At 67.8% G+C, this 112,668-nt stretch carries 106 protein-coding genes, 1 tRNA gene and 1 pseudogene (1 of these 108 only partly in view); 57 read left to right on the top strand and 51 right to left on the bottom strand.

Features of this window, described 5'->3' with window-relative positions:
• The 3 genes from Q8K49_RS10630 to alr all read left to right on the top strand — a co-directional run.
• Positions 1 to 1,728 carry the 3' portion of a DEAD/DEAH box helicase gene (locus Q8K49_RS10630; protein WP_305305930.1) on the top strand. The gene continues 477 nt to the left of window position 1, outside the view, so 1,728 of the gene's 2,205 nt are visible here — the last part of the coding sequence; its start codon lies off the left edge, out of view; the stop codon is at positions 1,726 to 1,728.
• 93 nt (positions 1,729 to 1,821) lie between these two features.
• Positions 1,822 to 2,904: an ABC transporter ATP-binding protein gene (locus Q8K49_RS10625; RefSeq protein WP_305305928.1), complete on the top strand. Its 1,083-nt coding sequence runs from the start codon at positions 1,822 to 1,824 to the stop codon at positions 2,902 to 2,904.
• 48 nt (positions 2,905 to 2,952) lie between these two features.
• The gene (gene alr / locus Q8K49_RS10620; RefSeq protein ID WP_305305927.1) at positions 2,953 to 3,990 is read left to right on the top strand and encodes an alanine racemase; all 1,038 of its coding nucleotides are present in this window, start codon (positions 2,953 to 2,955) and stop codon (positions 3,988 to 3,990) included.
• A gap of 5 nt (positions 3,991 to 3,995) precedes the next feature.
• Here the strand turns inward: alr and Q8K49_RS10615 are convergent, their stop codons facing one another.
• The 5 genes from Q8K49_RS10615 to Q8K49_RS10595 form a co-directional block, all read right to left on the bottom strand.
• On the bottom strand, positions 3,996 to 5,285 hold the full coding sequence (locus tag Q8K49_RS10615; protein WP_305305925.1) for an amidohydrolase family protein: 1,290 nt from the start codon (positions 5,283 to 5,285) through the stop codon (positions 3,996 to 3,998).
• Between the two features lie 60 nt (positions 5,286 to 5,345).
• On the bottom strand, positions 5,346 to 6,569 hold the full coding sequence (locus tag Q8K49_RS10610) for an acyl-CoA dehydrogenase family protein (RefSeq protein ID WP_305305924.1): 1,224 nt from the start codon (positions 6,567 to 6,569) through the stop codon (positions 5,346 to 5,348).
• A 169-nt stretch (positions 6,570 to 6,738) separates the two neighbouring features.
• Positions 6,739 to 7,044, bottom strand: a complete 306-nt coding sequence (locus Q8K49_RS10605; RefSeq protein ID WP_305305922.1) for an SCP2 sterol-binding domain-containing protein — start codon at positions 7,042 to 7,044, stop codon at positions 6,739 to 6,741.
• Between the two features lie 59 nt (positions 7,045 to 7,103).
• Entirely contained in the window at positions 7,104 to 7,343 is a 240-nt protein-coding gene (locus tag Q8K49_RS10600) for a hypothetical protein (protein WP_305305920.1), read from the bottom strand.
• 52 nt (positions 7,344 to 7,395) lie between these two features.
• Positions 7,396 to 7,749, bottom strand: a complete 354-nt coding sequence (locus Q8K49_RS10595) for a hypothetical protein (RefSeq protein ID WP_305305918.1) — start codon at positions 7,747 to 7,749, stop codon at positions 7,396 to 7,398.
• Between the two features lie 12 nt (positions 7,750 to 7,761).
• On the opposite strand from Q8K49_RS10595, the gene Q8K49_RS10590 reads away from it, so the two are divergent.
• Entirely contained in the window at positions 7,762 to 7,983 is a 222-nt protein-coding gene (locus Q8K49_RS10590; protein WP_305305916.1) for a hypothetical protein, read from the top strand.
• A gap of 271 nt (positions 7,984 to 8,254) precedes the next feature.
• Here the strand turns inward: Q8K49_RS10590 and Q8K49_RS10585 are convergent, their stop codons facing one another.
• The 3 genes from Q8K49_RS10585 to Q8K49_RS10575 all read right to left on the bottom strand — a co-directional run bounded on the left by Q8K49_RS10585 (position 8,255) and on the right by Q8K49_RS10575 (position 13,128).
• Positions 8,255 to 8,572 carry a hypothetical protein gene (locus tag Q8K49_RS10585; RefSeq protein WP_305305915.1) on the bottom strand — a complete coding sequence of 106 codons (318 nt, stop codon included), beginning with the start codon at positions 8,570 to 8,572 and terminating at the stop codon, positions 8,255 to 8,257.
• A gap of 282 nt (positions 8,573 to 8,854) precedes the next feature.
• Positions 8,855 to 11,524: a TonB-dependent receptor domain-containing protein gene (locus Q8K49_RS10580; RefSeq protein WP_305305913.1), complete on the bottom strand. Its 2,670-nt coding sequence runs from the start codon at positions 11,522 to 11,524 to the stop codon at positions 8,855 to 8,857.
• Positions 11,525 to 11,601: 77 nt separating this feature from the next.
• Positions 11,602 to 13,128 (bottom strand): hypothetical protein, encoded by a 1,527-nt coding sequence (locus Q8K49_RS10575; RefSeq protein ID WP_305305911.1) that lies wholly within the window; start codon positions 13,126 to 13,128, stop codon positions 11,602 to 11,604.
• A 288-nt stretch (positions 13,129 to 13,416) separates the two neighbouring features.
• On the opposite strand from Q8K49_RS10575, the gene Q8K49_RS10570 reads away from it, so the two are divergent.
• Positions 13,417 to 13,788: a helix-turn-helix domain-containing protein gene (locus Q8K49_RS10570; protein WP_305305909.1), complete on the top strand. Its 372-nt coding sequence runs from the start codon at positions 13,417 to 13,419 to the stop codon at positions 13,786 to 13,788.
• Positions 13,789 to 13,797: 9 nt separating this feature from the next.
• On the opposite strand, the gene mntR is transcribed toward Q8K49_RS10570, so the two are convergent.
• Entirely contained in the window at positions 13,798 to 14,247 is a 450-nt protein-coding gene (gene mntR, locus Q8K49_RS10565) for a manganese-binding transcriptional regulator MntR (RefSeq protein WP_305305907.1), read from the bottom strand.
• A gap of 58 nt (positions 14,248 to 14,305) precedes the next feature.
• Entirely contained in the window at positions 14,306 to 15,781 is a 1,476-nt protein-coding gene (locus Q8K49_RS10560) for an Nramp family divalent metal transporter (protein WP_305305905.1), read from the bottom strand.
• A gap of 409 nt (positions 15,782 to 16,190) precedes the next feature.
• On the opposite strand from Q8K49_RS10560, the gene Q8K49_RS10555 reads away from it, so the two are divergent.
• From Q8K49_RS10555 to Q8K49_RS10545, 3 genes are all read left to right on the top strand, one after another.
• The gene (locus tag Q8K49_RS10555) at positions 16,191 to 16,952 is read left to right on the top strand and encodes an A24 family peptidase (protein ID WP_305305903.1); all 762 of its coding nucleotides are present in this window, start codon (positions 16,191 to 16,193) and stop codon (positions 16,950 to 16,952) included.
• Between the two features lie 62 nt (positions 16,953 to 17,014).
• Positions 17,015 to 17,716, top strand: coding sequence for a hypothetical protein (locus Q8K49_RS10550; protein WP_305305902.1), 702 nt, complete (start codon positions 17,015 to 17,017; stop codon positions 17,714 to 17,716).
• A 39-nt stretch (positions 17,717 to 17,755) separates the two neighbouring features.
• Entirely contained in the window at positions 17,756 to 18,349 is a 594-nt protein-coding gene (locus Q8K49_RS10545; protein ID WP_305305900.1) for a sigma-70 family RNA polymerase sigma factor, read from the top strand.
• Here Q8K49_RS10545 and gspD read toward each other — a convergent pair.
• From gspD to gspG, 5 genes are read right to left on the bottom strand one after another with little or no spacing between them, the layout of a single operon-like run.
• Positions 18,309 to 20,348, bottom strand: coding sequence for a type II secretion system secretin GspD (gene gspD, locus Q8K49_RS10540; RefSeq protein WP_305305898.1), 2,040 nt, complete (start codon positions 20,346 to 20,348; stop codon positions 18,309 to 18,311). The genes Q8K49_RS10545 and gspD overlap by 41 nt on opposite strands.
• Positions 20,349 to 20,358: 10 nt before the next feature.
• Positions 20,359 to 21,243: a type II secretion system protein N gene (locus tag Q8K49_RS10535; protein WP_305305896.1), complete on the bottom strand. Its 885-nt coding sequence runs from the start codon at positions 21,241 to 21,243 to the stop codon at positions 20,359 to 20,361.
• Complete coding sequence (gene gspI / locus Q8K49_RS10530; protein WP_305305895.1) at positions 21,240 to 21,605, bottom strand: type II secretion system minor pseudopilin GspI; 366 nt, start codon at positions 21,603 to 21,605, stop codon at positions 21,240 to 21,242. The genes Q8K49_RS10535 and gspI overlap by 4 nt, the downstream gene beginning before the upstream one ends.
• A complete protein-coding gene (locus Q8K49_RS10525; protein WP_305305893.1) occupies positions 21,605 to 22,072 on the bottom strand; it encodes a GspH/FimT family pseudopilin in 468 nt (155 codons plus the stop codon). The genes gspI and Q8K49_RS10525 overlap by 1 nt, the downstream gene beginning before the upstream one ends.
• A gap of 4 nt (positions 22,073 to 22,076) precedes the next feature.
• Entirely contained in the window at positions 22,077 to 22,526 is a 450-nt protein-coding gene (gene gspG / locus Q8K49_RS10520) for a type II secretion system major pseudopilin GspG (protein WP_305306045.1), read from the bottom strand.
• Positions 22,527 to 22,686: 160 nt separating this feature from the next.
• Here gspG and gspL point away from each other — a divergent pair, with 160 nt between their 5' ends.
• Genes gspL through Q8K49_RS10500 form a run of 4 tightly spaced genes read left to right on the top strand, consistent with a single transcriptional unit; the run spans position 22,687 to position 26,982 of the window.
• Positions 22,687 to 23,751 (top strand): type II secretion system protein GspL, encoded by a 1,065-nt coding sequence (gspL, locus tag Q8K49_RS10515; RefSeq protein WP_305306043.1) that lies wholly within the window; start codon positions 22,687 to 22,689, stop codon positions 23,749 to 23,751.
• Positions 23,748 to 24,248, top strand: coding sequence for a type II secretion system protein GspM (gspM, locus tag Q8K49_RS10510; protein ID WP_305305891.1), 501 nt, complete (start codon positions 23,748 to 23,750; stop codon positions 24,246 to 24,248). The genes gspL and gspM overlap by 4 nt, the downstream gene beginning before the upstream one ends.
• Entirely contained in the window at positions 24,245 to 25,756 is a 1,512-nt protein-coding gene (gspE, locus tag Q8K49_RS10505) for a type II secretion system ATPase GspE (protein WP_305305889.1), read from the top strand. The genes gspM and gspE overlap by 4 nt, the downstream gene beginning before the upstream one ends.
• A gap of 2 nt (positions 25,757 to 25,758) precedes the next feature.
• Complete coding sequence (locus Q8K49_RS10500; protein WP_305305887.1) at positions 25,759 to 26,982, top strand: type II secretion system F family protein; 1,224 nt, start codon at positions 25,759 to 25,761, stop codon at positions 26,980 to 26,982.
• A 4-nt stretch (positions 26,983 to 26,986) separates the two neighbouring features.
• Here the strand turns inward: Q8K49_RS10500 and Q8K49_RS10495 are convergent, their stop codons facing one another.
• A complete protein-coding gene (locus Q8K49_RS10495; RefSeq protein WP_305305885.1) occupies positions 26,987 to 27,718 on the bottom strand; it encodes a hypothetical protein in 732 nt (243 codons plus the stop codon).
• Between Q8K49_RS10495 and Q8K49_RS10490 the strand changes: the two genes are divergently transcribed.
• From Q8K49_RS10490 to Q8K49_RS10480, 3 genes are all read left to right on the top strand, one after another.
• Entirely contained in the window at positions 27,664 to 28,359 is a 696-nt protein-coding gene (locus tag Q8K49_RS10490; RefSeq protein WP_370867769.1) for a prepilin-type N-terminal cleavage/methylation domain-containing protein, read from the top strand. The two genes, Q8K49_RS10495 and Q8K49_RS10490, sit on opposite strands and share 55 nt — an antisense overlap.
• Positions 28,356 to 29,198, top strand: a complete 843-nt coding sequence (locus tag Q8K49_RS10485) for a general secretion pathway protein GspK (protein ID WP_305305882.1) — start codon at positions 28,356 to 28,358, stop codon at positions 29,196 to 29,198. The genes Q8K49_RS10490 and Q8K49_RS10485 overlap by 4 nt, the downstream gene beginning before the upstream one ends.
• Positions 29,199 to 29,273: 75 nt before the next feature.
• Complete coding sequence (locus tag Q8K49_RS10480) at positions 29,274 to 30,266, top strand: ferritin-like domain-containing protein (protein ID WP_305305881.1); 993 nt, start codon at positions 29,274 to 29,276, stop codon at positions 30,264 to 30,266.
• Between the two features lie 124 nt (positions 30,267 to 30,390).
• On the opposite strand, the gene Q8K49_RS10475 is transcribed toward Q8K49_RS10480, so the two are convergent.
• Positions 30,391 to 31,233, bottom strand: coding sequence for an outer membrane protein (locus Q8K49_RS10475; RefSeq protein WP_305305879.1), 843 nt, complete (start codon positions 31,231 to 31,233; stop codon positions 30,391 to 30,393).
• A gap of 337 nt (positions 31,234 to 31,570) precedes the next feature.
• On the opposite strand from Q8K49_RS10475, the gene Q8K49_RS10470 reads away from it, so the two are divergent.
• Together Q8K49_RS10470 and Q8K49_RS10465 are read left to right on the top strand one after the other, a co-directional pair.
• Entirely contained in the window at positions 31,571 to 35,428 is a 3,858-nt protein-coding gene (locus Q8K49_RS10470; protein ID WP_305305877.1) for a CheR family methyltransferase, read from the top strand.
• Complete coding sequence (locus tag Q8K49_RS10465; protein ID WP_305305876.1) at positions 35,425 to 35,844, top strand: response regulator; 420 nt, start codon at positions 35,425 to 35,427, stop codon at positions 35,842 to 35,844. Before Q8K49_RS10470 ends, Q8K49_RS10465 begins: the two co-directional genes overlap by 4 nt.
• Here the strand turns inward: Q8K49_RS10465 and Q8K49_RS10460 are convergent.
• Both Q8K49_RS10460 and Q8K49_RS10455 read right to left on the bottom strand, forming a co-directional pair.
• On the bottom strand, positions 35,841 to 36,848 hold the full coding sequence (locus Q8K49_RS10460; RefSeq protein ID WP_305305874.1) for a chemotaxis protein CheB: 1,008 nt from the start codon (positions 36,846 to 36,848) through the stop codon (positions 35,841 to 35,843). The genes Q8K49_RS10465 and Q8K49_RS10460 overlap by 4 nt on opposite strands.
• Before the next feature lie 250 nt (positions 36,849 to 37,098).
• Positions 37,099 to 37,190 (bottom strand) — tRNA-Ser (locus Q8K49_RS10455).
• Between the two features lie 133 nt (positions 37,191 to 37,323).
• Here Q8K49_RS10455 and Q8K49_RS10450 point away from each other — a divergent pair.
• Genes Q8K49_RS10450 through Q8K49_RS10435 form a run of 4 tightly spaced genes read left to right on the top strand, consistent with a single transcriptional unit; the run spans position 37,324 to position 42,239 of the window.
• On the top strand, positions 37,324 to 38,901 hold the full coding sequence (locus tag Q8K49_RS10450; protein ID WP_305305872.1) for an exopolysaccharide biosynthesis polyprenyl glycosylphosphotransferase: 1,578 nt from the start codon (positions 37,324 to 37,326) through the stop codon (positions 38,899 to 38,901).
• A gap of 13 nt (positions 38,902 to 38,914) precedes the next feature.
• Positions 38,915 to 40,363 carry a lipopolysaccharide biosynthesis protein gene (locus tag Q8K49_RS10445; protein WP_305305871.1) on the top strand — a complete coding sequence of 483 codons (1,449 nt, stop codon included), beginning with the start codon at positions 38,915 to 38,917 and terminating at the stop codon, positions 40,361 to 40,363.
• Positions 40,364 to 40,377: 14 nt separating this feature from the next.
• Entirely contained in the window at positions 40,378 to 41,298 is a 921-nt protein-coding gene (locus Q8K49_RS10440; RefSeq protein WP_305305869.1) for a glycosyltransferase family 2 protein, read from the top strand.
• The gene (locus Q8K49_RS10435) at positions 41,298 to 42,239 is read left to right on the top strand and encodes a glycosyltransferase family 2 protein (RefSeq protein WP_305305867.1); all 942 of its coding nucleotides are present in this window, start codon (positions 41,298 to 41,300) and stop codon (positions 42,237 to 42,239) included. The genes Q8K49_RS10440 and Q8K49_RS10435 overlap by 1 nt, the downstream gene beginning before the upstream one ends.
• On the opposite strand, the gene Q8K49_RS10430 is transcribed toward Q8K49_RS10435, so the two are convergent.
• Together Q8K49_RS10430 and Q8K49_RS10425 are read right to left on the bottom strand one after the other, a co-directional pair.
• Complete coding sequence (locus Q8K49_RS10430; protein ID WP_305305865.1) at positions 42,236 to 42,937, bottom strand: hfsB; 702 nt, start codon at positions 42,935 to 42,937, stop codon at positions 42,236 to 42,238. The genes Q8K49_RS10435 and Q8K49_RS10430 overlap by 4 nt on opposite strands.
• Positions 42,938 to 42,986: 49 nt before the next feature.
• Entirely contained in the window at positions 42,987 to 44,429 is a 1,443-nt protein-coding gene (locus Q8K49_RS10425) for a chain-length determining protein (protein ID WP_305305864.1), read from the bottom strand.
• 123 nt (positions 44,430 to 44,552) lie between these two features.
• On the opposite strand from Q8K49_RS10425, the gene Q8K49_RS10420 reads away from it, so the two are divergent.
• The 4 genes from Q8K49_RS10420 to Q8K49_RS10405 all read left to right on the top strand — a co-directional run bounded on the left by Q8K49_RS10420 (position 44,553) and on the right by Q8K49_RS10405 (position 46,724).
• Positions 44,553 to 45,329 carry a polysaccharide biosynthesis/export family protein gene (locus Q8K49_RS10420; protein ID WP_305305862.1) on the top strand — a complete coding sequence of 259 codons (777 nt, stop codon included), beginning with the start codon at positions 44,553 to 44,555 and terminating at the stop codon, positions 45,327 to 45,329.
• A 9-nt stretch (positions 45,330 to 45,338) separates the two neighbouring features.
• Positions 45,339 to 45,779, top strand: coding sequence for a hypothetical protein (locus Q8K49_RS10415; RefSeq protein WP_305305860.1), 441 nt, complete (start codon positions 45,339 to 45,341; stop codon positions 45,777 to 45,779).
• 241 nt (positions 45,780 to 46,020) lie between these two features.
• Positions 46,021 to 46,284, top strand: coding sequence for a type II toxin-antitoxin system prevent-host-death family antitoxin (locus Q8K49_RS10410; protein WP_305305858.1), 264 nt, complete (start codon positions 46,021 to 46,023; stop codon positions 46,282 to 46,284).
• A 5-nt stretch (positions 46,285 to 46,289) separates the two neighbouring features.
• Positions 46,290 to 46,724, top strand: a complete 435-nt coding sequence (locus tag Q8K49_RS10405; protein ID WP_305305857.1) for a growth inhibitor PemK — start codon at positions 46,290 to 46,292, stop codon at positions 46,722 to 46,724.
• Here the strand turns inward: Q8K49_RS10405 and Q8K49_RS10400 are convergent.
• A complete protein-coding gene (locus Q8K49_RS10400; protein WP_305305855.1) occupies positions 46,721 to 47,035 on the bottom strand; it encodes a sel1 repeat family protein in 315 nt (104 codons plus the stop codon). The two genes, Q8K49_RS10405 and Q8K49_RS10400, sit on opposite strands and share 4 nt — an antisense overlap.
• A 214-nt stretch (positions 47,036 to 47,249) precedes the next feature.
• The gene (locus Q8K49_RS10395) at positions 47,250 to 47,969 is read right to left on the bottom strand and encodes a glutathione S-transferase family protein (RefSeq protein ID WP_305305853.1); all 720 of its coding nucleotides are present in this window, start codon (positions 47,967 to 47,969) and stop codon (positions 47,250 to 47,252) included.
• Between the two features lie 176 nt (positions 47,970 to 48,145).
• On the opposite strand from Q8K49_RS10395, the gene Q8K49_RS10390 reads away from it, so the two are divergent.
• The 4 genes from Q8K49_RS10390 to Q8K49_RS10375 all read left to right on the top strand — a co-directional run bounded on the left by Q8K49_RS10390 (position 48,146) and on the right by Q8K49_RS10375 (position 53,559).
• On the top strand, positions 48,146 to 48,709 hold the full coding sequence (locus tag Q8K49_RS10390) for an RcnB family protein (protein WP_305305851.1): 564 nt from the start codon (positions 48,146 to 48,148) through the stop codon (positions 48,707 to 48,709).
• A 167-nt stretch (positions 48,710 to 48,876) separates the two neighbouring features.
• Positions 48,877 to 49,722 (top strand): RcnB family protein, encoded by an 846-nt coding sequence (locus tag Q8K49_RS10385; RefSeq protein ID WP_305305850.1) that lies wholly within the window; start codon positions 48,877 to 48,879, stop codon positions 49,720 to 49,722.
• A 106-nt stretch (positions 49,723 to 49,828) separates the two neighbouring features.
• A complete protein-coding gene (locus Q8K49_RS10380) occupies positions 49,829 to 52,051 on the top strand; it encodes an RNA degradosome polyphosphate kinase (protein ID WP_305305848.1) in 2,223 nt (740 codons plus the stop codon).
• A complete protein-coding gene (locus tag Q8K49_RS10375) occupies positions 52,051 to 53,559 on the top strand; it encodes a Ppx/GppA phosphatase family protein (RefSeq protein WP_305305846.1) in 1,509 nt (502 codons plus the stop codon). The genes Q8K49_RS10380 and Q8K49_RS10375 overlap by 1 nt, the downstream gene beginning before the upstream one ends.
• Positions 53,560 to 53,566: 7 nt before the next feature.
• Here Q8K49_RS10375 and Q8K49_RS10370 read toward each other — a convergent pair whose 3' ends face one another.
• Positions 53,567 to 54,124 carry a hypothetical protein gene (locus Q8K49_RS10370; RefSeq protein WP_305305844.1) on the bottom strand — a complete coding sequence of 186 codons (558 nt, stop codon included), beginning with the start codon at positions 54,122 to 54,124 and terminating at the stop codon, positions 53,567 to 53,569.
• A 50-nt stretch (positions 54,125 to 54,174) separates the two neighbouring features.
• The gene (locus Q8K49_RS10365; RefSeq protein ID WP_305305842.1) at positions 54,175 to 55,155 is read right to left on the bottom strand and encodes a M28 family peptidase; all 981 of its coding nucleotides are present in this window, start codon (positions 55,153 to 55,155) and stop codon (positions 54,175 to 54,177) included.
• A 158-nt stretch (positions 55,156 to 55,313) separates the two neighbouring features.
• Between Q8K49_RS10365 and ligA the strand changes: the two genes are divergently transcribed.
• Complete coding sequence (ligA, locus tag Q8K49_RS10360) at positions 55,314 to 57,650, top strand: NAD-dependent DNA ligase LigA (protein ID WP_305305840.1); 2,337 nt, start codon at positions 55,314 to 55,316, stop codon at positions 57,648 to 57,650.
• 281 nt (positions 57,651 to 57,931) lie between these two features.
• A complete protein-coding gene (locus tag Q8K49_RS10355; RefSeq protein WP_305305839.1) occupies positions 57,932 to 59,158 on the top strand; it encodes a hypothetical protein in 1,227 nt (408 codons plus the stop codon).
• A 7-nt stretch (positions 59,159 to 59,165) separates the two neighbouring features.
• Here the strand turns inward: Q8K49_RS10355 and Q8K49_RS10350 are convergent, their stop codons facing one another.
• The 4 genes from Q8K49_RS10350 to Q8K49_RS10335 all read right to left on the bottom strand — a co-directional run bounded on the left by Q8K49_RS10350 (position 59,166) and on the right by Q8K49_RS10335 (position 63,639).
• Positions 59,166 to 60,155, bottom strand: coding sequence for an aldo/keto reductase (locus Q8K49_RS10350; protein WP_305305837.1), 990 nt, complete (start codon positions 60,153 to 60,155; stop codon positions 59,166 to 59,168).
• 58 nt (positions 60,156 to 60,213) lie between these two features.
• A complete protein-coding gene (locus Q8K49_RS10345; protein ID WP_305305836.1) occupies positions 60,214 to 62,025 on the bottom strand; it encodes an aminopeptidase P family protein in 1,812 nt (603 codons plus the stop codon).
• Between the two features lie 200 nt (positions 62,026 to 62,225).
• A complete protein-coding gene (locus Q8K49_RS10340) occupies positions 62,226 to 62,714 on the bottom strand; it encodes a hypothetical protein (RefSeq protein WP_305305834.1) in 489 nt (162 codons plus the stop codon).
• 55 nt (positions 62,715 to 62,769) lie between these two features.
• The gene (locus Q8K49_RS10335; RefSeq protein WP_305305832.1) at positions 62,770 to 63,639 is read right to left on the bottom strand and encodes a 50S ribosomal protein L11 methyltransferase; all 870 of its coding nucleotides are present in this window, start codon (positions 63,637 to 63,639) and stop codon (positions 62,770 to 62,772) included.
• 43 nt (positions 63,640 to 63,682) lie between these two features.
• Between Q8K49_RS10335 and Q8K49_RS10330 the strand changes: the two genes are divergently transcribed.
• A complete protein-coding gene (locus tag Q8K49_RS10330; RefSeq protein ID WP_305305831.1) occupies positions 63,683 to 64,195 on the top strand; it encodes a hypothetical protein in 513 nt (170 codons plus the stop codon).
• 77 nt (positions 64,196 to 64,272) lie between these two features.
• On the opposite strand, the gene Q8K49_RS10325 is transcribed toward Q8K49_RS10330, so the two are convergent.
• From Q8K49_RS10325 to Q8K49_RS10315, 3 genes are all read right to left on the bottom strand, one after another.
• Complete coding sequence (locus tag Q8K49_RS10325) at positions 64,273 to 64,485, bottom strand: DUF3126 family protein (protein ID WP_305305829.1); 213 nt, start codon at positions 64,483 to 64,485, stop codon at positions 64,273 to 64,275.
• 63 nt (positions 64,486 to 64,548) lie between these two features.
• Positions 64,549 to 65,370, bottom strand: coding sequence for a serine O-acetyltransferase (gene cysE / locus Q8K49_RS10320; protein ID WP_305305827.1), 822 nt, complete (start codon positions 65,368 to 65,370; stop codon positions 64,549 to 64,551).
• A gap of 20 nt (positions 65,371 to 65,390) precedes the next feature.
• Complete coding sequence (locus Q8K49_RS10315; RefSeq protein WP_305305825.1) at positions 65,391 to 66,041, bottom strand: NUDIX hydrolase; 651 nt, start codon at positions 66,039 to 66,041, stop codon at positions 65,391 to 65,393.
• Positions 66,042 to 66,130: 89 nt separating this feature from the next.
• Here Q8K49_RS10315 and Q8K49_RS10310 point away from each other — a divergent pair, with 89 nt between their 5' ends.
• Together Q8K49_RS10310 and Q8K49_RS10305 are read left to right on the top strand one after the other, a co-directional pair.
• A complete protein-coding gene (locus tag Q8K49_RS10310; RefSeq protein WP_305305824.1) occupies positions 66,131 to 66,994 on the top strand; it encodes an alpha/beta fold hydrolase in 864 nt (287 codons plus the stop codon).
• 8 nt (positions 66,995 to 67,002) lie between these two features.
• On the top strand, positions 67,003 to 67,620 hold the full coding sequence (locus Q8K49_RS10305; RefSeq protein ID WP_305305822.1) for a nitroreductase: 618 nt from the start codon (positions 67,003 to 67,005) through the stop codon (positions 67,618 to 67,620).
• A 169-nt stretch (positions 67,621 to 67,789) separates the two neighbouring features.
• On the opposite strand, the gene hutI is transcribed toward Q8K49_RS10305, so the two are convergent.
• Both hutI and Q8K49_RS10295 read right to left on the bottom strand, forming a co-directional pair.
• A complete protein-coding gene (hutI, locus tag Q8K49_RS10300) occupies positions 67,790 to 68,995 on the bottom strand; it encodes an imidazolonepropionase (RefSeq protein WP_305305820.1) in 1,206 nt (401 codons plus the stop codon).
• A 139-nt stretch (positions 68,996 to 69,134) separates the two neighbouring features.
• A complete protein-coding gene (locus Q8K49_RS10295; RefSeq protein WP_305305818.1) occupies positions 69,135 to 70,055 on the bottom strand; it encodes an agmatinase family protein in 921 nt (306 codons plus the stop codon).
• On the opposite strand from Q8K49_RS10295, the gene hutU reads away from it, so the two are divergent.
• On the top strand, positions 70,054 to 71,724 hold the full coding sequence (gene hutU / locus Q8K49_RS10290; protein ID WP_305305816.1) for a urocanate hydratase: 1,671 nt from the start codon (positions 70,054 to 70,056) through the stop codon (positions 71,722 to 71,724). The genes Q8K49_RS10295 and hutU overlap by 2 nt on opposite strands.
• A gap of 163 nt (positions 71,725 to 71,887) precedes the next feature.
• A complete protein-coding gene (gene hutH / locus Q8K49_RS10285; RefSeq protein ID WP_305305814.1) occupies positions 71,888 to 73,414 on the top strand; it encodes a histidine ammonia-lyase in 1,527 nt (508 codons plus the stop codon).
• A gap of 88 nt (positions 73,415 to 73,502) precedes the next feature.
• On the opposite strand, the gene fni is transcribed toward hutH, so the two are convergent.
• Both fni and Q8K49_RS10275 read right to left on the bottom strand, forming a co-directional pair.
• Positions 73,503 to 74,525, bottom strand: a complete 1,023-nt coding sequence (gene fni, locus Q8K49_RS10280) for a type 2 isopentenyl-diphosphate Delta-isomerase (RefSeq protein ID WP_305305813.1) — start codon at positions 74,523 to 74,525, stop codon at positions 73,503 to 73,505.
• 38 nt (positions 74,526 to 74,563) lie between these two features.
• Positions 74,564 to 76,390 carry a PPC domain-containing protein gene (locus tag Q8K49_RS10275; protein WP_305305811.1) on the bottom strand — a complete coding sequence of 609 codons (1,827 nt, stop codon included), beginning with the start codon at positions 76,388 to 76,390 and terminating at the stop codon, positions 74,564 to 74,566.
• A gap of 99 nt (positions 76,391 to 76,489) precedes the next feature.
• Between Q8K49_RS10275 and folD the strand changes: the two genes are divergently transcribed.
• The 5 genes from folD to Q8K49_RS10250 all read left to right on the top strand — a co-directional run bounded on the left by folD (position 76,490) and on the right by Q8K49_RS10250 (position 80,458).
• Positions 76,490 to 77,413 (top strand): bifunctional methylenetetrahydrofolate dehydrogenase/methenyltetrahydrofolate cyclohydrolase FolD, encoded by a 924-nt coding sequence (gene folD, locus Q8K49_RS10270; RefSeq protein WP_305305809.1) that lies wholly within the window; start codon positions 76,490 to 76,492, stop codon positions 77,411 to 77,413.
• A 52-nt stretch (positions 77,414 to 77,465) separates the two neighbouring features.
• Positions 77,466 to 78,137, top strand: coding sequence for a LemA family protein (locus Q8K49_RS10265; protein ID WP_305305807.1), 672 nt, complete (start codon positions 77,466 to 77,468; stop codon positions 78,135 to 78,137).
• A gap of 23 nt (positions 78,138 to 78,160) precedes the next feature.
• Positions 78,161 to 78,952 (top strand): YgcG family protein, encoded by a 792-nt coding sequence (locus Q8K49_RS10260; protein WP_305305805.1) that lies wholly within the window; start codon positions 78,161 to 78,163, stop codon positions 78,950 to 78,952.
• A complete protein-coding gene (locus Q8K49_RS10255) occupies positions 78,946 to 79,638 on the top strand; it encodes a TPM domain-containing protein (RefSeq protein ID WP_305305804.1) in 693 nt (230 codons plus the stop codon). Before Q8K49_RS10260 ends, Q8K49_RS10255 begins: the two co-directional genes overlap by 7 nt.
• 82 nt (positions 79,639 to 79,720) lie before the next feature.
• A complete protein-coding gene (locus Q8K49_RS10250) occupies positions 79,721 to 80,458 on the top strand; it encodes an endonuclease/exonuclease/phosphatase family protein (RefSeq protein ID WP_305305802.1) in 738 nt (245 codons plus the stop codon).
• Here the strand turns inward: Q8K49_RS10250 and Q8K49_RS10245 are convergent.
• Complete coding sequence (locus tag Q8K49_RS10245; RefSeq protein ID WP_305305800.1) at positions 80,445 to 81,911, bottom strand: phospholipase D-like domain-containing protein; 1,467 nt, start codon at positions 81,909 to 81,911, stop codon at positions 80,445 to 80,447. The genes Q8K49_RS10250 and Q8K49_RS10245 overlap by 14 nt on opposite strands.
• A 191-nt stretch (positions 81,912 to 82,102) precedes the next feature.
• Between Q8K49_RS10245 and Q8K49_RS10240 the strand changes: the two genes are divergently transcribed.
• The 3 genes from Q8K49_RS10240 (at position 82,103) to Q8K49_RS10230 (ending at position 85,652) form a co-directional block, all read left to right on the top strand.
• Positions 82,103 to 82,291 (top strand): hypothetical protein, encoded by a 189-nt coding sequence (locus Q8K49_RS10240; RefSeq protein ID WP_305305798.1) that lies wholly within the window; start codon positions 82,103 to 82,105, stop codon positions 82,289 to 82,291.
• Between the two features lie 127 nt (positions 82,292 to 82,418).
• On the top strand, positions 82,419 to 84,941 hold the full coding sequence (locus Q8K49_RS10235; protein ID WP_305305796.1) for a tipN: 2,523 nt from the start codon (positions 82,419 to 82,421) through the stop codon (positions 84,939 to 84,941).
• Positions 84,942 to 85,055: 114 nt separating this feature from the next.
• Positions 85,056 to 85,652: a hypothetical protein gene (locus Q8K49_RS10230; RefSeq protein WP_305305795.1), complete on the top strand. Its 597-nt coding sequence runs from the start codon at positions 85,056 to 85,058 to the stop codon at positions 85,650 to 85,652.
• Here Q8K49_RS10230 and Q8K49_RS10225 read toward each other — a convergent pair.
• Complete coding sequence (locus tag Q8K49_RS10225) at positions 85,616 to 86,794, bottom strand: MFS transporter (RefSeq protein ID WP_305305794.1); 1,179 nt, start codon at positions 86,792 to 86,794, stop codon at positions 85,616 to 85,618. The genes Q8K49_RS10230 and Q8K49_RS10225 overlap by 37 nt on opposite strands.
• 49 nt (positions 86,795 to 86,843) lie before the next feature.
• Between Q8K49_RS10225 and Q8K49_RS10220 the strand changes: the two genes are divergently transcribed.
• Positions 86,844 to 87,215, top strand: coding sequence for a DUF423 domain-containing protein (locus Q8K49_RS10220; protein WP_305305792.1), 372 nt, complete (start codon positions 86,844 to 86,846; stop codon positions 87,213 to 87,215).
• A gap of 27 nt (positions 87,216 to 87,242) precedes the next feature.
• Positions 87,243 to 88,217, top strand: a complete 975-nt coding sequence (pip, locus tag Q8K49_RS10215; RefSeq protein WP_305305790.1) for a prolyl aminopeptidase — start codon at positions 87,243 to 87,245, stop codon at positions 88,215 to 88,217.
• 380 nt (positions 88,218 to 88,597) lie between these two features.
• Here the strand turns inward: pip and Q8K49_RS14875 are convergent, their stop codons facing one another.
• The 9 genes from Q8K49_RS14875 to Q8K49_RS10175 all read right to left on the bottom strand — a co-directional run bounded on the left by Q8K49_RS14875 (position 88,598) and on the right by Q8K49_RS10175 (position 97,287).
• A complete protein-coding gene (locus Q8K49_RS14875; RefSeq protein ID WP_370867768.1) occupies positions 88,598 to 88,912 on the bottom strand; it encodes a helix-turn-helix domain-containing protein in 315 nt (104 codons plus the stop codon).
• A 172-nt stretch (positions 88,913 to 89,084) separates the two neighbouring features.
• On the bottom strand, positions 89,085 to 89,552 hold the full coding sequence (locus Q8K49_RS10210; protein ID WP_305305788.1) for a DUF6173 family protein: 468 nt from the start codon (positions 89,550 to 89,552) through the stop codon (positions 89,085 to 89,087).
• Between the two features lie 169 nt (positions 89,553 to 89,721).
• Complete coding sequence (rodA, locus tag Q8K49_RS10205) at positions 89,722 to 90,879, bottom strand: rod shape-determining protein RodA (protein WP_305305787.1); 1,158 nt, start codon at positions 90,877 to 90,879, stop codon at positions 89,722 to 89,724.
• Complete coding sequence (gene mrdA, locus Q8K49_RS10200) at positions 90,876 to 92,954, bottom strand: penicillin-binding protein 2 (RefSeq protein WP_305305785.1); 2,079 nt, start codon at positions 92,952 to 92,954, stop codon at positions 90,876 to 90,878. The genes rodA and mrdA overlap by 4 nt, the downstream gene beginning before the upstream one ends.
• A gap of 85 nt (positions 92,955 to 93,039) precedes the next feature.
• Positions 93,040 to 93,558, bottom strand: coding sequence for a hypothetical protein (locus tag Q8K49_RS10195; RefSeq protein WP_305305784.1), 519 nt, complete (start codon positions 93,556 to 93,558; stop codon positions 93,040 to 93,042).
• Positions 93,555 to 94,667, bottom strand: coding sequence for a rod shape-determining protein MreC (gene mreC / locus Q8K49_RS10190; RefSeq protein WP_305305783.1), 1,113 nt, complete (start codon positions 94,665 to 94,667; stop codon positions 93,555 to 93,557). The genes Q8K49_RS10195 and mreC overlap by 4 nt, the downstream gene beginning before the upstream one ends.
• 138 nt (positions 94,668 to 94,805) lie before the next feature.
• A complete protein-coding gene (locus Q8K49_RS10185) occupies positions 94,806 to 95,846 on the bottom strand; it encodes a rod shape-determining protein (RefSeq protein WP_284222611.1) in 1,041 nt (346 codons plus the stop codon).
• Between the two features lie 198 nt (positions 95,847 to 96,044).
• The gene (locus Q8K49_RS10180; protein WP_305305781.1) at positions 96,045 to 96,488 is read right to left on the bottom strand and encodes a hemerythrin domain-containing protein; all 444 of its coding nucleotides are present in this window, start codon (positions 96,486 to 96,488) and stop codon (positions 96,045 to 96,047) included.
• Between the two features lie 79 nt (positions 96,489 to 96,567).
• Positions 96,568 to 97,287, bottom strand: coding sequence for a TVP38/TMEM64 family protein (locus Q8K49_RS10175; protein ID WP_305305779.1), 720 nt, complete (start codon positions 97,285 to 97,287; stop codon positions 96,568 to 96,570).
• Between the two features lie 135 nt (positions 97,288 to 97,422).
• On the opposite strand from Q8K49_RS10175, the gene Q8K49_RS10170 reads away from it, so the two are divergent.
• Positions 97,423 to 98,259: a Ku protein gene (locus Q8K49_RS10170; RefSeq protein WP_305305777.1), complete on the top strand. Its 837-nt coding sequence runs from the start codon at positions 97,423 to 97,425 to the stop codon at positions 98,257 to 98,259.
• A gap of 158 nt (positions 98,260 to 98,417) precedes the next feature.
• Here the strand turns inward: Q8K49_RS10170 and ligD are convergent, their stop codons facing one another.
• Positions 98,418 to 100,985, bottom strand: coding sequence for a DNA ligase D (gene ligD, locus Q8K49_RS10165; protein ID WP_305305776.1), 2,568 nt, complete (start codon positions 100,983 to 100,985; stop codon positions 98,418 to 98,420).
• Between the two features lie 129 nt (positions 100,986 to 101,114).
• Here ligD and Q8K49_RS10160 point away from each other — a divergent pair, with 129 nt between their 5' ends.
• From Q8K49_RS10160 to Q8K49_RS10150, 3 genes are all read left to right on the top strand, one after another.
• Positions 101,115 to 102,335, top strand: coding sequence for a pyridoxal phosphate-dependent aminotransferase (locus Q8K49_RS10160; RefSeq protein ID WP_305305775.1), 1,221 nt, complete (start codon positions 101,115 to 101,117; stop codon positions 102,333 to 102,335).
• A 65-nt stretch (positions 102,336 to 102,400) separates the two neighbouring features.
• Positions 102,401 to 102,799, top strand: coding sequence for a hypothetical protein (locus tag Q8K49_RS10155; RefSeq protein WP_305305774.1), 399 nt, complete (start codon positions 102,401 to 102,403; stop codon positions 102,797 to 102,799).
• The gene (locus tag Q8K49_RS10150; RefSeq protein WP_305305773.1) at positions 102,796 to 103,212 is read left to right on the top strand and encodes a type II toxin-antitoxin system VapC family toxin; all 417 of its coding nucleotides are present in this window, start codon (positions 102,796 to 102,798) and stop codon (positions 103,210 to 103,212) included. The genes Q8K49_RS10155 and Q8K49_RS10150 overlap by 4 nt, the downstream gene beginning before the upstream one ends.
• Before the next feature lie 6 nt (positions 103,213 to 103,218).
• Here Q8K49_RS10150 and Q8K49_RS10145 read toward each other — a convergent pair whose 3' ends face one another.
• Positions 103,219 to 104,235, bottom strand: a complete 1,017-nt coding sequence (locus tag Q8K49_RS10145; protein ID WP_370867767.1) for a polyprenyl synthetase family protein — start codon at positions 104,233 to 104,235, stop codon at positions 103,219 to 103,221.
• A gap of 117 nt (positions 104,236 to 104,352) precedes the next feature.
• On the opposite strand from Q8K49_RS10145, the gene Q8K49_RS10140 reads away from it, so the two are divergent.
• From Q8K49_RS10140 to Q8K49_RS10115, 7 genes and pseudogenes are all read left to right on the top strand, one after another.
• On the top strand, positions 104,353 to 105,111 hold the full coding sequence (locus tag Q8K49_RS10140) for a tRNA1(Val) (adenine(37)-N6)-methyltransferase (RefSeq protein WP_305305772.1): 759 nt from the start codon (positions 104,353 to 104,355) through the stop codon (positions 105,109 to 105,111).
• A gap of 139 nt (positions 105,112 to 105,250) precedes the next feature.
• Positions 105,251 to 106,453, top strand: coding sequence for an amidohydrolase family protein (locus Q8K49_RS10135; RefSeq protein ID WP_305305771.1), 1,203 nt, complete (start codon positions 105,251 to 105,253; stop codon positions 106,451 to 106,453).
• A 9-nt stretch (positions 106,454 to 106,462) separates the two neighbouring features.
• Positions 106,463 to 107,074 (top strand): TIGR02466 family protein, encoded by a 612-nt coding sequence (locus Q8K49_RS10130; protein WP_305305770.1) that lies wholly within the window; start codon positions 106,463 to 106,465, stop codon positions 107,072 to 107,074.
• Entirely contained in the window at positions 107,067 to 107,861 is a 795-nt protein-coding gene (locus Q8K49_RS10125) for an SDR family NAD(P)-dependent oxidoreductase (RefSeq protein WP_305305768.1), read from the top strand. Before Q8K49_RS10130 ends, Q8K49_RS10125 begins: the two co-directional genes overlap by 8 nt.
• 112 nt (positions 107,862 to 107,973) lie before the next feature.
• A pseudogene (gene ettA, locus Q8K49_RS14870) lies at positions 107,974 to 109,719 on the top strand (energy-dependent translational throttle protein EttA); the annotation flags it as partial.
• Entirely contained in the window at positions 109,702 to 110,754 is a 1,053-nt protein-coding gene (locus Q8K49_RS14865; protein WP_370867772.1) for an ATP-binding cassette domain-containing protein, read from the top strand. The pseudogene ettA and the gene Q8K49_RS14865, both read left to right, overlap by 18 nt.
• 44 nt (positions 110,755 to 110,798) lie before the next feature.
• Positions 110,799 to 111,611 carry a potassium channel family protein gene (locus Q8K49_RS10115; protein WP_305300413.1) on the top strand — a complete coding sequence of 271 codons (813 nt, stop codon included), beginning with the start codon at positions 110,799 to 110,801 and terminating at the stop codon, positions 111,609 to 111,611.
• A gap of 353 nt (positions 111,612 to 111,964) precedes the next feature.
• Here the strand turns inward: Q8K49_RS10115 and Q8K49_RS10110 are convergent, their stop codons facing one another.
• Positions 111,965 to 112,246 (bottom strand): peptidase inhibitor I78, encoded by a 282-nt coding sequence (locus Q8K49_RS10110; RefSeq protein ID WP_305305765.1) that lies wholly within the window; start codon positions 112,244 to 112,246, stop codon positions 111,965 to 111,967.
• On the bottom strand, positions 112,243 to 112,668 hold a 426-nt coding region (locus Q8K49_RS10105), incomplete at its 5' end, for a DNA polymerase III subunit chi (protein ID WP_305305763.1). The genes Q8K49_RS10105 and Q8K49_RS10110, both read right to left, overlap by 4 nt.

Below are 112,668 nucleotides of genomic sequence, written 5' to 3'. Positions count from 1 at the left end.
GACATGGGCTTCCAGGAAGATCTGACCTTCATCCTCGACGCCGCCCCGGCCGAGCGCCGCACCTTGATGTTCTCGGCCACCCTGGCGCGCGACATCGTGCAATTGGCCAAGACCTATCAGCAGGACGCGCTGCGGATCGACACGGTCGTCGGCGCCGGTTCGCACGCCGATATCGAATACAAGGCCATCCGCGTCGCCCCGAATGAGGTCGAACTCGCGGTCGTCAATGTCCTCCGATACTTCGAGGCCCCCGGCGCCCTTGTGTTCGCCAACACCCGGGAGCGGGTGAAACACCTGACCTCGTCCCTGCGCGAACGCGGCTTCTCTGTGGTCGGCCTGTCGGGCGAACTGACCCAGAGCCAGCGGTCGGAAGCGCTGCAGGCCCTGCGCGACGGCCACGCACGCGTCTGCGTCGCCACCGACGTCGCCGCCCGCGGCCTCGACCTGCCCGATCTGGGGCTGGTCATCCACGCCGAGATCCCGGTCAACAAGGCCGGCCTGCTGCACCGTTCGGGCCGTACCGGCCGCGCCGGCAAGAAGGGCGTCTCGGTCCTGCTGGTCAGCTACACGCGCCGTCGCAAGGTGGAGCTGATGCTGCAATCGGCCTCGATCAAGGCCGAATGGAGCGGCCCGCCTTCGGCCGAGATGATCCTCGCCAATGACCATGTCCGCATGCTGGCCGATCCGGTGTTGATTGCGCCGGTCGAGGACGAGGCGGTTCTGGCGCTGGGCAAGCAGCTGCTGGAAAAGAGCTCGCCCGAGCAGATCGCCGCCGCCCTGATCCGCCTCTACCAGCAGAAGCTGCCGGCCCCTGAAGACGTCTACGACGACGACCGGATGAAGCGTCAGCAGGAGACGGGCAAGAACGACAAGGGCCAACTCGACGTGCCCTATACGGACTTCGCCCGCGGCGGAGACATGACCTGGTACCGGATCAATATCGGCCGCGACAAGAACGCCGATCCGAAATGGCTGATGCCGACCATCTGCCGCCTTGGTCACGTGACCAAGCGCGATATCGGCTCGATCAAGATATTCGAGCGCGAGACCAAGTTCGAGATCACCCACGAGATGAAGGCCAAATTCGAGGCCGCCATCGCACTCGGCCTTGAGGACGGCGTCAAGATCGACCCGGCGGTCAAGCCGGGCCCGTCCGAGAAGCCCGTCAGCCGCTGGGACAAGAAGCCCGCGGGCGACCATCCGACCGGCGACCGCCCCGAGCGCAAGCCGTGGGCGAAACGGGAAGAAGGCGGCGACAAGCCGGCCTGGAAGTCGCGCGAGGATCGTCCCGAGGGCGCGAAGAAGCCTTGGGTCAAGCGCGACGACGCGGCGCCCGCCGCTGAAGGCAAAAAGCCCTGGGTCAAGCGCGAAGAGACCGGCGACAAGCCTGCCTGGAAGTCCCGGGAGGAGCGTCCGCAGGCTGACAAGAAGCCGTGGGTCAAGCGGGACGACGCGGCGGCTGCCGCCGCCGAGGGCAAGAAGCCCTGGGTCAAACGCACGCCGAACGATCCGACGCCGGAAGGCAAAAAGCCGTGGGTGAAGAAGCCGCCTGTAGAAGGCAAGACGCCGTGGACGCCGCGTTCCGATGCAGCACCGGCCCCGGCCGGTGCCGGCGACAAGCCGTGGAAAGGCAAACCCAAGGGCGGCGACCGTCCGTGGGGAGCCAAGGACGCGCGCGGCAAGCCCGCGACCGCCAGGCCGCCGTACAAGGCCAAGGGGCCTCGCTAGCCCCTGCCCTTCGCCCCGGCGCGGCGAAGGATTGATCGCGCCCTGTAACCGTTTACGGTGGCCGCAAAACAAGAAGCTGCGGGCAGGAAACACATGGCGGATGTCCGGCTGACCGGGGTGACCAAGAGCTTCGGGACCACCGAGGTGCTGAAGAGCGTAGATCTCGAGATCGCCGACGGCGAGTTCGTGGTCTTCGTCGGCCCGTCGGGCTGCGGCAAGTCCACGCTGCTCAGGACCATCGCGGGTCTGGAAGAGGCGACCGGCGGGGACATCGCCATCGGCGGGAAGCTGGTCAACGACCTCGGCCCGTCCGACCGGGGCATAGCCATGGTGTTCCAGTCCTACGCCCTGTATCCGCATATGAGCGTCTACGAGAACATGGCGTTCGGCCTGAAACTGGCCAAGGCGGACAAGGCCGAGATCGACCGCCGGGTGCGCGGCGCGGCCGAGACGCTGAACATCACCGACTATCTGGACCGCAAGCCCAAGGCCCTGTCCGGCGGCCAGCGTCAGCGCGTCGCCATCGGCCGGGCCATCGTGCGCGAACCGCAGGTCTTCCTGTTCGACGAACCCCTGTCCAACCTCGACGCCGCGCTGCGGGTGCGGATGCGCTACGAGTTCGCCAGCCTGCACGAGCGGCTGAAGACGACCATGGTCTATGTCACCCACGACCAGGTCGAGGCCATGACGCTGGCCGACCGGATCGTGGTGCTGAACGCGGGGCGGATCGAACAGGTCGGCAAGCCGATGGAGCTGTACGAACGGCCCCGCAACCTGTTCGTGGCCGAGTTCATCGGCAGTCCGAAGATGAACCTGTTGCCCGCCGAGATCGTCACGGCGACGGCCAAGGGGGCGACAGTGCGGACGGCGGCGGGCGAGACGCTGACGATCGCGGTCGACGCCGACCGCGCCAGGGTCGGAGACAAGGTCACCGTTGGCGTGCGGCCCGAGCATCTGACGCTCGCGGGCGAGGGCGACGTGGTTTCGGCCAAGGTCGTCTTCGTCGAAACCCTGGGCCATGCGACCTATGCCTATCTGACGGCGGGCGATGAGCCGGTGACGGTGCTGTTGCCCGGCGACGTGCGGCCCTCGGCCGGTGAGACGCTGAGCCTCAAGGTTCCGGCGGATCAGGCGCATCTGTTCGACGCCGACGGCGCGGCCTTCATCCGCCTGTAGAGCGGGGCGCGTGTTGCATCGCACAAGCGGGTCGCCATAGATGGCGGGATGCCCGCACCGGCCACGCTGACGATCGACCTGAACGCGCTTGCCGCCAATTTCCACACGCTGGAAACCGCCGGCGGCGCGCCCGTGCATCCGGTGGTCAAGGCCGACGGGTATGGGCTGGGCGCCGCCGCCTGCGCCGAACGGTTGATGGCCGAAGGCGCACATACCTTCTTTGTCGCGCGGACCAGCGAGGGCGAGCGGTTGCGCGCGGCGCTGGGAGGCGACGCGGCGATCTATGTGTTGGATGGATGTTTGACGGGACGGGCGACGCGATTGCGGGCGGCGGGGCTGAGGCCGGTGCTGAACACCGGCGCGCAGCTGGTCGAATGGCGCGGGGCCGGCGGTGGCGCGTGCGGCCTGCAAATCGACACCGGGATGAACCGGCTGGGGTTCCGCGTCGATGACGCGCCGGACGCCTTCGAGGGACTGGAACTGGTGTTGAGCCATCTGGCCTGCGCCGACGATCCGGCCGAGCCGATGAACGCGCGCCAGCGGGATGCCTTCGCGGCAGCGGCGGCGCGGTACCCAGGGACGGTGCGGTCGTTCGCCAACTCGGGCGGCGCCTTCCTGGGACCAGACTATGCGTTCGACGCCCTGCGGCCGGGCATTTGCCTTTACGGCGGCGGGCCAGAGGGGCGGCCCGACGACCGCATCCGACCGGTGGCGACGCTGGCGGCCGAGGTGCTGCAGGTGCGCGAGGTTCCGGGCGGTGAGAGCGTCGGCTATTCGCGCGGCTTCGTGGCGAGCGGTCCGACCCGGATCGCGACCTGCGCCACGGGCTATGCGGACGGGGTCTTGCGGTCCTACAGCCCGAAGGGTCTGGTCTGCGTCGCCGGTCAGCTGCGGCCGATCGTGGGGCGGGTGTCGATGGACGTCTGCGCCGTAGATGTCACCGGGCTTGAGGTCGCGGTCGGCGATACGGTCGAACTGTTCGGCCCGAACCGGATGCTGGACGACGCGGCGGACGCGGCCGGAACCATCGCCTATGAGCTTTTGACGTCGGTCAGCGCACGGGCGCCCCGGGTCTATATCAGCTAGCTGGCTCAGCGCGCGTCCCGGACCACCGCCCCGCCCTTGATGACCACGGGCACCGTCTCCAGCATCCGCACATCGGCCAACGGATCGCCCGACACCGCGATCAGGTCGCCGTAGCGGCCGACGGCGATGGCCCCGACATCGCGTTCGCGGCCCAGCGCCAGACCCGCGTTCCAGGTGGCCGCGCGGATCGCCTCGGCGGGGGTCATGCCGTATTCGACCATGACCGCGAACTGTCTGGCGTTCTGGCCATGCGGATAGATGGCGGCGTCGGTGCCGAACACCATCCGCGCCCCGGCGCGGTGGGCGGCGCGGAAATTGTCGCGCTGCAGCTGGCCGATCTCCCGGTCCTTGCGCAGATTGTCCTCGGTGACCCCGAACTCGGTGCCCGTCGCCTGGGTGAAGTCGGTGTTGTAGATGTCCATCGACAGCCAGGTCCCGTGCTGGACCGCCAGACGGATGCCCTCGGCGTCGATCAGCGAGGCGTGTTCGATGGTGTCGATGCCGGCGCGGATGGCGTCGGCGATGCCCGCCGCGCCGTGGGCATGGGCCGCGACCCTGAGGCCCCACATATGCGCCTCGTCGGCGACGGCGGTCAGTTCAGCCAGAGTCATCTGCTGCTGGCCCGGCTCGGTGTTGCGCGAGAAGACGCCGCCGGTGGCGCAGACCTTGATCACCTGGGCGCCGTATTTGCGCACCTCGCGTACGGCGTGGCGGGCAGCCTCGACGCCGTCGGTGTTGAACGGATTGGCCTGGGCCAGGGAGCGCGGCATGCCGGTGATGTCGCAGTGGCCGCCGGTGGCGCCGAACGAGGCGCCGGCCGGGATGACCCGGGGTCCCTCGACGAAGCCCCCGTCGATGGCCTGACGCAGGGCGACGTCGGCGAAGTCCGGTCCGCCCAGATTCCGCACCGTGGTGAAGCCGGCCATCAGATTGGCCCGCGCGTGGGGAACCTGCAGCACGGCGCCGAAGTCGTCGGCGTAGTCCAGTTCATTCCAGCCTGAGACATAGGGCGTCGAAGCCAGATGGACGTGCATGTCGATCAGACCCGGCAACAGGGTCAGGCCCGGCAGGTCGAGTCGTCGCGCGTCCGCAGGCAGGTCGGCGGGCACGGCGGTCCCGACCGCGGTGATCCGGCCATCAGTGACCACGACGACGGGATTGTCGACATAGCGGCCGCGCTCGACATCCACCATCCGGGCGGCGGTGATGACCAGGGTGTCGGCGAGGGCAGGCCCGGAAAGACCCAATGTCAGCGCCAGCGCGGCGACGGCCGCCGCGGCCAAACGGTTCAGCATGGTGATCTCCCCTGTAAAGGCGAAACTCGCACGGGCCGATGGCCCGGGCAACCGGAAGGCCTACCCGCCCCGGCCGCCGTGTTTGGCGTATTCCAGCCGGGCCACCGTCCGGTTGTGGACCTCGTCGGGGCCGTCGGCGATGCGCAGGGTGCGGACCATGGCGTACATTTCGGCCAGCGGCGTATCGGCCGAGACGCCGGCGGCGCCGAAGGCCTGGATGGCGTCGTCGATGATCTGAAGGGCCATGCGGGGCGCGGCGACCTTGATCTGGGCAATCTCTGACCTGGCGTTCCTGGCGCCGGCCTCGTCCATCAGCCAGGCGGCCTTGAGCACCAGCAGGCGGCACATCTCGATATTGGTGCGGGCCTCCCCGATGCGCTGTTCCCAGACCGAATGCTCCGCCAGGGGCTTCTTGAACGCGGTCCTCGACAGCAGGCGTTGGACCATCAGCTCCAGCGACCGTTCGGCGACGCCGATGACTCGCATACAGTGGTGGATGCGGCCGGGGCCGAGGCGGCCCTGGGCGATCTCGAAGCCCCTGCCCTCGCCGGCGATCAGGTTCTCGACCGGCACACGGACATTCTCGAGCACGACCTCGGCATGACCGATCGGGCGTTCGTCATAGCCGAACACCGACAACATCCGCTCGACCCGGAAACCGGGCGTGTTGGTGGGGATAATGATTTGCGACTGCTGGGCGTGGGTGGCGGCGTCGGGGTCGGTCTTCCCCATGACGATGGTCACGGCGACGTTCGGGTGGGCCATATTGGTCGACCACCATTTGCGACCGTTGATCACATAGTGGTCGCCGTCGCGCACGATCCGGGTCTGGATGTTGGTGGCGTCGGACGAGGCCACCTCGGGCTCGGTCATCAGGAAGGCCGAGCGGATCTCGCCGGCCATCAGGGGTTTGAGCCATTTCGTCTGCTGGGCCGCGTTCCCGTACATATGGAGCACTTCCATATTGCCGGTGTCCGGGGCGTTGCAGTTGAACACCTCGGCCGACCACAGGTGGCGGCCCATGAGCTCGGCCAGCGGGGCGTATTCGAGGTTGGTCAGACCCGCGCCCCCATTTTCGTGATTGGGATCGCCGGGCAGGAACATGTTCCACAGGCCGGCCGCGCGCGCCTTCGCCTTCATCTCCTCCATGGCGGGAGGCTGGCGGGTGTGATCCTCGCGGACCTGCGTCCGATACTCCTCCTCACGCGGCAGGACGTGGTCGTCGAGGAAGCGTTTCACCCGCTCCTGCCAGTGCAGGGCCCTGTCGCTGTGCCGGAATTCCATGGTCGTGCTCCTTTTCCCTGTCTTTCATGGGGAGGGACGATTGGCGAAGCCAATCCGGGTGGGGTTGTGTGAAGCTTCCGCCTATGGAGCCGTGGCCTGAACTTCCCCACCCTGTCGTCGCTTCGCGCCGACATCCCTCCCCATACAGGGGAGGGAGAACGTATCCGTCTTACCGCTTCAGCAGCGGGGCCAGTTTCTGGGCGATCATCATGTCGCCGGCGATCTTCAGCTTGCCCTGCATGAAGGCCATCATCGGATCCAGCTGGCCGGCCGACAGGGCCATGAAGTCGTCCCAACCGATCGAGACGGTGGCGTCGGCGGGCTTGTCCTCATTGGTCACCGAGTTCGGAACCGAGGCGCCGTCGATGAAGATCTTGCCGACATCGCCCAGGTCGATCTTCACGGTCTTGCCCAGACCGGAGTTGTCGCCCACGGCGCCGCGGATGTGTTCTGTGACTTGAGCCAGATCGGCCATGAGCGCTTCTCCCGTAAAGCTCGACCCCGGTCGGCCGGTGATCGGATTGAGGCACCGACCTAGACCGCGTCCGGGCGGCTGCCAAGGTCACGCCGGGTCAAGTTGGCGAGACAATCGGTGGCGCAAGCCGCACTTCGAGGCGAAATATCGCCGCGGCGGGTCCCGATTTTCTCCCACAGGGCGAATAACTCGCCCAGCCGGGGCAAGAACGCCATAATCCCGCCACGCTTGGGGTCGCCGGCCAGAGCCGCACGCACGGCATCGGCGGCGATCCGGGCCACGAGGCCGGCCTTCTGCATGAAGGGGAACGAGTGTCCCAAAATGGGGGGACCGGAGCGCGAACCGCGCCTGTCAGCCCCGGAGGTCGTCGGGATCTTCGTCCTGCCGGCGACGGTCATCTCGCCCGCCATCGCCGACGGGTTCGCCATCGGACCGATACCAGCGCACGCTCCGTCCTTCGCGGTCCTGCTGCGCCCGCGCCTCGCGACGCTCGCGGCGGGCCTCGCGTTCAGCGCGATAGTCCCGGTCGGGCGCGTCGAAGCCGAACCAGCGCCCGACGCGGTCGTCCAGCCGATCCCTCGCGGGCGGCTCGGGTTGCGGCGGCGCGTGGATGACGGCGTCCTCGACGTATCGCTTGGGCGCGGGCCGGGATTCCGGCGCCTCGAAATCCTCGTCATAGGGGGCATAGGCGACCGGTTCGATCATGGGTCGCGGCGGTTGAACAAACTCGAATCCATCCACGAGATCACCAACCTCCATCACCGATCCGGCGGCAGGCTTCGGCTCGACCGGGGTGACGACCTGTATCTCGAGCCGGTCGCCGTCGAGGACCGGTCGCGGCCCTGGCAAGGCGACGGCTCGAAGTCCCAGCAAGCCCGCCGCGACTACCGCCACGGCGGCGACCAGCACAAGATGAAGCGGTCGGACATTAGCCGGTAGTCGGCGGGAGTGCGGTTGGCTGAACGGGGCGGGTTCTTCGGGCATGACAGGAGCCAAGGGATGACAGGACCTCATCCGCAACCCGCCAGACTCCATACGGTTCACGAACGGCGGTCGGCGGATGCAGCGGGCCTGGTCGCTGGAGGCGGCCTGAGACGACAAGGCTCGACCTGCGGGGTCGCATCGCCGCCGGCGACCACGCCTGGACGCTCGCAGCGACCGTTTCGCCGGGCGTGCCTCAAACCCAGGTCAGACGCGTATGGACGACTCCCTAGCGAACGGCTGCGAAGGTCGTCGCGGCGTCCCGGTAGCGTGAATGTTCCCGTGCGGTCATGCAGCGGGGTGCGTTCCAGACCGGGTCCGAGGTTCTCACCGACAGCGCCTCGCGGGCGGTGACGAAGATCGGCGCAGCGCCGTGTTCGCGGGCGAAGGCCCGGCGCGTTGCCGGGTCCGTGCCGCAGATCATAACGGCGCGAGCATGGGTCCGTGCCGCCGGCTGTCCGTCGTGAGCGGCGCTCGCCAGCCCGGCCGGAAGGATGGCCGCAGCGGCGAAGACTGCAAGGCCGATGAAGGGGGTAAAAGCGCGCATCCAATCTCTCCCGAACGCCTGAAACAATCAGGACCCGGAGGAATAATGCGCTCTTTTCTCGCAATGTAAAGATTATGCGACGGCTGGAAGTATGAAATTTGACATTTGCCCCGCCCGCGGATGTTTAAATGCTTCCTGTCGGGATGCGGCAGAGCCGGATTCCAGTCCGCCCTCGCCATTGAGGGCGGCGTCGACGAGTGCGACGGGTGGCGGACGAACCGCCGCAAATCCGCTTGTAGTCAGGCCCGGGAGACGGTCAGACGACCGCCTCCCGGAGCCATTCTAGAAGCGCGCGGTCAGGCTGACCGAGGCGCTGGATCCCAGCTCGTAATTGTTGATCAGGATCTTGTTGCCCAGTTCCTGGTATTCGTCGAAATCCGTGTTCAGCAGATTGCGAAGTTCGAGCGCGAAGCCGAGATCGCGACCGCCGGCCTCGAAATCCTTGCGGTAGACGAAGTCGAGGAAGATGCCCGGATCCTGGATGTAGTCAGGCTCGCGACTGCCTGCGCCACCGGCGCCGCGGGCGCTGATACGCTCGCTGACATAGTTGACGATGATCGTCGCCTGGGACCGGGCCGTGTCGTCTTCCCAGCCCAGTTGCAGGTTGGCGACGTGCTCCGACTGTCCCTGGAGACGGCTGCCGTCCGCGATGAAGAAGGTCGCGTCCTCATTGCCGCCGCCGCCGCCGGGGGTCCGGACGAAGTCGCCGGCCGCGACGTTCACTTCCGAGTCGGACCAGGTGTAGTTGGCCTGCACCAGCCAGCGCTTGTTGCTGATGAAGGGCGAACCGCTGTCAGGGAACTCGAAATATTTCTTGGCTTCAATCTCGGCGCCAAAAATGGTCGCCTGCGGCGAGTTGAGGTACGACTGCTGTCGCGCGTTGCCCGAGGTGACGATGGTCGCCTCGACCGGCTTGTCCAGGTCCTTGTAGAATACGCCGGCGGTCAGATACTGCTGGCGGGCGAAGAACCACTCGTAGCGCGCATCGAGGTTCAGGATCTCGGTATCGACCAGGAACGGGTTGCCGGTGAACTCGCGGTCGGTCTCCGGATCCGTATAGGACTGGGGCGCCAGTTCGCGGAACTGGGGACGGCCGATCGTCTGGGATGCCCCCAGACGAAGCTGCTGGTTTTCCGCAAAGTTCCAGGTCGCCGTGAACGAAGGCAGGAAATACTGCTCATTGATCTCGGTCGGGACGAAGGGCGCGGCGCCGCTGAACAGATCGCGCGTCGTGACCGACTGCTGACCATCCTCATAGCGTACGCCGAAGGTGGTGCGGACCAGGGGGATGAATTCGGCATCGACCTGAACATAGGCCGCCGCGACCTCAAGCTGAGCCGAATAAGCCGCTGCTCCGCTGCCCGCGCTGCCGGTGATTTCCGAGAGGACCAGACCCGTCGGGCCGATGTTCGTGTCGGAGTAAAGGTAGTCGACCCGCGACCGACGCTGCTCTTCTGTCAGGGTGCCAGCCGGAACGAACTGCAGATCGCGACGTTCGGCGTCGCGATTGTTGTCGAAATAGGCGACCCCGGCGCTGAACACGGCATCCCGATAGTCGGACAGCGCGAGGGTGTAGCTCAGGTCCGCTCCGCCAGAAACGATATCGTCGTCCAGTTCGCTGAACGAAATCCGGTTGCCGCCGATCTCGTGCAGGAAGGCGCCGTCGGCGGCGACTCCATATTCGAAACGCGTCTCATAGGGGGCGTCGCGTTCAGTCAGGGCATAGGCCCCGCGCCAGGAAAACTCCAGGGCGCCGTCCATGAACTCATGCTCGCCGGACAGCTGGGTTGAGAAGAGCTGGCGTTCAAACCACTCGGTGAAGTCGGTCCGCTGCACCTCGCCGCCCGCGTCGAAATCGGGACCGACGCTGATCCGCGCTTCCTTGGTGACGTTGCGAACGAAGAAATTGGTCCACCGGTAGTCGCTGTTGTCCGTCACCAGCGACAGGCCGCCGAGGAAATTCAACTGGATATCGTTCTGGTTGGATTCGAAGGCCTTGCTGGTGACGGGCACGAGAACAGCCCCGGAGAACTGCGCTTCTTCTTGCACGCCGTTCCGGGTCGCCCAGCTGTTGCTGTAGCCGGCCACGGCGATCAGACCGAAAGTGCCGAGGCTGCTTTCGGACTTCATCCCACCGGCGAAATCGAAGCCGAAATTCACCGGGGTCGTTTCCCGCTGCAGGAGACGCAGCGGCGAATTGACCAGCGAGTGGCCGATGCGCTCAAGCTCTTGCGCGCCGACGTTGGCGCTGTTGACCGGCACGCCTTGACCGAAGGCGATGGCGAGCGGTCCCGGAATGTCGCGGGTGCCGTCATCGAAGCCGGTGAAGTCGGTGCGCGACCCGAAATAGATCAGGCCTTCCTCGCCGGTCGTCTCGGTATTGCCGCCGACCGAGGCGGACATCGAGAAGAAGGGATCGTTGGGCGCGTCCACGGTGCGCAGGTCGATCACCCCGCCGCCAAACTCGCCCGGAAAGTCGACCGAATAGGTCTTCTGGACAGTGACGCTTTCCAGGATGCTGGACGGAAACAGGTCCAGCGGCACGACGCGTTGCAGCGGCTCAGGGCTGGGCAGAGGCGAGCCGTTCAGCAGGGCAGAGGAATAGCGCTCGCCGAGGCCGCGAACGTAGACAAACCGACCCTCGACGACGGTCAGGCCCGTCACGCGGGCCAAGGCGCCAGCGGCGCTGCTGTCGCCGGTCCGCTCAAGGTCCTCGGAGGTCAGAAAGGCCGCGACCTCCGCGCTCTCACGGTTCGGTTCCGGAATGAAGCGGCCGAGAACGACGACCTCGTCGAGTTCGCCGACGGCCTCGGGCTCGTCCTGAGCGGCCGGGTTCTGAGGGGCGGCGGCCTGCGACGCGGCCGGCGAGGTTTGAGCATAGGCGAGCCCGGGCGCAATCAGCGCGCTGGTGGCCAAAAGGACCCCGCTCAGGGTCAAGGTAATGGTCTTCATGATCTGCGCCTCGAATGAGTTCAACGGACTGGGCGAAAGCCGGAGGCGGCCCTGGCGGGCCGCCTCCGCATCCGTCGTCAGCAGGTCGCGCCGGCCGTCAGGCCGCAGGTCCAGCCCTGGTACCAAGTGTCGGCTGCGTTCTGGACGGCGCCGATGTAGGTCGTGTTCTGGAAGAACGAATAGACCGAGGCCGCAGCCACTGTGGGTCTGGCGTTCTCGTTGGTGCCGTTGATGAAGGTCAGAACCTGATTGCTCAGGCTCGTACCTGCCGCAGGAGCGGTCATGGTCGAGGCGCCGTTCGCAACGTTGTTCGCTCCGGCGGTAAACGCCGCCGCCGAGAGGGCGGTGTTGGCCGGACGGTACGGCAAGGTGCAGGACATGTAGATCGACGTGAAGGTCACGCCGCTGGTGGCGGTGTCCGCGTCATTGATGGCCATACAGCCGGCCAGCGAGGTCGAGACGGCGGTGAACACCGAGTTGATGATCGTGGCGTCCGTTCCCGTGTCGAAGTGGGCGACCGTGTGGGCGTCGGTGGTCGCGTTGCGGCCTACCAGCGTCCAGTTGGCCATCTTCGGCTGGGACACATAGCGCGAAGCCAGAGGGACGGAGGTCGGGGCCGACGAGAACTCGAAGCCGGCGCTGCGGCTGGTCGAACCCGCCGGACGCTGCGTAACGATGCCGAACTGGGCCCCGCCGCGCCAGCCCGTGTCGGTGTCCATGCCGTCGTCGTCGGCGCCGGTGATGACGATGTGGCGCAGGTTGACGTTGCCACCGAAGATTTCGATGCCGTCGTCAGAGCTGTTGTGGACCTGGATGTGGTCGATCGTGGTGCCCGAGCCCACGCCGGCCATGGTCAGGCCCTGAAGTTCGTTGCCGGTCGAGATTTCGAAGCCCGAGAACTTGATCTGGACGTAGCGCACCCGGCCCGAGTTGTCCGCCGCGGTGTTGCCGCCGAAGAAGGCGCTGGTGCCCTCGACAGTACCCGTGCAGGTCACGGGGGCGGTCAGCTGACAGTTGGCGGTCGGTGCACGGCCGGCCAGGACGATGCCGCCCCATTGGCCCTGCGAGCTCTCGGTCGTTGCGCCATCCACGTTCTGGCGACTGGTGAAGACGATGGGGGTCGTCGCCGTGCCTTCGGCGAACAGCTGCGAGCCGCGGTTGACCAGCAGATAGTCCGAACCGCCCGAGGCGAAGATGCGCACGCCGGCTTCGATCGTCAGGATGCCCTGGACGCTGCCGGCGATCGGGGCCGCCGGGTCAACGCCCTGGTCGGTGCCGACCGAGGTGCGGCCGCTGATGGCGTAGATGGTGCCGGCACGGAGCGGCACCGTCAGGGCGCCGTTGATCTGTTGCGGCAGTTGGCAGGCGCGGAGCGTGCCGCCGGCCACGGTGCCGACGTTGGCGAAACCGGTGGGACAGTCAGCCGCGGGCGTGCCGGGGGGCAGCGTGGGCGGCGGCGTCGGGCCACCGCCGCCACCGCCGAAATCGCCCTCGCCGGGCGACGCGACCTCGGCCGAGCCGCAGGCGGCGAGTGTAAGGGCGCTGGCGGAGAGCGCGAGCAGGGTGGTCAGTCGAAAGCCGGTCATCGTTTTCACCGTGTCCATTCAAAGAATTTCACGGCAGGGAGTCGTACGGGTTTCAATCCGTCGCGATGGCTGCTTCGCCCCCTGCCCGCCGCCTTGGCTAGAGGCGAGATAAGACAGGGCGCACGCCGAATAGTGACGTTTCCGGTGCGCTTGTATGAAATTGTCTTCGCAGTTTGGTGAAACACCGTCCCGGTACGGTCGGATTGTCTTGTGACGTCGCGTACAACTGTCGCGTTGCTCACATCAAGATGACACAAATACGCAGTGACGCCCCGCTAGTCCTTCGATGACGTGAGGGGTGCGGAGATGGCGAGTTCAAGGTCGGCCGGCGCCCGAAACGAGAACGGCCACAACCGGCTGCTCGGAGAGCGCCTCGCCCTTGTCCGTGCAAGCAAGGGCCTGTCCCTTGCGGAGGTGGCGAGCGCCGCGGGCATCAGTTTCGGCACGTTGCAACAGTACGAATCCGGCGCGCGAGGCGTCTCATTCGGCCGGCTGGTCGAAATCGCCCATGCACTCGACGAACCGCTGACCGCCCTCGTCGGGGATGTGTTTGGGGATAGCCCCTCCGGCAAGGCCGATACGGGCGCCGTCCTCCGGTTCGCCCGGATGGCGAGCCGCCTGCCGCGGGCCAAGCTCAACGTTCTCGTGGCTGTGGCGCGCGAAATGAGTCGGCCCTGAGGACCGGCCTCACCTCGGGACTGACACCTGGGCGTTTCGCAGCGACCTGGTCATCCGTTGGAAGACGGCCAGAGTTTCGGGGCTGGTGTGGTGTTCGATGCCTTCGGCGTCGGCCTCGGCGACCAATTCGCTGACCCCCAAGGCCAGCAGGAACTCATGAACGATCCGGTGTCGCTTTCTGGAGGCCTCGGCGACCCTCGCCCCTTCGGCGGTCAGAAAGATGGAGCGATAGGGCCGGCTCTCGACCAGGCCGGCGCGTGTCAGACGCTGCACGACCTTCGCGGCGGTGGCGTGGGTGACGCCGAGGTTCTCGGCCAGGTCGGTCAGGCGCGCCTCTCCGGTCTGGGCGATGAGGTCGCCGATGAGCTCGACATAGTCTTCCGCCATCTCGGTCGAGTGCGCATCCCGCATCCGCTGGAAGGCGGCGGCCCGACGCGCAGCGCCCGCTAGTTCGCTCAATATCCGACGTCTCCCTGCGATGGTGATCGGCAGGTTTAGGCCATCATCGCCCGAACTGTCACGCAACGGGGTGCTCGACGGGCTGCGGGGGAGGCCGATATCCGAACCGGACCCAGGCCGCGAACGCCACCATCAGAGAAGCGATAACCCCGACCCATAGGGGGCCGATGGTCTTCCACAGCAGATAGACGTTCAGCGCCGAAATCAGGCCGCAGACGCCATAGCCGAGGATCTTGACTATCAGTGGATTGGCGAACTCACCCATCAGCCGCTTCGAGCTGGTCATGGTCATCAAGGGGAAGATGGCGAACGGCAGCTGCATCGACAGCACGACCTGAGACATGACCAGCAGCTGGACCGTGTCCCTGCCGCCGGTGGCCGAAATGATCAGCAGGGCAGGTACAATGGCGATCATGCGGGTGATCAGGCGCCGCAGCCAGGGCGCGATGCGGATTTTGAGGAAGCCCTCCATGACGATCTGACCCGCCAGGGTGCCCGTGATGGTGCTGGACTGGCCGGAACACAGCAGGGCCACCGCGAACAAGGTGGCCGCCGCTCCACCAAGCGCCGGGGCCAGCAACTGATGGGCCTGCTGCAGTTCGTTGACCTGAATGCCCGCCGACCAGAACACGGACGCCGCCAGCACCAGGATCGCCGCGTTGACAAAGAAGGCGGCGCCCAGCGCCACGATGGTGTCGACCGTATTGTGGCCGATCGCGGACTTCAGCTCGTCCCGGCTGCGGCCGTAGTTGCGCGTCTGCACGATCGAGGAATGCAGATACAGATTATGCGGCATGACCGTCGCGCCGAGGATGCCGAGGGAGATCAGCAGTGCCGCCGTAGCGGGCATCGACGGGATGAACGCCCCGCTGGCTGCGGCCCCCCAGTCGGGCTGGGCCAGGAAGATGTTGTAGGCGAAACAGACGCCAATGGTCGTGACCAAGGCGATGACGATGGCCTCCAGCCACCGGAACCCGACCTTGACCAGCATCAGCAACAGCAGCACGTCCAAGCCCGTGATCAGCACGCCCCAGATCAGCGGGATGCCCAGAAGCAGGTTCAGCGCCACCGCCGCCCCGATCAGTTCGGCCAGATCGCAGGCGATAATGGCGATCTCGCACAGCAACCACAGGGCGATGGTCGTCGGTCTGGAATAGAGTTCGCGGCACGACTGGGCGAGATCGCGTCCGGTGACGATGCCGAGGCGCGCGCACAGCACCTGCAAAAGCATGGCCATCAGGTTGGACGCCAGGATCACCCACAACAGGACGTAGCCGAACTGGCTCCCGCCCGCGAGATCAGTGCCCCAGTTGCCCGGGTCCATGTAGCCGACCGCGACCAGAAAGCCGGGCCCGGCAAAGCCCAGCATCCGACGGAACCACGGCCTGGCGCCGTCCGACGCCTGCCAGACGTTCAGGGTGCGGTAGGCCTCGGGCAGCGACTTGCTGAAATCGACCTCGTCGCCGTGACGCAGAAGCCGGGAGAAAGGGCGCCTCGCAGGCGCCATCGCAGACGACTCGATTGATTTGGTCATTCTGCTCTCGATCTTCAGGCTCGTAGGAAATGACAAAATCGCTTTTGGTCATGCATCAAAAACCGCGGCTCGATTGTTGTCTTAACTGGAACGTTCAGCCGTGGCTAAATGATGCACACGCGGCATCAAATGCGGGATGCGAAATCCCAGGTCCAAAACCGGATTTGGGCGGCGTGTTTGTGGCGTCACTCCAGCCGTCGCGCGTTCTTTCAGATCGACACCCTCGGACCGATGGCCGAGCTGGAGCGCTCGGCGCCGGGGCATTGAGTCGCCCCGAGAGAGGCGATAGACGACTGTCTCGAGCTCTCTCACGGCGAGAGATGCGTCAGCGACATTTCTGGCGTTGCGCCGATCCCCGTCCAAAGCGAGGCGCTGGCCCGTTGATGAACAATCCAGGCGGCCCCTGCTGATGACGACCTCCCTGGTGGGACTGACCGCCCTGGCGGCCATGACCGGTCTGATCGTCGGCAGCTTCGTGAACCTCGTGGCCATGCGGCTGCCGAAGGGCGACCCGGTCGCATGGGCACGGTCTCGTTCAGACTGTTGTGGAGCCATTCTGTCGGCCCCCGAGCTTGTCCCGGTCTTTAGCTGGCTGGCCCAGCGCGGGCGGTGCGCCCGTTGCCGCGCCCCGGTGGCCGCACGCCATCCGATGGTGGAACTGGCGGGCGCCGGCATAGGCGTCTGGGCCGCGCTGACCCCGGCCAGCCTGCCGGAAGCGATCCTGACAGCGCTTTTTGGGTGGCAGTTGCTCCTCATTGCGTTGGTGGACGCCGATGAACTCTGGCTTCCGGACCGGTTGACCCTGCCCCTTCTGGTCAGCGGGTTTATCGCCGCGGCGTGGCTGCCGGACAGAACCCTGTTCGATGCGTTGGCGGGAGCCGCCGTCGGCTTCGCAAGCCTTTGGGGGATGGCCACGATCTATCGGCGGGTGCGCGCGAAGGAGGGGTTGGGGGGCGGCGATCCCATCCTGTTCGGAGCCGTCGGAGCCTGGGTCGGGTGGATCGGCTTGCCATCGGTATTATTGTGGGCCTGCGCGGCCGGCCTGAGCTGGGTTGTGGCGCGCGGACTGGCGCACAGGCCGTTGGCGCGCGACGAGCCCCTGCCGTTTGGACCCTTCATCGCCGTCGGCGGCTGGTTGACCTGGCTCTATGGACCGATCGGGCTGGGATGATGACACCGGTCAATTTCTTCTCCTCCAGCGTGCTAGACCGGGACCGAGTTCGAGAGATCGAAATGCGTCTGACGATCCTTTCCATCCTTCTGTCGATCGTCTCCGCCCTCGCCCTGGGGACGCCGGCGTTGGCCGGCCCTCTGGAGAGCGCTGCAATACAGGCGGCGCCGCAGTACTATCTGATGTCCCTGCCCAGAGCGCCGGTTGGAGAAATCGCCGAGGCGGTGTTGGGCGAGGCCTTGGGCCTGCCCTACAAGATCGACGAGGATATCGATGCCGAGATGCGGTTCGAGGTCGCCGGCGTCTATGCCCCCAAGGCTCTGGCCGAAGAGTTCGGATACCGCCTCTGGAACGTCGACGTCGCCCTGGTGGAGACCGCGTCGGGCGGGCTGTGGCTGATCCCGAAAGCAGAACTGGCGGCGGCGCGGGCGCAGGGTTCGACTCTCGTTGCGCCCTTGGCCGCCGCGGCGGCGCCCGACCGTAAACAGACGCCCCGGACTCCGCCTGCGGCTGAAAAGCCAGCGCGGCGTGAAGCATCCACGGGGTGGTCATGGCTGGGATGGCTGATCGCGGGCTGGGTCGGCGGGGCGGTCACACTTCTGGGTTGGCAGACCCTGCGTCGCCGGACACTTCTCGTCACGCCACGGTTGGCGCCGCCCGCTCCGGCAACGGCGGAAACGGCCCCGGAGGATCTCGTCATTCCGGTGTTTGTCCCACAATCCGACCCGGGGCCGCAACCAAACGCCCGCGCCATCCGTACCTGAGCGGGCAAGAGTTTTGCTTTCTCTGATAGGCCCCGGGTATTGTCGTTTTTCCAGCACGAGTTGCTTACCCTGCTCCCGGTGGTGCGCGCCTACGCCCTGATCGTCACGCGACAGAGCTCCAGCGCCGCCGACGATCTGGTTCAGGACACGCTCGAAAAGGCGTGGCGCGCCCAGGACCAGTTCCAGCCGGGCACCAGCATGAAGGCGTGGCTTTTTACCATCCTGCGCAACAGCCAGCACAATGAATGGCGACGGTCACGGCGCCTGGTCGAGGACCCCGAAGGCGCGCACGCAGCGACCCTGCGCTCGGAGCCGGCCCAGGGCTGGCGCATCGAGTTCCTCGACGTCCTGGATGCGATCGAACGGCTGGATCCCGCTTCCCGGCAGGCCTTGCTGCTGGTCACGGCAGGCCTCAGCTACGAGGAGGTGGCCATTGTCTGCGAGAGTCCACTTCGGACGGTGCAGAGCCGCGTTCGCCGCGCGCGCCAGCGCCTCGCGGCCCAACTCGAGCCCGAAGCCAAAAGCAATCCCGGACCCGAGCCCGAGCCCCGACCTCAACACAATCCCAGACCTGAGCCCGGACAGGAACCGACTAGAACACCCGCCCGACATCTGGCTGAAGCCGGGGCGTAGTGACCTCGAGACGCCCTGAAACAGGGGCGGGCGCCCCGACCTCCTCGCGTCGCAGCCGGTCATAGTTTTCCTGCGCGTCGATCCGCACGTCCTCGGCGTCGCGCAGGATGGTCGCGCGCAGGAAGATGAACAGGGTGCGACGGGTCTGGCTGTCGCGGCGCGAGCGGAAGAGCGACCCGAGGACGGGAATGTCGCCCAGCACCGGCACCTTGCTGTCCCCGGCCTGCCGGTCGTCAGTGATCAGGCCGCCCAAGGTGATGACCTGTCCGTTGTCGGCCAGGACCGTGGTCTGGACGCTGCGGCGGTTGGTGATCAGGTCGGCGGCTCCGGCGATATTGGTCGTGACCAGGGACGACACTTCCTGGCTGACCTCCAGCCGCACCACGTCGCCATCGTGTACGCGCGGGACCACCCTCAGCGTCACGCCCACATCCTCGCGTGAGATCGTGGTGAAGGGATTGATCGTGTTGCCGTCGGTCGCGAAGGCGCCCGTGCGGAACGGTACGTTCTGGCCGACAACTATCTCGGCGACCTCATTGTCCAGAACGGTGACGCTGGGCGTCGACAGGAGATTGGCGCTCGATGTGCGCGACAGGGCTTGCAGCAGGATGCCGAAATCCCCCTCGCTGCCGGCGGCCAGATTCAGGCCCTCGGAAAGCGCCGCGGCGCCGGGCACGCCCAGCGCCGACAGGATCGCGCCGAGGGGAGCCCCGGCCTGGCTGAACGAGGTTCCACCGGTCACCCCGGACCCCGGAACAGCGCCGCCGGCGGCAAGCTGAATGCCGAGCTGTTCGCCCAGTTCGCCCGTGATTTCGACGATGGCGGCCTCGATGACGACTTGGGGCCGGCGCACGTCCAGCTGGACAATCAGATCCTCAATCATTTGCACCGTCGTCGGCGATCCGCGCATGACGACGGCGTTCAGCTCGCTGGCCGACTGCACGGTGATGTCGGCCAGTGCGAAGCCCGTTGCGCCCGACGACCGTCCGCCCCCCCGGGCCTCGGCCGAAGCGTTGGGCGGAGCCGCCGCACCCGCCAAGGCGGCGGTTTCGGCCTGGCGTGAGGCGCTGAGGCTGGCCAGACCGGTCGAACCGGACCGCAGGCTGCGGGTGACGGGATTGGTGGCCGACGCCTCTCCGCCCATCAGTCCACGGACGATCTCGACGACCGCTTCAGCATCGGCGTTGCGCAGGCGAACCACGCGGGTGACAGGGGAAGCGCCGCCCCGCTGGTCCAGGGCGGAGACGACGTTGCGGGCCTGGATGATGTCCTGGGGCGAGCCGCGCACCAGCACGGTGTTGCTGCGGGCGTCGGCCGAGACGCGGGGGCCGCCGGCCTCTTCGCCGAACAGCTGGCGCAGGGCCTCGGCGACTTCCTCGGCGCTCGCATACTGCAGGCTCAGGCTCTCGAAGCTTTCACCGCCGCCGCTGTCCAGCGCCTGGGCGACCTGCTGGATGCGGCGCACGTTGTCGAGGTAGTCGGTGACGACGACCGCATTGGGGCTGGCGACCGGCTCCAACGAGCCGAATTGGGTGACGAGGGGCCGAAGGGCGCGGGCGGCCTGATCGGACGGCAGGTTGCGCAGGCGGATCAGCCGGGTGATGACCTGCTGGGTCGAGTCGCCCGTCGTCGAGGCGCTGTTCTGAATCACCGTCGACTGAGGCACGACGCGCCAGACGGCGCCGCTGCGCACGGCCGCGAAGCCGTAGGTGCGCAGCACCGACTGGTAGAGATCCCACACGCCGCCGGCGGACAGCGGCTGAGCCGAGACCACGGTGACGACACCGGACACATTGGGGTCCAGAACGATCGTGCGACCGGTGATGCGGGCGATCTGCTCGCTGACGTCGCGGATATCGACGCCGCGCATATTGACCACGACTTCGCCCAGGACCGGGCCCGCGCCCCCGGGCGGGGTCTGGCTGATGCCGACGGTCGGGGGAGCCACCATGATGAGGGCCATCAGGCAAACCAGGGCGGCGCGAGAATGTCTGTACACGGAGCGTCGCCTATCTGAGCGGAACAGTGAGGGTCAGGGTGCGGCCGTCGCGGACGACCTCGACACGTGCGCGTCCGCCGGCGGCGGCGCGTTGGAAGATCTGCTGGTCGCTGGCCGGATTGCCGAGCGCCTGGCCGTTCAGGCTCTTGATCACATCGCCCGGGCGCAGTCCCGCGCGCAAGAGCTGGGGCGCGCTGTCGGCGCCGATAACATAGCCCTGGGCAGACGGAACGACGCCCAGTGAACCGGCGACATTGGAGGGCGTCACGACCGGTTGCGGCGGCGGAGGGGGCCGGCGCGCCGCCTCGGCCGCAGCGGCCGTGGCCACCGGCGACGCGGAAGCCAATGCGGCCTGGGCTTCGGAACTCGGCGCAGCAACCACGGCTGGAGCCATGGCGGCGGGGGCGGCGCCAGCGGGCATTCCCGGCGCGGGCTCCCCGGCTGGATGGGGCAGAATCAGCGCTTCACGCCGACCGCCGACGTTCAGGATGATCCGGTCGACCTCGATGACTTCAATGACGGCATTGCCGACCGGCGCCTGGCCGACTGTGAATATCTGGACCGGGCCGGGACCATTTGAGATCAGGGCCGTCGAACCGCCGCCCGCGGCATAGACCACGCCTCTCAGGACAAGGCCAAGGCTGGAGATTGGCAAACCGCCGGTGTTGGCCGACCCGCCGCCGAATGGCGCCCAGGTGAGGATTGATGCAAGATCGCCGCCCGTCGCTCCGCCAACCGGCGCCAGCGCCGCCGGGGTCCATACAGCCTCGCGTCCGTCATCCCAGCCGACCAGCCGCCAGGTCAGGCGAGCTACGCCCAGGGCCAGGCTGGCCACCACGAACAGGCTGACCACCCGAAACCAGAACACTGGCGAGCGAAGCAGGGCGGCCGTCATGCGGCTCCCTCTGCGTCCACGAAACCGCTCAGCCGCGCCGCCGCGGAGGTCGATCCGGCGCGCGAGACGAAGATGTCGACGGCCTGCAGGTCAGGATCGTCCGTTGGGCGGCGGTCGGCGCGGACGGTCCAGTCGGTGTTCATCATCCGCACCTGATCAGACGGGGTCTCGCCGATGGCCAGTTCGGCGAGGCGGTTCTCAGCGATCCACTGGGCGACGACCCGGTCTTCAAGGGCTCGTACGCCGTCGATGTGGGCCTGGGTCGCCATCAGCAGCCCCGTCGAGGCGACCGCCAGTACGAACAGGGCGACGATCGCCTCCATCAGGGAATAGCCGCCGCGCCGGGCGTGAGGCGCGCGCATCAGGCCGGTCCTGCCGGCGTTGCGTCGCGTACATCGGCATTCAGACCGTCGAACGTCACCGCCCAGACCTTGTCGCGGTCGCGCACAGTCATGGTCGCCGGGGGCGCGGCGCCGTCCGGGTCAATCAGCAGTTCAGCCTGCTGCGCCGACAGCCGCACGCCGCGCGGCAGTTCATGGCGCTCGGCCCATTCGCCGGCCGTCGCGCCGTCGGCCTCGAAGGCGTAGCCCGTCGGGTTCATCGTCAGCGTCACCGGTCGTCCGGCGATCAGCGCCTCGTCGGCGGCCAGGCGCAGGCGGTCGGCGAAGCGGTTGGCCTCTGTCTGGGCGGCGGCGTCATTGCGCCCACCGCCAACCGCCAGCACCACCATGCCGGCCGAGACGCCGACGATGGCCAGAACGACCAGCATCTCGACCAGGGTCATCCCCGAGCGGCCGACTTCATGTCTGGTTTCCCGGCCTGTCCGCATGGCCCTAGCGCGATCGATCCGTCAGGTCGGCGTCGAGGCCCTCGCCGCCCGCCTCGCCGTCCTTGCCGTAGGAGATCAGGTCAAAACCGCTCGAACGGCCCGGGCTGCGATAGACGTAGTCGCGGCCCCACGGGTCTTTGGGAGCCTCGGGCAGGTATCCTTCGCTGTTCCAGTTGGCCGGTTCCGGCTGGGTCGTCGGGCGTTCGACCAGAGCCTGAAGGCCCTGGTCCGTCGACGGATAGTCGCCGTTGTCGAGCCGGTACATGCGCAGGGCGGCGGCGATGGTCTTCAGGTCAGTCTTGGCCACGGTGACACGCGCCTGGTCCGGTCGGCCGATTACGTTCGGCACGATCATGACGGCCACGAGGGCGATGATGGCCAGAACGACGATCATCTCCACCAAGGTCAAGCCTTGCCGCCGACAACGCCGGCGGATACGCGCTTGCGAAAACATCATGTCTCTCTGCTGGCGATGACCCGTCCCCCGCTGCTATAGACCGGCCCCAGTCGGGGAACCAAGCCCAATGCGGATTGCAGTTGAAGGACAAGGCCCCGGGCGGACAACCATCGCCGGGCACGGACTATGGCGGATCCAATCGGACGCCTTGATTCCTGTGGATCGGGCATGGGCCGGTCCGCTGACTGTCCTGGTTCCGTCAGAAAAAATTCTGACCGTTGTCATCGACCTTCCATTTGCCTCCCGCCGACAGCGGATTCAGGCCGCGCCCTACGCCCTGGAGGGGGTGATCGCCGAGCCGCTGGACCAGGTCCACGTCGCCCTGGGCACAGAGGTTTCACCGCGTCGCCACCTCTGCGCCGTCGTCCGCCACAGCCTGATGCGCGACTGGGTGACGCTGCTGACCCGGGCCGGACTGGAGCGCTGCATCCTGCTGCCCGACGCCCTGGCCCTCCCCGAGCCGCCTCCGGGATCCTGGCGGGTGGCGATCGAACGCCAACGCGCCGTGGTGCGCACCGATGACGGCGGTGGCTTTGCGGTCGAGGTCGCCGCCCTGCCGGCTGCCTGGGAGGCGGGCGGCCGCCCCACCTTGATCGCCGAGGGCGATCCCCTGCCGGAGGTTATGCGCGAGGGCGTGCGGGAAGTGTCTCTGGAGATGGAAGGCGGGTCGCGTCCTTCGATCGTCGCGCCGCCCGTCGATCTCAGGCAGGGGCTGTATGCGGCCCAGCGAACCGAGGCCGGTTCGCCATGGAAGATCGTCGGCCAAGTCGCGGTGCTGGGCGTCGTGGCGCATCTGGGACTGGTCGCCCTGGACACCTTGGCGCTTCTCGGCATGGCCGATCGCCGGGAGGCCGAGACACGCCGCCTGATCGCCGAGCGCCAGCCCGGGCTTGAAGCTTCGCCCGATCTGGTGGCGGCGGTGGATCAGATCGCGCCTGCGGCGGTCGGCGGCGACGGGCCTTTCGCGCGACTGTTCGGCCGCACGTCTCGCGCCCTGACGGGACAGCCGCTGGCCTATCGCGCTATAAGTTACGGCGCGACCGGCTCGCTGACCCTGGCGATCACCGCCGTCGATGTTGCGGCGGTGGACGGGGCGGTTGCCGCCCTGGCCCGCGCGGCCATACCCGCGCGGTCGGCCTTGGATCCGGTCGCGGTCGGAACCCTGGCGCCCAATGGGGTCAACGCCGTGATCACCCTCCAGCCCGCCGGGACCGCTCGATGATTGTCGCCGCCGTCCGCTCCCGCGCCGCGCCTGTCGTGGAGCGCGCCAACGACTGGTTGGCCGGCCGATCCGAGCGTGAACGCCTCCTGCTCATTGTTCTGGCGGTGCTGGGGATCGTCGCTGTCGGTTGGTATGGAATCGTCCAGCCCCTACTGATCGTGCGACAGGATGCCGTCGAGCGCATCGAACTGTACGAAGGCCTTCAGGCTAGACTGCGCGCCGCGCCGGCGGGGGCGGCTGCGGCGCCCGGAGCCGCGCCCATCTCCGGTCCGCTTGACGAGGCCGTGCGGCAGGCGGCCGCCGCCCAGGCCCTGACCGCCGAGGTCACGGGCGACGCCGACCGGGTCACCGTCACCATAACCGGCGCCCGCTTCGACAGCGCCGTGCCGTTCATCCGCGCGCTGGAAAGCGGCGGCGCGATGGTCGATGATCTGCGCATGGAGACGGCGGGCCAGCCGGGCCTGATCAACCTGACCCTGACGGCCACCCGCCCATGACCGCCCAATTTGCTGAAAACCAACCGATCGACGACCAGCCGACCGCAGAGCCGACCCGGCTCAGCTATGGCTATGCGCGCCGCAACGGCGTGATGATCCAGGCGGGTTCGGACGGCCCGGTCTGCCTGCATCGCCAAACCGCCCCCCTCGGGGCCCTGCTGGAGGTGCGCCGCCTGCACGATGGCGCGATCGCCTTCGAGGCGGTCGACGACGCGGCGTTCGACAACCTGCTGCGCGAGCAAACCGGTGACGCCGCCGACGCCGCCGCCGACATCGCCGTGGACGGAAACGACCTGGCCGCCCTTGCCGAAGACGCCGCCGCCATCGACGACCTGCTGGACAGCCGCGACGACGCGCCGGTGGTCCGCCTGATCAACGCCATCCTGCTGCAGGCCGTTCGCGAAGGCGTGTCGGACGTGCACATCGAGACCGAGGAACGCCGCCTGGTCGTGCGCTTCCGCATCGACGGCGTACTGCGCGAAGTGTTGTCGCCACCGCGTTCCCTGGCCCCGCTGCTGGTCAGCCGCATCAAGGTCATGGCCCGCCTCGACATCGCCGAGAAGCGCAGCCCCCACGACGGCCGCGTGACCCTGCGCATCGGCGGCATGGACGTGGACGTACGCGTCTCCACCATCCCGACCCAGCACGGCGAACGGGTGGTGCTGCGCCTGCTGGACCGCAGCACCTCAGGCCTCGATCTCGGCCACCTTGGCATGGAGGCCGACGACCTGGCGGCCCTGCGCCGGATGATCCATCGGCCCCACGGGATCGTGCTGGTCACCGGCCCGACCGGCTCGGGCAAGACCACCACCCTCTACGCCGCCCTGACCGAGCTGAACGACCGCAAGCGCAACATCATGACGGTCGAGGATCCGGTCGAATACGCCCTGGACGGCGTCGGCCAGATGCAGGTCAATTCGCGCATCGACCTGACCTTTGCGCGTGGTCTGCGCGCCATCCTGCGTCAGGACCCGGACGTGATCATGGTCGGCGAAATCCGCGATCACGAGACCGCCGAGGTCGCGGTTCGTTCGTCGATGACCGGCCACCTGGTGTTGTCGACCCTGCACACCAACTCCGCCGTCGGCAGCGTGACCCGCCTGGTCGATATGGGGGTCGAGCGCTACCTGCTGGCCCCGATGCTGACCGGCCTGATCGCCCAGCGGCTGGTGCGCCGGCTCTGCGCTGAGTGTCGGCAGGAGGACACTGCCACCGCCGCCGACGCCGAACTGACCTCGGGCGCTGTTCCGGTGGGCTCGCGTGTGTTCCGGCCGGTGGGTTGCCCCGCCTGCCGCACCGACGGCTACCGTGGACGAACCGGCCTCTACGAGGTGATCGAGATCAATGCCGCCTTCCAGGCCATGGTCCACGACGGCGCGTCCGAGGCCGATCTGGTTCGCCATGTCCGCGCGTCCAGCCGCTCCATCCTCGAAGACGGCGCGGCCAAGGTCGCGAGCGGTCACACGTCCGTGGCCGAGGTCGTCCGCGTCGTGCGCGAGGACGGCTGACCATGGCGACCTGGCGCTATCAGGCCGTGGACGCCTCGGGCCGCGCTTCCACCGGAGTGATCGAGGCGACGAACGAGGTCGCGGCGCGCGGCATGGTCCGCGACCTGGGCCTGCTGCCGATGCAGGTGCGGGCGCAGGCGCGGCCGGGCGGCAAGCCCGCCGGCTTCTCCCTGCCGGGCTTCGAGCCCCGCGTCTCGGCGCGAAGCCTGGCCGCCGCCACGCGCCAGCTATCGACCATGATCGGCAGCGACATCCGCATCGAGGAGGCCGTCCGCATCGTCGGCCAGGAGCACGAGAGCCAACCCATCGGCCCGGTGCTGATGGACGTCGCCTCTGTCATCGTTGAGGGCCAGAGTTTCGCGACCGCACTGGAGCGCCATCCGAAGGTCTTCCCGCAATACTACCGCGCCTCGATCGCCGCCGGCGAACAGTCCGGCAAGCTGTCCGAGGTGCTGGCCCACCTGACCGACTTTGTCGCCGCGCGCGAGCGGGCCGGGCGCAAGATCCAGCTGGCGCTGCTGTACCCTGCCCTGCTGGCCGGGGTGTCGATGCTGATGATCACCCTGCTGCTGGTCTATGTGGTGCCGGACATCGTCAAGGTGTTCGTCTCACGCGGGGCGGCCCTGCCGCTGCTGACACGCGCCCTGATCGGCCTGAGCGGCTTCGTGCAGCGCTTCGGCCTTCCCATCGTGGTCATCCTCGCCGCCGCCGGTCTGATCTGGAATCGCTGGCTGGCCAACCCCGTCAACGCTCGCAAGTTCGCGCGCTTTCGCCTGGTGACGCCGCCGCTGGCCGGCTTCACGCGCCAGCTCAACGCCGCCCGCTTCGCCGGCAGCCTCGCCACCCTCGTGCGTAGCGACGTGCCGCTGGTGGACGCCTTGCGCGCCGCCGCCGCCGTGACGCCCAACGCCTACGTCCGCGAACGCGCGCTGATCGCGGCTCAGCGGGTGCGCGAAGGCGCCTCGCTGCGCCGCGCCCTGTCCGAGGCCGAAGTCTTCCCGCGCATGCTGCTGGCCGTCGTGGCGTCGGGCGAGCAGAGCGGTCGGCTGGGGCCCGGGCTGGAGCGCGCCGCCAAGGACCTGGAGCAGGATCTGGAGCAACTGGTCACCGCCATGGTGGCGCTGGTCGAGCCGGCGGTGCTGCTGATCATGGGCGGGGTGGTGCTGCTGATGGTGCTGGCCATCCTCATGCCCATCGTCAATCTGAACAACCTGGCCGGGCTGTGAATCTTCAGCGGATTTCGAGCGTCGTCGCGGTCAGGCCCGGCAGCACCGCCGCCCCGGCGGGCGTGATGGTCAGACTAACCACCTTGTCGCGGCCCAGCCGCGCGCGCGCCAGTTCGCCGTTGTCAGGCCCTTTTAAAGTCAGGCTGGTCCCCTCGACGTCCGAGGTCAGGTCGCCGCTCATCGCCGGCGGGGTTGTCACCAGGCCCGCGCCGGCACAGGTCGCCGGTCCCGTGCCCAGTCGCCCCCCTCCGGTCCTGCCGCCGCCGATGGCCAGGTCGGTCGCGGTCAGCGTCATCTCGCCGTCGCAGGCGAACGGCAGGCCGGGCGCGAGGGCGCTGATCAGCCGCAGCGAGCCTGCACCCGCTGCCTGCCTGAGGACCAGCGCGTTCGACCGCCACAGGGCGTCGCCCGTGATGGCTGTGTCCGGCCCCCGAACGGTGACCGCTCCGGCCGGCGCCAGCGATCCGATCGAGCGTAGCGGATGCACGACCCAGCCCAGGGCGAACCCAGGCTCCAGCGCCGTCTCGCCTTTCCAGACCGTGCCGACGGCTTCGCGTGTCTTGCCCACTGCGGCCTCGGCCGGAAGGTACAGCAGCAGACCCAGCAGATATGCGCCGACCGCCGAGGCGATCAGAATCACGCGCCAGGGCGCGACGCGCACATACAGGCGCTCGAACTGAAATGCGCCGTCGCCATGCAGTCGGTCGCCGTCCCGGGTCCGCCAAACGCCAAACATGGTCCCTCCGCGCGCCGCTGCCCGTGGCGCCTGTGATCGCCGGTCCAACGCCCGACCGCAAGCTCCGATCCGCCCGCCCCCCATCAAGGCGGAATGGCTTCACCCTTGTGGAAGTCATCGTGGCGATGGGCCTGTTCGCCCTCATCGCCCTGGCCGGGTTCAGTCTTCTGCAGACGATTCTGGACACCCAGGAGCGCACGGAGGGTCGTCTGCGCCGCCTGTCCGAAGTGCAGCGCGCCCTGTTCGTCGTCGCGTCGGACCTTGATCAGGTCAGCGGTCGCATAGAGGGCGAGGGCGAAACCATCACCTTCCAGAAGACCGACACCACTGGCAGACCCTTCGTGGTACGCTACGGCCGTTCGGGCGACGAACTGACCCGCACGGTATCCGGCCCCATGGGCGAACGGGTGCAACCGCTGTTGAAGGGCGTCAGCGCCGTCCGGTGGTCGTTTCGCCTGACCGGTCTGGGCTGGACGCCGGCGACGATGCCCGCGCTTCCCGTTGTTGTCGCCTCGCCCGACCTGGCCCTGCCGCCTCCGCCGGCCGTTCGCGCGGTTGCGCTTGACCTGACCGTGGTCGGCCCCGACGGGCGGTCGGCGACGGTGCGGCGCGTGATCGCCACGCCGGAAATCGCGCCATGACCGGGCGCCGACGTCGCCGCGCGGACCGTCGCGGCATGATCCTGCTCAACGTTCTGATCGTGGTCGCCATCGCCGCCGCCGCCGTCACGGTGATGATCGTCGCTCAGGACATCGAGGTGCGCCGCTCGATCCGCCTGCACGACGCCGCCCAGGCCCAGGCCTATGCCCGCGCCGGCGAACTGTCGGCCGCCGTCGCCCTGCGCCGAGACGCCCTGACGACGCCGATGATCGACACGGTGTCCGAGCCGTGGGCGCAGATTGGCCAGCAGACCATCGCCATCCCGGGTGGTTCCTTCGCCCTTTCGATCGCCGACGAACAGGCGCGCTTCAACGTGAACGCCGTGGCCAAGGGGGATGCGATCTCGTCCTTCGCCCTTGTGAACATCGGCGAGGCGGCAGGGGTCTCGCGCCAGACGATCAACTTCATCGCCGCAGCTGTTTTGGCCCTGGGACCGCTGCGCGACGACGGCCCGTTGCGAACCTCGGGCATTGACCCGGCCGAGCTGGACCGACTGGCGCCCTATATCGTCTTCCTGCCGGAAGACGCGACGTTGAACATCAACACGGCCGACCCGGCTCTGGTCGGAACCATCCTGCGAGATCCGGCCATCGTCCGGCGGGTGCTTGACCGGCGCAGACAGGGAGGTTTGTCGCCCGAGGATGTTGCGGCCCTCGGCGCGACGGGCCTGATCGGCGCGGGGTCCAGCCATTTCCGCGTCGAAACCACGGTGCGTGTCGGCGATGTCGTGCGCCGGACGTCCAGCCGGATCGAGCGGATTGCGACGCCGCTGGGCCCCCGTGTCGCCGTCACTGCCCGCCGCCGCCTGCCTGCCGGTTGAGATTAATTTCCTCAGCGAGCATCAAAAGCCCGCACCGACGACTTTCAACCCCGATCCGTCAAGGGAGGAAGTCATATGTCTGAACCACAAGCGTCTAATCTGGATATCATGCTGGAGGCGTTCGACAAGCGCGAGCAACGTCGCCAGGAACGCCGCCGTCTCTTCAAACTGGGTGGCGGCTTTGCGGTCGGCGCAGCCGCCGGGGCCGTGCTCGGCGCGTGCAGCAGCTCCGCTGGCGACGCCATCGCCCAGAGCCCGCCGCCGTCGCCGGACTCCGACGCCAATGTACTGAACTTCGCCCTGAACCTGGAATATCTCGAAGCCCAGTTCTACTACTACGCTTCCTTCGGCATGGGCCTGCCGGCCGCCGATCTGACCGGAACGGGTACGCAAGGCGGCGTGACCGCGACCGGAGCCGGCGCGGTTCCCTTCACCGATCCGGTCGTCCGCAACTACGCGCGCGAGATCGCCAACGACGAGATCGCCCACGTCCGCTTCCTCCGCACGGCGCTCGGCAACGCCAAGGTCGCCCAGCCGGCGATCGATATCAGCGTGGGTCCGAACAGCGCATTCTCGAACGCCGCCCGCGCCGCCGGCCTGATTGGCCCCGGGGCCACGTTCAACCCCTACGCTGACGACAACAGCTTCTTGCTGGGCGCCTATATCTTCGAGGACGTCGGCGTCACCGCCTACAAGGGCGCCGCCCCCTTGATCAACAACAAGGTCTTCCTCGAGGCCGCCGCCGGCATTCTGGCGGCCGAGGCCTACCATGCCGGCCTTATCCGCACGGTCCTCTATGCCAAGGGCGTCGCAACGCCCAGTTTGCGGACCTCGGCGGATCGGATTTCCGACGCTCGCGACAGCCTGGACGGTCCTACAGACCTGGATCAGGGCATCAGCGGTACGCCGACCGAATCCAACATATTCCCTTCGGACGCCAACGGCCTCGCCTACAGCCGCACCACCGGCCAGGTGCTGAACATCGTCTATCTGACGGCGGCGGTTGCGACCGGCGGCGGCTTCTTCCCCAACGGTGTCAACGGCACGATCAACAGAAGCGGCGCCTGATCCCACGCGGGTCTGACGACGAAGGCCCCGAACAATGTTCGGGGCCTTTTTCGTGTCGGCGCCAAGCCGGAACGAGAAAGGCCGCCCCGCTTCCGGGACGGCCTCATCATGCATTGCCTGTGGCCTAGAAGCGGTAGGCCATTCCGATCCGGAAACTGTGCGTATTGAACTCGTCACTGCTGCGCATGGTGTCAGTACCGGTCGTGTTGGGGGGCAGGATAAACGGGTTCGTAGCCGGCGCCGCGCCGCGGCCGAACCGCACGACGAAATCATCCTCAACGTCGAGCGAGGTATAGATGTACTCGCCGATGACGCTGAGCCGTGGCGTGAGGCGATACTCCAGGCCGCCGCCGGCTTGCCAACCATCCAGATCCTGCTCGTCGTCAGAGGTGGTCGTAAACTGATTGACCCCGTTGCTTGAGAAGAAGCGGTTGTCGATCTTGCCGCGGGCGACGCCGCCTGTTCCGTAGATCAGGGCCGGACCAACAGCGTAGCCCAGGCGCAGCCTGAGGGCGGCCACGCTCTGAAGATGGCGCTTGAAGGTGTAGGAAGCCGGCGTCGTGGTGAAGCCGGTGACGCTGTCCTCGGCATTCGAACCCGCGAACTCGCCAACAGCGCCGACGACAATGGCGCCCCATTGATAGTCATAGCCAAGCCGTATGGCCGCTTCGACGCCTTCCTTGTCGTCATCGCACCCGCCGCCGGCGGAGGTGCCGTTGGGCGATCCACCACAGAAGCCGGGTGAGAAGGCGTTGGCGCCTGGAACTGTCGTCACAGTCTCCCCGAACGTGCCGTCGAGATTGCGGTCGAACAGGAGCACCTCGTCCTCGTCGTCATCGGTGCTCAGCACGCCCCCGACTATGCCGAACGAGAACCCGGTCCAGTCCGGATTGGACTGCGCCGCGGCGCTCCCGGCGCCAGTCGACGTCAGAACGATCGCGGCACCAGCCGCCAGAACATGTTTCATGGTTCCCTCCTGCCGAACGGATCGCGGCTGGAGTTGAAACACCGCAAATGTCTGAATGATGCCGAGCCGTGCGCCATACACGTCCGGTTACCTCGCCTGCATCGCGCTTAACGCGAGGACGGCGGACAGTCGGGCAGGCGCATCACCAACGTATCGGCTACTACCGTAGCGCTTGGCGTTCTTGCTATTTGCGCCCAGAACTCGATCCGGGGACAATCTGAAATCTCGCAGCATTCATTGCGCGCGGGAAAACTCGGGGAAGCGGGGCGCAGGTGGGCGACCAAACAACGAACTTTGACGAGCCCCCCCCCGTGGGGGGGAAAGGTCCGTGCGCGCCGTGAGCAGGTCCGACACCGTGATTGTCGGCATCGGAGCCTCCGCCGGAGGACTGGAAGCCTTCAAGGCCTTCTTCCGGGCCATGCCTGCGGACTCCGGCATGGCGTTCGTGCTGGTCCAGCACCTCGATCCCGCCCATCCCAGCGCGCTGGTGGACATCGTTCGCGACTGCACGGCGATGGAGGTGTCGAGCGCCGAAGATGGCGCTGTCATCAGGCCGAACCGCGTATTCGTCATGCCGCCGGACGCCACGTTGAGGGTGGAAGCGGGAGTCCTGCGACTGACCCGGCCGGCGGCCACGGTGGCGCGGCGCGTCGCGATCAACACCTTCCTCACCTCCCTGGCCGAGGACCAGGGCGACAACGCCGTCGGCATTATCCTGTCCGGCTTTGGCAGCGACGGATCGCTGGGCGTGGAGGCGATCAAGGAATATGGCGGCCTGACCCTGTCACAGGCCGAGTACGATCACGCGCCCAAACTGGGGATGCCGCAGAGCGCCGTCTCCACGGGTTCGGTGGATCATGTGCTGCCGGTGGCGGATATGCCGGCCTGCCTGCTGGATCACCTGCGCTTTCGCGACAAGGTCGAAGGCGTGACCGGGCCTGACGGCGTCCGGCAGGACGTGGCCGATCATCTGGGCGCGATCTCCGCCATCCTGAATAGCCGGCTGGGCCGTGATTTCAGCCAGTACAAGACCAACACCATCATGCGCCGCGTCCAGCGCCGTATGCAGGTGCTGAGGCTCGACACGGTTCAGGCCTATATTGAGGCTCTGCGAGAGCGGTCGGACGAACCTGAGCTTCTGTTTCGCGAAGTGCTCATTCGGGTGACGCGCTTCTTCCGCGATCCGGCTGCGTTTGAAGTCCTGGCCGAGAAATATATTGCGCCGCTACTGGCCAGGGGCGGGGCGGAGGACATCATCCGCGTCTGGGTTCCGGGCTGCGCCACCGGGGAGGAAGCCTATTCGTTGGCGATCCTGTTCAAGGAAGCCCAGGCGCTGGCCGACCGCCCGCGCAGAATTCAGATTTTCGCCACCGACATCGACGATCAGGCCATCGTGATCGCCAGGGCGGGGCTCTATCCCGACACCATCGCCGCTGACGTTTCACCGCAGCGGCTCGAGCGATATTTCCAGCGGGACGGCGAGCACTATCGAGTGTCGAAAGACCTGCGCGAAATGTGCCTGTTCTCGATCCACGACATGGTCAAGGATCCGCCATTCTCTAAGCTCGATCTGATATCGTGTCGCAACCTGATGATCTATTTCGCGGCCCCGCTGCAGAAGCGCGTCGTCCAGATGTTTCACTATGGGCTCAAGCCGGACGGCGTGGTCCTGATGGGCGCGTCGGAAGCGTTGACGGCGCATGGTCGGCTGTTCGAGTCCATCGACAAGAAGCACCGGCTGTCCCGGCGGCTCGGCGGGGTCGCACCGTCCATCCCCATGCCTCCGGTGCGGCTCGCCCGGACCATCGACCCGGCTCAGGTAGCGCCCCCGGGCGCGGCTGATCCGGAGATCAAGCCCGGCCTGTCGCGGGTGCTGGAGCAGTTCACGCCCGCCTATGTCGTCATCGACCAGCATCAGGACGTGCGGCAATTCTTCGGGTCGATCGCCAAATACCTTGAACCCGCCACCGGACCGGCCAGTTTCAACCTGTCAAAACTTGTGCATGCCGATCTGCGCCTTCCGTTGCGGACGGCGCTCAAAAAGGCCCGCTCCAGCCAGACGCGGGTCGTCGAGCCGGGGATTGAGTTCCACGTCGCGGACCGCACAGAAACCGTCAATCTGGTGGTGGAGGCGCTACCTGGGCAAGAAGGGGATGCAGGCCTGGTGCTCGTGGCGTTCCAGGCCGTCGCGAACCGGCCGACGCAAGCCAGGACCGGCGGCCCGGAGGCCCCGGACAACGAGTGGAATATAACACGCGAGCAACTTCAGACGGTTACTGAAGAACTGGAAACCGCGAACGAAGAACTGCAATCCTCCAACGAGGAATACCAGTCAGTCAACGAAGAGCTGCAATCCGCCAACGAGGAACTGGAGACTTCGAAAGAGGAATTGCAGTCGATCAACGAGGAGCTACAGACGGTCAACGCCGAACTGGCGACCCGCAACGAAAACCTCACCGATCTCAACAGCGACATGGCCAACCTGATCGATTCAACGTCGATCGCGACCCTGTTTCTGGACGGCGATTTGCGCATCAAGCGGTTCACCCCGACGATTCTCGACCTGTTCAATGTGCGCAAGGGCGATGAAGGGCGACCCATCACCGACATCGTCTCCCACCTGGCCCGAAACGGCCTGGAGCAGGATGTGCGCCAGGTCATCCGCACCCTGGTTCCGGTCGAGCGCGAGGTCGAGGTGATCGCGAGTGACCATTCGTATCAAATGACGGTGCGGCCCTACCGCGATGTTAACAATGTCATCAACGGCGTGGTGGTTACGTTCGTTGATATTTCCGAACGCAAGCGGGCGGAAATTAACCGCGCCGTTCTCGCCGCGATCATCGACTCGTCCGACGATGCGATCATCAGCGGCGATCTGGACGGGCGCATCACCAGCTGGAATCCCGGAGCCGAGCGGCTGTTTGGATATTCCGCCAAGGACGCCTTGGGCCAACCGCTCACAATCCTCATTCCGCCCGATCGGCGAAGTGAAGAGGTCACGATTCTGGAGCGTGTCAGGCGCGGGGAACGCGTGGATAATTTCGAAACCGTTCGCCAACGCAAGGACGGAAGCCTGGTCGAGATCTCATTGACCGTGTCGCCGATCAAGAGTGCCGATGGCACGATCGTCGGCGCCTCAAAGGTCGCTCATGACATTTCCGAAAACAGGCGCGCCAGCGCCGCCCTTGGCGCCAGCGAGGAGCGATACCGGACGCTGTTCGAGGCGATCGATCAGGGCTTCTGCATCATCGAGAAGGTCGAGACCGAGGCGAGCGAGCCAAGCGACTATCGCTATCTCGTGACCAATCCCGCGTTCTCGGGCCACTCCGGCGTGAGCAGTGTCGTGGGAAGGACCATCCGCGAAGTGGTGCCGGGAGAATCGGAGGCGTGGTTCGATCTTTATGACTCGGTTGTTGAGACCGGCGATCCGATCAGGACCGACCGCCGCCTTGAGACGCAAGGCCGCGATCTGACGATCTATGCTTTCAGGATCGATGACGGAACCCAGCGCCGCCTGGGTGTTCTGTTCGCCGACGTCACCAAGAGCAAGCAAGCCGAACGCCAGTCAGCCCTGCTGTTGGGCGAACTGGATCACAGGGTCAAAAACATCCTTGCGGTGGTGTCGTCGGTGGTGGCCCAGACCGCCAAGACCGCGGGAACACCGCAAGAGCTCGCGTTCAGCATCGAAGGCCGCATCCAGGCCATCGCCAAGGCCCACAGCCTGCTGACCCAGGGCGGGCGAATGGGTGTCACCCTTGCCGAGATCGTCCAGACCGAGCTGGCGCCCTACCAGGGAACCGCCGGCCGGGTGACCGTCTCCGGCGAGGATGTCACCTTGACGCCCAGGGCTGGAATGGCCTTGAGCATGGCTATCCACGAACTGACGACCAACGCAGCCAAATACGGCGCCCTTTCGCTCGAGGACGGGCGCATGGACATTCGTTGGGGGGCGGTTGACGACGGACAGGCTCCGGCCCTGCGGATCGAGTGGGCCGAAAGCGGCGGCCCGCCGGTCGAGCCGCCGACCAGACGCGGTTTCGGCACGACGCTTATCGAGCGCGCCCTGAGTTACGAGTTCGACGCCAGGGTGCAACGAGAATTTCTCACTTCCGGCCTGATTTGTGTGATTGAGATACCGTTGACTGAAGAAGTCGGCCGATTGGGTGTCCGCGACGTCGAGGAGAATGCCTCATGACGACCCAGAATGCCCCCCGGAGCCAGCGCGTGCTGGTTGTCGAGGACGAAATGCTGATCGCCATGATCATCGAAGACGCCCTGACCTATCTCGACTGCGAGATTGTCGGCCCCGCCGGCACACTGGACGCCGCCATGAAGCTGGCGCGCGATGAGCCGCTGGACGCGGCGTTGCTGGACGTGACGATCCGGGGCGGCGATGTTTTTCCGGTCGCCGAACTTCTTGTGAAGAGGGGCATCCCGTTCGCCTTTTCGAGCGGTTACGGAGACTGGGCGCTGCCAGAAGCTTTCAAGGGCCAGCGCCGCCTGACCAAGCCCTTCACCAACTTCGACCTGGAAGACATGATCCGTTCACTGTGTGATCGCCCGTCGCGCCATTCCTTGATCGAACAGGGCGTCGGCCCCGTGCGGCTCTAATCTGCGGCCATCGCCAGGATCGGTCGGGGATCGGTCTCGGGTCTGATCCAGTCCTGCTCGATCAGATCGCGGAGCTCATAGGCCCGGTCCAGCGCTTGCCGCTCGGCGGCGCGCCACGAGCGCTCCTCGTCGCCCGCCCCTGTCGTCGCAGCCCGAACTGCCATCTGGCGGCAAAATTCGGAGCGTTCATGCACGATGCGTTCTCCCGCGCGCATCACCCGCTCCATCTGGTCGAACTGCGCCTCGGCCAGGACTTCGGCCGTGTAGACGTGCTGGATGTGACAGCGATACTCGATCAGCGTGCCCACCTCCTGTCGGCGCAACGCGCCGCCGCAGTCGGGGCAGGTGACCGCGACGGGCGGATCGAATTCTTGTCCGTCTTTCATGGCTCGACCTTCTTCAAGAGCCTGTGAGGGGATGACGACCGCCTTGCCGCCCTGGCTTTCGGCGACCAGCCGGTTGAGCAGCGCCGCGATCTCAGCGAGCGGCGGACAGTAGTCCGGCGCGCCATGCGTCACGGCGCTTCTCGGCATGTCGGGCCAGGCCGCGTCATCGGGGTCCTGGACGACAGTGACGCCACCGTGGCACCTGATTTCGTATAGACCTGCCGTCCCGTCATTCAAGCGGCCCGTCAGGATCACCCCGATCGCGGACCGGCCATAATGCTCGGCGGCGCTTCGGAACAATGGATTGATCGCCGGTCTCGCCCAGTTTTCCCGAGGCCCCCGCGTGAGACGCAGCCCGGGACCGGCGACAATCATGTGTCGGTCGGGCGGTGCGATGTAGATCTGCCCGACCTGCATCCGTTCGTTGTCGTCTGCGTGTTTTGCAGGCAGCGGACCGGCGGCGCTGAGCAAGGCCGGAAGTTCACTCCGGTGCGCGCCGATATGGAGCACGATCAGGACTGGAGCCGCCAAATCCCGCCGCAGGCCCGCAACCATGGACCGCAACGCATCGACCCCGCCGGCGGAGGCTCCGATTACGAGGAGCGAAGACCAGCCCATTCACCACCTCAAATTCTTCCCCGGCCCGCACTGTCAGAGAACGGGACGCCCGGGGGGCCGTCGGCCGAAAGGTTCGGACGGGGGTCCGTCGCGGAGGCGGCATGGTGGAACGCCTCGCCGCTGAAAAAGCACCAACCCCTGCAGGGCGCTATCCGGAACAAGGCTGGGCGGGTTGAGCCAACTCCGCGCGCCAGAATTTGCGCGCGGACAAGCCTACGTTGCCTGGATGCCAGATGCGGGCCGGGTTGTCTGGCGGAGACGCAGGGATTCGAACCCTGGGTACCCCTTACAGGGTACGACGATTTAGCAAACCGTTGCCTTCAGCCACTCGGCCACGTCTCCGGCAGGCGGCGTGATTAGCCGAGCAAACGGACGGGCGCAACGGTCAACACGCGCGGCGCCCGCGAATGGCCCCGCGTTAACGGGACAGTGAGGGCGGGTGTGCATGGTGGGCGCGAACTCCCCGCCGAGCCCCATGACCGAAACCGCCCGCCGCCATTCGTTCGACGTCGCCCTTTCCCGGACGGGCGTCATGGACGCCTCCGGCCTGCAGGCCCTGGCCGCGGCGGCCGTATCCGCGTCGGCGGACGCCGCCGCCCAGGGTGCGGCGCGGCGCGGCCCTTTTCGCCCTGAAGTCTGGCTGAACGCGCGTCAGCGGCACGCCTCGCGGCTGGCGGCTCACTATTTCCGCGCCTTCGACACCCTGGCCGTGGTCGCAGTCAGCCTGCTGTGCGCATGGGCGGCGGCGCCGGGCGCCCTGATCCATACCGAGGTGTCGCGGGTCATGCCCTTCGTCCTCGGCGCGGTGGCCGTGCTGGGGCTGATGCGGTCGCTGGGGCGATACCGGTTCGCGCGCGGCCAGAAGACAGCGCGGCATCTGGCCTCGGTCGCCCTCGTGGTGCTGGCGGGCGCGGTCGTGACGCTGGTCTCCGGCTGGGCCCTGCGCGGGACTGAGGCGCAGGCGCCGGCCTATCTGATCTGGGCCGGACTGGTGCTGATCACGCTAAACGCCCTGCACATCGGCTGGAGCGACATGGTCGGGCGGTGGCGCGCCTCGGGCGCCCTGACGCCCAATATCGTGCTGGTCGGGGCGACAAGGCATGCCGAGTCCCTGATCCGCGAGGCGCTGAAGCGGCGCGACCTCAATGTGCTGGGCATTTTCGACGACCGGCTGGCGCGCAGCCCGCGGGCCATCGAGGGCGTACCGGTCCTGGGCACGGCCGCGGACCTGCTGACCCACAAGATGACGCCCTATGTCGACCGCATCGTCCTGGCCATCGACCCCCGGGCCGAGGCGCGGGTGCGCGAGCTCAACGCCACCCTGCGGACGCTGCCGCATGAGGTCACGCTGCTGGTCGAACCGAATGACGAAGCCGAGACACGAACGGCTCTGGACCGGCTGGCGGCCGCGCCACTCGCCGATGTGCAGGGTCCGGTCGATGACGACCGGCGGGCCTTCAACAAGCGACTGCAGGACATGGTCCTGGGTCTGATCGCCCTGGTCCTGCTGGCCATCCCCATGGCGATCGTGGCTCTGGCCATCCGGCTGGACAGTCCGGGGCCGATCTTCTTCCGCCAGCGCCGCCATGGCTTCAACCACGAGGAAATCGTGGTGTGGAAATTCCGCTCGATGAAGCAGGAAGCCGCCGACGCCACGGCCAGCCGGCAGGTGACCCACGACGACGACCGCGTCACCCGCATCGGCCGCTTCATCCGCAAGACCAGCCTCGACGAACTGCCGCAACTGCTCAACGTCATCGCCGGCGAGATGTCGCTGGTCGGCCCCCGGCCGCACGCCATCGGCATGAAGACCGGCCACGTCGAGAGCGCCCGTCTGGTCGCTGACTACGCCCACCGCCACCGCATCAAGCCCGGCATGACCGGCTGGGCCGCCGTCAATGGCTCACGCGGACCGCTGCACACCGCCCAGGACGTGCGCCGCCGGGTGCAACTCGACATCGACTATGTCGAGCGTCAGTCGCTGTGGATGGATCTGTGGATCATGGCCGTCACCGTGCCGGTGCTGCTGGGTGACCGTTCGGCGGTCCGATGAACGGGGGGCGCTGATGTTCTGGCGCGGCGTCTGGGGCTATCTGCCGGCGAATATCGTGCAGGGCGTGGTCGGCTTCCTGGCCATCGTCCTGTTCACCCGCCTGCTCAGCCCCGAGGATTTCGGTCGCTACGCCCTTGCCTTTTCAGTGATGACACTCGCCCATGTGGCGGTGTTCAGCTGGCTGGAGGCGGCGATGGCGCGCTTCTGGGCCGCCCAGACCCCCGGCGCGGCCCCAGGCCATTTCGCCAGCCTGTACCGCACCGCCTTTGTGCTCAGCGCCGGGTTCATCATCGTGGCCGGGCTGGGGGTCTGGCTCCTGCCCGCTGACCCCCTGTTCAAACTGGCGCTGGCGGCCGGTCTGGCCGGCGCCCCGGCGCGCTGCCTGGTCAAACTGGGCCAGGAGCGTTTCCGCGCGGAAGGCGAAGTGGGCAAATCCGCCCGGCTGGACATGGCCGTGACCGTGGGCGGTCTGGTGATCGGCGTCAGCTTCGCGCTCTCGGGCGCCGGCGGCGCGGCGCCCCTGCTGGGCCTCGGACTGGCCCCTCTGGCCGCCCTGCCCTTCGTCCTGCCTGGCGAGCTGAAACAGGCGCGGGGCGGCGCATTCGAGGCCGGCCGCGTGCGCGACTACGCCCAGTACGGCTATCCGATCGCCGCCTCGCTGGCCCTGACGGTTGTGCTGTCCTCGACCGACCGCTTTGTTCTGGATGCGTATCTGGGTGAGGCGGCCGTGGGCGCCTATCACGCCAGCTATTCCATCGCCAACCGGACGCTGGACGTCCTGTTCCTGTGGCTCGGCACGGCCGGACAGCCGGCGCTGGTCATGGCGCTGGAGCGCGGCGGGATGGACCGGCTCAAGGTCGCCGCGCGCGAACAGCTGTCGACCTTCCTGCTGATCGGTCTGCCCGCGGCGGCGGGTGTGGCGCTCGTCTCGCAGCCGCTTGCCGAGGTTCTGATCGGCGAGGAGCTGCGGACGGCGGCGGCCAGCGTGACGCCGTGGATCGCCCTGTCGGCCCTGCTGTTCGGCCTCACCGCCTATTATTTCGGCCAAGCCTTCACCCTCGGCAAGAAGACCCGTCGGCTGTTGATCGCCATGGCCGTTCCAGCGGGCCTGAATGTTATCCTGAACCTGATCCTGGTGCCGCGTTTCGGCCTGATGGGCGCCGCCTGGGCCACGGCGGCCAGCTTCGGCATGGGCATGGTCGTGACCATGTTGATCGGCCGTCGCGTCGTGGCCTTGCCGATCCCCTGGGAGAGTCTGGCGCGTTGCGCCGTGGCGACGGGGATCATGGCGATGGTGGTCTCAAGGCTGCCCGCCATCGGCGGCTTCGGCGAACTGGTGCTCGACGCGAGCGTGGGCGCGATCGTCTATGCGACCGCGGCCCTGACCCTGAATGCCGCGGGCGTGCGCGACCTGGCACTTCGCCTTCTCGCGCAGCACGGAATGCGGGGAGCGACGGCATGAGTGCGCGGGCGAAAATGACCTACAGCCCCGCCTGGAAGGCCGCGAAGCCCGCGGTCTCGGTGCTGATCCCCTTCCTGCGCGACGACCCCGCAGCGTTGCTGAACCTGCTCGACGAGGAGGCCGCCTCGGTGGGCGGCGCCGTCGAGATTGTCCTGCTGGACGACGGCACCGGGGACGCGGCCCTGACGGGGCGGCTGAGCAGCCAGATCAAGGCCATGGCCCTGCCCGTCCGGCTGATCACCCTGGCCTCCAACGAAGGGCGATCCATCGGGCGCAATCGGCTGGCCTCGGCCGCGCGCGGCGGCAGCCTGCTGTTCCTCGACAGCGACATGCGGCCCGACCACCGGCGGTTCCTGCGCGACTGGGCTGATCTGGCCGCGCGGGAGGACCCGGCGGTGGCCTTTGGCGGCTTCTCACTGCTGCAGGCCCCGACCGACGCTCGCTTCGCCGTCCACCGCGCCATGGCCGCGAAATCGGAGTGCGTGCCCTATACCGAACGAGCCAGACAGCCCGAGAAATACGTCTACACCTCCAACCTGTTGGTCCGCCGCGACGTGTTCGAGGCCGAGGCCTTCGACCCGGGCTTCACCGGCTGGGGCTGGGAGGATGTGGAATGGGCCATGCGGGTGTCGCGGCGGTTCCGCGTCGTCCATCTCGACAACGCCGCCACCCATATGGGGCTGGACACGGTCGCGGCGCTCGCCGGCAAATACGAACAGTCGGCCCCGAATTTCGCCCGCATGGCCCATCGTCACCCGGAAATCGTCGCCACCTATCCCAGCTACAAGGCGGCCCGGCTGCTGAAGCGCCTGCCCGGCCTGCCTCGCCTGCGCCGGATGATGCGGAGCGGCGCCGACACGACCTGGCTGCCAGTGGGCGCGCGGGCGTTCTCACTGCGTCTGTACCGCGCCGCCCTCTATGCGGAGGCGGTGTGATGGCCGACGTCGCCGTCATTGTCCCGACGCTGAGGCGACCCGAAAGCCTTGAGCGAGCCCTGCGCTCGCTGTTCGCCCAGACCGGCGTCGCTGACCAGGTGTCCGCTATCATGGTGGTCGACAATGATCCGGTCGGATCGGCGGGGCCGACCGTCGAGGCCCTGCGTCTGCACTCGCCCTGGACCCTCGCTTATGTCCATGCCCCGCGACCAGGCGTCGCCACCGCCCGCAACGCAGGACTGGCCGCGACGAACGCCCCGCTGATCGCCTTCCTCGACGACGATGAGGCGGCTTCGCCGGGCTGGCTCGCGGCCCTGCTGAAGGCCCAGGCGGACACAGGCGCCGACGCCGTCTTCGGTCCGATCACCGGGCGGGCGCCCGACGCCGCCGCCTGGCTTAAACCGTGGCTCGAGCGGTTCTTCGGCCGTGAAGGGCCGGAGCGGACCGGCCTGATCGATCGTCCCTTCGGCTGCGGCAATTCACTGATGGTGCGTAGCTCAGCCCTGCCCGGCCCCGCGCCGTTCGACGCGAGCACGGATCAGGCCGGCGGCGAGGACGACGCCCTGTTCGCGGCGCTCGCAGCGCGCGGCGGCCGCTTCGGCTGGTCCGCTGACGCCTGGGTCGAGGAGTTCGCGCCGGCCCACCGGGCCACCCTGAACTACGCCCTGGCGCGCGCCTTCGCCTACGGCCAAGGGCCCAGCCAGACGGCGGCCGCGGCGAAGGACTGGCCGGGCGTGGCGCGCTGGATGGCCATCGGCGCGGCGCAGACCGCCGTCTGGGGGGCCGCGTCGGCGGCCCTGACCGTCATCGCCAGTCCAAAGCGGGCGGAGATGTACGACCGCACTGCGCGCGGCATTGGAAAACTGTTCTGGATGAGGGGGTTCGAGCCCCGCTTCTACGGCGCGCGGGAAGTGGCGCGCCTCGAGGCGGCGAAGGTCTAGCCGGTCAGTCGTTTTAGAAACGCGGGCGGATTATAGGTCGAGCGGTTGACCACCACGCCCGCGATCTTGCCGCCCACCGCCTCGATTTCGTCGCGCAGCATCAGGGGTTCATTGGCCGCCCCGCTCTCGGCCGCCACGACCAGGACGGTGGCGTCGACATAGGGGGCCAGGGTGATGACCATGTTGTTGCGGTCAGCGGCGGGGGCGTCGATCACCACCGTATCGGCGTGTTTGCGCAGGGCATCCCAGTAGCGGGCGTCGCTGACCGCCTCGGCTCGCTGGCCCGAGCGCAGATGCTCCGCCGCGAACCGGGTGACCCACAACCGTCCGCCGAGGCAGGGCCGGGCGCTCATCAGTCGGGCCGGATGCACGGGCTTGCCCGCCCGGTCCATGATGCGCGGCGTGATGGCGAAGAAGATGGAGCCGTCGGGTGTGGCGATGGCCGCCTTGCCGATGCGGCCGAAACGGTCGGGTTCGGCGGCGACGGCATCCATCTGACCCTGCTGGGCCAGATCGGCGTCGATCAGCCAGACGGGACGGCGGGCGCGCACGGCGGCCAGCCGGGCGTACTCGCGCGCGACCGTCGAGACGCCCTCGCCCGAGGTGGCGGCGGCGATCTGGACCACGCGGCCACGGTGGCCCGGCGCCGGCCCCAGCGCGGCCCAGAGAGCCGCCATTTCGGATGTCAGATCGACCATCGAATCGCTACGCGCCTGGCTACAGGCTCCTACGTTAACACTGGCGGGGTCATCGGGCCTTCATGGGGGCGACGGCCAGAACGGGCATATCGAGTGTCCGTCCGGTCGACGCCGGCGTGGTGTAGCCGCGCCGCGTGAAGACGCGCAGCAGGCCGACGCACAGGGCGGTGAAGGCGGCGAACAGGAAGACCACAGCCAATAGAGGCGCCTTCAGGCTGGAGCCCTTGGTGGGGGCCTCGGCGCGCTCGATGACATTGACGTTGTCGGCCCCGGCGGCGACCAGGGCGCTGTTGGCGCGGGCCGCGCTCTCGCGCTGCTGGAAGTCGCGCACCAGGGTCGTCAGGGTTTCGCGATTGCCCGCCAGATTGGCATTGGCCGACTCCAGTCGGGTCATTTCCGCCTGACGGGCCCGCAGCTGGTTGAGCTGGCCTTCGGCCACGGCCAGCCGGGCGGCCAGTCCGTCGCGGTCGGCGGCCGCGGTGATCCGGGCCGTTTCGATCTCGGTGAAGATGGTGCTGGGACCGGTGCGGACCTCCTTGGGGCCGACCGTCGTGCCGGTGGCGACATAGGCCTGCAGGTCGGCGATCTGCTGGTCGATGTCCCGCACGGGCTGGGCCTCTGGCGTATAGCGCGACAGCAGGGCCTCGCGCTGGGTGCGCAGGGTCAGGATCTGATCCTGGGCCGAGATGTTCAAATCCTGCTGCAGCACCACCTCTGCGGGCTGCTGCGCCAGCTGGGCCTCCAGCGTCGCCAGCCGCTGGCTGGCCTGGTTCAGCTGGGCTCGCAGCGACAGGGCCTCGGCATAGGTGGTCTGGTAGGTGGCGGCCAAGGTCGCCTTGGCGGTGGCGAAATCGCCTAGGTCATTGGATTGCAGGAAGGCGTTGTAAGCCTCGTCGGCCGTGTTGAGGTCGTCTTCGAACGCCTCGCGCTGGGCCGCATAGGCCGGCGTGGTCGAGCCCCGGAATATCTGCCTGCGCTGGACCAGATATTGGTCGATGACGGCGTTCAACACCTGGGCCGCGCGCACAGGGTCGTCGGACTCATAGGATACCGCAATGATGGCGCTGCCGGGGGTGACGCCGACGCCCAGGCCGGAATCCAGGGCCTTCAGCGCAGCGGCCTCCTTCTCGGCCGGTGTTCCTGCGGCGCCGGGCCCCAGGATGGTGTCAGCGCCCACGGCGCGGATGGCGCGGCGCTTGACGGCCAGACTTCCCAGAATGCGGGCTTCCGCCCCGGCCACAGCGTCGGCCTCCAACGGCTGGCTCGGATCGATCGCGCCGACCCGGGACTGATAGACATACTCCTGCCCCGCCCCCGCATAGACGCTGGCGGTGGCCGTGTAGGATTTCTTCAGCGTCAGCACCGCCGCCGTGCCGATGGCGAACACGACCAGGAAGATCACGACCATCAGCAGGGCTTCACGGAACAGCAGGCCGACGACATCGGAGAAGCCGTAGCGCGGGCGGACTGTCGTGTAGGCCGACGTGCGCATGGGGGGCGGACTGATTCCATCGTACTGGACTGGAACTGTCAGCCTTGGGCCAGCGGCGTTAACCAACGATTACCCCTAAGCGCCGACCCTGCCCTCGACGCCTGTTTCGCGGAGTGAGTCCCCATGTCCCTCGACCGTCGCCTGTTGCTGCTCGGGCTTGTCGGCGCCGGCGCGATGGTCAGCGGCTGCGGCGGCGTGCCCGGCCTGCGCGGCGACGAATACGGTTCGCGCATGCCCCTGCCACAGGACGCGCGCGGCGGCGGCCGCGTCCAGAACGTGGGCCGGACCTCCTTCCCCGAGATCGGTTTCGCCGACTGGACCGAGACTGAGCCGGAATACGTCCTATATCCCGGCGACGAGATCGAGATCGCCACGCCGACCGCGGTCGAACTGACGCGCACCCAGAAGATCGGCCCGGACGGCCGCATCTCCCTGCCGCTGGTCGGCCAGATCATGGCGGCGGACCGCACCATCGCCGAGGTCGAGGCCGACGCCTCCGCCGCCTTCGCCAGCCAGCTGCGCCGCCCTGTGGTCGAGATCACGCTAAAGACCGCCGGGCCGATCCGCGTCTGGGTCGGCGGCGAGGTCCGCACGCCCGGCATGATCGAGATGAACGGCGATCTGGACGCCTATCAGGCCATCATCCAGGCCGGCGACTTCCTGCCGACGGCCAGACAGGGCGAGGTGGCCCTGATCCGCCGAGGACCCGGCGGCATCCGCATGATGCGGGCGGTGGACCTGCGACCCCGTCGCGGCGAGATCATCGCCCTGCGGCGCGGCGACATCATCTTCGTCCCGCGCTCCACCCTGGGCGAGGTGGCGAACTTCATCACCCTGTTCCGCAACGCTTTGCCGGTGGGGTTCAGCTATGCGATCGGCGGGCAGTATCAGCGGTTTTAGGGCCACCCGATGAACCGGAACGCAACGCGCAACCTTGTTGGCGCGGCGCTGTGGGCGTACGGCATAACCGCGATGGGCGGGTTCTTTGTGCTTTCCGGTCGTTGGCTCGCATCAGCGCCGACAACCCGGGACGCCATCCATGTCTTCGAGCACAACGAGCATGGATCGTTCGTCTACTACAACGCCGAACAGGCCACCGCGCTTGCGCTGCTGTTCATGACCTCAATCCCGATCGCTTTCCTCGGATTGTTCATCTCGCCGAAGAAGAACGTGGTGTCCCGAGCCAGCGGACTGGCTTGGCGAGCCACATGGGAGGCAGACGATCCAAAAAGGATGAGCAGGTGGGGCTATTTGTCGGGTGCCCTCATTGCCCTCGGGCTCGTATTCGTCATTCGCGAGCCCCTCATCGCGAGTCTGATCGATCGCGGCGTAGTGCTCAATATCGGCTAGCCTGCCGCCTTGAAGTGGGGACAAACACCACTTTCCCCACCCTAAAGACTATCCGTTTCCGTCCGCAGGCCCGGCTGCTCTTGCCCGCAAAGCGGTGTGGGGCCCACGTCCAAGGCGTCAACGAGACGGAGGATTTCGGTAGTGACGCCGAACCGGCTCTCGCGGACCTCGGCCCCGACGCTGAATCAGTATAATGGACAAAATCAGGTAAATCCGTAAAATGGGGCGAAAGGAGAACCCCATGCTGGAAGTTTCCGCCACAGAATTCGCCAAGCGGTTCGCCCGTTATCGCCGCGCGGCCCAGACCGAGCCGGTCGCCGTCACCCATCACGGCGAGACCACCGAGGTGCTGGTCTCCAAGGCCGCCTACGAGGACTATATGAAACTGCGGGCGGAACGGCGCCGCTCGCGGCCCATGACAGATCAGCAGTTCATCACCGCCCTGGAGGCGACGCGGATGAACGCCAGATATGACCATCTGAACGCCCTGATGGACGAGGGCTGATCGACTTGGCGTCCTTGCCGTCGCCGACGCCGGGCCTGGTCCTTCGTTACAGATATCTTTGGGGCCACGAACACGACCGTGGTGTCGAAGAGGCGCGCTACGCCCGGCCGTGTGCGATCGTCCTCACCGTCACACCCGAGCCGGGAGACGCGCCGCGCGTCGTCGTCGTGCCCTTGACCTCGCGCGAGCCGGAGCCCGGCCGCGAGGCTCTGGCCCTGCCGACGAGGGTGCGCCGCGCCCTTGGACTGGACGGGGACCGGTCGTGGGTGATGTTGGACGAGGCCAACGAGTTCATCTGGCCCGGCGTCGATCTGGAGCCCAATCCGGAGGGGCGGTTCGACTATGGGGTGCTGCCGCCCGTTCTCTATGAGCAGGTGCGGACGCGCGCGATCGCCTTGGGGCGCGCGGGCGGCTTCCGCCGCATCTGGCGCGACAACTAGGCCGCCAGCTTCACGATCCCCGCATCGATCCAGCGGCGCGCCGCCTTTTGCGCCTCGGCGATCTCGTCCTGTTCCATCTCCTGGCTCATCTCACGGCGATAGACGCGCGCTTCGATCGAGCCCTTCATGGCGGCCAGGTTGAAGATCATGTGGGCCGAGACGCGGTCCATGGGGCAACCACCCTGGCCGTTCGAATACATCATGCCCAGCCGGAACAGGTCGTCGCCGTTCATGTCCGCGGTCGGCAGGGGGAGTCCAGCTTCCTGGCCCTGCTCTTGATCGACTTGCGGCGCGGTTTCTTGCGCGTTCATCACCGTATCTCCCGAACCGGCGCCTTTCTGGCCCCGCCCTCTGAGACGCGATAAAATACCCGCGGTTTGAAGGTAAAGTTAACAACGGGGGGTCCGAACGGCCTTTTCAGTACAAGCGGGGCGAATACTGCGCCCTTGTTCAGATATCCGAAATAGTTCGGAAATCCCTGATTCACACCCGCTAACGGGACATGACCGGGGGGCTTACGAACGGTTATCGCGCCCGCTGCCCGAACAGCACCTTGCGCGCCGCCTCCGCCGCCTTGCCGGAGGCCGCCAGGCTGCGGCGCATCCCGTCGCCCAGCGCCCGACCCGCGATCACGGCGGGCCGCGCGCCCACCCGCTCCATCCAGGCCTTCAGGTTCGGGAACTCGGTCAGATCCTGTCCCTGCAGTTCCGGCAGCACCCAGGGCCAGGCCGCCATGTCGGCGATGGAATAGTCGCCCGCCAGATAGGGGCGGTCGGCCAGCCGCCGGTCCATGACGCCGTACAGCCGATGCGTCTCGTCGGTATAGCGGCGGACGCCATAGGCGATCTGGCGCTGGTCCTTGATGATGGCCGGGGCGTATTGCCGGAAGTGGTGGGTCTGGCCCGCCATCGGTCCCAGGCCGCCGACCTGCCAGAACAGCCACTGATCGACCTCGGCCTTGCCGCGCGGATCCTGCGGATAGAAGCGACCGGACTTGGCGCCGAGATATTGCAGGATGGCCCCGGATTCGAAGATCGACAGCGGCTGGCCGTCCGGCCCATCCGGGTCGACGATCGCCGGCATCCGACCGTTGGGACTGATGGCCTGAAAAGCGGCCCCGAACTGTTCGCCCAACCCGATATTCACCGGCTTCATTTCATATGGCAGGCCCATCTCTTCCAGGGCGATCGAGATTTTCCAGCCGTTGGGCGTGGGCCAGTACCAGAGTTCGATCGGCGCGGTCATGCGGGCGTCCTGTGAAGCTGGATCACAGGTGGGAGGATCGCCCGGCGCTCGCAATAGTGCGTCCACCGAACCTGACACTCGCATTCAGGAGGAGTTCATGAGCCGAGAGAGACGGTCGCATATGATTAGCGGGCCGACGCGGGTTTCCCGCCGCCACCCTCAGTTGGAGAGCGATCATGAACCGCTTCACAAAGGCCGCTGTGCTCGGGCTGGTGCTGGCCGCCGCTGCGCCCATGGCCGCCGAGGCCCAGAACCGCGACCGCCGCGAAGACCGGCGCGACTATCGTGAGGAGCGCCGCGACGACCGCCGGGACGATCGCAACGGAGAGTACGACAATCGCCGTAACTATCGTCAGGACCGCCGGGAGGATCGCCGCGACTTCCGCGAGGAACGCCGGGACGATCGTCGGGACTTCCGCCGCGACCAGCGTTGGGACCGCAACAATCGCGATTGGTGGCGCGGCCGCAACGACTTCCGCGACTACCGCGGCGGCCGCAACGACTACTGGTACGCCCCCGGCTATGGTTATTATCGCGTCGAGCCGCGCTACTACGGGCAACGCTGGCAGCGCGGCCAATACCTGCCGCACTCCTACCGCAACTACTATGTGCCCGACCCCTACGACTACGATCTGCGTCCGGCCCCGCGCGGCTATCGCTATGTCCACGCCGGCAATGATATCGTGCTGATCGCCCTCGCCACCGGCCTGATCGCCAACGTGCTGTCGGGCGTCTACTAGGACTCGATCTCAGCTCTGATACGCGCCCCGCGGGGTCCGGCTCGCGGGGGGGTTTTCGTATCCGGCGCCCGGTTTCGATTGCGCATTTCGTTCAGTCACGGTTCATGATGAAAGCGCAACCTTGACTACAAGCCGTCTGAGAGGGACGTGCGGGGAAGAATACGAGAATGCAGCGCTCATTGATCGTCGCCGCCGCGGTCGCGGCCTTCGCCGTGCCGGCCCTGGCGCCCTTGACCGTCCTGGCCCAGGACGGAGAAGCCGGCGGCGGCCGCCGCGGCGCCTCCCGTCAGAACGGGGATGAAGAAGACCGCGAAATGCGGACGGATCAGCCGGATCAGCCGGATCGCCCGCGTCGGCCACGAGCTCCAGATCAGCCGCGCCCGGATCGTCCCGACAGACCGGACCGGCCTGATCGGCCACAGACTTCGGATCAGCCACGTCCGGACCGGCCCGACAGGCCGGATCGCCCCCACCGACCGGATCGCCCCGATCGTCCCGACCGGCCCATTCCCGGCGGCGGCGACGGTGATCGTCCGGACCGGCCCGACAGACCCGACCGTCCCGACAGACCGGATCGTCCAGACTGGCCCCGCGATGGGGACGACCGGCGTGATGACCGCTACGAGCGGCGTCAGGAGCGCCGCGACTACCGCGACTTCCATAACCGCTTCGACGGAGACCACTGGCGGCGCAACTGGAACCGCAACCACCGCAGCGACTGGTGGCGCAGCGACCGGCGGTTCCGCGGCTACAGCGGTTTCCGCTTCGGCTTCTATTTCGCGCCGGGCTACGGCTACTACAACGTGCCGCGCAACTATTGGGGCCAGCGCTACCACGTCGGCGACTACCTGCCGTCGATCTTCTGGCGCTATCAGCTGAACGACTGGCGCACCTACGGCCTCGGCTATCCGCCCGTGGGCACGCGCTGGGTGCTGGTCGACAATCACATCTATCTGGTCGACGAATACGACGGCTACATCATCGACGTCATCTTCGACGCCTGGAGCTGGTAAGCCGTCAGAACACGGAGGAAACGCCGCCCGATCGCGAGATCGGGCGGCGTTTCCGATTGTCAGAGCAAGGTTGCGGCCATCGCCGCGCCGGGCCAGAACCGGCTCCATGAGCGATCCGGCGATCAGCGACACGACCACCGGCGAGGAGGTCCCCTCCTCGCGCGCGCCGCAGCTGCACCTGTCCGAAGAGCTGATGGCCTCGCCCACACGGTTCTTCAACCGCGAGATTTCCTGGCTGGCCTTCAACGGCCGAGTGCTTGAGGAGGCCGCCAACCCGGCCCACCCCCTGCTGGAACGGCTGCGCTTCCTGTCGATCTCGGCCAACAATCTCGACGAGTTCTTCATGACGCGCGTCGCCGGCCTCAAGGGCCAGGTGCGCGAGCGGGTGCGGGTTCTGTCCGCCGACGGCCTGACCGCGGCCGAGCAGTTGGACAAGGTCAATGTCGCAGCGGGCGGCCTGATGGCCGAGCAACAGCGCCGCTGGCGCAAACTGCGCAAGGAGCTGACGGGCGCCGGCATCGAGGTCGTCGACGCGGCCCGGATAACCAAGACCGAACGCGAGCGGCTGGAGCCCGAATTCCTCAACCAGCTATTCGCCGTGCTGACGCCGATGGCGATCGACCCGGCCCATCCCTTCCCCTTCCTGCCCAACCTCGGCTTTTCGCTGGCGCTGAAGCTGAAGCGGCGCTCGGACAACCGCACCCTCTACGCCCTCGTGCCCGTGCCGACCCAGGTAAAGCGGTTCTGGCCCTTGGCCACCGACGGCCGCTCCAAACCGGGCCGTAAACGCTATCTGACGCTGGAGAGCCTTCTGATGCTCTTCATCGACCACCTGTTCCCTGGCTGCGACGTGCTGGAGCGCGGTGTCTTCCGCCTGATCCGCGACTCGGACATCGAGATCGAGGAAGAGGCCGAGGACCTGGTCATGGAATTCGAGGAGGCGCTGAAGCAGCGCCGCCTCGGCTCGGTGGTGCGCATCAAGATCGAGGCGTCCATGCCGGACGACCTGCGCACCTTCATCACCGACCAGCTGGACGCCGCGCCGCAGGACATCGTGCTGGTCGCCGGCATGCTGGGTCTGGCCCAGGTCGCCGACCTGATCCCCAGCGGCCATCCGGATCTGAAATTCCCGGGCTATGAGCCACGCTATCCCGAGCGGGTGCGCGACAACGGCGGCGACATCTTCGCGGCCGTGCGCGAAAAGGACATGCTGATCCACCACCCGTTCGAGAGCTTCGACGTGGTGGTCCAGTTTCTGCGCCAGGCCGCCCGCGATCCCAATGTGATCGCCATCAAACAGACGCTGTACCGGACCTCCAAGGACAGCCCCATCGTCGCCGCCCTGATCGAGGCGGCCGAGAACGGCAAGAACGTCACCGCCCTGGTCGAGATCAAGGCCCGGTTCGACGAGGAGGCCAACCTGCGCTGGGCCCGGGCCATGGAGCGGGCCGGCGTCCATGTGGTGTTCGGCTTCGTCGAATGGAAAACTCACGCCAAGCTCAGCGTCGTCGTGCGCCGCGAGAGCGAGGGGCTGAAGACCTACTGCCATTTCGGCACCGGCAACTATCACCCGGTGACCGCGCGCGTTTACACCGACCTCAGCCTGTTCAGCTGTGACCCCATTCTGGCCCGCGACGCCTCACGGGTGTTCAACTACATCACCGGTTACGCCCAGCCCGACGAGTTGGAGGCCCTGGTGGTCTCGCCACTTAATATGAAGACCACGCTGATCGACCTGATCGGCAAGGAGATGGCGGCGGCGGCCAAGGGCAAGCCCGCGGCCATCTGGGCCAAGATGAATTCGCTGGTCGATCCCCAGATCATCGACGCCCTCTACCGCGCCAGCCAGTGGGGGGTCCGCATCGAGCTGGTGATACGCGGCATCTGCTGCCTTCGGCCCGGGGTGACTGACCTGTCGGAAAACATCCGCGTCAAGTCCATCGTCGGCCGGTTCCTCGAGCACAGCCGCATCGTCGCCTTCGCCAACGGCCGCGACCTGCCGCACGACAGGGCGAAGCTGTACATCTCTTCGGCCGACTGGATGAACCGGAACCTGGACCGCCGCGTCGAGCTGATGACCCCCGTGCTCAACGCCACCGTCCACGACCAGGTGCTGGACCAGATCATGGTCGCCAACCTCAAGGACGACGCCCAGAGCTGGGTGCTGGCCGCCGACGGGAGTTATCGCCGGGTCGCGCCCGCCGACCCGGAACGGCCCTTCTCGGCGCACAAATACTTCATGACCAACCCCAGCCTGTCGGGCCGGGGCCGCAAGGTGAAGACCCTGCCCGGCCATCTCAGCTATGAGCCCTCGCGGAAGAAGCGGTGATGCCCGACGCGTCGCACCCGGTGATCGACGCGCCGCGCGATGTCGCCGCGATCGATATAGGCTCCAACTCGGTGCGTCTGGTGCTGTACCGGCTGGAAGGCCGCGCCATCTGGACGGTGTTCAACGAGAAGGTGCTGGCCGGTCTTGGACGCGACCTCGGTGAGACCGGGCAGCTGTCGATCGAGGGCGCCGCCCAAGCCTTGACGGCGTTGAAACGTTTCGCCGCCGTGATCGACGGTGTCCGCCCCGCCCATACCTTTGTCGCCGCCACCGCCGCCGTGCGCGAGGCTCAGGACGGCCAGGACTTCTGCGACCGCGTCGCCGCCGCCACCGGACTGAAAATCCGCATCCTGTCCGGCGAGGAAGAAGCGCGCTATGCCGCCCTCGGCGTTCTCGCCGGCATTCCGTATGCCGATGGAGTCGTCGGCGACCTCGGCGGCTCCAGCCTCGAGCTGATCCGTCTCACCGAGGGGGCGGTGGGACGCGGGACGACCCTGCCTCTTGGCCCCTTCGCCCTGGCCGATACGGGCGGCTTCGACGCCGACCGTCTGCGCGGGACCATAGCCGGGCGACTGAAGTCCGTCGGCGACTACCAGTCCGACACCCTCTATGCGGTCGGCGGCGCGTGGCGGACCCTGGCCCAGGTGCATATGGAGATCACCGGCTATCCGCTGCGCATCGTGCACCAGTACGAGATGGACGCCGCCGACCTGATCGGCACGGCCCGGTTGATCGCCCGGTCGTCGAAGGCCTCGCTGGAGAAATGGCCCGGACTGTCGCGCAAACGCGCCGAGACGCTCCCCGTCGCCGCGCTGGTGCTGGAAGGGCTGATCGAAAGGCTGGGATTGAAGCGGGTCGTTCTGTCGGCCTGGGGCGTGCGCGAGGGTCTGCTGTACGAGGCCCTTGAGGCCGAGGTCGCCGCCGCCGATCCGCTGCTGGCCGGCTGTACGGCCCTCGGCGCGCGTCAGGGCATTTCACCGGCGCTGCCAAGCGCCCTGAACGGCTGGATCGCACCTTTGATGGCCGCCTTGCCGCCGGTGTTCAATCGCGAGCGCGACGCTGTTCTGGCCGACGCGGCCTGCCGGCTGGCTGATCTTGGCGCCCGACTGCATCCCGACCACCGCGTTGAACTGGCCTTTGATCAGGTGCTGCGCGCGCCGGTGCCCGGTCAGAACCATGCCGAACGAGCCTATCTGGCCGTGGCGGTCAACGCCCGCTACGGCGGCAGCGGCTCGACGCCCGAACCGAGGACGGTGGCCCGCCTGCTGAATGAAGAGCAGCGGCAGGGCGCCCGCGCGCTCGGCCTGGCGATCCGACTGGCTTGCGACCTGTCGGGCCGTTCGCCGCAGTTGCTGGTCAACGCCCGCGCCGGGGTGAAGGACGGCGCCCTCTTTCTGACCGCGTCAGACGGCTATGCCGACGCCCTGCTGGGCGAACAGACGCGCCGACGCGGCAAGGCCTTGGCCGAGGCCATGGGACTCAAGCTGGATATCCGCTCGGGCGACTGACAGTGGATCAGTCCCCACCCCACCAGCGCAGCCGGACGTTCCGGGCGGGGCCGCTACCGACTGTCAGCGTTCCCGTGACCACCACGCCTTCATCGCCGAGGTTGCGCCGCGAGGTCGCGAGAGCGCCGGGCTCGAGCGCGCCCTCGAACCGGACCGCGCCCAGTTCGGCCGAACGGCCCTCGAAGCTGATGCGGGTGTCCGTCACCGAATAGGCCGTCGGCAACACACGGGCGGTAAGGCTGCGCGCCTCGCCGATCTCGGTCTGGACCATGGGGCTGGTTACATCGTCGAACTGCAACATGACCGGACCGAACATACCGCTCCGGCTTCCGCCTTCCCAGGCCTGGAACTCCTGCGCCTGCCCGACGAATATGTGGTTGAACGACCATTTCCCGATCCGCACCTCGCTCGCCGGCATATAGTAGCCGGACAGGTCCGCGCTCATGTTGTGCCTGAACGCGGGGGCGGCGGTGGACGGGGCTTCGGGCGGCGCATCCGGCCGGTCACAGGACGCCATGGCGCACAGGGCGGCTATGCCGACGACGGCGAGAATTCTGATGCGCATGGTGACCCTCCGGCTTTCAGCCCAGCACGCCCGGCCGGCCCTGTCGAGCCTTAGCGGCTGAGGCCCCGGTCCAGTGCCCGGAACGAGGCGATCGAAAGCTGGGTCGCGCTGATGAAGACCGAAGGCGTGATCCTGTCGAAATCGTCCGACGGGCGATGATAGTCAGGGTGGTAGTTCACCCCCAGATACAGGAACGGCACCTGGGCCCGGTAAAAGGCGCCGTGGTCCGAAGCCTCGACCCAATTGTCCTCGCCGGTGTCCTGCGGCGTATCCTTGCCGAAGGCGAGCGCCACCGCGCCATTGGCCGGGATCCCCTCCAGGATCGGACGGAAGTTCGGATGCTGATAGGTGCCGGTGACCCACAGCTTGCCGTCGGTCTCGGCCCGGGCGGTCATGTCGAAATTCAGGTTCATGGCAATGGATTCGAGCGGCACTGGCGGCGCCTCGACGAAATGCTTCGCGCCCAACAGGCCACGCTCCTCGCCGTCGAGGGCCACGATCAGCACGCTGTGCTCCGGGGCCTGACGTTTCAGATCGGCGGCCAGCGCCAGCATGGTCGCCACGCCCGAGGCATTGTCGTCGGCGCCGTTGAACACCTGCCCCTCGGCATTGACGCCGACGTGGTCGTAGTGGGCCGTGACGACGATATAACGGTCGGTCACGCGCGTGCCGGGAATCACGCCGATGATGTTGACGCCGTTCCAGGTCCTCGGCCCGGCGCGGGTGCGGCCCTGCATCTCCCACGGCTGCAACCGGCCCATCGGCGGAGCGACGACGCCCAGCGCCTCCAGCCGGCCGACGATATAGTTGCGGGCCATCTCCCCGCCGGGAGCCCCGGTGTCGCGGCCCTGCATGTCATCAGCGGCGAGGATGCGTACGTCTTCCAGCAGTTGGGCGTGCATCACCGACGGGGTCGGTGCGGCCGCCGCGGCGGGCGGCGTCGCATCGGACCCGAACAGGCTGCCGCAGGCCGACAGCAGAAGGGCGCCCCCGAGGGCGGTGGACAGGGCGAGAAGACGGGCGTGACGCATGGGGGCTCCTTGAGACCGCCGGACGCTAGCGGAGCGGTGCGACGGTGTCAGTTTAACTCCCTGTCATGCCGCATTCGGTGGCCGCAATCCGACGACGGGCCTCGAAACCCCGGCGGGCGATGCTAGAATATCGGAAGATTCCTTGCCGCGAGCCATCCATGTCCGACACCCCCGTCGATCAGTTGACCGAGTCCGCCGCGCGCGAGGAACTCGACCGGCTGACCGCCGAACTGGCGCGCCACGACGCCCTCTATCACGGCGACGATGCGCCTCAGATCTCCGACGCCGACTATGACGCCCTCAAGCGCCGAGCGCTGGAGATCGAAGACCGGTTTCCCGACCTGACCAGCCTCGCCTCACCGTCCCGGATCGTCGGCGCCGCCGCCTCCGCCCAATTCGCCCCCGTGCGCCACGGCGTGCCCATGCTGTCGCTCGACAACGCCTTTTCAGCGGACGAAGTGACCGACTTCGTCGCCCGCATTCGCCGCTTTTTGAAGCTGCCCACGGATGAGACCGTCGCCTTCGTCGCCGAACCCAAGATCGACGGTCTGTCCGCCAGCCTGCGCTACGAAAACGGCGTGCTGGTCAGGGGCGCGACGCGCGGCGACGGCAAGACCGGCGAAGACGTCACCGCCAATCTGCGCACCCTCGCCGACATCCCGCAGACCCTGTCCGGAACGGGCTGGCCCGAGGTCATCGAGGTGCGCGGCGAGGTCTATGCCCCCAATGACGCCTTCGACGCCTTCAACGCCGCCGCCGAGGCGGAGGGCCAGCGCACCTACGCCAACCCGCGCAATTTCGCCGCCGGCTCGCTGCGTCAGAAGGACCCGACGATCACCGCCAGACGGCCCCTGCGCTTCTTCGCCTACGCCTGGGGCGAGACGTCGGCATCTTTCGCCGAAACGCAGGCGGACGCCCTGAAGGGGCTAGAAAGCTGGGGGTTTCAGGTCAATGCCCGCTCGCAGAAAGTCGAGAACGCCGCCGGCCTTCAGACCCTTTACGCCGAGCTCGATCGCGATCGGGCGAGGCTTGGCTATGACATCGACGGGGTGGTCTACAAGATCGACCGGCTGGACTGGCAGGCCCGCCTCGGCTTCGTCGCCCGCACCCCCCGCTGGGCCATCGCCCACAAATTCCCGGCCCAGCAAGCGACCACCGTGCTGGAAGACATCGACATCCAGGTCGGACGAACGGGATCACACACGCCGGTCGCCCGGCTGCACCCCGTCACCGTCGGCGGCGTGGTCGTGCGCAACGCCACCCTGCACAACGCCGATGAGATCGCCCGGCTGGATATCCGGCTCGGCGACACCGTCACCCTGCAGAGGGCCGGCGACGTCATCCCCCAGATCCTCGGCGTGGTCGATCCCGACCGCCCGGGCCGTGGCGAACCGTGGGACTTCCCGCACACCTGCATCTGCCCGCTGAAGACGGCGCTGGTGAAGGAGACCAACGCTTCGGGCGTCGAGAGCGTGGTGCGCCGCTGCACCGGCGAACTGGCCTGCCCCTTCCAGCGCATCGAACACCTCAAGCATTTCGTCGGCCGCCGCGCCTTCGACATCGAAGGCCTCGGCGAAAAGCAGCTGATCGCCTTCCATGAGCGCGGCTGGATCAACCAGCCCGCCGACATCTTCCGCCTCGCCCGCGACGCCGAAAAGCTCGACACCCTGCGCGCCGAGGACGGCTATGGCGAGACCAGCGTGCGCAATCTCGTGGCCGGCATCGACGCCCGTCGGACCATTGCTCTCGACCGCTTCATCTACGGCCTCGGCGTCCGCGACATCGGCGACCAGACCTCCATTGTCCTGGCCCGCGCCTTCGAGACATGGCGCGGCTTCGAGGCCGCCTGTATCGCCGCCGCCGGGGGCCTCCCCAGCGAAGCCTGGGTCCGGCTGAGCGAGACCCATGCCGTGTCGCCACGCGTGGTCGCGGCCCTCGCCGAGGCATCCCCGCCTGCTGACGACCCATGGCCCGAGGCCCCGATCGACCAGAAGATCGCCCTCGCCTTCCCCGGCCTCGCCGCCCCGGCCCGGCGCGGTCTGGCGACCCTCGCGGACGACTGGGCCGGTCTGGTGTGGCTGGCCGAGGTGGCCCGGATTGAGGGGCCTTCCGAGGGCCTCGCCCAGATCGCGGGCGTGTCCGGCGTCGGCCCGGTCGCCGCCCGCGCGCTGGCCCTGTTCTTCCGCGAAACCCACAACCGCGCCATGGTCGATGCCCTGGTGGCCGAGATGGACCGGATCGAGGACGCCGAAAAGCCGAAGTCCGACACCGCCGTCGCCGGCAAGACCGTGGTCTTCACCGGCGCCCTCGAACGCTTCACCCGCGACGAGGCCAAGGCCCGCGCTGAATCGCTCGGCGCCAAGGTGTCCGGCTCGGTGTCGAGGAAGACTGACTACCTCGTCGCCGGCCCGGGCGCCGGCTCCAAGATGGCCGACGCCCTCAAGCACGGCGTCGCCGTGCTGACCGAGGACGAATGGCTGGCGCTGATTGGCTGACCTGATCGCGACCCCGAACCCAGGGCCGAACTCGCGTCCTACGTGGTGTCGAAATCGGCGGTCCGGTTCCCGAAGGATCGTCCCATCCCCTACGCCCTGATCTCGGAGATGGCGAAGGTCAGGGCGCGGGAGAACCGCAAGCGCGCCGCAGAGAAAAAGGCCTGACCGTTCACGCGCCCGACCCCAACCGGATCGATTTGAGGCGTCCAGCGTTGCAACAGAAACGTGTTTCGGATCAAAAACTAAATCGATTGGCAACCCGAACGGGCGCATAAGGAATCATGACTACCACCCGGCTGGATCCGGGGCCGGACGCTGGCCCGCCCATTGAGCGCTTCTCCAGCGAGGATCTCGGTTCTCTGCTCGAACGCTTTCAGGCCTCCGGCATGCTCGACGAGGGCCGGATCAATCTGATCGGACTGGACGCCATCGCCGCCCGCCTCGGCGACCGCTGGGACGGTCGGCGCGAGCAGATCTACCAGCACGTCGAGCGTACGCTGGGCAAACATCTCGAAAGCGGCGGCTTCTTCCAGCGCGTCTCACCGACCGACTATCTCGTGGTCCAGCCTGAGTTGGGAAAGTTCGGCGGCCAAGCCTCGTGCATGCTCTACCTGCGCGAGCTGCTGGGTCACTTTCTCGGCGGAGACGTGCCCGAAGCGCTGGATGTGCTGGAGGTGACCAGTCTCAGCGGCGGCAGGATTTTCGCGGCCGAGATCGACTGCGCCTACGCCCTCGACGCCGCCCGTACGGAGCCCCGCATGGCCGCGCTGGAGGCTGCGGCGCCCTTGCCGGATGCGTGGAACCCCTTCGTGGCCGCAGATGGCCGGACCCTGCGGGTCTCGTGCACGCTTGAGCCGATCTTCGAGCTCAAGGCCTTCTCCCAGATCGGCTTCCGCATCGCCCGGCGCGTGCTGAGCATGCCCGGCGAGATCGAACTGAACGCCCAGGACCTGCGCAACCTGACCACGGCCGATGTCGAACGGGTCGACCTCGCCACCATCGCGCGCGGCGTCAGCCGCCTGCGCTCCGAACAGGGCAATGCCAAACAGCCCACCCTCTTCCTGCCAGTCTCCTATACGACCCTGGCCAGCCAGCGCGGGCGCGGCCCCCTGATCGCCCGGTTCAAGGAGGCGACCACGGGCGTCGAAAAGGGCGTGGTCTGCGAGATCTGTGACATCGAGGGAGTGCCGGGAAGCGCGCTCGCCGCCGTCACCGTGCTGATCAAGCCGTTCTGCCTGATCGTCGTCGGCAAGCTGCGCGAAGCGCCCGCACGCACACCGGAGCATCTGCGTGACGTCCGGCTGCAGGGCATCGCCTTCGAGAGCGGCCAACACCCGCTGGACCACCAGGATTTCATAGCCTGGGCCGAGCGGGCCGTGGCCAACGCCAAACGCGTCACGCGTTCGGTGATCATCCACGGTCTGTCGGCGCCCGAATACCTGGCCCTGGCCGGTCTGGCCGGAGCCTCCCACGCCAGCCTCGGCGCCCGGCGCGCCCAGACCGGCTGAACGCCGATCAGCGGTTCAGCGCGGACCGCGCCGCCTCGGCGTAGCGGTGGCCCGAGGCCGCGCCCTTGGGGAAGATCGCCTCGATGCGGGCCAGATCGTCGGCAGTCAGCACCAGGTCGACCGCCGCCGCATTCTCTTCCAGCGTCCGGATGCGCCGCGTGCCCGGGATCGGAGCCAGCGTCTCCCCCTGCGCCAGCACCCAGGCCAGGGCCAGCTGCGCCGCCGTCACGCCCCTGTCCGCCGCGATCGCCGCGACGGCGTGGACCAGGTCGATGTTCTTGCGGAAATTCTCGCCCTGGAAGCGCGGGTTCGAGCGGCGGAAGTCGTCGGCGGCCAGGTCGTCGACCGATTTGATCTCGCCCGACAGGAAGCCCCGGCCCAGCGGGCTGTAGGGCACGAAGCCGATCCCCAGCTCATCACAGGTCGCGAACAGCTCGTCCTCCGGCTCGCGGCTCCACAGCGAATATTCCGTCTGCAGCGCCGTGATCGGATGCTCGGCATGCCCGCGCCGCAGCGTCTCCGGCGAGGCCTCCGACAGGCCGAGGAAGCGCACCTTGCCCTCCTTCACCAGCTCGCCCATGGCCCCGACCGTCTCCTCGATCGGCGTATTGGCGTCGACGCGGTGCAGATAGTAGAGATCGACGTGGTCCATCCCCAGCCGCTTCAGACTGCCCTCGATGGCGCGGCGCACATTGGCCGGTGAGCCGTCGACGGTCAGGGCGGTGCGCTCGGCGTTGTAGCCGATGCCGAACTTGGTCGCCACGAAGGCCCCATCCCGCCGATCAGCCAGCGCCTTGCCGATCTGCAGCTCATTGGTGTGCGGGCCGTACATTTCGGCCGTGTCGAGGAAGGTGACGCCGAGGTCGAGCGCGCGATGGATCACCGCCGTCGCCTGCGCCTCATCCGAGGCCTGGCCATAGAAGGCCGCCATGCCCATACAGCCGAGACCGATGGCCGAAACTTCGGGACCGGCCTTGCCGAGACGACGGGTTTTCATGAGAGCGCTCCTGCGATGTACGCGCTCAGGTCGGGGCCCCGGTCGCGTTCCGCAAGGGTCAGAGCGGCGCCGCCTGCGCCTTCAGCCAGCCCAGCACCTCGCCCTCCAGCAACGGTCCGACCTTGGCCAGGACCTCGGCGTGATAGGCGTCGACATAGGCCCGCTCGCCCGGCGTCAGCAACGGAACATCAATCAGACGGCGGTCCAGCGGCGCCAAGGTCAGCTGCTCGAACCCGTGCATCGGCCGCTCGCCGCCCGGGATCGGCTCCGGCGCGGTCACCGCCTGTAGCGTCTCGATGCGGATGCCCCAGTGGCCCTCGCGGTAGTAGCCCGGCTCATTGGACAGGATCATGCCGGTCAGCAGCGGCTGGCTGTTGACCGCCTTGGCAATCCGCTGCGGCCCCTCGTGCACGCCCAGATAGGAGCCGACGCCGTGGCCGGTGCCGTGGTCATAGTCGTGACCCGCCATCCACAGCGGCAGGCGCGCGATGGCGTCCAGCTGATGGCCCGTCGTCCCGACCGGGAAGCGGACCACGGCCATGGCGATATGACCCTTGAGCACGAGGGTGAACATACGCCGCTGGTCGGCGGTCGGCTCGCCCACTGCCATCGTCCGGGTCACGTCGGTGGTGCCGTCAAGATACTGCCCGCCGCCATCGACCAGCAGCAGGCTGCCCTTTTCCATCCGGCGAATGGTGCGGGTCACGGGCTTGTAGTGCGGCAGGGCGCCGTTCGGCCCGCAGCCCGCGATGGTGTCGAAGCTGAGGTCCTTCAGCGCCCCGGTCGCTTCGCGGAATCCTTCCAGCGCCTCGGCCACCTGACGTTCGTCCGGCAAGGTCTCCTGCCCCACGGTGTCGATCCAGTGCAGGAAGCGGGTCAGGGCAGCGCCGTCGCGGATGTGGGCCTGACGCGTCCCCTCGATCTCGACCGGATTCTTGCAGGCCCGCGGCAGGGTGCAGGGGTCCATGCCGCGCACCACGGTCGCCCCTGTCGCTTCGAGCCGGTCGAAATACCAGGCCGGCGACTGGCCCGGATCGACCAGCACCTTTTGACCCGCGAGGGCGTCCAACGCGGCGTCCAGCGCCTCGGGCGCGGCCAGCGTCACCGCGTCGCCCAGCCAGCCGGGCAGTTCATTGGTCACCTTGCGCGGATCGAGGAACAGCTGCGCCGTGCCGTCCGCCCTCACCACCGCCTGCCCCAGCGGCAGCGGCGTACGGATCACGTCCCCGCCGCGGATATTGAACAGCCAGGCCAGCGACGCCGGCGCGGTCAGGACCGCCGCCTCCGCTCCCGCCCTGGCCACCGCCTCGCCGATCCGCGCGCGCTTGGAGGCGCTGGTTTCGCCGGCGTAGCGGTCCTCGTGCGGCACGACCGGCGCGGTCGGCTGCCCGGGCCGGTCGTCGGCCCAGGCCAGGTCCAGCGGATTGGGCTCGACCGGCTTCAGCTCCGCCCCGGCCTTCGCCGCCGCGCGCTTCAACGAGACCAGCGCATCGGGGCTGTGCAAACGCGGATCATAGCCGATCACCGCCCCCTTCGGCGCGCCTTCCAGATAGGCGGGAACGCCGCCCTCGACGAGATCGAGAATCTCGAACTGGGCCGCATCGACCTGGGCCCGGACCTGGACGGTATAGCGTCCGTCGGCGAAAACCGCCGCCCGGTCCTTCAGCACCACCCCCGCACCCGCCGAGCCGGTGAAGCCGGTCAGCCAGGCCAGCCGGTCGTTGGCGGCGGGCAGATATTCGTTCTGATGCTCGTCCTCGTGCGGGACCAGCAGACCGTCGAGCCCCTGCTCGGCCATCTTGGCGCGGACGCGGGGCAGGTGTCTCGCCCCGAAGGATGGATCGGTGGTTTCATCGAAGGACTGGCGCATGGCGGAGGCATAGCATTCTCCCTCCCCTTCTGGGGAGGGTGGCTGTCGCGAAAGCGACAGACGGGTGGGGAGCCGCCGCACAGTCTTGCGCTGCCCGAAACCTCCCCACCCTGTCGTCGCGGAGCCTGTCCTCGGGCCGACCTCTGGTCGGACCCGGGGCGCCGAAATCCCTCCCCATTTCGGGGGAGGGAGACGCGTACCTAGTTCTGCGGCGCTGTCGGCGTCACGACCACCACGCCCCTCGGCGCAGGCGCGGGAACCTGAACTTCCCGCTCGATCACCACCGGCGTGGAGGCGCGGGCTTCGGCTGCGCGAGCCTCGCTGGCGGCGCGGATGGCGTCGGCCTGAGAGCGGGCGGCGTCGGCGCGGGCGATGTCGACGCTGGCCTGGGCTCCGGCGACCTGACCCTGTATGAGGGCCGAATCCGCCTGCGCCTGCGCGGCGGCGGCGTCCATCTGGGCCTCAAGAAGGGCCGCGTCCGTCTGCGGTTCGGCGCTGCGTGAGAACAGTATCCACAGGACGGCGAGCAGCACGATCCCGCCGAGGATTCCGGCGATCCACCAGCCGGAGTTGGACTCGCGCACGACGACGGTTTCGACCGACTCGGTCACGTGGGCCGGCGAGACGATGGTCTCGGTGATGATCGTCTCACGACGCTCGGGATCGTTGTTCGGATCGTAGTGGGTCACGGGCAGTTCCTCCATTGAACTGCTGCAACGGTTGCGGACGACGGCCGTTCCGCCGTTAACCCATCCGCCTCAAAACCAGCGCGCTCCACGCATCCCGGTGGATGCGGCGTTCGAGGATGAATCCCCGCGACAGATAGGCCGCCGAGACCCGGCGCTCCTGGGTCCGCAGCAGGCCCGACAGGATGGCGACGCCGCCGAGGCTCAACGCCCCCTTGATGTCCTGCGACAGGGAGACCAGCGGCGGAGCCAGGATGTTGGCGAAGACCAGGTCATAGGGACCGTGCTGGCGGACCTTGCGGTCGTTGAGGCCAAAGGCGTGGACGAAGCGGGCGTCGGCCATGTTGAGCCTGGCGTTCTCGTTGGCGATACGCACCGAGGGCTGGTCGATGTCGGTGCCGACCGCGACCTTCGATCCCGTCTTCGCCGCCGCGATGGCCAGCACCCCGGTGCCGCAGCCGACGTCCAGCACACGTTCGAACCGTTCACGCTTCAGCAGTTCGTCGAAAGCGATCAGACAGCCGACGGTGGTGCCGTGGTGCCCGGTGCCGAAGGCGGCGCCGGCGTCGATCTTCAGATTGACCGTATTCCTCGGAACCACGCCCTCGTCGTGCGCGCCGTAGACGAAGAACCGCCCGGCCCGCACCGGCGGCAGGCCCGACAGCGACATGGCCAGCCAGTCGGCGTCGGCCAGTTTCTCGACCTTCACGGTCAGCCCGTCGTGAGCCTTCAGCCGCGTCTCAATCCCGCGCGCCTCGTCGGCGTCATTGGGAAAGGCGTCGATGCGCCAGATGCCCTTGTCCTCATCCTCCTCGAGAATGGAATAGGTCGCCCCCTCCAGCAGCGGATCTGAATCCAGCGAGACGGCGGCGGCCTCGGCGACCGCGCGCGGACCCCGCGCGATTATCTGCTTTGGGCTATGGGACATTTCTCAAACACCGCTATCATGACGACTCGAGCCGCGCGCAGGCGTGCGCTCCGCCGCCAGCATCAACCAATTGAACCGAGGGGTCGGGGAATTCATGGCCAAAGCACCATCCAAGCCTAAGGCAGCCGCCAAGTCGAAACCGGCCGCCGCCGCTTCCAAGCCGAAACCGGCGGCAAAGTCGAGCGCCGCACCGAAGGCCGCCGCCAAGCCCGTCGCTCCGAAGGCCGCTGCCAAACCAGCCGTGAAGGCTGCACCGAAGCCGGCGGCCAAGCCCGCCCCGAAGGCCGCCGCCAAACCCGCCGTCAAGGCGGCTCCCAGGGCCGTCGCGAAACCGGCGGTCAAGAAGCCCGCCGCGAAGAAGCCGGCCGCCAAGCCCGCGCCGAAGGCGGCTGCGACGCCCGCCGCCGCGCCGAAGCCCGCTGCTGCAGCGCCTGCACCCGCGCCGGCTCCGAAAGCCGCAGCTCCCGCTCCGGCTGCTGCTCCCGCCGCGGCCAAGCCCCCCGAAGACAAGGGCTTCTTCGCGACGCTCGGCCGGATCATCTTCGGCACGAAGTGACGGCCACGGTCTGAAATGAAGAAGCGCCGGAGGATTGCTCCTCCGGCGCTTTTTCGTGCGCGAACGTCGCCAGGCAGTCAGTCCTGCGGCAGGTCTTCCGCGAGGATGGCCATCTCGAACATGAAGCTGCCGGCTTCGTCCTCGTCCTCAAAAACGACGCCGATGAACTCGTCGCCGACATAGACTTCGCAGGAGTCATTCGGCTTGCCGCGCGGCTTCAGGACGATGCCGCCGGTGTTGAAGGTGCGCTTCAGGTGCGTCTCGACGCGCTTCATATCGGCGGTGTTCATGCTAGGCCTCAGGTCTGTCGTGAAGGCGCGGACCCTAGAGAATGCCCCGCCCGCGGGAAACCCTCAAATGACGAAGTCGTAGACGATGTCCGCCAGCGTATGGTCCATGGTCCGCGCCGGGGTCGCCCCGGTCGGGCAGTTGACCAGCCGCGCCGGCACCCCCGCCACGGTGCAGCCCGCCGGCACGGCTTTAAGCACCACCGAGCCCGAGGCCACCTTGGCGTAGTCGCCGACGGTGATATTGCCCAGCACCTTGGCCCCGGCGCCCAGCAGCACCCCTTTGCCGATCTTGGGATGGCGGTCGCCGCGGTCGGCGCCGGTGCCGCCCAGGGTCACGGCGTGCAGCATCGACACCTCGTCGCCGACCACTGCGGTCTCGCCGATGACTATGCCCGTGCCGTGGTCGAGGAACAGGCCCGAGCCCAACCGCGCCGCCGGGTGGATGTCGACCTGGAACAGTTCGGAAATGCGGCTCTGGAAATGGAAGGCCAGTGTCTCGCGGCCCTGGGTCCACAGCCAGTGCGACACCCGCCACGCCTGCAACGCCTGGAAACCCTTGAAGTAGAGGAAGGGCTGCAACAGCGTCTTGATCGCCGGGTCACGCTCGGACACGGCCCGGAGGTCTGCCTCGGCGGCGGCGACGATGGACGGATCGGCCGCGAAGGCGTCACGGCACACTTCGCGCACGGACATCGGCCCCAGTTCGCTGTCGCCCAGCTTGCGCCCGATCTGGAAGCTGAGGGCGCCCGCCAGATCATCGTGGGCCAGGATGACGGCGCTCATCTGCGACGCCAGATGCGGCTCGTCCCGCGTCGCCGCCTCGGCGGAGGCGCGCAGGGCGGACCAGCAGTCGGACCGTTGGGCGACGACTTCGAGCTTGGGCATCAGCCTCTCCTTCGGCTTCATCATACGCCTGCCAGCATGGCCTTCGCCAGTTCGGGCGGCAGTTCGCCTTCCCGGGCCATATGGTAGGCCCTCAGCGCCGTCGCCAGCGTGAACATGTCCCGGATCGCCCCGGTCCCGATTGCGCACAGCAGGTCGGGGAACGGGACGCGCACGACGCGGATGATCTCTGTCGGATCGGGCGCGACAGGCACGGGCGTCAGCCCCCAGGCGATCCAGGCCATGGCCCGTTCGTCGGTGACGGAATTGCTCATCTCGGCCTTGTAGGCGGGCCGCCAGTGCGCCGCCTGCAGCCCGGCCTCCTCCATCAGCTCGCGCCGCGCGCCCTCGATCGGCTCCTCGTCGAACGGCGCCCCGCCTTCGGGCATCTCCCACGACCAGTTCATCAGGGCGAAGCGCTGCTGGCCCACCAGGGTCACCGTGCCGTCGTCATGCACGGGCAGCACCCCGACCGACAGGTTCTTCGGCCGCATCACCACATAGTCCGCCTTCATGCCCGTCGGCGCGGTCGCGTCGTGGCGTGTCAACTTCAGCCACGGGTTCTCGAACGTCACGGACGAACCGGCATCCCTCCACGGCGGAGGCCGGTCGCGTCCGTCGTCCCAGGCCGGCAGCGGGCGGTCGGCGTCGAAGGCGTCGCGGGAGTCGGTCATGGCGGCGATATGGCCCGCCCGCCCGCGCGCCCGCAACGGCCTTGTCCTGCATGCACGCGCCGCCCCATAAGGAAGCGGGGGGACGGGGAATGCAGCAGGGCCACATCCGGGCGAACGGCATCGACTTCGCCTTTCTGGAGGCGGGCTCCGGTCCGCTGGCGCTGTTGCTGCACGGCTATCCCGACAACGCCTGGACCTGGGAGCATCAGATTCCGGCCCTGGCCGACGCCGGCTATCGCGTCGTCGCCCCCTTCCTGCGCGGCTACCCACCCAGCGAGGTCGTCGCCGGCGGCTATCACGACCGTGCCACCCTGGCCCTGGACATCGCCGGACTGATCAAGGCGTTGAACGGGGACGAACCCTGCTGCCTCGTCGGGCAGGACTGGGGCGCGGCCCTGTCCTACGGCGTCCTGGCCGCCTTTCCGGAGAGGGTTCGCCGCGCCGTGCTGATGGCCGTTCCCCACCCGGCCATCATCGCCAGCAGCCTGACCTCCCCGGCCCAGATCCACCGCGCCTTTCACTGGTGGTTCTTCCAATTGCCGAACCTGCCCGAACAGGTCGTGCCCGCCGACGACTTCGCCTTCATCGACTATCTGTGGAACGACTGGTCGCCCGACCACGACGACCGCGCCCACATCGCCCGCGTCAAGACCATGCTGGCGCGGCCCGGCGCGGTTGCGGCCACGCTCGACTACTATCGCGCCGCTCTCAACCCGACACGCCAGGACCCGGCGCTGGCGGACCTGCGCGCGAGGCTCGACGACCCGATCACGGTCCCGACGCTCGCCCTGTGCGGCGCCGACGACGTGCGCGCCGGGCCGATGGCAGCCCAGGCGGACCGGTTTTCCGGCTCCTACCGGTTTGACGTCCTGCCCGGCTGTGGCCATTTCCTGCATCGCGAGCGTCCGGACGAGATCACCCGACGCATCCTCGAGTGGCTGAAGGACGCCTGACCCTCCATATGACCGTTCCTCCCCTGCCCCGTTTCGCCCTCGGCGATCCGATCCCCGCCCCGACCGCCTCGGACGAGATGCGCCGGCGCCTCGCCACCCGCCGCTCGGCTCCGGCTCAGGCCCTGACGGGTCCCGGTCCGACGCCCCGCGAGATCGACGACATCCTCGCCCTCGGCGCCCGGTCCCCCGATCATGGCAAACTCTTCCCCTGGCGGTTCGTGGTCATGGGCCCGCAATGCCGCGCCGACCTGGCCCGCGCCCTCGCCCCCCTGGCCGAACGCCAGTCCGACCCCGGCAAGGCCGCCAGGGTTCTGTCCAAGCTGACGGCCGCGCCCGTGACCATTCTTGTGGTCTCCGCCCCCGTTCGCGGCGCCACGGTCCCACGCTGGGAGCAACAGCTGTCCGCCGGCGCCGTCGGCATGAACCTCGAGCACGCCGCCAACGCCCTGGGCTATTCGGCCAGCTGGATCACCGACTGGTACAGCTACGACCGCGAGGCGACGGCCCTGTACGGGATCGGCGAGGACGAACAGGTGGCGGGCTTCATCCACATCGGCCATGTCGCCGAGCGACTGCTGGAGCGGCCGCGTCCGGACGTAGCGGCTCTGACCACCTGGCGCGACTGAGCGTCAGGCGCCGAACAGGCCCAGCCCGGCCAGCGTCGCCGCCGCCATCAGGGCTGTAACCAGCACCAGCAGGGCGGTCAGCAGGTTTTCGGTGCGGTCGGGCCGGTTGAGCATGGCGGCTATCTCCGCCCGCAGCCTGCCGCGATTCGGCCCGGACACGGCGTGAAGCCTACCCATCCCAGACGCCGCCCATCATCCGCCGCGCCAGCAGCGGCTTGCCCAGCCAATAGGCCAGCTCCGCCGGCCGCTCGATGTCCCACACCGCCAGGTCGGCGGCTTTCCCGGCCTCGATCGTGCCGATCTCATCCTCCAGCCCCAGCGCCCGCGCGGCGATCCGCGTCGCCCCCGCCAGCGCCTCCTCCGGCGTCAGGCGGAATTGCACGCAGGCCAGGTTGATCGCCGCCGTCATCGAGGCCAGCGGCGAGGTGCCCGGATTGCAGTCCGTCGCCACCGCCATCGCCACGCCATGCCGCCGCAGCAATGCGATCGGCGGCGGCGTTGTCTCGCGCAACATCAGATAGGCCCCCGGCAGCAGCACGGCCACGACACCCGCCCCGGCCATGGCCCGCACGCCCGCCTCGCCCGTGTGCTCGACATGGTCCGCCGACAGCGCTCCATATTTCGCCGCCAGCGCCGCCCCGCCGCCGTCCGACAGCTGATCCGCATGCAGCTTGACCGGCAGGCCCAGCGCCTTCGCCTTGTCGAACAGCCGTCCGACCTCCTCGGTGGAGAAGGCGATCGGCTCGCAATAGGCGTCGACCGCATCGACCAGCCCCTCGGCGTGGGCGGCGGGCAGAATCTCGTCCACGGCCAGATCGACATAGCGCGCCCGATCGGCCTTCCACTCCGGCGGCACCGCATGCAGGCCCAGGTAGCTGGTCCGCACCCGCACCCCCGCCTCGCGCCCGATCCGCCGGGCGACGCGCAGCATCTTCAGCTCGCTGTCGCGGTCGAGGCCATAGCCCGACTTGATCTCGACCGACGTGACGCCCGTCGCCTTCAGCCCTGCCAGCCGCGTCAGCGCCGACGCATACAGATCATCCTCCGACGCCGCCCGCGTGGCGGCCACGGATGAGACGATGCCGCCCCCCGCACGCGCGATCGCCTCGTATGTCGCCCCGCCCAGCCGCTGTTCGAACTCGCCCGACCGATCCCCGCCGAACACCAGATGGGTGTGGCAGTCGATCAGCCCCGGCGTGACCCAGCGTCCGCCCAGCCGGTCGGTCTGCGTCGCCTCATGGGCCGGCAGATCGGCCCGCGCCCCGGCCCAGACGATCCGCCCGTCGCCGATCAGGATCGCGCCGTCCTCGATCGCACCGTAGGGCTCGCCGCCGAGGGCCATCGCCGCCAGGCGGCAGTCAGTGATCAATCTCATGACCCTCTCCCAGAGGGAGAGGGAGGGACCCGCCGCGCAGCGGTGGGGGGGTGAGGGGTTACGGTGCAAACCGGCCGACCGCCGGAGGCCCTCACCCCTGCCCCTCTCCCCTCGGGAGAGGGGTTCTGAGTGCGGTCTGTCATCGCGTTTCAAACCCGGCCAGCAGTTCGCAGAACCACCGCCCCGCGGTCAACGAGCCGAGGTCGCCGATCTCCAGCGACGGATCGTACTCGGTCAGGTCCACGGCCCTCACCTTCAGATGCGCCCCGATCATCCGCGTCGCATCGAAGAAGTCCTGAACCGACACCCCGCCCGGCCGCGCGCCCGGAGAGGCCGGCCACTGGCTGCGGTCGATCACATCGATATCGAAATCGACATAGATGACCTCGCATAGCGCCGAAAGCCGCTCCAGCTCCTGCCCGACCACCGCCGCCAGCCCCTGATCGCGACACTCCCGCGCCGTCCGCACTGAAATGCCGGCAGCCTTCGCCTTCTCATGGGCCCGCCGCGTATTGGCGAAGGGCGCCAGACCGATCTGGCTGATCCGTTCGCCGGCCAGCCCGTCCTCCAGCAGCGCCTGCACAGGATTGCCGTTGGTGAGACCCTGATCCGTGTCGCGCAGGTCGAAATGGGCGTCCAGCGTCAGCAGGCCGGTCCGCACCAGCCCCAGCCCGTGCAGGCCGGGCCGGGTGATGGCGTTGTTCCCGCCGATCAGGACCGTCAGCCCGCGGCTCCCTTGCCCCGCCACCGCATCGCGCACCGGAGCGAAGGCGTCGGCCGGAGAGACGCCTTTCAGCGCCACGTCGCCCGCATCGTGAACCTTCCCCTCCAGCGTCCTGCCCGTCTCCACATCATAGGTCGAGAACCGCGGCAGCACCGCCCGGAACGCCTTCGGTCCGAGGTCGCACCGCCCCGGCGTCAACGACCGCTCGTTCAGCCCCGCGCCGATCAGGGCGACGTCGGCGTCGGGGTGATCGCCGATCAGATCGGCGATGCTGCGCCAGCCCAGCGCGTCTGAGTCTTCCAAGGTCATGGGGTGGCAGCGTAGAGAGGCCGCCATGACGACTCAACAGACCCCGAACACCCGCGTCATCCGCAGCCCGCGCGGTCTCGAGATGACGGCGAAGACCTGGGCGGCCGAGGCCGCCCTGCGCATGCTGATGAACAACCTCGATCCCGAGGTGGCCGAGCGGCCCGAGGACCTCGTGGTCTATGGCGGCATCGGCAAGGCCGCACGTGATTGGCCGTCGTTCGACCGCATCGTCTCGGAACTCCGCCACCTCGAGGCCGACCAGACTCTGCTGGTCCAGTCGGGCAAGCCGGTCGGCGTGTTCCGCACCCACGCCGACGCCCCGCGCGTCCTGATCGCCAACTCCAACCTGGTGCCCAAATGGGCGACCTGGGAGCATTTCAACGAGCTCGATCGCAAGGGCCTCATGATGTACGGCCAGATGACGGCTGGCTCGTGGATCTACATCGGCACCCAGGGCATCGTTCAGGGCACCTACGAGACCTTCATGGAGGCCGGGCGCCAGCACCATGGCGGCGACTGGTCGGGCCGCTGGATCCTGACCGCGGGCCTCGGCGGCATGGGCGGGGCCCAGACGCTGGCCGCGACCATGGCCGGCGCCTCCTGCCTCGCCGTCGAATGCCAGCGCAGCCGGATCGAGATGCGGCTCAAGACCCGCTACCTCGACGTCATGGCCGAAACGCTGGACGAGGCTCTGGCGATGATCGAACAGGCGAAGACCGATGGAAAGGTCATATCCGTCGGTCTGTTGGGCAATGCGGCTGATGTATTGCCTGAACTTTTCCGGCGCGGCGTCCGCCCCGATCTGGTCACGGACCAGACCAGCGCCCACGACCTGATCAACGGCTACCTGCCGCAGGGCTGGACCGTGGCGGAATGGGAGGACAGGCGCGTCTCCGACCCCGCCGCCGTCGAGGCCGCGGCTCGCGCCTCCTGCGCCGTCCACGTCCAGGCCATGCTGGACTTCCAGTCCGCCGGCATCCCCGTCACCGACTATGGCAACAACATCCGACAGGTCGCCTTCGACGCGGGCGTCAGCAACGCCTTCGACTTCCCCGGCTTCGTCCCCGCCTATATCCGCCCGCTGTTCTGTCGCGGCATCGGCCCCTTCCGCTGGGCGGCCCTGACGGGCGATCCGGACGATATTCGCAAGACCGACGCGGCGATGAAGACCCTCTTCCCCGACAACGCCGGCCTCCACCGCTGGCTGGACATGGCCGGAGAACGCATCGCCTTCCAGGGTCTGCCCGCCCGCATCTGCTGGATCGGCCTCGGCGACCGCTGCCGCGCGGGCCTGATGTTCAACGATATGGTGGCCTCGGGCGAACTCAGTGGCCCCATCGTCATCGGCCGCGACCATCTGGACAGCGGCTCGGTCGCCAGCCCCAATCGCGAGACGGAATCAATGATTGATGGATCGGACGCCGTGTCCGACTGGCCCCTGCTGAACGCCCTGCTGAACACGGCTTCCGGCGCCAGTTGGGTGTCGCTGCACCACGGCGGCGGGGTCGGCATGGGCTATAGTCAGCACTCGGGCGTGGTCATCGTCGCCGACGGCACGCCCGAGGCGGCGAAACGGCTGGAACGGGTGCTGTGGAACGACCCGGCCACCGGGGTAATGCGCCACGCCGACGCCGGCTATGAGATCGCGAAAGACACCGCCCGCGAACACGGCCTCAACCTGCCGAGCGTCGCATGAGAGCCCTCCCTCTCGACGGGGGAGGGTTGGGAGGGGGTGGAGCCGCCGGCTTCTCCCGAGGAAGCGCGATAGGCGCCGTCGCCTCGCGTGCCATAGCAACCGACATCCTGCGTCCACCCCATCCCCGGCCCTTCCCCCTCGAGGGGAAGGGAGAAGGTTTCGAATGACCCTCACCATCGGCCAATCCCCCCTCACTCTCGCCCAGCTCCGGGCGGTCCTCGACCATCCAACCGCCGTGTCCCTCGCCCCCGCCGCCTGGACCGCCGTCGACCGCGGCGCCGCCGTGGTCGCCGCCATCGTGGCCGAGGGGCGCACCGTCTACGGGATCAACACAGGCTTCGGCCTGCTGGCCAACACCTCCATCGCCACGGCCGATCTGGAGACGCTGCAGAAGAACCTCGTCCTCAGCCACGCCTGCGGCGTCGGCGCCCTGCTGGACGACCGGGTCGTCCGCCTGCTGATGGTGCTGAAGATCGCCAGCCTGTCGAAGGGCGCTTCGGGCATCCGCCGCGAGACGCTTCAAGCCCTGATCGCCCTGGTCAACGCCGACGTCCTGCCCTGTATCCCGTCCAAGGGTTCGGTCGGCGCTTCCGGTGACCTCGCGCCCCTCGCGCATATGTCGTGCGTCCTGATCGGCGTCGGCGAGGCCCGCCACAACGGCGAGACCCTGCCCGCCGAAGCCGCCCTAGCCCGCGTCGGTCTCAAGCCGCTCGTCCTCGGACCCAAGGAGGGCCTCGCCCTGCTCAACGGCACCCAGTGCTCGACCGCGCTGGCCCTCGCCGGACTGTTCGCAGCCGAGGCCGCCTTCGCCGCCGGGATCGCCGCCGGCGCCCTGTCGGTCGACGCCCTCAAGGGCTCCGACGCCCCGTTCGACGCCCGCATCCACGCGCTGCGCGGCCAGCCCGGCCAGATCGCCGTCGCGGGCGCCTTGCGCGCCCTGATGGCCGGGTCCGCCATCCGCGACAGCCATCGCGACTTCTGCCACAAGGTTCAGGATCCCTACTCCCTGCGCTGCCAGCCCCAGGTCATGGGCGCCGTGCTGGACGTGCTGAAGAACGCCGGCGCGGCCCTGGAATGCGAGGCCAACGCCGTCACCGACAATCCGCTGGTCTTCATTGAGGACGGCGACGTCATCTCGGGCGGCAATTTCCACGCCGAGCCGGTGGCCTTCGCCGCCGACATGATCGCCATGGCCCTGTGCGAGATCGGCAACATCTCCGAGCGCCGCACCGCCATCCTCGTCGATCCGAAGATGAGCGATCTGCCCGCCTTCCTCGTCAAGGAAAGCGGCCTGAACTCGGGCTTCATGATCGCCCAGGTCACCGCCGCCGCCCTCGTCGCAGAGAACCGGATGGTCGCCCATCCGTGCAGCATCGACACCGTGCCGACCAGCGCCAACCAGGAGGATCACGTCTCCATGGCCACCCACGGCGCCCGCCGCCTGCTGGACATGGCCGAGAACACCGCCGCCGTCGTCGGCATCGAACTGCTGGCCGCCGCCCAGGGGATGGAGTTCCACCGCCCACTGACCTCCTCGCCCGAGCTGGAGAAGGTCTACGCCATCGTCCGCGAGGCCGCCGCCGCCTACGGCTCCGACCACTATTTCGCCCCCGACATCGCCCGCGCCACCGACGGCGTCCGCGCCGGCCGCTATCGGGTGTTTGCCGGAGAGCTTTTGCCCTCGGCGTGACTTCCGTCATCCTCCGGTAAACCGCGCCTTCGCGGCGCAGACCGGGGGATGACGAAAGCGGGAAGGCGCGATGGAGACTCTCGCCCCTTCACGGCTGAAGCGGTGCCTTGCGCAAAGCCGTCAAATTGGCCGAGCCGGTGCAGAAGCAGACGGTGCGCATCTGGCGGATGACGGTCTGGAAATGCTCCACCACCGCCTCGGTCGACACCGTCGCCGCCGTCAGAACCCCGGTCGCCTGACCCACCATGTCCGCGCCCAGCCGAATGGCTTTCGCCGCCTCGACGCCGTCGCGAATCCCGCCCGAGCCGATGACCACGCCCTTGGGACAGGCCGCCCGGATTTCGGCGATGGCCCGCGCCGTGGGGATGCCCCAGTCGGCGAAGGCGGCGGCATGCGCCTTGTCGCTCTCGCCCTCGGCCCGCTCGCCCTCGACCGTGGCCCAGTTGGAGCCTCCTGCCCCGGCCACATCGACCGCCGCCACGCCCATGGCGAACAGTCGTTTGGCCGTGGCCGCCGAGATCCCGGCCCCGGTCTCCTTGACCACCACCGGCGCGTCGATCGCCTTGACCAGCGCCTCCAACGCCGCGCCCACACCCCACCAGTCGCGGTCGCCCTCGGGCTGGCAGGCCTCCTGCAGCGGGTTCAGATGCACGATCAGGGCGTCGGCGGCGATCATGTCCAGCACCCGCCGCGCCTCGTCGACGCCGAAGCCCCGGATCAGCTGGGCCGCGCCGATATTGGCCAGAATCGGCGTGTCGGGCGCCCTGAGCCGCAGGGCCATATCCAACCCGGGCGTCGCGCCCTCCGCGTCCAGCGCCGCGCGCTGCGAGCCGACGGCCAGGGCGATGCCCAGATGCTGCGCCGCCTCGGCCAGCCGGGCGTTGATCGCCTCGGCCCGCGCCGGCCCGCCGGTCATCGAACTGATCAACAAGGGCGCCTTCAGCCGTCGGCCGAGGAAGTCGGTCCCGAGGTCGATCTTGCCGTGATCCAGATCCGGCAAGGCCTCATGCACGAAGCGAACATCGCCGAAGCCGCTGTCCAGCCCATGGGCCGCCCTCCCCGCGAGGATGACGTCGAGGTGCTGATCCTTGCGGTTCACGATTTCGGACACGCGTCACCCTACGCGTCCGGCGGGCCCGGGGCGATCCCTTACGGCTGCTTCTCGACGTTGAGGGCATAGGCCCCCGTCTGGCCCTGCTGGAAGGTTCCGGCCCGGACCTCATAGACGCCGTCCGCCGGCGCGGTCCATTCCAGCTTGGCATGGGTGTCCGACAGGCTGTCGTCGTCCGAGCCCAGCACTTCGAAGGCCCCGCCGTCCTGCTCGCGCCCCACGACCAGGAAGCTGTCGACCTCATTGGAGACCATGGTGATCAGCAGTTTCTCGTCCTCCTTCAACGTCACCCGATAGGCGTCGTAGAAGCTGTTGTCCTCGGCGGTGGCGTCGGCCTCGGTCAGAATGCCCCGCGCAGTGGCCCCGACCAGAACGCTGCCCGGCTGCGGCTGCGGTCCGCGGTCGTTCAGTTCAAGGGCGTAGAGGCCTTTTGCGTCCGATCCCAGCGGCGAGACGCGCAGCACATAGTCGCCGTCTTCCGGCAGGGTGTAGCTGAGCCGGGAATCCGTGCCCTCGCCGAGACCATCGTCATCGGACGCGAGGGCTTCGAACTCGGTTCCCGCTCGGCCGACCTGCAGATAGGTATCGAAATCGCCGGACCGCATGATCGCCTGCACCCGCTGGCCCGCGACGCCGCTGAAGGCAAAGGCGTCAAAGCCGCGGTCCTCGCTATCGGTCGGATCGGCCTCGCTGATCTCGCCCTGGATCAGCGAGCCGAAAGCCAGCGTCTCGGGAGCCTTCTCCGGCTCGACCTCGGAAACCGACAGCGAATAGCCGCCCGTCGCTTCGGTGAAGGCGCGCGCTTCGATGAAATAGACGCCCGATCGCGGCAAGGTGAAGGTCAGCCGGGAATTGGTGCCCTCGGCCGCGCCGTCGTCGTCCTCGGCCAGGCTGACGTGGTTGGCGTCGAACAGCTCGACATATGTGTCAAATTCCTCCGAACTCATGTCGATGCGGACGCGCTGACCCTCCTGTCCGGAGAACTGGTAGACGTCGGCGGTGGCGCCGTCCGCGCCCTTGCCGTCGCCCTCGGCGAGCGATCCGTTGACCGAACCGCCGATCTCTAGGGCCTGGGCGGCGGCCAACTCCGGCCCGCGCGCCAGGGCCAGCGTATAGGTGCCCTCGTCACCCGGACTCAGCGGCGTCGCCCGGATGATGTAGTCGCCGCCCGCCGCCGCCGTGAAGATCAGGCGCGAATTGAGGCCCGTCTCCAGGGTGTCGTCGTTCATGGCCAGTTCGTTGAACTCGCCGGCTCGCATCTGACCGACCCGGACCACGGAATCGAAGGCCTCCGAACTCAGGTCGATGCTGAACCGGTCCCCTGCGCGGGCCCGGAAGGCGTAGGCGTCATAGGCCTGGCCGCCTTCGCTCTCCGGATCGCCGGCCGTCAACGCGCCCTGGATCGACTGGCCGACGCGGATGCCCGTGGGCCGCGGCGCACGACCCGCCGGCGGACGTTGCGTCAGACCAAGGGTGTAGGCCCCGCCCTCGATCCCCGACAGTGTCCGGGCCCGAAGCACATAGGTTCCGGCCCGATCCGCCGTGAAACGAAGCCGCGAGTGGGTGCCCTCGCCGAGACCGTCGTCGTCGCTGGCCATGGCCTCGGCGTCGCCCTGATGGAACACCTCGAGATAGGCGTCGAACGCCTCTGAGCGCATGACGGCTTCCATCCTCTGGCCGGCGCGGGCGCGGATCAGATAGTCGTCGTAGCGATAGGCGTCATCGGCCGCTGTGCCGTCTCCGTCCGCGATCTGACCCTCGACGGTCCGGCCGGGAGACAGGGTCTCCGCTTGCTGGGCCAGCACCGGCGCTGCAACCGACAACGCCAGCAGGCTGACAGCGACGAGAATGGTCTTACGGCGCATGGATAATCCCCCTGAATGCAAGTCTGATCATAGACGCCGAACCGCGCCCTCTGTAAATCGCGGCGACCGCACGATTCCTGACGACCGGAGCCGAAATCCATGACGGCCGACCCCGCCCGCGCGACCCTGATCGACGGCAAGGCCTTCGCGGCCGGCCTGGTGGAGCGCGTCGCAGCCGCTTCGGCGCGGCTGGAAGCGGCGCACGGGGTCAAGCCTGGCCTGGCCGTCGTCATTGTCGGCGAGGACCCGGCCAGCCAGGTCTATGTCCGCAACAAGGGCGAAACGACCCAGCGCGCAGGCATGCGGTCCGACACTCACCGCCTCGCCGACACAACCTCCGAGGCCGACTTGCTGGCGCTGATCGCCACGCTGAACGCCGACGCCGGCATCCACGGCATCCTGGTCCAGTTGCCCTTGCCCCGTCACATCGACAGTGCGGCCGTGCTGGGCGCGATCGATCCGGACAAGGACGTGGACGGCTTCCACGTCGTCAACGTCGGGCGGCTGGCGGTCGGCCTGCCGGGGCTGGTCCCCTGCACGCCACTGGGCTGTCTGATGCTGCTGAAGGCCGAACGGGGCGACCTGTCCGGGCTGAACGCCGTCATCGTCGGCCGCTCCAACATCGTCGGCAAGCCGATGGCGCAGTTGCTGCTGGCCGAGAGCTGCACCGTGACCGTGGCCCATTCCCGGACCCGTGACCTCCCGGCCCTGTGCCGCACCGCTGACATTCTGGTCGCCGCCGTCGGCCGTCCGGAGATGGTGCGCGGCGACTGGATCAAGCCGGGCGCGACCGTGATCGACGTCGGCATCAATCGCGTACCGTCGCGCGACCCGATCAAGGCGTCCGAAGGCAAGACCCGGCTGGTGGGCGACGTCGCCCTCGGCGAGGCATCCGCGGTCGCCGGACGGATCACGCCCGTGCCGGGAGGCGTAGGGCCGATGACCATCGCTTGCCTGCTGGCCAACACCTATACGGCCGCCTGCCGGTCGGTCGGCGTCGCGCCCGAGCCTCTGGACGCTTGAACCGTCGCCATTGAACCCCGATAGTCGGACTCTGGCCCGTCAGGAGACGTCGATGATCCGCTTCTCGCCCCGTGTTTCGGCCCTTGCGGCCGTCGTCATCCTGACGCCCGCCATCACAGGCTGCGGGATCAACGCCATCCCGACCAAGGAGGAGGCGGCCAAGTCCAGATGGGCCGATGTCCAGTCACAGTACCAGCGCCGCGCTGACCTGATCCCCAACCTGGTGGCGACCGTCCAGGGCGCGGCCATCGCCGAGCGGACCACCCTGACCCAGGTGATCGAGGCCCGGGCGCAGGCCACCGGTGTGACGGTCACGCCCGAGACGCTGAACGACCCGGCCGCCTTCCGGCGCTATCAGGCCGCCCAAGGCCAACTCTCGCAGGCGCTGTCGCGGCTGTTGCTGGTCGTGGAGCGATATCCCGACATCAAGTCGAACCAGAATTTCATCGCCCTGCAGTCCCAGCTGGAAGGCACCGAGAACCGCATCGCCGTCGCGCGGCGCGACTACAATGAGGCCGTGCGCGACTACAACACCTCGCTGCGCACCTTCCCCACGGTGATCTGGGCCAACACCATCCACGGCGGCTCCGAGCCGATGCAGCTGTTCTCGGCGACCGCGGCCGCCCAGACCGCACCGGGGGTCAATTTCGACGCTCTGAATCCCGCTCAGCCCGGCGGCGCAGCACCTGCCGTCGCGCCCGGTGCGGCCCCGGCGGCGCAGTGATCCGCAGCCTTCCTGGTTCTTTTATGATCAAGGCCGCGGGCCTGATGGCGGCCCTGCTGGCCGTTGTCTGGCTGGGGGCCGTGGTTCCGGCCTTGGCCGCCGGTCCGACCTTTCCGCCTCTGAACGGGCGGATCATCGATCACGGCGACCTGGTCTCCGACGCCAAGGAATCGGCGCTGGCCGCCAAGCTGGAGGCGCTTGAACGCGACACGACCGATCAAGTCGTGGTCGTCACCGTGCCCGACCTGCAAGGCTATGAGATCGAGGAATATGGCTATCAGCTCGGCCGCGCCTGGGGCATCGGTCAGGCTGAGAAAAACAACGGCGTCCTGCTCATCGTCGCGCCCCGCGAACGCAAGGTCAGGATCGAGGTCGGCTACGGCCTCGAACCCGTTCTGACCGACGCCTTGTCCGCCTTGATCATCCAGAACGAGATTCTGCCCTCCTTCCGCGAAGGTCATTTCGAGCGCGGCATCGAACAGGGTGTCGACGCCATCGACCGCCAGCTGAGGCTGGACCCGGCCGAGGCGCAGGCCCGCGCCGCGGCGGCCGAACGACCCCGATCCGAGGCGCCGATCGGCGTCGGGGTGGTGATCGCCGTAATCTTCATCCTGATGATCCTGGCCATGATCGGCGGAGGCGGGGGGCGGGGTCGCAGACGGCCCAGCGGCGTCGGTCCCATACTGCTCTGGGCCGCCGCGGAAGCACTGAGAAGCAGCGGCCGTGGCGGCGGCGGTGGATTTGGCGGAGGCGGTGGAGGTTTTAGCGGGGGCGGCGGGAGTTTCGGCGGCGGGGGAGCATCGGGCGGATGGTGATCAAGCTGACTCCCCAGGTTCAGAGCCGCATCGGGGCCGCAATCGCGGCGGCTGAGGCGAAGACTTCTGGCGAAATCTTCTGCGTTCTGGCGCGACAAGTCTCGTCCTATCGCGACATCTCACTCGGTTGGGCGGCGGCCGCGGCTCTGCTGCTGCCGCTGGGCCTGATCCCGTTCGGCTTTGATCCCGCCTGGGTTCCGGGCTTGGGAGACGGTTGGCAGGCCGCCCATCTGTCCTCAACCGATGTGGTGGTAGGCCAGTCGTTGGCCGCCTACGCCCTGATCCAGTCGGCGGTCTTCGTGACCGTCTTCCTGCTGAATTCGATCCCGGGCGTTCGGCGTATCGTCACGCCGCGCAGCGTGCGACGAGCGCGAGTCCGCCGCGCAGCTATGGAGCAGTTTCTGGCCCACGGCCTGCACATGACGCACGAGCGGACCGGCGTGCTGATCTTCGCCGCCCTGTCGGACCATCAAGTCGAGATCGTCGCCGATGAAGGCATCCACAGCAAGGTCGATCAGGCCGTCTGGGCCGACGCCGTCGAGGCGCTGGCCAAAGGCATGAAGAACGGGGATCCGGCCGCCGGCTTCGAAGTTGCGATTGGCCTGTGCGGCGACGTTCTGGCCGAGCATTTTCCCCCGCGACCGGTAAACCCCAATGAGATCGAGGATCGGCTGGTCCTGATCTGAACCGAGGTCGCCCGTCGCCGCTTTGGTGTCGTATTCGCCGTGGTATTGGCCTGACCGCCGCCCGGCCCGTTTCCAGGACGTCATGCCCCGTCTGCTGACCTACAATGTTCACCGCTGCGTCGGCGTCGATCGCAAGCTCGACGTGGCCCGCGTCGTGGGCGTGATCGCCGAGCATGAGCCCGACATCGTCTGCCTGCAGGAGCTGGACGTGGGCCGCGCCCGCACGGGCTATGTCGACCAAGCCCAGGCGATCGCCGATGGCCTGGCCATGAGCTTCCATTTCCACGCCGCAATGCGCGTTGAGGCCGAACAGTACGGCGACGCCGTTCTGACCCTTCGGCCCGAGCGACTGGTAAAGTCCGGACCATTGCCGACGATTCGCGGCGTGCCGGGTCTTGAGCCGCGCGGCGCAATATGGGCGGTGATCGACTTCGACGGCGTCGAACTGAATGTCATCAACACCCACCTGGGCCTTGTACCGCGCGAGCAGCGGTTGCAGGCGGCGGCGTTGGTCGGGCCGGACTGGCTGGGCCATCCGGACTGCGTCGGGCCGACCCTGCTGACCGGCGACTTCAACGCGACCTCGGTCACCCGACCGTATCAGACGCTGGCCCGGCGGCTGGCCGACTGTCAGCGCAGTCTGGGGCTTAAGCCCTCGGTCAAGACGTTTCCGTCCAGCTTTCCGGCCATCCGGATCGACCACTGTTTCACCAGTCCGGAGTTGCTGGTGACGGCGGTGAGGGCGCCCTTCTCTCCCCTTGCCAGGATGGCGTCGGACCATCTTCCGCTGATCATCGATTTCGAGATCAGGGTTCCATAGGCGACGGCAGGGTGCGGTGCGACCGGGTGCGCCGTTTCCACGGACGAAAGGCGTCCCGCGTCGAGGTCGGATCTCCCAGTTGGAACTCGGCGATGATGCGCTCGACCCGCGACGGCGGCTCAGCCCCGAGCACCTTCATTCGACCGTTGTCGAACCGGTGGATCGCCTCCCCAACCGTTCCGGTGATGGCCTCGACCGCGCCGAAGGCCTCGCCGCTGACGCCGATCCAGTGCCCGATGGTGCGCTGGCGGAACCGGCGAACGGCGTCCCGGCCGACGGCGTCCGTCGGCTCAGCGGCGATGTCGCATTCCGTGTCGAAGCCGAACGACCGGTTATTCAGGTTGGTCGAGCCGATGCGCAGCACGGCGTCGTCATAGACCGAGACCTTGGCGTGGACGATGATCCGCTCGCCTTCGCGCGTATGGGGGGTGAAGGCGAAGAAGCGGTTGTGGCGATCGGCCTGTTCCAGCCGAAACAGGATTTCGGAGCGGGCCGTATCCATGGTGATCCGGTCGAACCAGCTGGGACTGGTTCCGGTCGAGACCAACACGATCTCGGGTCCGTCCTCTTCGGTGAGCCGCGCCGCCAGGGCTTCGGCTATGACAGGCGAGGTGAAATACTGGTTCTCCATATAGATCAGCCGTTTCGCGCGCCGGATAGCGTCGAGGTGAAGGGCCTCGTTCTCGCGGACCTCGGCTCGCCCGGCCGCAGCCGGTTCGGTGCGGGCGATGGCCACCGGCGTCTGGTGCAGATCGGGTTCAAGGCCATCAGGCCAAGGGTCGCTGTCAGCCTCGTGGGCGATGGTCCTCTCGCCAGTGGACCGGAACCAGCGTTCCCGGGCGAGGTCGCCCAACGCCCTCGCGGCGGCCCCGTCCATAACCGCCATCACCTCATGACGGGGCGACGGAATCAGGCCGGACGGCTGACAGCGGCGAGGATCGCCATCCAGATGCTCCTCGGAATCCCACCGATCCGTCGAGATGTCTCCGCCGCCGCAGAACGCTAGGGCGTCGTCGATAATGATGACCTTCTGGTGGTGGCAGGCGCCGAACGTCGGCGGCGGATCGAGCCGGAACTCCACCATCCGCTTGCGAAACCAGCCTTGCGCTCTGTGCGGGTAGAAGCCCTGTGACGCGGCGATCAGGAGCGGCGATTTCCAGATCAATAGCCGCACGTCCAGCTCCGGATGGGCTTTCACGAGCATGCGGAGCTGGTGTCCGATCTGGGCCTGATGATCATCATGCGAGCTCTGCGGATCCAGCCGTGTGCGGGGATCGAACTGCCAGCCAAGGATGACGATTGATCGGCGCGCCTTCCTCAGGGCCGAACGCAGGGCGTCAAAATAGGCCGCGTTCTCCATCAGGACCGCGAACCGCTCCGCCGTCTCGACCCGCCAGCAGTTGCGGCCCGGCGTCAGCAGGCTGTGGCTCTGGTCGTGCCCCGGTTCGTTCATGGCGCAGGTCTGGCCGATTCGCGTGACGGCGATGTGTGCGCCCAAGCTCTACAGGACGCGTGCCGGCGACTTCCGTTCCACGTCGATGCGCACCGGGTCAATGGTGACGCTTTGTTCATGTGGGCCCGGATTGTCCGAACGCGGTTTTAAGGGCATAAGAACCGCCGTCAGTCGGGCAAGGGGGATCGGCGATGCAAGCGCTGATCGAGTTCATCGCAGGGTTCGTCGCCATGCTGGCCGCTGCGGCCTTGTCGCAGTTCGGCGTGGACCTCGACGCCCGACAGACGCCCCAGCGGGAAATCCATCGCGTTCGTGATTGCGGCGACAGCCCGTCCGCCGCAGTGCTCGCCGCATCGACCGAGCGCAAACAGGATTGCTGATCCTTGACGGATCGACTGTCTCGAAATCATGCACCCTCGACTTTGCGCGCCGCGATTGACTCGTTAGGGTCAAAACGTCCTATCGCGTGTCAGCTGTCGACGCGCACCGTGACGAGATCGCTGCTCCATGAAATCACCCCGTCACCGGCCCGTGCTGAATTTGACCGAACCCGAATCGGCGGCGTTGGGCGCCGAGCCGTTTCTGGAAACCGCCGATCTCTCACTCCCGGAAAGTGATCCGGTTGCAGCAGTCGATCGCCCAATGTCCGAACGCCGGCGACGCCGGCTCGCTGATGACCAACGCCGCGCGGAGCAAAGGGCGCTGGCTGACGCCGGGCGCGCCGCGCCCACACAGGCCGTTATGCCGGAGGTCGGCGTGTCGGCGGACGCCACGCCGGTCGCATATGTGCCGCCCGCTGCTCCGGTTCGAATCCCGGGTCGCGAGAACCCCGCTCCGTCCGGCCGTCACGCCTATCTGGTCGCCGGCGTCGCCTCGGCGCTGTGGGTGGGCGGCGTGGCCGCGTGGTTGGCGTTCGAGGTGGGTTCAGGGGCCGTCGAACTGGAGCCGCTCAGGCTGGCCGTGTACGCGCTGATCGCGCTGGCCCCGGCCGGCATGGCCATCATGCTGGCCCACGCCGTCCGTCAGGGCGCCGGGCTCGCCGCCGAGACCCGCCGCGCCCGCGAACTGTCCGAGGCACTGATCGCCCCTACCGCCCTCGCGGCCCAGCAGACCGGGGAGGTCCTGCACTCGCTGCGCAACGACATCGACCAGGCGTCGCTGGCGGCCGAGCGCGCCCGCAACGACATGGCCCTGCTACGTGAGGCTCTGTCGCAGGAAACGAACCGGCTGAACGAAGCCGCCGAGACGGCCGGCCGCAGCGCCCATCGCCTCGCCGAACAACTGGGCGACGAGCGTGAAAAGATGCAGGTTCTGGCCACACAGATGGACAGTCAGGCATCCGGCGTGATCGACGCCGTCCAGCGGCAGTCCCGGATGGTGGTCGACGCATCCGACCTGGCCCAGACCCAGCTTCGCGAAGCCGAAGCCGCACTGGCCGCCCGCGCCGCCGACCTGGCCGCCGCCGCCAGCGAGGCGCAGGACGCCGCACGGGTCGCTGCCGACGATCTGGCGCGCCAAACCCTGCGGCTTGAGAATGCGGGATCGGGCGTCGCTGAGCAGATCCAGTCTGTCGAAGAAGGCCTGGGCCAGCAACGCGCCGCCCTGGTCACCGCCGCCTATGCGCTGCGTACGGATCAGGAAGACTTCTCGGCCCAGGTTGAGAGCCAGCGCGCGCAGTTAAGCGAACAGCTCTCGGCGACCCGCACCGCCGCCGGGGAACTCGGTGACACCTCGACCCGGACGACCGAGACCATCAAGGACCTGGTCGAGGCTGCGACCGACCAGTTCAGAGCCCTGGTTGAGATGTCCCAACGCGAAGCTGACGGCTTCGACGCGGCGACGAAATTGGCGCTCGACCGGTTTGAGGCCCTGGCGGCCGAGGCCCGCGACGCTCTGGTCGAGGAGACCCGATCCGCCCTGTCCGCGCTGCAGGCCACGGCCGAGGAATCCCGCGCGGCCGCGACCCATGCGGCTGAACAGGCCCAGGTGCGGGCCGACCGGCTGGGTGAAACGCTGTTCGACGCGGCGCAGAAGGCCGATGAGGCGGCGGACGCCCGCATCGACGCGGCCCGCAAGATTGTCACGGAGACCGGCGGACTGGTCGATGAGGCCGGGGATCGGGCGCTGGAACGCCTTGAAGCGACGGTCGAACGGATGACCGCGGCCCTTGCGCAGATCGACGATACTATCGGCGATCTCGATGAACGCGCCTCCCGCCTGCCCGAAGAAGCCCAGAAACGGGTTGAGGCGGTCCGGGCCTCGGTCGAGGAAGGCTTGGCCGCCCTCGCCGCCGCCTCGCAGAAAGCCGCCGCCGACACAGAGGCGCTGGACGCCGGCTTCCAGGAGCGGGTGCGACGCAACTACGACATGCTGACCGAGGCCGTGCGTCTGATGGGAGTGGTGTCGGGCGACACACCTGCCCTGCGCCGCCGCGAGCCGGTCCCGGCGTCTCAGCCAAGCTCCGCTGAAGCCGACACCGGACGTCCACGCCCCGCCAAGGGGGAAGAGCCGCGCGCCTTTGGACTCCGTGGGCGGTTGAAGCTGGAGCCCATGCCCGGATCGGGCGCGGCCGCGGGCGATCGGCTGGACTGGAACGATCTGATCGATGACGGCCCGGGCGAGGCCCCTCTTGACCTCGATACACCCGTGATGCCGCCCGAGGCGGCCGAGGCGCTGGAGGCGCTGGAGGCGCGGATCACCGCCGCCATCCGGCGCATGGGCGTCGACCCAAACGCCCTGCTGCCCCGCTCCCGGGTCGAGGAGGCGGCGCAAGCGGTGGCCGAGCGCGATCCGGATCGGGCGCGCCAGATCGTACGGCGGGTGGCGCCGGCGGCGGTCCGCAGCGTCTCGCGCCGCGTGCTGACGGACCCCGATCTACGGGCGGACGCCGAGGCCTATGTTCGCGGCTTCTCGCGCGATCTGGCGACCCGCGCCGGGGCCAACGACGGACCCGGAATCCTGGGACGTCTGACATCGGACGGCGGACGGGCGTTCATGCTGCTGGACGCAGCCGTTGGCGATCTCGCCTGACGCATGAATTCTAACCCCGCTGACGTCCCCAAGGGCGATTGCGCCTTGACGCCGGGGTGCGGGTAGCGACACCGTGCCGGTCTGCGTCACACTTCTGTCATATACAGGCCAGTCATGCTTGAGCCCAAGGACGAGGCCGCCCCCGACTTCCGACCGGCGCTCGTCATCTGCGCCTGGGACGTCGAGGAAGCGGGCTGGGATCCGGTCGAGGATCTGTCCGGGGCGCCCTGGAGCCCGATCGGCGCCCGGACACTGGCGGTGGCCGCAGGCGAACCCGAGGCCTTGGCGACCATCCTGTCCGCCCATCTCGACGACCGGTCCTGCCGGGGCCTGCTGCTGGTTGGCCGCACGCGGCGCAGCGACGCCTTCCGGATACAGATCCGGGCGGAAAACCGGTCGCTGGACGGCGGTCGGCTGGACGTCGTCGGGCCGGGAATGGCGCGGGCGACCGCGCCGGTCGCGGACATCGTTCGGGCGCTGAACGAGGCCGGACTGGCCGCCGACGCCAGTTCCGACTCAGAGGAGGATGCGGGCAGCTATCTGCTATACCGCGTCCTTTCCGGCCTGCCGGACGGGCCGGACACGCCGGTGATCGGCCTGTTGCGCGCGCCCGAGCATGAGACTGACGCGGCGGTTCAGCGCGCGGTCAAGGCCGCAGCCCAGGCGATTGCGCTTCACCTGCCGCCCCTGCCCCGCTCCCGCGCCAACTGACCGCGCAATGGGATGGCGGCGAGCAAGCCTGCGCCGGCCAACGCGGCCATGGCCCAGTAGCCGCCCGCCCCGAAGCGGTCGTACAGGGGACCCGACACGGCTGTCGCAAGGCCGATCAACACACCGGCGGACAGGACTGAACTGAGCATCTGCGCCGCCGTATGGGCAACGGGCGGAGTAAGGCGTTCGACCAGTTGGATCCCGGCCAGGAAGGTGGCTGCGAAGGTCAGGGCGTGCAGGGCCTGTAGAGGCCATAGCAGCCAGAGCGGCGGAGCCAGCGCCATGGCGCTCCAGCGCAGGATGGCCGCGGCCGAGCCGACCATCAGCAGGCTCCAGGGCCCGATGCCGACGCGGCGACGCCACGGCTCGAACAGCCACATCAGCGCGATCTCGACCACAACACCGAAGGCCCAGAGTTGGCCGGTCACGGCCTCGCTGATCCCCTGCGCCTTCCAGAGGATGGCGGAGAAGCCGTACTGGAAGGCATGGGCGGCCTGGACCGCGCCGACGGCGAAGATCGTCATCAGGAAGACCGGATCACCCAGCAACCGGCCCAGTCCCCGGAATCGTTCCCGGCCCAGGATCGGCGCGCCATCGGCGACGGGTTCCGGCGGGAGCGCCAGGACGGCGGTGGCGGCGAAGCCAAGCGACGCGACCACGATCCAGATGATGATCCCGTCGACCGGCGTGGCCAGCAGGAGCACGCCCATGCCGATATTGGCGACAACGAAGGCGGCTGAGCCCACCCCTCGGGGAACGGCGAACGTGAAGCCGAGGCGGGAGGCGAGCCGGAGGGACATGACATCCGTCAGGGGCACCAACACCCCCATGGCCGTGGCCCCGATGAACCAGCCGACGGCGCGCAGGGCGAAGCTGTCGGCCAGACCGGCGAACCCGTAGCCCAACGCCATGATCAGTCCCAGCAACGCGATCGGCGTGCGCCTCAGCCGGAAACCGTCGGCCCAGACGGCCAGCAGGGGTCCAGTAATGATTCGCGCCAGCATCGGGGCCGCCAGCACGGTTCCGATCTGGGTTCCGCTCAACCCCTGCGCGCTCAACCACAGGCCTGCAAACGGAAGGCTCACGCCAGTGGCGCCGAAGAGCAACACATACTGCAGGGCCATGCGCTGGGCGGGGTTCATGGTCGGCGGAATAGCAGACGCGGGGCATTCTGTCGGCTAGCGTCTGGTCATGATCGTGTCTCGCAATCTGGCGGCCTTCGCGGCGCTGAACGGAGCGCTCGCCGTCCTGATCGGGGCGTTCGCGGCGCATGGGGCGGGGGCGCAGATCAAGACCCTTCTGACCACCGGAGGTCACTACCAGATGGTCCATGCCGTGCTCGCGCTCGTCTGCGCGGTGTGGCCGGGCCGCAGCCGACTGATCGTGCTCGCCGGATGGCTGGCGGCGGCAGGCGGCATGGTGTTCTCCCTCGCCCTGTCGGCTGTCGGCCTGCTCAGCCTTCCGGCGATGGGCGCGGTCGCCCCGGTTGGGGGCCTGCTGATGATCACATCTTGGCTTTTGCTGCTGTTTGCCGCATTGCCGTCACATTCCACAGCCGACTGACGGCGCGAACAGAGACCGATTTCCAGTATGGCCTTCCCCGTGCCCGACGCTCCCCGCCGCGACCTGTTTCCCGAGATCGAACCCTACGCCACCGGCTTCATGCCGACCGACGGCGTGCATGAGATCTACTACGAAGAATGCGGCAATCCGCAGGGCCTTCCGGTCGTCGTGCTGCACGGCGGCCCCGGCGGCGCGGTCAATCCGGGGATGCGGCGCTATTTCGATCCCGCGAAATACCGGATCGTTCTGTTCGACCAGCGCGGCTGCGGCCAAAGCCGCCCGAACGCGTCCCTGGAGGACAACACCACCTGGACGTTGATCGAGGACATCGAGCGTCTTCGTGAATTGCTCGGCATCGACAAATGGGTCGTGTTCGGCGGCAGTTGGGGCTCGACCCTGTCGATGGCCTACGCAATCACCCATCCGGAGCGGGTCGTCGCCTTGCTGCTGCGGGGCATCTTCCTGCTGACCAAGCCTGAACTGCACTGGTTCTATCAGGACGGGGCGTCGAACATCTTCCCGGACGCCTGGGACAGGTTCCTGGAGCCGATCCCCGAGGACGAGCGCCACGACCTGATGGGGGCCTACTACAAGCGGCTGATCGGCGACGACAAGGCCGAGCGCGAACGCTGCGCCATCGCCTGGTCAAGCTGGGAGGGCGAGACGGTCAGCGTGGAGGGCCCTGACGCCCGGCCGGACAAGTTCGCCGAGCCCGAGTTCGCGGTAGCCTTCGCCCGCATCGAGTCCTGGTACTTCATGAACGGCGGCTTCTTCCCCGAGGAAGGTTGGCTTCTGAAGAACATCAGCCGGATCACACACATCCCGTGCTGGATCGCCCAGGGCCGGTTCGACGTGGTGACGCCGATCACCAGCGCCTGGTCGCTGCACCGCGCCTGGCCCGAGGCGAAGCTCGATATCGTCAAGGACGCGGGCCACGCCTCCAGCGAACCGGGCATCGTCGACAGCCTGGTGCGGGCCACGGATTGGGCTTCGGCGCTCTAGTTTTCAAAGACCGTCTTTGTTGGGCCGCGGCAGCGTTTCTCCCTCCCCTTCATGGGGAGGGTGGTCGCGAAGCGACCGGGTGGGGAGGTGTGAACCCGGTGCGGTCCGTGCGGGACTGGCGTTCCCCACCCGGGCTACGCTGCGCTTCGCCCGTCGTCGGATTGGCTCCGCCAATCCTTCCTCCACTCCCCACTTCGGGGGAGGGAGAACGCAGCCTTCGGCGCCTCTCCGGCCGTGAGGCGGAAAGCATGGGAAGGGCCGGCGGAGCGCCGGGCGCGAAACCCGGAGACCGTGGGAGAGTGTGTTTCGGCTTCGCGACGTCGCTCCGCACGGAATGTCTGACCGGGAGCTGTCGGCCTGAAAGGCAGTGGTCAGCTCCCTCAGGACCAGCGGCGCTGTTGACGCCTTGCCGACATGGCCTCCGGCGGGCGGGTCGGAGCCTTGCGAACAGTTCGTCCGGGCGGCTCCGCCGCCCGTTCCTCCACCCCGGAACGGCGCGGGTTCCCTGCCCATCGCCCTTTCTCGTGGGGCCTACGCTCGCCGCGCGCCGCGCCGTTGCGCCTCAGCTCGCGCGATACGCTCGATGGCGAACGACCCAGAGCCGCAGCGATCGCTCGGATCGTTTCCCCAGCCTCACGACGCCGGGCAATCTCGCACCGGTCCTCAAGCGTGAACTGCTCATAGGCTTGTCCCATCGCAACACCTCGGACAAAGAGTGTTGCACTTCGTTTGTGAACTCAGCGAACCCAGCGGCGCCGAAGGCGAGTGGGTGGACATAGCCGTGCTCCGGAAAGGTTCGCGCTATCGCGCGCCGCTGGGTTCCGGGTCTCGCTACGCTCGCCCGGAATGACGATAGCAGTGTGGCGCTTATTTCGGGCTGGTCTTCTTGACCAGTTCGGACAGTTGAAAACCGATGCGGCGGGCTTCGCGTTCCTCGGGCTTCTTGCGGGCGTCGAGCAGGACGTTGATCTGGCCGTAGTGCTGGATCAGGCGCACCGGCTTGCCGTCGGAGTTCTTGCCCAGGAACATGATGAAGTCCGGCCCCCAGAAGCCAAGGTCCTCAATCGACATGGTGCCATCGCCGGGCAGGCCGACGATGCGGGCGCCAATCTCGTCGTCCTTGTCGAGCCCCTTTTCGAAATCCTCGATCAATTTGGACAGGCGGACGAAGGCCCATTCGGCCGGGTTTTCGCGCATCTGCACGCCGTCCATGAGGGCAGCAGCGCGTTCCGGCGTCGTCGTGGGCAGACCCGGCTTCGGACAGGGCTTGTCGCCCCAGTCGGGAACAAAGGCCGGCGGGGCGGCGGGCTTGGTCGGTTTGGGTTTGGCGGTCATGCGCGCATCGTAACTCTCCCTCCCCTTCATGGGGAGGGTGGTCGCGTAGCGACCAGGTGGGGAATCGCGAAGCCGGGCGCCGACAGTGCGGGACTGGCGTTCCCCACCCGGGCTCCGCTGCGCTTCGCCGTCCCTCCCCACTCCGGGGGAGGGAGAATCCGGGCCGCTCCTAGAACAGCCCATGCCCCTTCGGCAGTTCCGCATAGCGATGGACGCGGGTGGACAGGATCAGGCCAAAACCAAACATCACGGTCATCATGGATGATCCGCCGTGGGACAGCAGGGGCATCGGCACGCCGACGACCGGCGCCAGACCCATCACCATTGCGCCGTTGATCAGCACGAACAGGGCGAAGAAGGAGGTCATCCCGGCGGCGGCGATACGGCCGAAATGGCTGTGGGCCAGGGAGGCGATGCGCAGGGCGATCAGAATGATGGCGATGTAGCAGGCGAGCACGGCGAACGAGCCGACAAAGCCGAATTCCTCCGCCACCGTGGAGAAGATGAAGTCCGTATGCCTCTCCGGCAGGAACTCCAGCTGGCTCTGGCTGCCGAGGCCATAACCCCTTCCGAGTACACCGCCCGATCCCAGGGCGATCTTCGACTGGATGATATTGTAGCCCGTGCCCGACGGATCTGATTCCGGGCTGAGGAAGGTCAGGACGCGATTGCGCTGGTATGCCTTCATGCCGAACATGACGAAGGGCGGGATGATAGCGACGGCGGCGATAGCCCCCGCGGCGATGACCCGCCAGCTGAGACCCGCCACAACCATGATCGCCAAGCCCGTCAGGCCGATGACCATGGCCGATCCCAGATCGGGCTGTTTGGCCACCAGAATGAACGGGACGCCGATCATGGCGGCCGGGATCAGCAGCTTCCAGGACCAGCGGGCCTCCTGGGCGGTATGACTGTGATACCAGCGCGCCAAGGCCAGAACCAGGCCGAGCTTGACGAACTCGGCAGGCTGGATGCGGATGAAGCCGAGGTTGAGCCAGTTCCTGGCCCCGCCGGCCACATAGCCGAGGGGGGTGAACTCGATCATCAGAACCAGCACAAGCAGGAAGGCGTAGAGCGGATAGGCTCCGCGGAACCACCATTTCGGATGCACCATGGCCAGCACCAACATCATCACAAGCAAAGCGCCGAAGCGGATGGCGTGATTGAGCGCCCAGGGCCGCCACTCGCCGCCCGCGATCGAATAGAGCATGGCGGTGCCGACAAAGGCGATGACGCACAGCAGGCCGATGAGCCGCCAGTCCAGTTCCGTGATCTTGGTCGAGAGCCGGTCGCGCTCTCCGGGACGGGTCAGGGCGGAGGCGGTCATCGCGGCGGCTCCGACAGATAGGGGCGCGGTCCGCTGGTCGCGGAGCGGACGCGGCCACGCGCCGGCGGCTCAGAGGCGACCGGAGGCGCCACGACGCCGTCCGGATCCTCCGGGGCCACGCCGAACGTCTCTTCCTCGGCCTCGGACGCCTGGGGCGCGGGCGGGGGCGGGCGCTGGATGCGCTCCAGCAGCTCGGGATCCTTGAGCAGGGCGGTCCGCATGATTTCGCGGGCGCGGGGCGCGGCCGCGGTGGAGCCCGCGAGACCGCCGTGCTCGACGATCACCGCAATACCGTATCGCGGCTCATCGACGGGGGCGAAGGCGACGAACAGGTTATGGTCCTTCAGCGCCCAGCCGACGCTGGAGCTCTTGCGCGACGCGCGCCGGTCGTAGCTCGAAATCTGGGCCGTGCCGGTCTTGCCCGCCATCTGGATGTCGCCGAGCCCGAGCTGGCTCTGCCGATAGGCGCCGCCGGTGACGTCGTTGGCCACCGCGACCATGCCCTGGCGGACGATCTCGAGATGCTCGCGTGAGAACGGAAGGTCGGGGACGTCGGCGCCCGACGGCCGGTCGACCCCGCCCACCGACCGGATAAGCCGGGGAACGATGGCCTTCCGCGCATTGGCGAAGCGGGACACCATGACGGCCAGCTGCAATGCGGTGACGTTGACGTCTCCCTGCCCGATCGCGACCGACAGGGTTTCGCCCGGAAACCACACACGTGACTCCGGGTTGGGGTTGTTCCGATTGTAGTTGGCCTTCCAGGCCCGGCTGGGGATCGTTCCCGCCTTCTGGTTGCCGACCCCGATATCGTAGGTCTGCATGAAACCAATCTTCTTCGCGACTTCCTGGATCTTGTCCACGCCCGCCCGGTTGCACATAGCGTAGTAATAGACGTCGCACGAATTCTTGATGGCGTCGTGCATGTTCTGGGGACCATGTCCGCCCGGCTTCCAACAGCGGAAGGTACGGGAGCCGAAGCGGTAGCCGCCGGTGCACAGGACCCGTTCTTCCGGATTCACGCCAGCTTCGAGTATGGCGAGCGACGTCGTCAGCTTGAACGTCGATCCGGGGTGGAAGACGCCGTTGATCGCCTTATCGAGCAGCGGCTTGCGCTCATAGTCGCGCAGGGCGTTGTAGATGTGCGAAGGCACGCCGCCGACGAACAGATTGGGGTCGAACGACGGCGCAGACACCATGCACAGGATGTCGCCGTTGCGGATGTCCATCACGACGCAGCCGCCGGATTCCTCGCCGAAGACCTCGAGGGCGCGGTTCTGAACGTCCGCGTCGAGGGTCAGGACGACGTCCTTGCCGGGCTCCGCCGGTCTCGATCCGCCGATATCCTCGGCCACCACCCTGCCCCGCGCGTCGACCTCGACGCGAGTACCGCCGGCCTCGCCGCGCAGGTCGGTGTCGAATGATTTCTCGACGCCCTGACGGCCGATGCGGAAACCGGGATTGTAGAGGATTTCCGGAACCTGCTCTCCGCGGTCCTCAATGGCCTTGATGTCGCGGTCGTTGGGCTTGGCGACATAGCCGATGACGTGGGCGAAGGCGCCGCCGAACGGGTAGTAGCGGGCCTCGTTCATGTCGGCCATGACGCCCGGAAGCTCATTGGCGTACAGGTTGACGCGGGCGAACTCCTCCCACGTCAGGTCGCTCTTGACCGGGACCGGCGAAAAGCGCGGAGCGGCGTTGACCTCGCGGATGATGGACCGGCGCCGGTCCATGGTGTCAGGCAGCAGCCGGCCCAGAAGGTCGAGGGTCTGATCGAGATCCTTGGTCTCGTCGCGAACGACAAGAACCCGGAAGCTGGGACGGTTGCCCGCGATGACCACGCCACCCCGGTCGAGGATGCGGCCGCGGGGCGGCGGCACGAGGCGGAAGTTGAACTGGTTGTTCGACGCCATGGTGGCGTACTGACCGGCCTGAATGATCTGAAGCTGGGCCAGACGGGCGGTCAGGGCCAGGCCGCCCAGAGTGGTCAGGCCGCCGAGCACGAAGGTGCGACGCAGGAATGAGCCCTGACGCTCATTGACGTCCGAAAAGAAGATGGAGGGTTCCGAACTCATCCTCCTTCGCTCCCTGCGGGAGCTTCAGAGGACAGGTCCGATCCTGCGAAGCCTTGGCGAAGCAGGAAGCCTTGGCGGAGCACGATCATCGGAACCTCACGTCGCCGTCCTCGAACCGCTCAATCATCTGGTTGGCGAACGGGAACAGCAGCAGGGTCGGTACGATCTGGCCGATCAGGGCGAGGATGCTGGGCGGGTTGTGGGCGATCAGGGTGACGACGAGGTACGCCATCAGGAAGGCCAAGGTGCAGCAGGCGGCATACCAGACGAACAGGACGGCCGTGTCCTGACCGATCAGGAAGCTGCGCGAGGCCAGGACCACCGCATAGATGGCCAGCAGGGCCAGGGCCCACAGGCCGAGCGGACCGTAGGTCAGGACGTCGAGGATCAATCCCAGCAGGGTCAGCACCAGCGGCGCCGTCACCGAGGGGCGGATCAACGGCCAGGAAAAAGCCAGCACCATGGGAATGACCGGCTCGGGCAGATTCAAGCCGAACATCTCGACCGGCGTGGCCAGAAGGATGGTGACGGCGACCGTTACCAGGGCCGGAATGACAATCCACTGCACCGGTCCGATGACGCGGACCGCGACCGGGCGTCTCATTCGGTCCCTCCGGCGGGCGGGACGGCGGGCCGCGACGACGGCGCTGCGCCGGCGGGCGCAGGGGTGGCGGGCGCGGGGACCGCGGGCCGTGGGCGGGCGGCTGCGGCGGCCGTGGCGGCGGCGGTGTCGGACCGCCTCCGCTCGGCTTGCGCGCGGGCCGCATCACGGCGGGCGGCGGAGTCGGTGATGACGGCGGCTTGTTCGGGGGTCGCCTCGGACAGGGTGCCGAGCGCCGTCAGCGGCGGTGCGTTCAAATCCTCGGCGCCGACCAGCTGGCCGAAATCCTCGAACAGCATGACGCGGACGAAGTCGATGGCGCCGCGGTCGCTGAACAGCTTGACCCGCCAACTGCCGTCGATGCCCTTGGCGGCGATGCCGATGGGGACGCCGCGCGGAAGGCCGCCGCCGTCGCCGGACGACAGGATCCGGTCGCCGACCTGGACCGAACCCACGCCGCGCATGAACTCGAGCCGCGGATTGTCGCTGCCGTCGCCCTTGAGGATGGCGCGGGCGTCGGTGCGATCGACCAGCACCGGAATCTGGCTGGCCACGTCAGTGACCAGCAGCATGCGGCTGATGCCCGGAGACGTGCCGACGATACGGCCGACCAGACCGTGCTCATTGATGACCGGATTGCCGACCTTGACGCCCTTTGCCGACCCCGCGTCGATCAGCCGGGCCTTGGAGAAGGGACCCCGCGCGTCGAGGATCGATCGGGCGGTCTGCATGGCCACCGGCGGTTCGGGCCGGATGCCCAGCATGGCCTCATAGCGGGCGTTGACGTTCTTGAGGGCGATGGCCTGGTCGCGCCACGGCTGCAACTCAGCCAGTTCGCGCCTGAGCCGGCGGTTTTCCGATACGGCGAAGAAATAACCGCCCACATAGTCCGAGGCATGGCCGAACCAGCGCACCGGGGCCGCGAAAACGCCGCCGACCGGGCCGGCGGCCGCTTCCACGCCGGAGCGAACGGGCTGATAGGGCGAGGTCTGGGCGCGGGCGTCGCTGATCAGCAGCAGGACGCAACCGATGGCGGCGAGCACGACTGTGACGGCCGCGGTCCAGACCAGCGGCACCTTGATGTTTTCGAACGGTCCGTCGCGAAACGCCACGGCGCGCCTTCCTCAGAAAAGGGAATCAGCGGGACGCCCCCCGCGGATTCTCACAGCCTATCGCAAAATCCGGGCCACAAGGGAACCGGTTCAAAGCCTGTGATGACAGGGATTTGAGGCTTAGTTTCGACTGGCGGCCTAAAGGGCCGAGTCAAGCACGCCCTTCATCCAGCGCGGGTGCTCGAGCACCCGGCCGCAGCCGATGGCCACGCACGACAGGGGATCGTCGGCGACGGACACCGGCAGGCCCGTGTGGTCGCGGATTTCGGCGTCCAGACCGCGCAGCAACGCGCCGCCGCCGGTCAGCATGATGCCCTTGTCGGCGATGTCGGCGGCCAGTTCGGGCGGGGTCGCCTCCAGGGCGACCTTCACGGCCTCGACGATCTGCGAGACGGGCTCGGCCAGGGCCTCGGCCGCCTGACGTTCCGAGATGCGGACCTCGCGGGGCACGCCCTGCATCAGGTCGCGGCCCTTGACGTCGATCGACAGGCCTTCGCCGTCGGCCGGAATGCGGGCCGTGCCGATATCCTTCTTGATACGCTCTGCAGTGGTCTCGCCGATCAGCAGGTTATGGTTGCGGCGCATATAGCTGATGATCGCCTCGTCCATCTTGTCGCCGCCGACACGGACCGAACGCGAATAGACGATGCCCGACAGGGACAGCACGGCCACCTCGGTGGTGCCGCCGCCGATGTCGACGACCATGGAGCCGGTCGGCTCATGGATCGGCAGGCCGGCGCCGATCGCGGCGGCCATGGGCTCGTCGATCAGGCCGACGCGGCGGGCCGAGGCGTTGAGGCAGGAATCGTTGATGGCGCGACGTTCGACGGCGGTGGCGCCCGACGGCACGCAGACGATGACCTTGGGGTTCACGAAGCCCTTGCGGTTATGAACCTTGCGGATGAAGTGTTTGATCATCTCCTCTGCGACTTCGAAGTCGGCGATGACCCCGTCGCGCATCGGACGGATGGCTTCCATGTGGCCCGGGGTGCGGCCCAGCATCTGCTTGGCCTCTATGCCGACGGCGTGGACGATCTTCCGACCACCGACGTTCCGAAGGGCGACCACGGACGGTTCGTTCAGCACGATGCCCTTGCCCTTCATGTAGATGAGGGTGTTGGCGGTGCCGAGATCGATGGCGATGTCGTTGGAGATCGCGCCGAAAATGCTGGAGAACATGGGTCCGGGATACCGTTCGTTCGGGCCTGAAGGGGGCTTGCGTCAGTCTCGATCCGCTTCGGCGACGCCCCGGCGCCGCGCATCCCCACGCATTGCCTCCTGATCGTTATCGCCTGACCGACCTTACGGTTCGTTTGCCCGTGTGTGACGGCGAATACAAGCCCTCGCAAGCGTCGCTGTCGAAGCCGTGACCGGCGCTCACGCCGCCGTTTCGACTTGCCCCCCGCGGCGGGCGGCGGCCTCGGCGGCGGGGTACAGGCTGTCTTCCTCCATCTCGACCCGGACGGACAGCGCACGCATCAGCCTGCGCGTCGCCACGGAGAAGCGCCCGGGGTCGGCGAGCATGGCCCTCACGGTCCAGTGATTGCGGTACTGCACCCAGATGCCGAGCATTCCCCCGATGCAATCGAAAGCCTCGGCCCCCAGGATGCGAAGGCCCTTGTCCCGCGCGTTCATCAGCAGGGGATAGAGTTCCGCATCCTCAGTGGTCAGGTGTGCGACCAGCTCAAGATCGATTTCCGTAATCAGGGCGCGCGCCTCAAGGGCGTCCTCACGCGTTCTGATGAGCCGGCAAAGGCCCCCGAGAACCGCAGCCTTGTCGATGATCGACCGGTGTTCACGCTTCAGTGCCCGGATGTCCAATACGCGACCCCTCAACGACTGAGCGCACCGTCCGGCCCGCGGCGTTAAAGTTGACTTAAGGGAAGACTCTGGCCGCCTGTTATTCGTCGCCGCCGGACGCGGCTTCGCGCCGTTTGACCAGCTCTCGGACGCCCAGCATCAGGCCCAGCCAGACCACAGCCACCCCGGCGAGGATCAGCGAGGTCCAGACGCCGTCGCCGCTGACCGCCGAGACCACCGCCCCGCCGAAGAAGGCCACCAGGGCGGTCTTGGGCAGGACGCCGAGGGCGCAGCCGGCGAGGAAACGCCAGAACGACGCCCGCGCGGCCCCGAAGGCCATGTTGACGACGATGAAGGGCGCCGAGGGCACGTTGCGGATCATGAAGCTGGCGTAGAAGGCGTTCTTGCCGACGAAGCCCTTTAGCCGGCCCATGGTGCGGCCGCCGAACCGGTCGACCAGCCGCGCCGTCGGTCCCCGCCCCAGCCAGTAGGTGACGCCCGCCGAGGCCACGGTCGCGGCCCAGCTGTAGGCGAACCCCAGCGACGGCCCGAAGGCGACGACGCAGGCCGCGATCAGGATGAACTGCGGCACGCCGATGAAGGCGGCGGCGATAAACAGGCCGATGGTGGCGGCGAACGCCCAGGGGCTGCCGCGATAGCCCTGCAGCCAGGCCTCGAGGTTCTCCTCGGCCGCCAGACCCAGCTGGCTCTTGCCGACGGCCAGCAGCCCGAGGGTCGCGCCGAGCAACAGCGCCGTCGCCAGGGCGGCCCGCCAGCGGCGGCCTTCCATGTTGAGGACGAAGTCGAGGAAGCGGCGCATGGGTCGGGATTAGCAGGCGTCGCGAGCCGGAGCGAGGGTCAAGCTATGCGGGAGCCGGCAGCAGGTAGTACTCGATTCAAGCTGGGGCCGAACATATCCGCCGCTCGGGCATTCTCCCCGACAAGGAGACCCCACATGGCTGCTCGCCCGACCTGGCAAGGACATCTGAAGCTGTCGCTGGTCACCTGTCCGGTGGCGCTCTACACCGCGACGACGAGCACCAATGATGTGCGCTTCCACCTGATCAATCCCGAGACCAACAACCGCATCCGGATGGTGCCGACGGATCCCGACACCGGGCCGGTCGAGCGCGCCGATCTGGTGCGCGGCTATGAGGTGTCGAAGGACGAATATGTGCTGTTCGACGAGGCCGATTTCGACAAGGTGAAGCTTGAGAGCACCAAGACGATCTCGATCGACAAGTTTGTCGATGAGAGCGAGATCGACCGGCTGTACTGGGCCGATCCATTTTTTGTCGTGCCCGAGAAGGGCGCGGGGGTCGAGGCCTTCGCCGTCATCCGCGACGCCATGAAGAAGCAGGGCAAGGTGGCGCTGGGCTGTCTGGTCCTGCGCGGCAAGGAGCGGCAGCTGGCGCTGGAGGTGCGGGGCAAGGGGCTGGTGGCCTGGACGCTGCGAGCCCGCGACGAGGTGCGGGACGCCGGGGACTATTTCGACGACATCCAGAGCGTGAAGGCGGACGCCGACATGGTCGAGATCGCCGCCCGGATCATCGGCCAGAAGGAGGCGGACTTCGATCCCGCTGACTTCAAGGACCGCTATGACGACGCCCTGCGCGAAATGATCAAGACCAAGGCGAAGGGCGGCACGGGAACGGTCGGCGTGGCAGAGCCGGACGACACCAATGTCATCGATCTGATGGCCGCGCTGAGAAGCAGCCTGAAGGGATCGGCGGGGTCGGAGAAGAAGCCGGCGGCGAAGAAGGCTCCGGCGAAGAAGAAGTCCGCCGCCTGATCCTTCTCCCCTTGCGGGAGAAGGTGGCCGAGCGCAGCGAGGTCGGATGAGGGGTCGACGCGGCGGTCGCCAGTGGGGCCTCCTGATCGGATAGAGCGGTGCGACCCCTCATCCGTCAGCCTTCGGCTGCCACCTTCTCCCGCAAGGGGAGAAGGACGTTAGATGCCAAGCTTCTTGAGGATGGACTTCAAGCCGGCCTCGGCCTTCCGGAAATCCTTCCACGGATCGGGCTTCTTCAGCATCGCCGGATAGTTCCACAGGTTGAAGGCCGACGGGTCGAGGCCGGCTTTCACCTGGCTCCAGGCCAGCGGGAAGGCGATGCCGGCGCCGGGCCGGGCGCGAGGCGACCACGGGGCTACGGCCGTCGCCATCCGGCCGTTGCGCAGATAGTCGATAAAGATCTTCCCGCCCCGCGCCTTCTTGGCGAGAGTCGTGGTGAAGCGGTCGGGGGCGTCGATGCGGATCAGTTCCGACACGGCCTTGGCGAAGGCCTTGGCCTGCTCCCATTCCACCCGGCTGCGAGCGTCGGTCTTGATCGGAACCACGACGTGCAGGCCCTTGCCGCCCGTCGTCTTGACGAAGGACGTCAGGCCCAGACTCTCCAGCTTCGCCTTCACCACCTTGGCCGCGGCGATGACATCGGCGAAATCCAGTCCCTCGTCCGGGTCGAGGTCGAAGGTAATCTGTTCGGGGGTTTCCGGGTCGCCGGGCTTGCAGCCCCACGGGTGCAGCTCCAGCCCGCCCGACTGGCCGATGGCGACGAGGCCGCCGACGTCGACGGCGGTGACGTAGGGAGTGCGGGCCTTGACGTCGATCAGCTTCAGCCGCGGATTGGAGCCGGCCATGGCATGGCGCTGGAAGAAGGTTTCGCCGGTGATCCCGTCGGGCGCCCGTATGATCGACGTCGGTCGGTCGGCGACATGGGCGAGGATGCGCTCCGACGCCGCCTCATAGTAGCGGGCGAGGTCCGCCTTCGTGATCGCCGGGCGACCGTCGCGGGCGGGCCAGAGGATCTTGTCGGGGCTGGAGAGGGTCACGCCCGCGACCACGACCTTGCCCGACTTCGAGGCGGCCTTGGCCGTGGTCGTGGCTTTCATCTCCGTGGGCGCCTGCGGGGCCTCGGTGACCTCGGCGGCGGTTTTGTCCTCGCGCAGGCCCTTGAAGGCCGCCTGACGCAGCGACCCGGCCTCGGTGTAGCCGCCGTGCTCGACCTCGGCGACGAGGACCGGTTTGACCCAGTGGATGTCCCGGGCGCCCTTTGGCGCGCCCGCGCCGGAGAACGGGGTCTTGTCGGAGGCTGCGGCCTTGAGCGCCGGCGTCAGGGTTTTCGTCACCGCCTCGCCATAGCCCGTGCCGACCCGGCCCAGATAACGGAGGCCGCCCTTGTCGCGGACGCCGACCAGCAACGACCGGAAGCGCGTTCCGCCTTCCGACGACCAGCCGCCGATGACGACCTCGTCCCTGCCCCGGCATTTGGACTTGACCCAGCTGGACGAGCGGCCGGCGCGATAGGGGGCGTCCAGCTTCTTGGAGATGACGCCCTCCAGGTCCATGCGGCAGGCGCTTTCCAGCACAGCCTGTCCGGACGAGCCGAAATGGTCGACGTAGCGAAGGCGTTTCGCGCCCGCCTTGCCGATCCGGTCGACATAGGCCTGCAGCCGCGCCTTGCGGTGCGAGAGCGGAAGCTTGCGCAGGTCCTCGTCGCCCTCGAACAGCAGGTCGAAGGCGAAATAGACCAGGTCGTCCGTGCGGCCGTCAGAAATGGCCGACTGAAGGGCCGAGAAGTCGGGCATGTGGTCGGCGTCGAGCGCGCACAGTTCGCCGTCGATCACCGCGTCCGGCCAGCCCGCGGCGTCTGCGGTCAGGGCGGAAAACCGGTCGCTCCAGTCCAGCCCCTTGCGGGTGCGCAGCACGGCGCGGCCCCCGCCGACGCCGATCTGGATGCGGTAGCCGTCGAATTTGATCTCATGCGCCCATCCGGCGCCGGGCGGATGGTCGGCGACCTTGCACAGCTGGATGGGAACGAAGGCCGGCGGTTTGGTCGCCTTGCTGGCGGCGGCCTTCGACGGTTCCGGTTTTGCCGGGGCCTTGCGGCCGGTCGGCTTGGACGAAGTCCACTGCGTCTTGCCGCCGGCGATTTCCGCCAGCGTCCGGCCGGTCGTCACCGAGGCGTCGATCTCGGCCAGGGCGTCGCCTTCGCCCGGCACGGCGTGGTCGTCCTTTTCCTTGATCAGCAGCCAGTTGTTGCGCTGCTTTCCGCTTTTCCGGGGCCTGCCGCGATCGGACTTGAGCCGGACCAACGCCCACCCCCCCTTCAACCGCTCCCCGTCCAGCGTCATCTTGAGCGAGCCCTTGGCGAAATCGGCCTCCAGGGTGTCGGGATGCTGCGGCGTCCAGGAGCCCGTGTCCCACAGCTGCACCGTGCCGGCGCCGTAGTTGCCGGCGGGGATGGTCCCCTCGAACGACCCGTAGTCCATGGGATGATCCTCGACCTCGACCGCCAGCCGTTTGACCGAGGGGTCACGCGAGGGCGCCTTGGTCACCGCCCAGGACTTGAGCACGCCGTCGAATTCGATGCGGAAATCGTAGTGCAGCCGCGTCGCCGCGTGGCGCTGGATCAGATAGCGCAGGGGCTCCGCGGCCTTGCGCCGGGTCTTGGCCCCTTTGGGCTCGGGCGTCTCGCCGAAGCGGCGTTTGGTCTGGTAGGTCTTGAGCTCGCCGCGCATGCCGTCCCCGGGGTCTGACAGGGGCTCAACGCATCATTCCGGAATGGGATCATCGCCCGCAGGGCCGGCGGCATTTGATCGCCCTTTCGCAACTGCCTAAGGAATGGACGCCGTCCGCCGGGAGTCGCCATGTCCAGCCTGCAGTCCTCCGCCCTTCAATCGTCGGCTTTGGCCCGCGTCAAGCCGTCGGCCACCCTGGCCGTGACCGCCCGGGCGCGGGAACTGAAGCGGGAGGGGCGCGACGTGATCGGACTGGGGGCCGGGGAGCCTGATTTCGACACGCCGGACAACATCAAGCAAGCAGCCATTGATGCCATCCGGCGCGGCGAGACCAAATACACCGACGTCGACGGCATCCCCGAGCTGAAGGCGGCCGTCGCCGCCAAATTCTCGCGCGAAAACGGGCTCACCTATGCGGAGAACCAGATCCACGTCGCGCCCGGCGGCAAGACGGTGATCTACAACGCCCTGCTGGCCACCCTGTCGCCCGGCGACGAGGTGATCGTGCCCGCGCCCTACTGGGTTTCCTATCCCGACATGGTGCTGCTGGCCGGCGGGGAGCCGGTGCGGGTGGTCGGGCATGAGGCCGACGGCTTCAAGCTGAAGCCTGCGGCGCTGGAGGCGGCGATCACGCCGCGGACGAAATGGCTGATCCTCAACTCGCCGTCGAACCCGACCGGCGCGGCCTATACGGGCGCCGAGCTGGCGGGGTTGGCCGCCGTGCTGCGCTGTCATCCGCAGGTCTGGATCCTGACCGACGACATGTATGAGCACCTGATCTACGGCGACTTCGACTACCGCACGATCGCCCAGGTCGCCCCCGACCTCTATGACCGGACGCTGACGGTCAACGGTGTGTCCAAGGCCTATGCGATGACCGGCTGGCGCATCGGATACGGCGGGGGACCCAAACCGCTGATCGATCTGATGCGCAAGGTGGCGGGGCAGACGACCTCGAACCCGTCCTCGATCAGCCAGTGGGCGGCGGTCGAGGCGCTGAACGGGCCGCAGGACTTCATCGCCGAACGCGCGAAGCATTTCGAGGCGCGCCGCGATCTGGTGGTGTCGATGCTCAATCAGGCGAACGGCATCCGCTGCGCCACGCCCGAGGGCGCCTTCTACGTCTATCCGTCGATCGAGGGGCTGATCGGCAAGCGGACCGAGGGCGGCGTGACGATCGACGGCGACGATGTGTTCGTGGCGGCCCTGCTGGATGCCGAAGGCGTGGCGGTGGTGCAGGGCTCGGCCTTCGGCCTGAGCCCTTATTTCCGCATCAGCTATGCGACGTCCGAGAGCGTGTTGGAAGAAGGCTGCCGCCGGATCCAGCGGTTCTGCGCCTCACTGAAATAATACATACACACACACTTTACACCACACACACACTGTGTTTCTCTCTTTAAGAGAGGAGATGACCCATGTCCAAATATGAGCCCCTGACCCAGTTCCTGTCCGCGCAACGTGCGCAGGAAGTGCCGATGAGTTTCACCGAAATCGAGCGCGTGCTCGGCTTCCGTCTGCCCACGAAAGCCAGTGGCATTCGGGCCTGGTGGAGCAACAACCCCTCCAACAACGTAATGACCAAGGCTTGGCTGGCTGCGGGATTCATCACGGAACGTGTCGACATGGGTTCGCGGCGGCTGGTGTTCCGGAAGGCGGGCGCTTCTGTTGCGCCCTCGATGGTGTCTTCCGCGCAATCAGCACGAAGCATCGGCTTTCTCGATCGCATCCGGGGGCAGTTGGGAGGCACCGTGACCATTCCCGAGGGCGTGGATATCACCGCCCCTACGGGTGAAATCTGGGATGCCGACCGGTGACGGGCCGCCCCATCCTACTGGATACTTGTGCGGCGATATGGCTTCAGGCCGGGGCCGCGTTCAGACCGGAAGGTGAAGCGGCGCTTCAGGAAGCCCAAAAGATCGGGACGCAGGTTCTCGTCTCGCCGATTACGGCCTGGGAGATCGGTCTTTTGGTTTCCAAGGGCCGACTGGTCCTGAGTCTGCCGCCCTTGACCTGGTTCGAGCAGGTGTTGGAATTGGGCGTCGATCTCGCGCCGTTGACGCCGGATATTCTGATTGCCTCATCCCAGTTGCCTGGTCCGCCGCTGCGCGATCCTGCGGATCGCATCGTCGCCGCGACGGCGCGGGCGATGAGATATCGACTGATCACGCGGGACCGACCGCTGCTGGACTTCGCCGCGTCAGGCCAAGTGGCGGCTATTGCCTGTTGAGTTCGATCACGCCGCCCGGCTGACCGCGAAATCCGCCAGCTGTTCCAGCGCCTCACGCCAGCCGCTCGCCGGAAGCGCCCGCAGCGCCGCCTTGGCGGCGTCGGCGTATTCCCAGGCCGTGTCGAGGGTGGCGCTGACGGCGCCCGTGCCGAAGACCAGTTCGCGGGCGCGGCGGAAGTCATCCCCGGTGCGCTGGCCCTGGTTGATCGTGCGATCCCAGAAGGCGTCCTCGCGGCCGCGCGTGCGGGCGGCGGCCAGCAGCAGGGGCAGGGTCACCTTGCCCTCGCGGAAGTCGTCGCCGGCGTTCTTGCCCAGCACCTCGGACGTGCCGCCGTAGTCGAGTGCGTCGTCGGCCAGCTGGAAGGCGAGGCCGAGGTTGAGGCCATAGGCGCGCAGGGCCTCGACCGACAGCTCATCGGCCCCGGCGCCCACCGCGCCCGCCTCGGCGGCGGCGGCGAACAGTTCGGCGGTCTTGGCCGAAATGATGCGCAGATAGGTGTCCTGATCCAGGTTCAGGTCGTGGGCGCGGGTCAGCTGAAGCACCTCGCCCTCGGAAATGACGCTGGAGGCTCGGGCGAGGATGCCCAGGGCCCGCATCTGACCGGTCTCGACCATCAGCTCAAAGGCGCGGGCGAACAGGAAGTCGCCGACGAGGACGCTCGACGGGGCGCCCCAGATCAGATGGGCCGCGACCTTGCCGCGTCGCAGGTCCGAGGCATCGACCACATCGTCGTGCAGCAGGGTGGCGGTGTGGATGAACTCAACCGCCGCCGCCAGCTTGACCGAAGCCGTGATGTCGCCGGTCGCGCCCGAGGCGCGCGCGGCAGCCAGGGTCAGCAGAGGCCGCAGCCGCTTGCCGCCGGCGGAGATCAGATGCTCGGCCAGCAGGGGGATGACGGGCACCTGGGACTGCATCCGGTCGAGGATCAGGGCGTCGACGGTCGCCATGTCGCGCGCCGCCAGCCGCACGAGCGGCTCGACATTCCCCTTCGAGCGGGGCTCGGCGACGGTGACAGCGTCCAACGAAATACTCTTCGGCAGGGCGGCGCAGGGGAGAATCACGCCCGAAATTCCAGTCTCCGCCTTGCCCGGCGGCGATGCGGCGCACAATGGTGATCGCTCCATGAAGGGTCAAGCCGCGTGACCGTCGCACCATTGCCGCAAGCCGAACACCAAGCCGTCGAGAACGCCCTTCTGGGCGGACGCGTCCGGCTGCGTCAGCCGGCGAGGGGCTATCGCGCCGGGATGGACGCGGCCCTGCTGGCGGCGGCCGTGGCGGCGGAGCCGGGCCAGCGGGTGATCGAGGCCGGCTGCGGCGCGGGCGCGGTGCTGATGCAGATCGCCGCGCGACGGCCGGGCGTGAGCCTGACCGGGCTGGAGCGCGATCCGGCCATGGCGGCGCTGGCGCGGGAGAATGCGGCGCTGAACGGAGCCGACGCGCAGATCATCGAGGGCGACGTCGCGGCGGACTTCCGGGCGCTGGACCTGCCGCCGTTCGACTGGGCGGTCAGCAATCCGCCCTTCTTCGACGACCCCGGCGCATTGCGGGCCCCGGCCGAGGGCAAGCGTGGGGCGTGGATGGCCGATGACGGGCTGAAGGCGTGGACGACCTTTCTGCTGAAATCGGCGCGTGAGGGCGGGCGGATCATGGTCATCCACCGCGCCGACCGACTGGCTGACCTGCTGGCGCTGCTGGGGGAAAAGGCGGGATCCTTCGCTATCCGCCCGGTTCATCCGTATGCGGACGAACCGGCCAAACGGGTGCTGGTGCAGGCGATCAGGACCGGCAAGGCCCCGCTGCGCCTGCTGCCGCCGCTGGTGCTGCATGACCGGTCAGACGCCAAACACACCGCCCGGGCTGAGGCGATCCTGCGGGGCGAGGCCGCGCTGGACGATTGATCGCCGCGCCCGAGGCTTGCCCGCGCCCCTCCCCCGCGCTTCAGTGCAGCCTTCAAACGGGACGGGCGACGCCATGCGGACGATTTTCCTTCTTCTGACGCTCTGCCTCGCGAGCCCGGCCTGGAGCCAGGACGCCGTGATGCTCCGGCCCGCCCGCGTCTTCGACGGCGTCGACCCCCGCCCGCACGTGGGCTGGTCCGTGCTGGTGCGGGGCCGGACCATAGAGGCGGCCGGACCGGACCTCGTCGTTCCCGCCGACGCCCGGGTCATCGACCTGCCCGGGATGACGCTGATGCCCGGGATGATCGAGGGGCATTCGCACCTGTTCCTGCATCCCTACAACGAGACCAGCTGGGACGATCAGGTCCTGCATGAGGCGCTGGCCCTGCGCACGGCGCGGGCCACGGTCGCGGCGCGGACCACCCTGATGGCGGGTTTCACCACGGTGCGCGACCTCGGCACGGAAGGGGCCGGCTATGCCGATGTGGGGCTGAAGCAGGCCATCGACCAGGGCATTGTGCCGGGGCCGCGGATCCTGACCTCGACCCGGGCCATCGTGGCCACCGGCGCCTATGGCCCGCGCGGGTTCGAGCCCGGCGTCGAGGTTCCGCTGGGCGCCGAACAGGCGGACGCGGGGGACCTGATCCGTGTCGTCCGCAGCCAGATCGGCGCCGGGGCCGATGTGATCAAACTCTACGCCGACTATCGCTGGGGACCCGGGGAGCCGAGCCGGCCGACCTTTTCGCAGGCGGAGCTGACCGATGCGGTCGAGGCCGCCCACGCCGCCGGCCGCCCGGTCGCCGTCCACGCCGGGACGGCCGAGGGCATGCGCCGCTCGATCCTGGCGGGAGTCGACACCCTCGAGCACGGCGACGCCGGCACGCCCGAGGTCTTCCGCCTGATGCACGACCGCCACGTCGCCCTCTGCCCGACCCTGGCCGCCACCGACGCCATCAGCCGCTATCGCGGCTGGAACGGCCAGGAGCCGGCGCCCGAGGCCGTTCTGGCCAAGCGCCGCGCCTTCGCCGCGGCCCGGGCTGCGGGCGTCGACATCTGCATGGGCGGCGACGTCGGCGTCTACGCCCACGGCGACAACGCCCGCGAGATGGAGCTGATGGTGCAGGCCGGCATGCCGGCCTCTGAAGTACTGGTCGCCGCGACCTCGGGCAACGCCCGGATCTTTGGCCAGGCGGACCGGATCGGCGCCGTGCGGCCGGGCCTGCTGGCCGATCTCATCGCCGTCGAAGGCGACCCGACGCAGGACGTTTCGGCGGTCCGGGCCGTGCGGCTCGTGATGAAGGACGGGATCATCGTGCGCGACGACGCGGCCGGGGCGCGTTAGGAAGCCGCCATGTCCCTGCGCCCCCTGTTCGTCACCCAGGTCTATGAGGCCTCCCTGGCCGCCGCGCCCGGCTTCGCGGCCTTCAACGCCGGCCTGGCCGAGGTCTGCCGGATGCTGGCCGTCGAGGATCACGCCGGCCGGTCCTGGTGCCGCGAGCACGGCTATCGAGGCTACACCTCATATGGTTCCCTGACCGACCTGCCGCTGCGCATGCCCGAGTTCGGCGAGCTGAAGCGCCATCTGGACCGGCACGCGGGGGCCTATGCGAAGGCGTTGAATTTCGATCTGGCGCGAAAGCCGCGGCTGGACAGTCTGTGGGTCAATATCCTCAAGCCCGGCGGTAGCCACTCGGGCCATATCCACCCCCACGCCTTTCTCAGCGGCGCCGTCTATGTCGAGGTGCCCGACGGGGCCTCGGCCCTGAAGCTGGAAGACCCGCGCCTGCCGATGATGATGGCCCGCCCCGGCGTCCACGCCGACGCGCCGGAAGCCGAGCGGCCGTTCGTTTACCTGGCTCCCCAGGCGGGCACGGTTCTGATGTGGGAAAGCTGGTTGCGCCACGAGGTGCCGCCGAATGCGGCCAAGAGCGAGCGGATTTCGGTGAGCTTCAACTATGCCTGAGACCACTGAGCAGGCTGTCTATCCCGGCATCGCGCTGGTGACGGGCGCCGCCTCGGGAATTGGCGCGGCCACGGCCCGGCGGCTGGCCGAAGACGGCGCGCCTGGCTTGATCCTCGTGGATCAGGACAAGGTGGGTCTCCACGCGCTGGGGGACGAGTTGGAACAACGTGGCGTCGAACTGATGCTATGCCATCAGGACGTGCTGGACGAAGCGGCCTGGGACGGGATCGAGCATGGAGTCAAACACCACTCGGGCGGTCTGGACAGCGTCGTCGTCAACGCCGGGGTCTCCGACAGCGGGGCCATCGCCGACCTGTCATTCGAGGGATGGCGGCGCGTCCTGTCGATCAACCTCGACGGGGCCTTCCTGACCCTGCGGTCGGGGATGCGGCTGCTGCGCGACGGAGGCGCCGCGGTTGTGGTGGCGTCAGCGGCCGCGGTGAAGGCCGAACCAGGGATCGGGGCCTATGGCGCGTCGAAGGCAGGGCTGCTGCAACTGGCGAAGGTCGCTGCCAAGGAGGGCGCGCCGCGCGGCGTGCGGGTCAACGCCATCTTGCCGGGCGGGGTCGAGACGCCGATCTGGAGCCAGATGCCATTCTTCACCGACATGGTCTCGGCGCACGGCTCGGAACAGGCCGCCTTTGATGCTCTGGCGGCGATGGCGACTCCTTTGGGCCACTACGCCAAGGCCGAGGAAATCGCGGGCCAGATCGCTTTCCTGCTGTCGCCCGCCGCACGGTCGATGACCGGAGCCAGCCTGTTCGTGGACGGCGGCTACACGCTCTAGCCGCCATCAATCCGCCGTCCCCCGCGCCTAGACATTTGCCCAACGGCGGCGCGGCGGCTACACCCCGCGCCAACCTCCCGACACCCCCAGACGACAGGGCGCACCGCACCTCATGGCGCAGCAATATATTTTCCAGATGCAGGGTCTCACCAAGGCCTTTCCCGGCGGCAAGAAGATCTTTGAGAACATCTGGCTGAGCTTCTACAACGACGCCAAGATCGGCGTCGTCGGGGTCAACGGCTCGGGTAAATCCACCCTGCTGAAGATCATGGCCGGGCTGGACGCCGAGTTCAACGGCGAGGCGCGCGCCGCCGACGGGATCAAGCGCGGCTATCTGGAGCAGGAGCCCCAGCTGGACGACAGCCTGAACGTCCGCGAGAACGTCGAGGCCTGGTGCGAGGAGAAGCAGTGGGTCAACCGCTTCAATGCGATCGCCATGGAAATGGCCGAGGAATACACCGACGAGCTGATGGCCGAGATGACGGCCCTGCAGGAAAAGATCGACGCCGGCGATGTCTGGGACATCGACAGCCGCATCGAAATGGCCATGGACGCCCTGCGCTGTCCGCCCGATGAATCAGCGACGACCAATCTGTCCGGCGGTGAAAAGCGCCGCGTGGCGCTGGCCCGGCTGCTGTTGTCCAAGCCCGACATGCTGCTGCTCGACGAGCCGACCAACCATCTGGATGCCGAAAGCGTCGCGTGGCTGCAACATCACCTCGAAGCCTTCCCCGGCTGCGTCATCCTGGTGACCCACGACCGTTACTTCCTGGATCTGGTGACCAAGTGGACGCTGGAGCTGGACCGCGGCAAGGGCCACCCGCACGAAGGCAACTACTCCAGCTGGCTGGAGGCCAAGACCAAGCGCGTGGTGCAGGAGCAGTCGGAATCCGAAGCCCGCCAGCGCGCCCTCACCCGCGAACTGGAATGGGTCCGCTCGGGCGCCAAGGCTCGCCAGGCCAAGTCCAAGGCCCGACTGGCCGCCTATGAGCGGATGGTGGACGAGCAGGAAAGCCTGCGCGGCGCCCAGACCCACGCCGTCATCCAGATTCCGCCCGGCCCGCGTCTGGGCAATGTGGTGCTGGAGGTCGAGGGATTGAACAAATCCTATGGCGACAAGCTGCTGTTCAAGGATCTGACGTTCAAACTGCCGCCCAACGGCATCGTCGGCATCATCGGCCCGAACGGCGCCGGCAAATCGACCCTGTTCCGCCTGATCACCGGCCAGGAACAGCCCGACGGCGGCACGATCAAGGTCGGGGAGTCGGTCAAACTGGCCTATGTCGACCAGAGCCGCGACGACCTGGAGCCCAACAAGACCATCTGGGAGGTCATCTCGGGCGGCACCGACGTGATGATGGTGGGCAAGCGCGAGATCAACACCCGCGCCTATGTCGGCAGCTTCAACTTCAAGGGCGGCGACCAGCAGAAGAAGGTGGGGCAACTGTCCGGCGGCGAGCGCAACCGCGTCCACCTGGCCAAGACCCTGGCCACCGGCGGCAACCTGCTGCTGCTCGACGAACCGACCAACTATCTCGACCTCGAAGGCGCGCTTTGGCTGGAAAGCCGGCTGAAAAAGTATCCGCACACCGCGGTCATCATCAGCCACGACCGCGAAATCCTGAACAATAGCTGCGACCACATCCTGCATCTCGCCGACGGCAAGCTGACAATCTACACCGGCGGTTACGACAGCTTCGAGCGCCAGCGTGAGGAAAAGGCCCGCCTGCAGGAAGCCAACAAAGCCAAGGTCGACGCCCAGCGCGCCCACCTCCAGGCCTTCGTCGATCGCTTCCGCGCCAAGGCGTCCAAGGCCACCCAAGCCCAGTCGCGCCTGAAGATGCTGCAGAAGCTGCCGCCGGTTTCCTCGGTGGTCGCCGAGCACGTCGCGCCCTTCATCCTGCCCTCGCCGGAACGCCCCCTGGCCCCGCCGCTGCTGCGCCTTGAAGGCGTATCGGCCGGTTACGACGAGACGCCGATCCTCAAGCATCTTAACCTACGCCTCGACCTCGACGACCGGATCGGTCTGCTGGGCGTCAACGGGGCCGGCAAGTCAACCTTCGCCAAGCTGGTCGCCGGCGCGCTGAAGCCGCAATCGGGCGAATTCACCCGCTCAGCTCGGCTGAAGGTCGGCTGGTTCCACCAGCACCAGATCGAAGCCCTGAATCCGAAGGACACACCGCTCGACATCATCCGCACGGTGATGCCGGAGGCCTCCGAGGCCAGTCGCCGCGCGCGCCTGGCCCAGTACGGCCTGGGACACCAGAAGGTGGAGACCACGGTCGACAGCCTGTCCGGCGGCGAACGCGCCCGCCTACTGCTGAACCTTGTGGCGCTCGAAGCCCCGCACCTGCTGATTCTCGACGAACCGACCAACCACCTCGACATCGACTCTCGCCGCGCCCTGCTGGACGCGCTGAACGAGTATGAGGGCGCTGTCATCCTGATCACCCACGACCGCTCCTTGATGGAACTGGTCGCCGATCGCCTCTGGCTGGCCAGCGACGGGACCATCGCGCCCTTCGATGGCGATATGGACGACTACGCCAAGTTCGTCATCGACCGCGCCAAACAGGCCGGCAAGGCCCCGACCCAGGTTCGGGCCGCCGAGCCGGTCGAGGTTCCCAAACCGCCGCCGCCACCCAAGACGAAGGTCCCGACCGGAACGGCTCGCCGCCGCGCCGAGTCGGCTGAGGCCGCGCTCGCCCGCGCCACAGCCGCCGTCACCGAACTCGATAAGGCCCTGACCGATCCTAAGGTGTTCAGCGAGGATCCCGCCAAGGCCGCCGAACTTGGCCGCAAGCGTGAGCAGGCCCAGGTCGCCCTCGAGAAGGCCGAGCAGGAATGGCTGGACGCGGTGGAAGCCTACGAGGCCGTAAAGGTCGACGCCTAACCTTCTCCCTCCCCTTCGTGGGGAGGGGTAACTACAGTGGCGCCATGGCCACCGACGCAGAGTCGCTTCCCGACCCCGGCAGACGGCGCCGCGCACCTCGCATCAGGGCGCGGCTGCACGAGCTGTACTTCGGCCATTCGGCGAAGTCGGTGCGCTTTCGCCTGACGGTCATCACGATCGACCTGGTGATGATCGCTTTCTTCATCGCTTCGCCGCTGCTCCGCGACACCCCAGCATTCCTGTTCATCGACTACACGATGGCCTTTATCCTGGCGGTCGATCTCACCGCGCGGGCCTATGCCTCCGACAGGTTCGGCGAATGGCTGAAGCGGCCGGTCACCTGGATCGACCTGTTCGTCCTGGTGACGCTGCTTTTCCCCTTCTGGCTCTTCAATCTGGCCTTCCTGCGGGTGCTTCGCTTATGGAGCCTGGTTCACTCCGAGTTCTTCTGGCGAACCATCGGCCGTCGCTATGACGAGACGCGCTGGGAAGACGTCGTCCGCGCCTCGGCGACCCTGATCACCTTCATCTTCGTGGTGACCGGCTTCGTCTATACGAGCTTCGCCCGGACGGACGGCATCGACGGCTATATCGACGCCCTCTACTTCACGATCGCCACCCTGACGACAACAGGGTTTGGCGACATCACCCTGCCTGGAACCTGGGGCCGAGTGATCTCCATCGTCACCATGTTGACCGGGATCACCCTTTTCGTCCGCCTCGCCCAGGCGCTGTTCCGCCCCTACAAGGTGCGCTTTCCCTGCCCGACCTGCGGGTTGCAGAGGCATGACGTCGACGCTGTCCACTGCAAGGCCTGCGGGGAACTGCTGAACATCCCCAACGACGACGAGCACTGACGCCATGCCCGAAGAAGCCCGCCTCGTCTATCTACTGCTAGTTCTGGTGCTGCTCGCCCCGGCGGCGATCGCCGCCTTGCGCCACATCTTCCGCAAACGGAAATAGCCATTCGGCTCGCGAAGGCCAATCCCCGGTCGGCGGGCGCATAGTCACCGAGGTCTTCCTTGGCCTCATCGAGGGCGACCGCAGCTCTTACCTTGCGCAAGAGCCGGAATGGCAAGCCAGCCTGCCGACCATTGCCCCGTCGAGACAAGGCGACGACTTCACGATCATCGACATGCTTCGCTTCGAAGGCGTCGCCTGACGCGGACGACCGAAGGCGCGGTTCGCCGCGCCTTCGGCCTCACGGCCTCTAACCGCAGGTGACCCTTTTCACGACGCCGGTGTCGGCGTCGTAGAAGAAGTTCAGCCGGTCTTCACGGAAGTCCATGGTCGCCATGCAGGTCGTGCAGAGCACGCGCTGCTTTTCGGGCCGTACAGGCACCGGGATTTCGCTACGCGGACGACCGACAAAACGCTGCGCCTCAGCGGCGCCGCATTTGTCGTTCGCATCGGCGGGCGGCGGAGCTGGCGGCTCGCTGACGCAACCCGACAGCGCGATAAGCGCCGCTCCCAACATCAGGATCTTCTTCATGCCTGTTTCTCCCATCCTCGGGCCTGCTGCCTCCAGTAGGAGGCCGGATGCCCCTTGGCCTTGACGGCGCTCCATTGGCTGCGTGCGACAGCGAGCTGAGCCTCGTCGCGACCATCGAAGAGCACCACGCATCGGGTGTATCCGGCAAGCTCTCCCGGATCGGCGCCATCAACCAGGAATAGGGCGTCGGCGCCGTTTGGGTTGTCGAACCCCGTGGTCAGCAGGATTGGCTGGCGCGCTGCGCTCGGCTCGCTGTCGGGCGCATGCGGCAAGAAGCTGTCGTCGCGATAGGTCCAGAGCCGCTCGTCGATGTCGTCGAGCAGACGGGCGTCGGCGGCGCGCACGAGCGCCCGCCAGCCCCGCTCGCGCGTCTTTTCCATCAGGCCGGGCAGCACCTGTTCCAGGGTCGACCGCTCGAGGTG

The organism is Brevundimonas sp., from assembly GCF_030682035.1.
Taxonomy (GTDB): Bacteria; Pseudomonadota; Alphaproteobacteria; order Caulobacterales; family Caulobacteraceae; genus Brevundimonas.
Note: the sequence above shows the minus strand (reverse complement) of the source record. Positions and strands in the feature narration are given on the sequence as shown.

Coding starts and splice junctions, on each gene's coding strand:
- alr (WP_305305927.1), top strand. CDS start 2,953: ATGCCCGCACCGGCCACGCTGACGATCGACCTGAACGCGCTTGCCGCC.
- Q8K49_RS10385 (WP_305305850.1), top strand. CDS start 48,877: ATGCAGCGCTCATTGATCGTCGCCGCCGCGGTCGCGGCCTTCGCCGTG.
- gspM (WP_305305891.1), top strand. CDS start 23,748: ATGATTGTCGCCGCCGTCCGCTCCCGCGCCGCGCCTGTCGTGGAGCGC.
- Q8K49_RS10245 (WP_305305800.1), bottom strand. CDS start 81,911: ATGAACGAACCGGGGCACGACCAGAGCCACAGCCTGCTGACGCCGGGC.
- Q8K49_RS10430 (WP_305305865.1), bottom strand. CDS start 42,937: ATGGTCGATCTGACATCCGAAATGGCGGCTCTCTGGGCCGCGCTGGGG.
- Q8K49_RS10555 (WP_305305903.1), top strand. CDS start 16,191: ATGACGACCTCCCTGGTGGGACTGACCGCCCTGGCGGCCATGACCGGT.
- Q8K49_RS10595 (WP_305305918.1), bottom strand. CDS start 7,749: ATGATCGAACCGGTCGCCTATGCCCCCTATGACGAGGATTTCGAGGCG.
- Q8K49_RS10130 (WP_305305770.1), top strand. CDS start 106,463: ATGTCCCTGCGCCCCCTGTTCGTCACCCAGGTCTATGAGGCCTCCCTG.
- Q8K49_RS10415 (WP_305305860.1), top strand. CDS start 45,339: ATGAACCGGAACGCAACGCGCAACCTTGTTGGCGCGGCGCTGTGGGCG.
- hutI (WP_305305820.1), bottom strand. CDS start 68,995: ATGAGATTGATCACTGACTGCCGCCTGGCGGCGATGGCCCTCGGCGGC.
- Q8K49_RS10550 (WP_305305902.1), top strand. CDS start 17,015: ATGCGTCTGACGATCCTTTCCATCCTTCTGTCGATCGTCTCCGCCCTC.
- Q8K49_RS10220 (WP_305305792.1), top strand. CDS start 86,844: ATGATCGTGTCTCGCAATCTGGCGGCCTTCGCGGCGCTGAACGGAGCG.
- gspG (WP_305306045.1), bottom strand. CDS start 22,526: ATGTTTTCGCAAGCGCGTATCCGCCGGCGTTGTCGGCGGCAAGGCTTG.
- Q8K49_RS10445 (WP_305305871.1), top strand. CDS start 38,915: ATGTTCTGGCGCGGCGTCTGGGGCTATCTGCCGGCGAATATCGTGCAG.
- Q8K49_RS10605 (WP_305305922.1), bottom strand. CDS start 7,044: ATGGCCGATCTGGCTCAAGTCACAGAACACATCCGCGGCGCCGTGGGC.
- Q8K49_RS10440 (WP_305305869.1), top strand. CDS start 40,378: ATGACCTACAGCCCCGCCTGGAAGGCCGCGAAGCCCGCGGTCTCGGTG.
- Q8K49_RS10355 (WP_305305839.1), top strand. CDS start 57,932: ATGACTACCACCCGGCTGGATCCGGGGCCGGACGCTGGCCCGCCCATT.
- Q8K49_RS10575 (WP_305305911.1), bottom strand. CDS start 13,128: ATGGACACGGTGAAAACGATGACCGGCTTTCGACTGACCACCCTGCTC.
- Q8K49_RS10115 (WP_305300413.1), top strand. CDS start 110,799: ATGGCCACCGACGCAGAGTCGCTTCCCGACCCCGGCAGACGGCGCCGC.
- Q8K49_RS10535 (WP_305305896.1), bottom strand. CDS start 21,243: ATGACGGCCGCCCTGCTTCGCTCGCCAGTGTTCTGGTTTCGGGTGGTC.
- Q8K49_RS10160 (WP_305305775.1), top strand. CDS start 101,115: ATGTCCAGCCTGCAGTCCTCCGCCCTTCAATCGTCGGCTTTGGCCCGC.
- Q8K49_RS10295 (WP_305305818.1), bottom strand. CDS start 70,055: ATGGCGGCCTCTCTACGCTGCCACCCCATGACCTTGGAAGACTCAGAC.
- Q8K49_RS10335 (WP_305305832.1), bottom strand. CDS start 63,639: ATGTCCCATAGCCCAAAGCAGATAATCGCGCGGGGTCCGCGCGCGGTC.
- Q8K49_RS10420 (WP_305305862.1), top strand. CDS start 44,553: ATGTCCCTCGACCGTCGCCTGTTGCTGCTCGGGCTTGTCGGCGCCGGC.
- Q8K49_RS10410 (WP_305305858.1), top strand. CDS start 46,021: ATGCTGGAAGTTTCCGCCACAGAATTCGCCAAGCGGTTCGCCCGTTAT.
- Q8K49_RS10585 (WP_305305915.1), bottom strand. CDS start 8,572: ATGCGCGCTTTTACCCCCTTCATCGGCCTTGCAGTCTTCGCCGCTGCG.
- ligA (WP_305305840.1), top strand. CDS start 55,314: ATGTCCGACACCCCCGTCGATCAGTTGACCGAGTCCGCCGCGCGCGAG.
- rodA (WP_305305787.1), bottom strand. CDS start 90,879: ATGACCGCCTCCGCCCTGACCCGTCCCGGAGAGCGCGACCGGCTCTCG.
- Q8K49_RS10395 (WP_305305853.1), bottom strand. CDS start 47,969: ATGACCGCGCCGATCGAACTCTGGTACTGGCCCACGCCCAACGGCTGG.
- Q8K49_RS10580 (WP_305305913.1), bottom strand. CDS start 11,524: ATGAAGACCATTACCTTGACCCTGAGCGGGGTCCTTTTGGCCACCAGC.
- Q8K49_RS10250 (WP_305305802.1), top strand. CDS start 79,721: ATGCCCCGTCTGCTGACCTACAATGTTCACCGCTGCGTCGGCGTCGAT.
- Q8K49_RS10600 (WP_305305920.1), bottom strand. CDS start 7,343: ATGCAGAAGGCCGGCCTCGTGGCCCGGATCGCCGCCGATGCCGTGCGT.
- Q8K49_RS10265 (WP_305305807.1), top strand. CDS start 77,466: ATGATCCGCTTCTCGCCCCGTGTTTCGGCCCTTGCGGCCGTCGTCATC.
- Q8K49_RS10495 (WP_305305885.1), bottom strand. CDS start 27,718: ATGTTTGGCGTTTGGCGGACCCGGGACGGCGACCGACTGCATGGCGAC.
- Q8K49_RS10310 (WP_305305824.1), top strand. CDS start 66,131: ATGCAGCAGGGCCACATCCGGGCGAACGGCATCGACTTCGCCTTTCTG.
- Q8K49_RS10185 (WP_284222611.1), bottom strand. CDS start 95,846: ATGTTCTCCAGCATTTTCGGCGCGATCTCCAACGACATCGCCATCGAT.
- Q8K49_RS10175 (WP_305305779.1), bottom strand. CDS start 97,287: ATGCGCCGCTTCCTCGACTTCGTCCTCAACATGGAAGGCCGCCGCTGG.
- pip (WP_305305790.1), top strand. CDS start 87,243: ATGGCCTTCCCCGTGCCCGACGCTCCCCGCCGCGACCTGTTTCCCGAG.
- mrdA (WP_305305785.1), bottom strand. CDS start 92,954: ATGAGTTCGGAACCCTCCATCTTCTTTTCGGACGTCAATGAGCGTCAG.
- Q8K49_RS10305 (WP_305305822.1), top strand. CDS start 67,003: ATGACCGTTCCTCCCCTGCCCCGTTTCGCCCTCGGCGATCCGATCCCC.
- Q8K49_RS10460 (WP_305305874.1), bottom strand. CDS start 36,848: ATGGGCTGGTCTTCGCTCCTCGTAATCGGAGCCTCCGCCGGCGGGGTC.
- folD (WP_305305809.1), top strand. CDS start 76,490: ATGACGGCCGACCCCGCCCGCGCGACCCTGATCGACGGCAAGGCCTTC.
- Q8K49_RS10480 (WP_305305881.1), top strand. CDS start 29,274: ATGTCTGAACCACAAGCGTCTAATCTGGATATCATGCTGGAGGCGTTC.
- Q8K49_RS10235 (WP_305305796.1), top strand. CDS start 82,419: ATGAAATCACCCCGTCACCGGCCCGTGCTGAATTTGACCGAACCCGAA.
- Q8K49_RS10615 (WP_305305925.1), bottom strand. CDS start 5,285: ATGCTGAACCGTTTGGCCGCGGCGGCCGTCGCCGCGCTGGCGCTGACA.
- Q8K49_RS14865 (WP_370867772.1), top strand. CDS start 109,702: ATGCTGCAGAAGCTGCCGCCGGTTTCCTCGGTGGTCGCCGAGCACGTC.
- Q8K49_RS10610 (WP_305305924.1), bottom strand. CDS start 6,569: ATGGAATTCCGGCACAGCGACAGGGCCCTGCACTGGCAGGAGCGGGTG.
- Q8K49_RS10400 (WP_305305855.1), bottom strand. CDS start 47,035: ATGAACGCGCAAGAAACCGCGCCGCAAGTCGATCAAGAGCAGGGCCAG.
- Q8K49_RS10365 (WP_305305842.1), bottom strand. CDS start 55,155: ATGCGTCACGCCCGTCTTCTCGCCCTGTCCACCGCCCTCGGGGGCGCC.
- Q8K49_RS10375 (WP_305305846.1), top strand. CDS start 52,051: ATGCCCGACGCGTCGCACCCGGTGATCGACGCGCCGCGCGATGTCGCC.
- Q8K49_RS10110 (WP_305305765.1), bottom strand. CDS start 112,246: ATGAAGAAGATCCTGATGTTGGGAGCGGCGCTTATCGCGCTGTCGGGT.
- Q8K49_RS10450 (WP_305305872.1), top strand. CDS start 37,324: ATGACCGAAACCGCCCGCCGCCATTCGTTCGACGTCGCCCTTTCCCGG.
- Q8K49_RS10490 (WP_370867769.1), top strand. CDS start 27,664: ATGCGCCGTCGCCATGCAGTCGGTCGCCGTCCCGGGTCCGCCAAACGC.
- Q8K49_RS10485 (WP_305305882.1), top strand. CDS start 28,356: ATGACCGGGCGCCGACGTCGCCGCGCGGACCGTCGCGGCATGATCCTG.
- Q8K49_RS10475 (WP_305305879.1), bottom strand. CDS start 31,233: ATGAAACATGTTCTGGCGGCTGGTGCCGCGATCGTTCTGACGTCGACT.
- Q8K49_RS10255 (WP_305305804.1), top strand. CDS start 78,946: ATGGTGATCAAGCTGACTCCCCAGGTTCAGAGCCGCATCGGGGCCGCA.
- gspE (WP_305305889.1), top strand. CDS start 24,245: ATGACCGCCCAATTTGCTGAAAACCAACCGATCGACGACCAGCCGACC.
- Q8K49_RS10260 (WP_305305805.1), top strand. CDS start 78,161: ATGATCAAGGCCGCGGGCCTGATGGCGGCCCTGCTGGCCGTTGTCTGG.
- Q8K49_RS10275 (WP_305305811.1), bottom strand. CDS start 76,390: ATGCGCCGTAAGACCATTCTCGTCGCTGTCAGCCTGCTGGCGTTGTCG.
- Q8K49_RS10195 (WP_305305784.1), bottom strand. CDS start 93,558: ATGAGACGCCCGGTCGCGGTCCGCGTCATCGGACCGGTGCAGTGGATT.
- ligD (WP_305305776.1), bottom strand. CDS start 100,985: ATGCGCGGCGAGCTCAAGACCTACCAGACCAAACGCCGCTTCGGCGAG.
- Q8K49_RS10210 (WP_305305788.1), bottom strand. CDS start 89,552: ATGACCGCCAAACCCAAACCGACCAAGCCCGCCGCCCCGCCGGCCTTT.
- gspI (WP_305305895.1), bottom strand. CDS start 21,605: ATGCGCGCGCCTCACGCCCGGCGCGGCGGCTATTCCCTGATGGAGGCG.
- Q8K49_RS10350 (WP_305305837.1), bottom strand. CDS start 60,155: ATGAAAACCCGTCGTCTCGGCAAGGCCGGTCCCGAAGTTTCGGCCATC.
- Q8K49_RS10230 (WP_305305795.1), top strand. CDS start 85,056: ATGCTTGAGCCCAAGGACGAGGCCGCCCCCGACTTCCGACCGGCGCTC.
- Q8K49_RS10390 (WP_305305851.1), top strand. CDS start 48,146: ATGAACCGCTTCACAAAGGCCGCTGTGCTCGGGCTGGTGCTGGCCGCC.
- Q8K49_RS10370 (WP_305305844.1), bottom strand. CDS start 54,124: ATGCGCATCAGAATTCTCGCCGTCGTCGGCATAGCCGCCCTGTGCGCC.
- hutH (WP_305305814.1), top strand. CDS start 71,888: ATGACCCTCACCATCGGCCAATCCCCCCTCACTCTCGCCCAGCTCCGG.
- Q8K49_RS14875 (WP_370867768.1), bottom strand. CDS start 88,912: ATGGGACAAGCCTATGAGCAGTTCACGCTTGAGGACCGGTGCGAGATT.
- Q8K49_RS10570 (WP_305305909.1), top strand. CDS start 13,417: ATGGCGAGTTCAAGGTCGGCCGGCGCCCGAAACGAGAACGGCCACAAC.
- Q8K49_RS10225 (WP_305305794.1), bottom strand. CDS start 86,794: ATGAACCCCGCCCAGCGCATGGCCCTGCAGTATGTGTTGCTCTTCGGC.
- Q8K49_RS10170 (WP_305305777.1), top strand. CDS start 97,423: ATGGCTGCTCGCCCGACCTGGCAAGGACATCTGAAGCTGTCGCTGGTC.
- Q8K49_RS10425 (WP_305305864.1), bottom strand. CDS start 44,429: ATGCGCACGTCGGCCTACACGACAGTCCGCCCGCGCTACGGCTTCTCC.
- Q8K49_RS10315 (WP_305305825.1), bottom strand. CDS start 66,041: ATGACCGACTCCCGCGACGCCTTCGACGCCGACCGCCCGCTGCCGGCC.
- Q8K49_RS10155 (WP_305305774.1), top strand. CDS start 102,401: ATGTCCAAATATGAGCCCCTGACCCAGTTCCTGTCCGCGCAACGTGCG.
- Q8K49_RS10380 (WP_305305848.1), top strand. CDS start 49,829: ATGAGCGATCCGGCGATCAGCGACACGACCACCGGCGAGGAGGTCCCC.
- Q8K49_RS10625 (WP_305305928.1), top strand. CDS start 1,822: ATGGCGGATGTCCGGCTGACCGGGGTGACCAAGAGCTTCGGGACCACC.
- Q8K49_RS10500 (WP_305305887.1), top strand. CDS start 25,759: ATGGCGACCTGGCGCTATCAGGCCGTGGACGCCTCGGGCCGCGCTTCC.
- Q8K49_RS10465 (WP_305305876.1), top strand. CDS start 35,425: ATGACGACCCAGAATGCCCCCCGGAGCCAGCGCGTGCTGGTTGTCGAG.
- Q8K49_RS10125 (WP_305305768.1), top strand. CDS start 107,067: ATGCCTGAGACCACTGAGCAGGCTGTCTATCCCGGCATCGCGCTGGTG.
- Q8K49_RS10135 (WP_305305771.1), top strand. CDS start 105,251: ATGCTCCGGCCCGCCCGCGTCTTCGACGGCGTCGACCCCCGCCCGCAC.
- Q8K49_RS10240 (WP_305305798.1), top strand. CDS start 82,103: ATGCAAGCGCTGATCGAGTTCATCGCAGGGTTCGTCGCCATGCTGGCC.
- hutU (WP_305305816.1), top strand. CDS start 70,054: ATGACGACTCAACAGACCCCGAACACCCGCGTCATCCGCAGCCCGCGC.
- Q8K49_RS10325 (WP_305305829.1), bottom strand. CDS start 64,485: ATGAACACCGCCGATATGAAGCGCGTCGAGACGCACCTGAAGCGCACC.
- Q8K49_RS10525 (WP_305305893.1), bottom strand. CDS start 22,072: ATGCGGACAGGCCGGGAAACCAGACATGAAGTCGGCCGCTCGGGGATG.
- cysE (WP_305305827.1), bottom strand. CDS start 65,370: ATGCCCAAGCTCGAAGTCGTCGCCCAACGGTCCGACTGCTGGTCCGCC.
- Q8K49_RS10345 (WP_305305836.1), bottom strand. CDS start 62,025: ATGCGCCAGTCCTTCGATGAAACCACCGATCCATCCTTCGGGGCGAGA.
- Q8K49_RS10435 (WP_305305867.1), top strand. CDS start 41,298: ATGGCCGACGTCGCCGTCATTGTCCCGACGCTGAGGCGACCCGAAAGC.
- Q8K49_RS10560 (WP_305305905.1), bottom strand. CDS start 15,781: ATGACCAAATCAATCGAGTCGTCTGCGATGGCGCCTGCGAGGCGCCCT.